This is a genomic window from Tenacibaculum sp. M341 (genome assembly GCF_004337695.1).
Taxonomy (GTDB): Bacteria; Bacteroidota; Bacteroidia; order Flavobacteriales; family Flavobacteriaceae; genus Polaribacter.
Genome location: NZ_SJXJ01000018.1, coordinates 1 through 89,819, shown reverse-complemented (window position 1 = coordinate 89,819; position 89,819 = coordinate 1). Strand labels below are relative to the sequence as shown.

Sequence of the window (89,819 nt, the reverse complement as noted above, 5' to 3'; positions counted from 1 at the left end):
TTTCTAATTCTATCATATCTTTGCTTAGTACTTGGTACATAGGGTTGTGTTTTTATGTTTCGCAACACAAATATCTACAACCCTTAATTTTTTCTCAAAAAAAGTCAAGATGACTTCAATGTTTAAATTTATTGATTTTCTATTTTTTGGATGGATTGTAAATCTTTTTTATCCTGAATATTACAGACCAAAGTATGGTTACCAGCGTTATTATATTTTATTTTTTCATTATATAATTCCACAATTTTTTTTCAGGTTAAACCCTAAAGTAAAATGGCCTGTACACTTTACTTCCAAAGTAATGGCTCCGCAGAATATTAAAAAAGGAATTTTGTGTGATCCGGGAGATAGTATAAATAATTATATTCAAGCCAATAACGGAATTGTTTTTGGTTCTAATATTGAATTTGGTCCTGGTGTAAATATTATTTCCTCAAACCATGATAACGCTAATTTCAAAAAACATATAAAAGCAAAACCTATAGTTATTGGAAATAATGTTTGGATAGGTGCTAACTCAACTATTTTACCCGAAGTTTCTATTGGTAACAATGTAGTTATTGGAGCCAATTCTTTAGTCTCAAAAGATATTCCAAGTAACTCAATAGTCGTTGGAAATCCGTGTAAAATTATTAAACAGAAAGAAGCTTATACCGAAGATTTTTCAAAAATTATCTTCAATAAGAAAATCCCAAATTCTTTTGTAGCATTTATAAACACTAACGCTTAAAAAGCTTTAATCCCCAGGATAACTTATTACAATGTAACTCTGTATAAAACTCAGTTGATGCTCCAAAGCTTTTGTAATAATTAGCTATATTTTTCATTGATGAACCTCCAAAATTAAATACTTTATAATTGCGTTCGTATTTAAAAATTGCTCTGTCGTTCATAAAAGTATTTGCCCCGTTTTCTCTGTTTTTAAAATCAGAAGAACATACTAATTCAGTTACTTTATTTTTATATTTTAAAAAAAATGCTCCTGAAATTAATTCATTGTTTTTATCATGCACAGTCAACAACTCCCCTACATTTCTACTTAAACAAGCATTCATTAATTTATACAAGTTCAAATAATCTTCATCTTTTATCTTTTTTACTCTTTTACCAACGTTGTTTTTAAACAAGTCGATAAATAATTTAGCATCAGTATTCCATTTTTCCGTTAAATCTAAATTAACCGCTTTTTTCAGTTCTCTTTTTCTATTTCTATTGTAAGCTTTATAAATTTCTTCATACGTTTTTGTGAAAGAGACATATTGAAGCTGTCTTTGATTTTGATAAGAATGAAACATACTAAATGCATTTTCACCATTAGTTCTAATATTTACATATTTAAACTCACTAAAAAGCATAATTAAAAACTCATTCTCATCCTCAATCTCTTTAGAGTAAATTCCTAACTGAATTAACCAAAAAGGTGTGTACGTATATTTTATAAATAATTTCCTTCTCCAAGGAATTGGCATTACTGCTTCATAATCATTTAATACCAACACACTCCAATTATCGGCAACAATATCTAAATACCAAGAAAAACCAAATATGTTAGACTGTAATGAGTTTTGAACACAGTCATCATATTTTTCTACATCTAACTTTTTTCTAGAAATAAGTTCTATCATTTACTTCGCAGCTATTTTTAACATCGATTCATACAAACGCTCCCAACCTTTCCAACGTGTGTAACCACTAATACTTTCATTATGGAATAATGTGATAAAAGTACCATTTACACGCTTTACTTCATTTTTAAGATCATTAATTTTACCTAGAGATTGCTTGGGTGTTAACTGCATATAATCATTTAACGTAGTATCCATTAATGCAAATGGAAATATTTTTAGAGGTGTTTGAATTTCAAAATCTAAATCATAAAAATAAAAAGGAATACTGGTACTTGCTCTAAAGCCAACATGACTTGCATATCCCATTGAATAATCTTCTTTTATTTCTAAATCGATTAAATTTTGTTGTGTTTGAGGAATTTCAAATCTCAAATAATGTTGCCTTGATCTAAATATAGGCATGTTTGTAATACTTTCTAAACGTTCTTTTTCATGCTTCATTTTCTTAATATCTGTCATCGTAAAATATGATGGATGCAATCCTACTCTAGCGTAGTCTACCATTTCTTTTATCAACAATCTAAATTTCGATTTCAAATAAGAAACATTTGTATCAAAAGTAGAATAATCTGCAACTAAAAAGAAAAATACGGTACGTACTTTATACTTTTCTTTAAGCGCAAGTATTTTATCAAATGTATTAAAAGGATCTTTTTTCAAATTGAAACGAACTGCAAAGCGGTCCACAATATTTAAAAGATTCAAGTTATATAAATCTTTTAAAAAACCTCCAACCGATCTTATAGTTCCTTTATGTTTATAGGCATATGCATTGTCTATATCAATTGTTGAAATAAACTGATATTTTCTATTCTTATATTCATAATCAGGGAATTTTTCCTTTAGTACTTTTAATAATTTATGTGCCCAAATATCAATTACAGGTTTCTCCAAAAAACCATATTGAAATGCTAAACTTTCTTTAGCTGAAAAACGCTCGTACTTATCTTTTATATGTGGTAAATACTCTTCATAACGAGTAATTAAATAAAAACTAGCAGAAAAAATATCAAAAGGAATCGTTGATTTTTGTCCTTGAAAGAAAAAGCAAGGTGTACCTTCCCAATCAGACATTTTTATTTCTAAATCACTAACCCCTTGTTGAAACAATAATTTCGTACTTTTTATAAAAAACTCATTACCTAAAGCTACTTTGGTATAAGATAGTTTTGGTCCATTATGTGCAACAAAATCCTCTACCTTAGAAGTAAAATCTATATCAATAGAAAGAATCCTTGCAAAAACATGTTTAAAAATGTAACGAACTCTAGGTGTTATTTTATGTGTATATATAAGTATCAAATGCTTATTTTAATTACAGAATTGATTCATCTGCAAAGCTAAAATAAGTTTTTTCAGTTATAATTAAATGATCCAATACTTTTATATCCAAACTAGCTCCTGCTTCTTTTATTTTTTGTGTCAATTGTTTATCTGATAAACTTGGACTTAATTTTCCTGAAGGATGATTGTGATATAAAATGACTCCAACTGCTAAAAGTTCTAATGCTTTTTTAAAAATTAACCGAACATCTACAAGTGTACTATTTAATCCTCCCTTGCTAATTTGTTTTTTTGATAATACTTTGTTTGCATTATTTAAATACACTACCCAAAATTCTTCATGTTGTAAATCTGATAGAAATGGCTGCATTATTAAAAATGCATCTTTAGAGGACTTTATTTTCTCGGCATTTGGTATGTGTTCAAAATGTCTTCTTTTACCTAATTCTAAAGCTGTAATAATGGAAATAGCCTTTGCCTCTCCTACTCCTTTAAAATGCATCAACTCATTAATAGAAAGTTTTGATAACTGATGTAGATTATTATTTACAGAACCTAAAATACGTTTAGATAATGCTACTGCACTTTCATCTCTATTTCCAGATCCAATTAAAATAGCTATTAACTCAGCATCAGACAATGAAGTTTGTCCTTTAAACAGCATTTTCTCTCTGGGTCTATCATCTAAAGCCCAAGACTTTATACTTAACTTTTTCATATTGCAATTTTAAATTTTAACAGTAAACATCTATTTATCTTTTTCAATTTTAAATAGATATACTGACAAGTATATTGTTTTACATTACAAATGTATACAAAAAACTTCTCCTTTCTAAAATGAAAGGAGAAGTTTTTAATCAGTTATAAAGTATTAGAAATTTTTATTTCTGAACCTTCAAATCAAAAGTAATACTACCTGATCTACCAGAAGCGATATTCGTAATTTTTATAGCTCCTTTTTTTCCTTTTGAATTTTGAAACAAGATTATTCTTGGTAAACCTGAGCTAGGAAAAGACTCTTCGTCATTCGTAATATTTATACCATTTAAAGGATCACTATTAGTCATGTTATCAAAATCTTCTACCGAAAAACTAACAGAACTTCCTTCTATATAGTTTATAAAATTAGTGTTAGTTGCATTAGGTATTTCTTTTAATCCCCAACCAGAAGCTTTTTGAGGAGACTCAAAAAACAACAAACCAGATTCGCCAACAAATACTATGTCAATTTTTTCTCCATTAGAATCGTTGATATCATCACTTTTTATTACAGTCCCTAATTCAGTAGAAAATACTGAACCTAATGTAGATTGTGCATCAATACCTCCTAAAACAATATTCTGGAATGATAAAATTTCATTTGTATTTAAAGTAAAACTTTTAGTAAGCTCTTTTGTTTGAACATAATTAGAAGCCTCTAATGTAACCTCAAATTCTCCTGCTTCTTCATAAAGTAAAAATCCAGGGTTTTCTAATGTACTTTCTCCTTTACCTCCTGAGAAAGTCCATTTGTACTGATTCGCCCCTGTAGTTTTGTTTACTATTTGTAATTCAGCTGGAACAACTTCACTATTTAAAATTAAATCAAAATCAATATTAATCTCTTCGCTTATAACGAAACTTAATGTTCTAGAATCTGTTTCCACTCCATTAGACACCTCTAAAGTAATATCATAAGTACCTGGTGTTGCATAATAAATAGCTTCTGGCTCTTTCTCCGTTGAGCTTTCAGGTGCTCCTCCTGGAAAAGACCATTTATAAGATGTTGCTCCTCTAGATTTATTTACTAAAGTTACATTTGATGATGACAAAAAACTATCTGGATTCGGTTCAAAGTCAGCAACTAGAGGCACATTTATACTAAAAGTTTTAGATACAGTTTCTGTTTCTGATCCATTTGAAGCTTTTAAAGTTATTGTAAAATCTCCTTTTACTTGAAGATAATAAATGTAATCTGGATTTTCCTTATTAGAACTTTCTCCATCAGCTCCTGGAAATGACCATTCGTATGATGTAGCACCTGTTGTTTTATTTTCTACACTAACAATAACAGGAGAAGAATCATCACTAATAATTGTTATCTCAAAATCTGCTACAATAGGTTCTTTTTCAGGAGTTGTAACTTGATCATCTGTACATGAAAACATTAAAGATACAACTGTAAATAAAGCAAGTAATTTGGTTAACTTTTGAATCATTTTTTTCATTTTATAATTTTTAATTTAGCCGCAAATGTAATCAAAATCAATTCTTCTTTTCAAGATTTTCTCAGCTAATAATCTTATGAAAACGAAACACTTTGATCGATCTTATGTAAAAGAAAATCTCCCTTCATTACAGATAATATCAAATAGTATTTAACTTTTTTCACATTAAAAACGTACCTTTGTATCCTATACTATAAATTTTATTATGAAAATTGTAATAGCCGGAGCTGGTGATGTGGGTTTTCATCTGGCTAAACTCCTCTCTTACGAATCTCAAGATACTTACATAGTCGATTTAGACGGTGATAAATTGAATTATATTAATAATCATTTAGATGTTATTACTAAAAAAGGTGATGCTACATCTATGAAATTATTAAAAGAGATTGGAGCAAACTCAGCTGATTTATTATTAGCTGTAACTGAAAATCAGAATACAAATTTTACAATCTCTGTTATAGGTAAAGCCTTAGGGGTTAAAAAAACAATTGCTAGAATAAAAAACCCAGAATTTTTAAATAGTGATACTATTGACTTTAAAGACTTTGGTGTTGATTTTATGATTTCTCCGGAAGAATTAGCTGCCGAAGAAATTAAATTATTACTACACCAATCTTCTTTCAATGATACGGTTGCTTTTGAAAACGGATTGTTTAACGTAATGGGTACTACCCTGAGTTATAAATCGCCAATTTTAGATTTAACTGTAAAAGAAGCGAAAGAAAAATTCAATATGGTAGATTTTATTACCATAGCTATAAAAAGAGAAGGAATTGCTCAAACAATCATCCCTAGAGGAGATACTGTATATAAAATGAACGATCAAGTATATTTTTCGGTTCCAAATTACAGTATTGAAAAATTATATCCTATCATCGGAAAAGAGCATTTAGATATTAAAAATGTAATGATTCTGGGAGGGAGTAGTATTGGTAAAAAAACAGCTCGTAATCTTTGTAAAGATAACTTTAAGGTAAAACTTATTGAAAAAAGTAGAGAGAAAGCTTTAACTCTTGCTGAAGATTTACGAACTACTCTTGTAATTAATGGAGATGGTAGAGATTTAGAATTACTTGAAGAAGAAAACATTAGAGATATGGATGCTTTTATTGCTGTTACAGGTGATTCTGAAACGAATATCATGTCTTGTTTAGTAGCAAAATCAAAAGGAGTTAAAAAAACAGTCGCTTTGGTTGAGAATATGGATTACATCAATATTTCTCAAACCATTGGAATTGATACTTTGATTAACAAAAAATTAATTGCTGCTAGTAATATTTTTAGACATATTAGAAAAGGAGAAATTTTAGCTTTAGCAAACTTACACAATGTAGATGCAGAAGTTTTTGAATTTGAAGTACAACCAAATGCTAAAGTAACAGAAAAGCCTATTAGAGACTTGCGTTTTCCTAGGGAAGCTGTTTTTGGTGGAATCATTAGAAATGGAGAAGCTTTAATGTCTTTTGGTAATATGCAAATTGTAGCTGGTGATCATGTAATTGTTTTCTGTTTACCAGAAGCTATATCTATTGTAGAAGATTTATTTAACTAATGGAACATTTAAATCTCAAACTTATCTTCCGGTTTTTAGGAATAACTGCCATTTTAAATGGTTTTTTCATGTGGCTTGCTATTCCTTTTAGTCTGTATTTTGAAGAAAAAGCGGTACTTGGAATTCTTAATTCAGGTATTATTACCATATCATTAGGTTTAATATTATATTTTTTTAATAAACCTACTAACAAAAATTTACAAAAGAAAGAAGGGTATTTAATTGTAACATTAGGTTGGTTTACACTAACCATAACAGGAATGTTACCTTACTTATTAACAGGAAGTATTCCTTCAGTTGTTGATGCTATTTTTGAAACAATTTCTGGTTACTCAACAACAGGTTCTTCTATTCTATCAGATATTGAAAGTATGCCCAAAGGAATTTTATTCTGGAGAAGTGCTACGCATTGGATTGGCGGAATGGGAATTGTAGTATTAACTATTGCTATATTACCTCTCTTAGGTATTGGTGGTATGCAGTTATTTATGGCTGAAGCACCTGGTCCTTCGGCTGATAAACTACACCCAAGAATTACCGATACCGCAAAAAGATTATGGTTGATTTATGTTGGTTTGACTATAACTGAATTCCTTTTACTTAAAGTAGCTGGAATGACCTGGTTTGATGCTATCAATCATGCTATGGCAACAGTAAGTACTGGTGGATTCTCAACTAAAAATGCAAGTGTTGCTCACTGGAATCACGCTCCTTTAATTCAATACATCATCATATTTTTCATGTTTATTGCAGGAGCTAACTTTGTCCTTACTTATTTTGCTTTAAAAGGAAAAGTTAAAAAAGTGATACAAAGTGAAGAGTTTCGTTATTACTTCTTAGGAATCATATTAATTACTGCAATTATAAGTGTTTCTATCCTTTTCTTTAAAGATCCTGCTTTAGTAACAAGTATAAATCACCCTGAAGTTCTTGGTCATACCGAGAGTACTGTAAGACATGCTTTATTCTCTGTTATATCTGTAGTAACAACTACTGGTTTTGTAACTGCCGATTTTACAATGTGGAGCTTTTTTGTTACAGCTATCTTTTTTGCCTTGTTTTTTACAGGTGGATCTGCTGGTTCAACATCAGGTGGTGTTAAAATTGTAAGACACATTGTAATGCTAAAAAATAGTTTTTTAGAATTTAAAAAAGCATTACACCCTAACGCTATTATACCTGTTAGGTACGATGGTAAAGCTGTAAAACAAACTATTGTATTTAATATTATTTCCTTTTTTATATTATACATGCTTATTTTCATCATTGGGTCTGTTATTTTAGCCATGATGGGACTAGATTTTGAATCTGCTCTTGGTGCATGTGCTTCTTCTTTGGGAAATATTGGTCCTGCAGTAGGTAGTGTAAGTCCAGTAGATAGTTTTGCTCACCTTTCTATGAGTGCTAAACTTTTCTGTTCTTTCTTAATGCTAATAGGTCGTTTAGAGCTATTTACAGTTCTTATTTTGTTTTCTCCTTTCTTCTGGAAAAGAAATTAAAACAATCGAAATTTTAACTTTAACATTTAAAACACACTCGTGATAAAAAATATCGCACTAATGGCTTAAAATCATTCGTTCATTACTTTTTAAAAATTTCACCTCTAATACGAAGGTACTTTTGTTGTAGAAAATATAAGGGATTAACTAACAAAAACTATTTATTATGAATTCTACAAAAAAAATTATCGGACTATTATTCGTATTTCTATTTCTGTCAAACACCTCTGCTACTGCACAAGAAGGTTTTATAAGTGAAATTAGAGTTTATGCAGGAACTTACGCTCCTAGAGGATGGGCTTTTTGTGAAGGACAAACATTAGCTATTTCTTCAAACCAAGCGTTATTTTCTTTAATTGGTTGTCAATATGGTGGCGACTGTAGAACTACATTTAAATTACCTGATTTACGTGGTAGAGTTGCTATGGGAGCAGGAACTGGTCCTGGACTTACTACTAGAGTTCAAGGAAGCTTAGTTGGCTGGGAAGATGTAACTTTAAACAATTTAAACCTACCTTCACATACACATGTAGCTACCGTAACTGGTGGATCTTCAGCAAATAGCAATATTTTATTAAGTACTACTAATGCTGTAAGAGATACTCCACAAGCTGGTGATGTGTTTGCTGTAAGTAACTTTACAGAAGGAATATCTACAAAAAAAGTTAAATCTTATGGACCTGCAACTAATACCGTTAATGGTCAGTCAATATCTGGAGGGACAAACCCTATAGTTACTATAGGTAACACAGGTAACAACTCTGCAGTTGATATTGTACAACCTTCAGCTGTTGTAAGATATATAATTTGTATGCAAGGAACCTTTCCTCCTAGAAATTAATAATTCTTTTAAAACATCAAAAAAACTCTCGTAACAACACAACGAGAGTTTTTTAGTATATTAGTAAACAACTAATTAACTTTATTTATGAAAAAAACTACTCTTACGTTAAGCTTTCTTTTCTTAACATTAATTTTCAATAACTTTTTACATTCTCAAACACTAGAAGGCTCTAGCGTTACACTGCAAGAATTAAGTCAAACAGAAACTGTTGTTGATGGTGATGCTTCTGTACCTGGAGAATTTGAAGTTAGTCCTGATCTTTCTTTTGATATTGATGGTAATCAAATAATCTTTAGTTTAAGAAACAGTAGTAGTGTTGCTATTCCTATAAATTTTACATTTACAGGAGGGACTGTCACTGGAATCACAAGCATAGCTGTTAATACTGGAGCTTCAACCGTAGCAGACACATCTGGAGTCAGTGCATCTGTAGCTGGTTCAGGAATAGGCGTAACACTAAATATATCTTCTGTATCAAATGCTTCATCTTCATTTCAGCAAGTTGTATTTGATTTAGTCATTACTGGAAGTGCTCCAAATACTGATCCTTCAATCTCTATTAACAATTTAGCATTAAGCTATACAGAAGGAAACACTGCTACTCAGATAGATGCTTCTGCTACCGTGAATGATGCTGATGGCGATGCTGATTGGAATAGTGGTACTTTGACTGCTCAAATAGTTGTCAACAACGAAGCTGCGGATGAAATTAGTATTTCAGATACAGATGGAGACGGAACTGCAATTACTGTTAGCGGAACAAATATTCTTGCCAATGGAACAGATATTGGTGATCTAAGTGTTATGAATGGTATTGTTACTAATGGTACTATTTTAACCATTACTTTTGATAGTAATGCTACAAACGCAAACGTGCAAGAAGTTTTACAATCATTACGATATAGAAATACTTCCACAACACCTGGTACTGCTAACAGAACTATAAATATTACGGCAAATGATAATAACGGAGGTTCTGCTAATGATACAAGAATTGTTAGTATAGCTACTGTTGCCCCAGCAACACCTACAGTGAATACACCTAGTGCTGCTATTACAGTTAATGCAGCAACACAAACAATCGCCGGATCACATCCTGAAAATGGTGTAACTGTTCACGCATACGCCGATGCTAATAACGATGGTGTCGCAGATAATACAAGCTCTTTAGGTTCAGCTACTGTTACTGGTAACGCTTGGAGTTTTTCTGTAAACCTTAATGCTGATGCTGATAATAATTTTGTAGTAAGTGCTACAGATGGAGTTGATACTTCTAGCGACGCAGATGTACCCACAATTACTGAAGATTCAACAAACCCAGCTAATCCTATAGTAAACACACCTAGTGCTGCTATAACTGTGAATGCAGCAACACAAACATTATCTGGTACTCTTACTGAAAATGGTGTAACTGTTCATGCTTATGCTGATGCTGATAATGATGGTACCGCTGATAACGCAACCTCTCTAGGTTCTGCTACTGTTAGTGGCAATGCTTGGAGTTTTTCTGTAAACCTTACAGCTGATAGTGACAATAATTTTGTCGTAAGGGCTGAAGATAACGCTGGAAACGCTTCTAGTGATGTAGACATTCCTACAATTACTGAAGATTCAACAAGCCCTGCGAATCCTGTAGTAAATACACCTAGTGCTGCTATAACTGTAAATGCTGCCACACAAACATTATCTGGTACACTTACTGAAAATGGTGTAACTGTTCATGCTTATGCTGATGCAGATAATAATGGAGTAGCTGATAACACAACCTCTCTAGGTTCTGCTACTGTTAGTGGTAATGCTTGGAGTTTTTCTGTAAATCTTAATGCTGATGCTGACAATAATTTTGTAGTAAGAGCCGAAGATAACGCTGGAAACGCTTCTAGTGATGTTGATATTCCTACAATTACTGAAGATTCAACAAGCCCAGCTAATCCTGTAGTAAATACACCTAGTGCTGCTATAACTGTGAATGCTGCCACACAAACATTATCTGGTACTCTTACTGAAAATGGTGTAACTGTTCATGCTTATGCTGATGCAGATAACAATGGAGTAGCCGATAACTCAACCTCTCTAGGTTCTGCAGTTGTTAGTGGTAATACTTGGAGTTTTTCTGTAAACCTTAATACTGATAGTGACAATAATTTTGTGGTAAGAGCTGAAGATAACGCTGGAAACGCTTCTAGTGATGTTGATATTCCTACAATTACTGAAGATTCAACAAGCCCTGCGAATCCTGTAGTAAATACACCTAGTGCCGCTATAACTGTAAATGTTGCCACACAAACATTATCTGGTACACTTACTGAAAATGGTGTAACTGTTCATGCTTATGCTGATGCTGATAATAATGGAGTAGCTGATAATACAACCTCTCTAGGTTCTGCTACTGTTAGTGGTAATGCTTGGAGTTTTTCTGTAAACCTTAATGCTGATGCTGACAATAATTTTGTGGTAAGAGCCGAAGATAGCGCTGGTAATACTTCAAGCGATGTAGATATTCCTACAATTACTGAAGATTCAACAAGCCCAGCTAATCCTGTAGTAAATACACCTAGTGCCGCTATAACTGTAAATGCTGTCACACAAACATTATCTGGTACACTTACTGAAAATGGAGTAACTGTCCATGCTTATGCTGATGCTGATAATGATGGTACCGCTGATAATACTAGTTCTTTAGGGTCTGCGGTTGTTAGTGGTAATACTTGGAGTTTTTCCGTAAACCTTACGGCTGATAGTGACAATAATTTTGTAGTCAGAGCTGAAGATAACGCTGGAAACGCTTCTAGTGATGTTGATGTTCCTACAATTACACAAACCTCAACAATAACTTGGACAGGAACAACAAGTAGTTCTTGGAATACCGCTGGAAACTGGAACACAAACTCTATCCCTAATAGTTCTGCAAATGTTATGATTCCTGACGGAGTAACCAACTATCCAACAATATCTTCAGCTGTAACGGTAAACTCTATAAACATAGCTTCAAATGCTTCTTTAATAGCAAATGCTTCAGTTACAGGAACTGTAACTTACAATAGAAATTTACCAACTACAAACTGGTATTTAGTAGCTGCTCCAGTTAGTGGTGAAACTACACAAGATATTATTGCTAATCATACATTTGCTTCTGGCACTGGTGGAAATATAGGTATTGGTGCTTTTGATAATGATAGCGCAACTGATCCGTGGACCTATTCTAATGCAGGTACCACTGGACCAGTAATAGCTGGTGCAGGTGTATCTATGAAATTAGCTGCAGCTGGCGATGTATCTATTACAGGTAATTTAAATGTTACCAATGTATCTGTCTTTGTTGAAACGGGTAGTAGAAATAATTTCAATTTAATTGGTAACCCATTTACATCTTACATCAATTCTTCTGTTTTAGCAGGTAGTAATGTTGTAATTGATAATGCTACTTTTTGGTTATGGGATGGTAGTCAGTATGTAACTTACAACAATGCTAGTCCTATTAATATTGCACCTGCTCAAGGATTCTTTATTGAAGCAAACACAAATACAAATGTTACTTTTTCAACTGCAAATCAAATCCATAAAACAACCAACACTTTTATGAGACAAGGTCCAAAAGCTTCTTTTGACTTATTTGTTGAGAGTGACAGTAATAAAAGCTCTACTAAAGTATTTTTTATAAAAGATAAAACAACAGGTTATGATTATGGTTACGATTCTAAAATGTTTGGAGGAACCAATTATAATTTTGCTGTATTTACTCAACTAGCTTCTGATGATAATGGTGAAAAATTAGCGATTCAAACATTACCAGATAATAACTACGATGCTATTGTTATTCCTGTTGGATTGACTGCCAACCAAGGTAAAAAAATTGATTTCTCTATCAACTCTCAAAGCATTCCAACAGGTGTAGATATTTATCTAGAAGATAGGAGTAATAATACTTTTACTAATCTTTCTCAAGAAAACTACTCTTTAACTCTTAAAAATGATAGCAATGGCATTGGACAATTCTACATTCACATGAGTCCTAAAAGTTTAAGTAGTGAAGATATTGATCAAAATATCAAAAAAATTAGTATTTATAAATCTTCTTCAAAAGAAATAACAATTACTGGGTTACAAGGAGAAGCTAAGGTTAATGTTTATTCTTTATTAGGAGAAGAAATGTTAAACACAGACATTAAATCTAATGGCACAAGTTCTATAGCATTAAACAATTTTGCTAATGGAATTTACATCGTAAGATTAAATTCTTCGTTAGGAAGTATCACTAAGAAAATCGTTTTAGAATAACCTCAAAATTTACAATACCATGAAAAAAAGTACAGAAAACATATCTAATAAAAAAGATATTACACGTAAAGAGGCTCTGAAAAAAATAGGAAATTATAGCAAATACACTGCATTAACTGCAATAGGAACATATTTAATTTTAGATCCTAAAAAAGCACAAGCGGCTTCTCCTGAACCACCTGGTGACGGATTTTAATCATAAAAATTAACTAACAAAACCTTCAATCCTGTCTTTTAAAGACAGGATTGTTTTTTTTATTTTCATTAGGATTTCAATCTATTTTAATTAAATTTGTAGTCTGAAAATGAAAAAATTACATTACTATGAAAAAAGAAAAAGGATTCCCTTTTATATGGGCATTGTGTGCTTTTTTTACACTAACCAATGTCTCATCCCAAATTTTTATTACTGAAATTGCCGATCCTAAAGACAACATAAATGCTAGGTTTGTTGAGTTATATAATGCTGGTAATTCTGATATAGATTTAAGTATTGAAAAACACTCCCTAAGAAAATGGACTAACGATAACACAACGCCTAACAACGATTTCTTATTAACTGGAATTATAGCTGCCAAAAGTTTTTACATTATAGCGGCTAAAGAAATTGATTTTAAAGAAACTTATTTTATCAATCCAAATCAAAGTAATACTATTGTTAGTACAAATGGAGATGATCATATTGCTTTAGTTAAAGATGATAATATCATAGATATTTTTGGTGTTCCTGGGCAAGACGGCACCAATACTTGTCATGAATACAAAGATGGGAGAGCTGAAAGAAAAACTGGCGTAACCAATGGAAATTCCTCTTGGATAGCATCAGAGTGGAATGTTTGGGCTGATAATGAAGTTGTAGGATGCCCTTCTCATAACGATAGCTTTGTAAACACACAAGATTTCGATCCTGGAAAATGGATTGGAGCAATAAAACCAGGTTTATCTATAAGTTTTCCTTCAGAAAATACTTCAGAAAATACTTCAAATACCTCCTTCTCTATTGTATTAGATGCACAACCATCAGCAAACATTGTTATTGATATTAATAGTAACAATACTAGTGAAATTATTCCTAATCATTCCTCAGTAACATTTACTGACTCAAATTGGAATGTACCTCAATCTATAATATTAACAGGAGTTGATGATAACATCATTGATGGAGCAGTAAAAGTCACTATAACTGTATCTGTTAATGATATTACATCAGATAACACTTACAAAGGAATTAGTTCATTTTTTACTCTTTTTAATATTGATAATGAAACAAGCGCTATAACTATTAATGAAATTCATGCAGACCCTGATAATAACAATGGAGATGCAAATAATGATGGTATTATAAGTCCTAGTCAAGATGAATTTATAGAAATTTATAATTCTTCAAACTCTGACTTAGACATTTCGAACTGGTCTTTAGCTGACGAAACTTCTGTTAGACATATTTTTGAAGAAAATACTATCATTCCTTCTAAAGAATCCATTGTTGTGTTTGGTGGTGGAACCCCAAATAATATACCTGGTGTAGTTCAAACAGCTAGCTCAGGTCGCTTAAGTTTGAATAACAGTAAAGATGTTATTCAGATAATAACTAATACAGGTAACATAATGGTTGAAGAAGCATATAATAGTATTGCTTCTCAAAATCAATCGATTGCAAAAAAAGAAGGTCTTACAAATTATTTTGGCTTACATTCAGAAATAACAAGTAATCCTATTTTATTTTCTCCTGGAAGAAATAACACAACCAACATTGCTTTTTCCTCTGTAAACAAATGGAATGGTACAATTAATAATGATTGGAATAATATTGAAAATTGGTCTAAAAAAACAATTCCCTCTTCTAGTTCTGATGTTTTAATTCCAAAAGAAATCACTAACTACCCTACAATTACAAATGATATTACTGTTAATTCTATTACTTTAGAATCAAGTGCTTCATTAACCTCTAACAATTCTATAAATGCTAATGTTAGATATATCAGAGAACTAGTGTCTGATTGGCACCTAATTAGTACTCCTTTAAAAAATCAAACAATTGAAGATTTTATTCTTAACAATGACTTTTCAACAGGCTCTGGTAATAATATTGGTATAGGTTTTTACAACAATGACAATAATACTCCTTGGGAATATCAAAATACTTCTTCCAATGGATCTTTATCTAACTTTAAAGGTATGGCAGTAAAAACAAACAATAATGCTGTACTATTTGAAGGAAATTTACATACAGAAGACACTACTGTTCCAATTAAAATGGGAGATCATAGTAACTTTAACTTAATTGGAAATCCATATACTTCATATCTTAATTCGATTAACTTTTTAAATGCCCCTGAAAACATTTCTGTACTTGAAGAACAAACAATTTGGTTTTGGAATGGAACAGAATATATAACAAAAAATTTGACTGAAAGTTTTCAAATTGCTCCAACGCAAGGATTCTTTATTAAAGTGAAAGCCAATGATAATATTATTATTGATAATAGTATGCTTTCACATCAAACATCGAATACCTTTCTAAAGGATTCCAAGGAGTTTTCTTTCCAACTTTATATGTCATCGAAAGACAATGTAAAATCTACTAAAGTTTTCTTCAATGAAAATGCAACCATCGACTTTGACAATGGATATGATAGTAGTCTTTTTTTAGAATCAAATCTTAATTTTTCCATTTACACAAGACTGGCAAATCTAAAAAGTGAGAAAAAACTTGCAATTCAATCTTTGTCTAACTCAAATTATCAGAACATAGCTATACCTATTGGTCTTATTTGTGATAATAATCAAAAAGTCGAATTTTCTGTAAAAACTCATAATTTACCTTCAGAAACAACTATTTTTCTAGAAGATAAAAAAGAAAATAGTTTCATTAATTTATCTGAAAACAATTATAGTGTTCTATTAACAAATAGTGTTAATGAACCTAATAGATTCTCTATTCACTTGACTACTAAAAAAACAAATGTTGATTTGACTAAAAATGATGCTGTAACTGTTGATATATTTAAATCTAATCGAAATGAAATTACTGTAAAAGGGCTAAATCAAAATGCTATTCTAAGAGTTTACTCAATACTTGGTGAAGAAGTTAAAACTTACAAAGGAGAATTCAACGATTATAAAAAAATTAACGTATCAAACTTTAGTGAGGGTATGTACTTTATCAAACTAGAGTATGACTCTAAAATTATCTCAAAAAAAATAGTTTTATGATTGTCTAAAAAAGAATAAAAATAATTCTTAATTCTTACTGTTTTTGTTACTTTAGGCACCATGATGAAGGATCTAATTATTACTAAATCTATCGATAATTCAAATACTGCTGTATGGTTTTCACCTACAAACAGATATTTGGTAGTTAACGATACTGTAGCTAATATTTTAATTGATTTTAATAAAGGTATATCTCAAGAAACAATCGCACTCAAACTTTCTAAAGAATTTAATGAATCTCTTGAGAACTCTTTAAGTTTTGTACATGATACTTATAGTGATTTGTACTTAAAAAACATGAAACATAAAGATATTGAAGTAAAACAATTGCCTAAAATTAGTAACATTACCTTTGAAAGTACTAAATACTATACAATTGGAGACTTTATTTTTAAAATAGATTATCAATCAGATTTTGAAATTTATTTAATTCATCCAAAGTTTTCTCATTTAGAAACAAAAACTTCAAATAAATTTGATCATCACTATCAAGTTTTTACTCAAAATGAGTTTACAACTTTAGTCATAGATAATAATGTAATAGACACTTGGCACCGAAAAGATATACATTATTTTCAAGGAAAATTATCGATGTATATTGTACAGCAAATGCATCAAAAAAATGAAGACGAATGGCTGGGTGTTTTCCATGCCTCTGGTGTTAGTTACAACAGTAAATCACTACTTTTATTGGGCGACTCTGGAAATGGAAAAAGTACTTCTTTAGCATTACTCCAAGCCAATGGACTTACTTGTTTAGCTGATGATTTTGTCCCTGTAGATAGTAAGAAGCAACACATTCATACCTTTCCTTCTGCTATTTCGATAAAGAAAAATAGTTTGCCTACTCTATTACCTTTTTATCCTGAATTAGAAAACTCTGCGGAATTTCATTTTAAAACTCTTAATAAAATTGTACGTTTTTTACCTCCAAAGATTAATGATTATACAAAGAATTTACCATGTAATCATATTGTATTTATTAAATACGAAAAAGAATCTGGAATTAAATTTAATCCAATTTCAAAACTTGAAGCTTTTGAACAATTGGTACCTGATTCGTGGATTTCTTCAAAACCAGAAAATGTTCGTGTCTTTTTAAATTGGTTTGCTTCTTTAGAGTGTTTTCAATTAAAATATTCTGAAAACGACAAAATGATTGCAACAATAAAAAAGTTATTGAGTGATGACGTATAAAGAAGCTTTATTTTTTACTGGAAAATGCCTTACAATCAACCATGAAGAACATAACAAAAAACTTGTTGAAGAAGATTTAAAGAATGATAAAATCGATTGGGAAGCTATTGTCAAAGTAAGCACTAGTCACTATGTATTTCCTGCACTATATTGTAATATTAAAAAAGCTAATCTCCTGCATTATCTCCCAGAAGATTTAGTTGCCTACATGAAGCATATTACAGATTTAAACAGAGAACGTAATACACAAATCATTGCACAAGCCAAAGAAATTAATGATTTACTACTAGCCAATGATATTACTCCTGTATTTTTAAAAGGCACAGGTAATTTATTAGAAGGATTATATGATGATATAGCCGAGAGAATGGTCGGAGATATTGACTTCTTAGTCAATAATAATCAACTTAACAAATGTATTTCTATATTAAAACAGAATGGTTATTCAACACATTCTAAAAACAAAATAGATACAACCGTAGTTAGCAGGCATTATCCTAAGATGATAAAGAAAGATCGTGTTTCTATAGTTGAGGTACATTATAAAATGGTTAGCAGGAAGAAATTTACTGAATTTAATTTTTCATTTATAGAAAAAAACGTCCTAAAAAAAAATCTTTATCATGTCCTTTCAGATGAAGATAAAATAATAATGACCTCTATTAATAAACACTTAAATGATAAATCCGACCTGCTTTTTCATTTTGGTCTTAGAAACTCTTACGATTTATTTTTACTTTCTTTAAGAACAGACACTTTAAATGCAATAAAAAAAATCACTCATTTTAAAAATCTAAATCCTTTTCTATTTAGTAGCTTTCAGATATTAGGAAGCCCTAAGCATATTAATTTTATTGATAATAGAAAAGCTAGATACTTTTTCCAAAAACAAATTCAGAACATTGAAAATTCAAACAAAATAAAACAGTTATTTATAAAAAAAAGGATACAATTTACTCACAGAGTTTCTGTTTTAATAAAAGCTATTTACAATAAAGAATATAGAAATTATATAATTAATCGAATTAAATCAAACTTTTAACCTCATCAAAATCCAAACCTCCATAATTACCAGAACTCATTAATAAAAGAGCAGTATCCTCTAAATTCTGAGAAAAAAGATATTCTTTAAACTCTCTAGGGTTTGTATAAATTATTAAATCTTCTCTTTCAAAAGCTTTTGCTATTTGCTCTTTCGTAATAGCTTCTAATTTCTTAATCTCTAATGCTTTTGGAGAGTAAAAAACAACAGCTGTATCAGCACCTTCTAAAGCCCCTTTGTATTCATTTAAGAATTCTGTATTCAAACTACTAAACGTATGAAGTTCTAAACAACCTAGCAGTTTTCTATTTTTATATTGCTTTTTTACTGCTTCTGTAGTAGCTTTTACCTTAGATGGCGAATGTGCAAAATCTTTAAATATTACTGTTGATTTGTCTTCAGCTATTTTTTCTAATCTTTTACTTGCTCCTTTGAAACTAACTATAGCTTCATAAAAATCTTCTTCATCAATTCCCATATGCTGGCAAATCCACTTTGCTCCTGCTAAATTCTGTAAATTATGATCTCCGAAAATTTCTAGTGGTAAAGCTCCTTCTTCTGTATTTAAAAATGTTGTACCATTATCTATAAAAAAATCTGGAGTTTCATACGGATATTTCTTTATAGAGTTCGTTGAACCTTCAACTACTTTTTTTACTTCTTCGTCTTGCTCATTATACACCATGATTCCTCCATTGATTAACGAATCAGTAAAAATCGAAAACTGCTCTACATAATTTTCGTAAGTAGGAAAAACATTAATATGATCCCAAGCAATACCACTCAATAAAGCTATGTTAGGTTTGTATAAATGAAACTTAGGTCTTCTATCAATAGGAGAACTCAAATATTCATCCCCTTCTAATACTATAAAATCATTCTCTTCAGTAAGATGAACCATCGTATCAAAACCTTCTAATTGAGCACCGACCATATAATCTACTTCTCTATCATGATAATTCAATACATGTAAAATCATTGATGTAATAGTCGTTTTTCCATGCGAACCACCAATAACTACTCTTGTTTTGTATTTTGATTGTTCGTACAAAAACTCTGGGTAAGAATAAATCTTTAAATTTAATTCTTGAGCTCTTAATAATTCTGGATTATCTTCTTTAGCATGCATACCAAGAATAACAGCATCTAAATCTGATGAAATTTTATCTGGAAACCATCCAAATTCATCTGGTAATAATCCTTTATTTACTAATCTAGATTTAGAAGGATCATGAATAGTATCATCACTTCCTGTAATATTATATCCTTTATTATGAAGCGCTAAAGCTAAATTATGCATTGCACTTCCCCCAATAGCAATAAAATGTATGTTCATAAATTATCTAAATTAACACTGTAAATATACTGTAAGTAGCTAGTACTTTTTAAAAGAAATTGAAAATTAAATAAATATGTTACTTTTGTACAAAGAAAAACATTGAAAAATTGTTGAGAAACATTTTACGTTACAACCATGATCGACTCACCAAATTGCAAATCTCAGAATAAAAAACATTCATTACAGAAATCCTTTATTCTTTTCATCTTTACCCTGTTCAATATTTGGACAAGTTTATCCCAATGTGCAGGTACTGACAATAGTGTTATTATTTGTGATAAAGAAACTAATACAGGCTTACAAACCTATGACCTTTTTAGCCAACTATCGGGTACCCCAATAGCTGGTGGTGAATGGACTAGTGCTAACCCTGCTAATAACTTTGCTTTAAATACAACTACAGGAGAAGTAAATTTATGGAGTATTAACAGAGCTGGCGAACACCTATTTACATATACAAATACTGCTTGTGGAGAAAGTGCTACGGTAACTGTTTTTTTAGGAGGTTATCAAGGTGAAGATAATGTTGATGGAGGAGCTAATGCATGTAGTGACAATCCTGCTGTAAATTTATTTGCTTTTTTAGATAATGACTTACCTGGTTTAAATGTAGATACCAATGGTAAATGGACCGAAGACCCAACTACTAGAACAGGACTTTTAACTGATCAATTTTTTAATGCAGAAGTAGCAGGAGAAGGTACTTATACCTTTATTTACACCACTAAAGAAGTTGAAACTTGCCCTTCAGAATCTGCAACTGTTAAACTAGAAGTACACAGATCACCTGAACCTGGTGTTGGTATTGATCTTATTTTATGTGATACTGAGGATTTATCTATTTACACAGATGTTAATTTAAACGATTATTTAATTGGTGAAGATGCAGATGGTATATGGACAGATATAAATGCAACTGGTCAAATTACTGGTATAACAGATTCTACTATTAATATTCAAGAAATTTTTAACACTAGAGGAAATGGAAACTACGATTTTGAATACACTGTTTTTCCAAAATCTCCCGTATGTGAAGAAGAGTCTACCATAGTAAGAGTTTCACTACCTAAAGTCTCAGGAACATTTAATGTTCAAAATGTTTGTGATACTGAGCCTTTAACTATACAAATTGATTTTACTAGTTCAGATGCTATCCCTTTTAATTTCGATTTAGAATATGAAATACGAAATACGGTAACCGATGCATTAGCATATACAGATACAAACTTTATTAGAGTAAATCCTACTTTTCCTGATTTTGAAGATAATTTTATTTTTTCAGTTGATCCAAATCCTTTACTCACTCCTGGTTCATACTATATAACAGTAAAAGAAATCACTAATATAAATGGTATTATTTGTAATACCTTAGATATTGCAGACGATACTTTTGTTTATAATAAAATCAACTATAATATTGATACGAATTGTTTTACTGGCAATGAAGCTATTTTAGAAATTAGTGATTTTTATAATAGCGCAGGAATGCTTTCTAACGAAACTATAAATATCGATTATACCATTGAGGATTTAACAAACGGTATTCCTCGTAATATTGAAAATCAAATGATTTCTTTTACCGATGGTTATGCAGAAATACCTATTGATATTTCTATATTCCCAGGAAATGCAACAAATTTTAACATACGAATTACAGATCCAGATGATATTGGCTTAAATTGTTCCGATTTTAATTTTACTGCTTCTTTAATTCCTGAAGATATCGAATTGGAAGTTTTAATTGATAATTCTTGTGATGCAACAAAAGTAGAAGCTTCTATTGATGCTCCTCTACTTGGTGATGGTAATTACACTATTACTTATCAGGTTAGAAAAATTGGAGACACAACATTTGTTATTGATTTTCCTATTGTTACTAACAGTCTTACTACTGTTTTAAATGTAGACATTGCTAGTTTAGATGAAGGTGATTATGAAATCATTTTAAAAAGTACTCAAAATGATACCAATCCTTGTAGAGTTCAACGTAATTTTGAAGTTAGAGACAATTTTTCCATCGGAGGAATTCCAGATATGCCAACATTAGATGCTACTCAAACTTTTTGTTTAGCTAACTTTCATCCTAACCAGCCTACAGTAGCAGATATTGTAGTAACTACAGGTGCTAATTTAACTTGGTATGCAGACTTAACAACTACTACTCCACTTGCTACAACTACTATTTTAACAAATAACACAAACTATTATGTAACGGCTAGCGATCCTGTAAATAGTTGTGAAAGTTCAGCAAGAGCCGTTGTAAACATACAATTAACAACTACTGATATTGTAAATTCTAGTGATAGAAATCCAACTTTTTGTAATATCACTACAATTACACTAGCTAATTTTGATGCCACTGTTACTGCTGGTGATTTAATTTGGTACGATGCAGCTACTGGTGGAAATATACTGCCAGATACAACTGAAGTTGAAGATGGAAGAAGCTATTTTGCCGTTCAAAATATTGGCGGATGCGAACATCATACACGATTAGAATTTATCGCAACAGTAATTACTCCTCCTAATTTGGTGGTAAACCCAAATCAAACTTTTTGTGTATCTGATTTTCACCCCAACCAACCTACAATAGCAGATATTGTAGTAGATGAAGGAACCAATCTTACTTGGTATGCAGATAACACCACTACTACACCACTAAACACTAATACAGTTCTTACAGATGGAACTAGTTATTTTGTAACTACTAAAGATCCAACCAATACCTGTGAAAGTAATAGAGCAATAGTAACAGTAAGAGTTATAACTACAGAACTAGTTACATCTTCAGATACCAATCCAACTTTTTGTAACGTAACCAATCTTACACTTGCAGATTTTGATACTACCATTAGTACTGGCGATTTAATTTGGTATGATGCGGCTACTGGTGGAAATATTTTACCAGACAGTACTCCTGTTATTGGAGGGGATAGTTATTTTGCTGTACAAAGTATAGATGGTTGTGAACACCATATAAGACTTGAATTTAGTGCGATTGTTATCAATCCTCCAACACCTGTCTACAATGGAAATATATCTTTCTGTGCTTTAGAAGAGTTAACCTTACTTGATTTAGAAACTGATATTACACCTGTAAGTAGTAGTTTCGAATTGATTTGGTTTGATGCGGCTACTGATGGAGATGAATTGAGTAACGCAGATATTATAGAAGAAGGAGTTTCTTACTTTGTTGCCTATGTATATCCAACAACAAATTGTGAAGGAAATAGAACTGAAATCGTTTTTAATACTTCTGTATGCGATCCTGATAAATATGACTTCTTTATTCCAGATGGATTCTCACCTAATGATGATGGAACCAATGACCAATATTACATCCCTAATATTCAATATTTCTATCCGAAGTACGAATTAGAGATTTTTAACAGATATGGTCAATCTTTATTTAAAGGTGACATCAATAATCCTAAATGGAATGGACAAAGTTCTACTGGATCAGAAGTAACCAGCGGTGTATATTTTTATATTCTTAGATATAATGATGGTGTATTAAAACCTAAACAAGGTCGTATTTATCTAAGCAAATAATTAAAAATTCATGAAAAAAGTATTCTTAATCATATTTATAAATGTTGTTAGTTCAGTTTTCGGACAACAAGATCCTCAGTATACGCAGTATATGTACAATCAAAGTGTTGTAAACCCTGCCTATGCCACAAACGAATTAGGAGTTATTAATTTTGGTGCTATGCACAGAACTCAATGGTCTTCTGCTGTAGGTTCTCCAAAAACCTATAATTTCTTTGTCCATGCTCCTTTAAGTAATAAAATAGAAGTAGGACTTTCGATAGTTACTGATGATATTGGTGATGGAGTTTTAAAAGAAAATAATATTTATGCTGATTTTGCATATGTGTTAAAATTAGCAGAAGGACATAAATTATCATTAGGTTTAAAAGCTGGTGTTACTAATTTTAATACCAACTTTAATAATTTTAGATTCCCTGATGAAGATATTTTAACAGGATTTGTACCTAATGATCTAGCTTTCGTTAATCAAAATAAAACCTTACCCAATTTTGGTACAGGAGCATTTTACTTTACTGAAAACTATTATTTAGGTGTAGCAGTGCCTAATTTATTAAGGTCTCAACACATAGAAGAACGTAACGGTTTAAACAGTTTAGGTGGCGAAGAGTTACACTTATTTGTAAACGGTGGATACGTTTTTAAAATGAGTGATGTAGTAAAACTAAAACCTTCATTTATGATGAAAGCTGTAAAAGGTTCTCCTATAGTATTAGATACTTCTTTAAATGTATTATTCAATAATCGCTTTGAAGGAGGTTTGTCTTACAGATTAAATGATTCTTTTAGTGCTATGTTTAATGTAAAAGCTTTTGATTCATTACGAATCGGATATGCTTTTGATTTCACTACTACCAATCTTAGTAACTTTAATTCTGGTACACACGAAATTATGGTGTTATTTGATTTTGACACTTTAGGTTTACAAAAAGGATACGATAAATCACCAAGATTCTTCTAAAAAACGGATTATGAAAAAAATTACCATCGTATTATTCACACTAATTTCAATTTTAACAATACAGGCTCAAAATCATAATTTGAAAAGAGCTAATAAATATTTTGAAAGAACATTTTATGCAGAAGCTATTCCTTTATATGAAAAAGCTTTAAAAGACGGTGAAGGCATAGATGCTGTTAAAAACTTAGCGGACTCATATTACTACACTAATAACATGGGAAAAGCTGCGGTAAATTATAAATACCTTTTAAAAAACTACAGTAAATATGTAGATGAAAGTTATTACATAAAGTATGCTAATACCTTAAAAGCACTTGGAAAGTACAAAAATGCTCATAATTTATTACGAAACTATTACAAGAAAAAGAATAAAGAAAAACTACCAAGTTTAATCGAAGAAATAGAATACTTAGAAGATATTCAGGCATTGGGTAATCGTTTTACTATTGAAAATTTAGGAATTAACACTCCTGAATCTGAGTTTGGTGCGATTAGACAAGGAGATACTTTTATTTTTTCTGCTCCTAGAAAAGAACAATATGGCAAAAGTTTTGGTTGGAATGGTCAGCATTATTTAGATATTTATCAAACTCACATCAACAATATTTATTTAAATGATAGTGTCGTTACATCTTTTTCTAAAAACATCAACTCTAAATTACACGAATCCAATATTGTTTTTACCAAAGATGGTAAAACAGCTTATTTCAACAGAAATAATTCAGAAAAAGGAAAAAGAAAAACAGACAACAAAAAAGTAACTCACATTCAATTATACAAAGCTGAATTAGTTGATGGTAAATGGCAAAACATTCAACCGCTACCTTTTAATTCTAATGAATATTCAACAGAGCATCCTGCGTTAAGTGTAGATGAAAAAACATTATACTTTGCTTCTGATATGCCTAACGGATTTGGTTCTTTTGATTTATATGCTGTAGAAATTTATAACGACGGAAATTTTGGAGAGCCTAAAAATTTAGGTCCAACTATTAACACAGAAAATAGAGAGCAATTTCCTTTTGTTAGTAATGACAATAAATTCTATTTTTCATCAGATGGGCATCCAAGCTTTGGTTCGCTTGACGTTTTTGTGAGTACTATTTCAAAAAATAGTTTTTCTAAGCCAGATAATGTTGGTTTTCCTGTAAATTCTGGTTATGATGATTTTTCATTTAACATAAATCCCACTACCAAAGAAGGTTTTTTCGCTTCTAATAGAACTGGAGGAAAAGGTAGTGACGATATTTATAAAATATTTGAAGAAAGACCTTTAAAAATTCAAAAATGCCAACAGTTTATCTCGGGTACAATTACTGATATAGATTCTGGTGTTTTATTACCTAATACTTTAGTGGTACTTACTGATGCCAATGGTAAAGTTCTTAATAAACATACAACAAATGATAATGGTGATTTTAAATTCACTGTAGCCTGTAAAGTTACTTATGTAGTAAAAGCATCAAAAGAAGGATATACCAAAGAACAAAAAACGGTTATTGTTAAAAAAGAGCGTAATAAAAATAACGACGCTTCTATGGAATTAAAATCTTTAGCCATTATAGCCGAAGAAGAACAAAAAGCCTTAGAATTAAAAAAATTGAAAGAACGAGAAGCTTTAGCTTTACAACAAAAAAAGGAACAAGAGCAAAAGTTAAAAGAGCAAGAAGCACTAAAAGTTACCATTGCTAAAAAGAAAGAAAAGATAATTGCAGATGAAGAGGATATAGAAAAGGAGAAAGGAAAAGTAATTGTTAAAACCGATGAAATTAACTTCGATTATAAGTTATGGTATTTACGAAGAGATAGTAAAAAAGCTATTGACAAAGTAATTACCTTAATGAAAAAATATCCTGATATGGTTGTTGAAGTTGGAACTCACTCAGATATTAGAGGAAACAATCGTTATAACTTAGAGCTTTCTCAAAAAAGAGCTACTTCTGTGCGCATGTACTTTTTAGAAAATGGTATAGAACCTGATAGAATTACGGCTATTGGCTACGGAGAAACTCAACCATTAATTAAATGTAAAACTGAAGATGCTTGTACAGAAGAACAACACGAAATTAATAGACGTTGTGAATTTGTAGTTAAAAAGCTGTTGTAACTCTTCAATTCTTTTAAAGATAAATAACACAAATCAAAGGCAAAATAAATATTGAGTTTATTTTGCCTTTAGTGTTTACAAACTATTCTTTAATCAATTATTATTTATAAATTTGCCCTAAAAAGCTATGATTTAATTCTTTCATTGCTTTACTCTATATACTTTTTTAAAACAATAATTATTATGAAAATCAAAATTGCTTTTATAGCTCTAGCTAGTTTTTCTCTAGGAATCAATGCTCAATCATTTAAGACACCTGATACTAATACCGATTTTAATCATTTAACACGTGTTGGTGGTGGTGCTGCTGTTTATATCAATCAAATTTCTTCTGACAGTAGTTTTCCAATTTTAAGACTATCTAGCGGAATTTATGAACCAAATAAAAATGTACGTTTTACTGTTGAGAACAATGGTTATGTAGGGATTGGAACACTAAAACCTCTTTCTAAATTATCTATTGGTTATACAGAAGGTGTAAGCCAAATCGGTTTTAAAAGAAAAGATGGTGCGGAAAGCTTTTTCATGCAAGTAAATGAAAACAATCAACTTCTTTTAAGAAATACATCTGGTGGTGGTGATTATAATTTTCAATCTAATGTTGCTGGAAAAGGCATGAAATCTGTTTTGTTCATGGAAGGTGCTAATGGTAATATTGGTATCAATACAACTACTCCTACCGAAAAATTGGATATAAACGGGAACCTTAGATTAGCTAGGGAAGGAAAACTTTATTGGAGTTGGAAAGATCGAACAATCGAAGAATATTCTTCAGGTGGAGTTAGCAGAATGATTCGTTTTAAAAACTCTATGGGAGAAGGACAAAGCAATCCTGACGGAGGTTTTAACTTTACCGATCATAATGGTTCGTCTGTTATGAGAATCAATGATTTTAAAGTAGGAATTGGTACAACTAATCCTAAAGCAAAACTTGATGTAGAAGGTGGTATTGTATCAAAAGCTATAAAAACTAAAAATTCTAATACTGATTTTAATCATTTCACACGTGTTGGTGGTGGTGCTGCGGTATACATAAATCAAGTTTCTACAGACGAAACGAAACCAATTTTAAGATTATCTAGCGGAATTTATGAACCAAACAAAAATGTACGTTTTACTTTTGAAAATAACGGTAATTTGGGAATAGGAACACTAAAACCTCTTTCTAAATTATCTATTGGTTATACAGAAGGAGTAAGTCAAATCGGTTTTAAAAGAAAAGATGGTGCAGAAAGCTTTTTCATGCGAGTAAATGAAAACAAGCAACTTCTTTTAAGAAATACATCTGGTGGTGGTGATTACAACTTTCAATCTAATGTTGCTGGAAAAGGTATGAAATCTGTTTTATTTTTAGAGGGTGCTAATGGTAACGTTGGTATAGGAACTGTAACACCTGGTGAATGGAAACTAGCTGTAAACGGTAAAATTAAAACCAAAGAAATAAAAGTTTCTTTAGATGGATGGTCAGACTTTGTTTTTTACGATAATTACAAACTACCAACTTTAGACGAAGTTGAAAATCATATTGCAGAAAACGGACATTTGAAAGATATTCCTAGTGCTAAAGAAGTTGAAAAAAATGGAATCTTTTTAGGTGAAATGGATAGTAAATTACTTCAAAAAATAGAAGAGTTAACTTTATACACCATTCAGCAGCAAAAAGAAATTAAAGCATTAAAAAAACAAAATGCTAAAATAGAAAAGCAAGAAAAAGAAATAGCTGAGTTAAAAGTTTTAGTTCAAAAATTACTAAACAAGTAATTATAAAACAATTCATAAAATACAAAAACGAGCCAATGGCTCGTTTTTTGTTTACAGCTATTAAACAAACTAATTAAAACAACACGTTAACATACTGAAAACACCTTTTTACTTATTTAAACTTTCTTATATTGTAGTAAGTAAAGTATCTTTCAGCCAGATAAAATTTACATCATGAAAAAACTGTTTGTATTCACAATGTTAGTATTATTCTCAACCTCTATAAAAGCTCAAAACAACTATGAAAGTTTATGGGAAAAAGTAAGTCAATTTGAAAAAGAAGACCTTCCTAAATCAGCTTTAAAGGTTGTAGAAGAAATTTATGGTAAAGCTATAAAAGAAAATAACAGTCCTCAGTTAATTAAAACACTTCTTTTCAAAAGTAAATTTGCTCTAATTATTGAAGAAGATGCACAATTAAAGGTAATTAACGAATTTAAAAAGCACATACAAACCAACAATACGCCAACAAAAAATGTATTAGAAAACATTTTAGCAAACTTATACTGGCAGTACTTTAATCAACATCGTTGGAAGTTTTATAACAGAACTAAAACCAATTCAAAAGTTGATGAAACAGATTTTAGAACTTGGGATTTGGAAACATTGTTTACTGAAATACATACACATTATCAAAACTCACTTACAGATAAAGAAACACTACAAAAAACAGATATCCATAAATTTTCTGACATACTAAATACTGTTAAAGGTTCTAAAAAATATCGTCCTACTCTTTATGATTTTTTAGCACACAATGCATTAACGTTTTATAAAACTGATGAAACAAGTATTACAAAACCTAACTATCAATTTAAAATAGATAATTCAGACTTACTTTGTGATGCTGTTTTCTTTTCTAAATTAAACATACAAACAAAAGATACTTTATCTCTACAATTCAATGCACTAAAAATTCATCAAGAATTAATAGACTTTCATTATGAAAAAGGAAATACCGAAGCATTAGTTAATGTAGATTTAGAACGTTTAGATTTTGTGCATAAAAATGCTACCTTTAAAGATAAACAAGCTGTTTTTTTAGAAACATTAAAAACATCAGAAAACAATTACACCAAGCAAGCAGTAAGCGGATTGTATACTTTTAAAATTGCAAAAGTGTATCATTCTCAAGCCAGAAAATATTCCAACGAAACCAACAAACAATACCGTTTTAAAAATAAAGAAGCTTTAGAGTTATGCGAAAAAGTAATCAAACAATTTCCTGAAAGTAGAGCTGCTAAAGAATGTAAAGTACTTACCGAAAAAATTAAAGAAAAACAAATTAAAATTACCTCAGAAAAATACATTCCTATTGATTCGTACTCTAGACTGTTAATCAATTTTAACAATATAAAAACTCTTTATTTTTCAGTATATCAAATAGATCAGCAACAAAAAACTTCATTCAAAAATTTATATAAACTCAAAGAGAAAAAGGCTTTCATTCAAAAACTTAAAAAGGTAAACAACTGGAATTCAACATTACCAAATGAATTCGATTATTTAAACCATAGTACCGAAGTTATACTTCCTAAACTTTCTCAAGGTCAATATTTAATTGTTACCGCTAATAATGAATCTTTATCTGATAACACTATTTACGGAACTTGTTTTATACAGGTTACCAACCTAAGTTTAATTACCAGAAATGAAGATGGAAAGAGCATTTACCAGTTACTTGATAGAGTTACAGGAACACCTTTAACAGGTGCTAATGTTCGTTTTTCTAATAAGAGTAACCGTAGATATAGAAAATCTATTAATAAAACCTTTACAACCGATAAAAACGGAGAGTTTAGTTACAATCCAAATACTTACTATGACAATGTAAAAGCTTTTGTTAATTATAAAAATGATAATGCTTCTTTTGGTAATTATTATTTAAGAAAACAAGACGATTACAACGAGCGACCAAACAAACAAATCCGTACTTTTTTATTTACTGATAGAAGTATTTATAGACCTGGTCAAACTGTTTATTTTAAAGGAATTTCTATGGAAGCCTTTAAAAAAGAAACAAAAGTTATTAGTAATAAAAAAGCCACTGTTATTTTAAGAGATGTCAACTATCAAGAAGTTAAAAAACTTGAATTAACGACTAATGAATATGGTTCCTTTTCAGGGGAATTCATCATACCAAATTCAGGATTAACGGGTAATTTTACTATTGAAGTATCTGTTAAAGATAGAAAAGGTCAACAATCTATATCTGTAGAAGAATACAAGCGCCCTAAATTTGAAACTACTTTTAAGCCAGTTACAGAAACCTACCGTGTGAATGATGAAATAAAAGTGAATGGAAATGCAAAAGCTTTTGCAGGTAGTGCTATTACAGATGGAAAGGTTGTATACAGAGTTCATAGAAAAATACAGTATCCAAGTTGGTGTTATTGGTATCGTCCGTATTTAAACAGTTCTCCTCAAGAAATTATTAATGGAGAAACTACTACAAATAATAAGGGAGACTTTGAAATTACTTTTAAAGCATTACGAGATGAAAGTGCTAACAAAGAAAATCTACCTGTTTTCACTTATGAAGTTACTGCTGATGTAACTGATATTAATGGAGAAACCAGAAGTGCTACTTCATTGGTAAAAGTAGGATATCACAGTTTATTAGCTACTGTTGCGGTGAGTGAAAACATTAACAAAGCAATTAAAAAGCAAATTGTAACTATAGATACTCAAAATTTAAATGGCGAATTTACAGCTGCTTCTGGAGAAGTTTCAATTTATAAATTAGTCGCTCCTAAAAAGCCTTTGCGCAAACGTCCGTGGGCTGCTCCATATTATCAAACAATTTCTGAGGATGAATTCAACGAAAAGTTTCCTAATGAAGCTTATAAAAATGAAGACAATCCGTTACAATGGAAAAAGGGTGAAAAAGTATTTTCTAGTGATTTTAATACCAATACCTCCAAAGAAATTGAATTACCTAATCTTAAAAAATGGACTTCTGGTAAGTATATCATAGAGCTTACTTCTCAAGATAAATTCAATCAAAAGGTAACAGATAAAAAATACTTTTCTCTTTTTTCTGAAAAAGATAAACTTCCTGCCGATAATAAGTTGTTTACGGTAACTACAAATAAAGATACTTACAATGTAAATGACACCGCCGAAATTACTTTTAGCAGTAATTCTGAAGCTATAACCATGATGGTTTTTGTTGAAAAGAAACACAAACTAATTGCTTCTCATTACATCCAATTAAATAAAAATAGTAAAACAATTAAAGTACCCGTAACAAGCGAAGATGTTGGCGGATTTGGAATTCGTTATCATTTTGTGAATTACAACGATTTTGAAAATGGTTCTTTAGTAATCAATGTTCCCTATCCTTCAACCGACTTAGAAATTACTACGAATACTTTTAGGGACAAATTACAACCTGGCGCTAATGAAACGTGGAGTTTTACAGTTAAAGGTAGTCAAAAGGATAAAGTTACTGCCGAATTATTAGCTGGTATGTACGATACTTCTTTAGATCAGTTTAAAAAACATCAATGGCGATTTAATCCAATACAAAAACCTAGCTATAATTTGTATAATAACACCAACGCTTATATTAGTTTTACTGATGCTCGTTTTCATTTTAATAGCACCTCTCAGAATAGAGCTGTTCCTCTCCTATCCCTTGGCTATGATGAATTAAATTGGTTTGGATTTGATTTCTATAATCAACAATGGGCACAAAAAAGCTATGTAAGGAACCTGATTGTTCAAAAAACGAATTTTGGTGGCGTAATTTCAGGTATTATTGAAGATGAAAGTGGTCCATTACCAGGTGCAACCGTAATTATTAAAGGAACAGTTTTTGGTACCGAAACAGACTTTAATGGTAGGTTTAGTTTAAAAGTTAATAAAGGCGATGTCGTCGTTTTTAGCTTTGTAGGTTATAAAACTGTAGAGAAAACTGTAGGTGATTTTTCTAATATATTAATCACTTTAGAAGAAGCTAATACATTAGATGAAGTTGTAGTAGCTGGGTATGCTACCAAAAGAAAACGAGCATATACAGGAAGCGCTACTAATAAAATACACTCTAAACTTGAAGGTAGAGCTGCTGATGTAATGGTAGAATCTGAAGATGATGCAAGTAATTTGACTTATGCTGCACCAGGATCACCTGAAAATATTCAAATTCGTGGAGCCGAAAGTGTAACCACTGGTGAACAACCATTATATGTGGTAGACGGAAAAATAGTAGATGACATTTCTAATATTAACGAAAAAGACATTCTTACTCTTGAAGTTTTAAAAGGAGCAAAAGCAATGGCTATATATGGATCACGTGCAAAAGACGGTGTTATAATAATCACCACAGGTACTGGTTTAAAAGCTATACCTGTACGTAAAAACCTGCAAGAAACTGCTTTCTTTTATCCACATTTAACCACTGATGCTAACGGAAATGTTTCTTTTTCTTTTACTGCTCCAGAAGCCTTAACAAGATGGAGTTTACAATTATTAGCACATACAAAAGAATTACATGCTGCTGTAAAATCATTTTCTACCGTTACGCAAAAAGAATTAATGGTAATACCAAATGCACCTCGCTTTTTACGTGAAGGTGATGTAATTACCTTAAGTGCAAAAATTAGTAATTTAAGTGATCGAAAATTAGTAGGAGTTTGCCAATTGGTATTAACAGATGCTGTTACTTCGGCTCCGCTCAGTAACCTATTTTCTGATGACATTACAAAATCTTTTAGTGTTGATAAAGATGGAAACACCAATGTATCTTGGAAGTTAAATGTTTCCGATACTGCGCAAGCTATTCAATATAAAATAATTGCCAAAGCGGGTGATTTTTCTGATGGTGAACAAAGTGTACTACCAGTATTATCTAACAGAATGTTAGTTACAGAAACGTTACCAATGTGGGTACGTTCAAACCAATCAAAAACATTTACATTAAATAAATTAAAAAATAATACCTCTAATACTTTAAAGCATCATAAGTTAAGCTTAGAAGTTACTTCAAATCCTGCTTGGTATGCAGTACAAGCACTTCCTTATTTAATGGAATATCCACATGAATGTGCCGAGCAAACTTTTGCACGTTATTATGCCAATACCTTAGCTAGTTTTATAGCCAATTCAAATCCACGAATTCAAAATGTATTTAATCAGTGGAAAACTAGCGACGCTTTAATTAGTAATTTAGAAAAAAACGAGGAATTAAAATCTTTGATTATCCAAGAAACTCCTTGGTTACGCGATGCACAATCTGAAAGTGAACAAAAGAAACGTATTGCTTTGTTATTCGATTTAAATAAAATGAAAAACGAACAACATAAAACAATTCAAAAATTAAAGAACATGCAAATGCCTGAAGGTGGTTTCCCTTGGTTTAAAGGTGGACGCTATCCTAGCATTCATATCACAAATCATATTGCTACAGGTTTTGGTCATTTAAGAAAATTAGGCATAGAAAAGTTTGATAAAACTACCGAAGTAATGCTTCCTAAAACCGTTCGTTTTTTAGATGAAGAGTTTGAAGATACCTACAAGCGATTGTTAAAACAAGCTGAAAAAATCCGTAAGCAAAAAGGAAAGAAAGAAGCAGATGCCTTTTTACAGAAAAAACAGATTGGTTATACACAAATTCAATACTTATACATGCGTAGTTTCTTTAAAGATATTACTATGAATGATCGTGTTCAAAAAGCTGTAACGTATTATACTAAGCAAGCTGAAATGTTTTGGAACGATTTTAATTTGTATGCTAAAGGTCAAATTGCATTGACTTCTTTTAGAAATACGAATACTACAATAGCTAACAAAATACTAAAGTCTTTAGAAGAGAATAGTATTACTTCTGAGGAATTAGGAATGTATTGGAAAGAAAATAAATCAGGTTGGTATTGGCATCAAGCCCCAATTGAAACTCAAGCTTTATTAATTGAAGCTTTTTCTGAAGTTTCTAAAGACACTAAAACTATAGATAACTTAAAAATATGGTTGTTAAAGAATAAACAAGTTAGTAGATGGAAAACCACAAAGGCTACTTCTGACGCTGTATATGCTTTATTGTTACAAGGAACCAATTGGATTTCTTCAACCGAGATAGTTACTGTAAAAATTGGAGATACCACATTAGATCCGAAGAAAATAGAAAACACTAAAGTTGAGGCGGGCACTGGGTATTTTAAAACTTCATGGAGTGGTAATAACATAAAACCTTCAATGGCTAATGTTACGCTTACTAAAAAAGATGAAGGTATTGCTTGGGGCGGATTGTATTGGCAATATTTTGAAGATTTAGATAAAATTACTTCAGCTAAAACTCCGTTACAGCTAACTAAACAATTATTTAAAAAGGTGAATGCTGATACTGGTAAAAAACTGATCGCTGTTTCTAATGAAAATTTAGCCGTTGGTGATTTGGTTACAGTTCGAATTGAGTTACGTGCAGATAGAACTATGGAGTTTATTCATATGAAAGACATGCGAGCTTCGGCTTTTGAGCCTGTAGATGTGCTTTCTAAATATAAATGGCAAGATGGTTTAGGTTATTATCAGAGTACTAAAGATGCTGCTACTCATTTCTTTTTTAATCGTTTAGCTAAAGGCACTTATGTTTTTGAGTACGATGTTAGAGTAAATAATAAAGGAAGTTTTAGTAATGGTATTACCTCTATTCAAAGTATGTATGCGCCTGAATTTAGTAGTCATTCTGAAGGTGTGAGGGTTATTGTTAAATAATTTAGTTAGAAGTCTGAAGGTGGTAGCTAGAAGTTCTTGTATTAATACTTAATACTCTTTACTAATCTTCAAAAGATTAAAAGTTTATCAATTGAACTCTAGACTCTAAAAATCAAATTACCATTAACCTAAGTATGATTAATCTTAGATGTTATTTTTATCATTTATAAATCTGTCCGATCGAACGCAGTCGAGATCTTACTATTTTGAATTTCTAATAATACTCTGTAATTCTAACATTAAAAGATCATAGTTTTAATACATTCTATAAACTGTATTCATAACTTTAAACAAGTTCTCGACTTTGCTGGAAGAGACAACAGCGACTTAAATCAATATTTTTAAACTCCAACTCAGCTTACTAATAAATAATTTGTAACAAAAATTTAAAACTGACTACTTATTAGCATCTAAATTATAATAAAGCAATATGAAATCTTTAAAAATCGGAAACTTAATATTCAACTCTAAAGCAGTATCTCTTATTGCAGTATGTTTATTTTTAAATGGTATTGCAATAGGAACTTCTGTAGCTTCATCTCAAGCTGGTGTATCTATAAGTGTTATCCCTTTATTTGTTATGTTATTCGCTCCATATATCTTATTCTTTAAAAGTATTAAGAATAATGTTTCAGAAGTTTAATCTCTCCTCTTTTTATTTAAAACTGTCATAAATTCTTTGTTTTATAGTAATACTTGCATTAGGCTGTTAATGACATTCACATTATACGGAGAATAACATTCACGTTATGCGGGGAGTGACATTCACGTTATACAGGGAGTGACATTCACGTTATACAGGGAGTGACATTCACGTTATACGGGGAGTGACATTCACATTATACGGGGAGTGACATTCACGTTATGCGAGGAGTGACATTCATACTAAATATAGATCTATTAAAAATCTAACCTTGGCTAAAAACTTAATTGTTCTTTAAAAACGGCAGATTGTCTTCGAGAAATTTCAACTTCCTCACCAGAAATCATTTCTATTTTTAATTTTCCATTAAACCAAGAAACTACTTTCTTTACATGATTAATATTTATAATCTGCTGCCTATTTGCTCTAAAAAAAACATCTTGTGGTAGTTTGTTTTCTATTTGTGTAAGCGATTTATAAATCAATGTTTTGTTATTTTCAAAAAACACGCGTGTATAGTTGCCCACAATCTCAAACATTGTGATGCTTTTAATTTTCACCAGCCAACACTTTTCTCCGTCTTTAATAAAAATTTGCTTCTCTAAATTGAATACTTTCTCTTCCTTTTCTTCTGATGTTTGTTCTTTTTCTAAATTGTTCATCAATTTTTGTACTGCAACAGAAAAACGTTCTTCACTAATAGGTTTTAATAAATAATCAAGTGTATTGTATTCAAAAGACTGTATTGCATATTCATCGTATGCTGTAGTAAAAATAGTTATGGGTACCTCGTCTAACATTTCTAACAGTTCAAAACCATTTTTTTCAGGCATATTAATATCCAAGAACAATACATCTGGTTGCTCTTTTTGTATTAACTCAAAACCATCATCTACATTCGCAGCTTCACCTACAAGTACTAATTGTTTGTGGCTTTTCATTAATTCTTTTAACTCATTTCTTGCCAAACGAGAGTCTTCAACAATAACAACTTTTACTGTTTTCATTTTAAAGGAATTTTAATGGTTGCTACTACCTCTTCTTTAATTTGTTTTAAAGTGAAAGAAGCTTTGTTATTATAAAGCAAATCTAATCTTTGTTTAACATTGTTTACTCCCAATTGAGTAGTATTTTCTGGTGCTATTAACTTTCCAGAATTGATCACTTTTATTAATAAATCTCCACCTTCTATTTCAGTATTTATAGCTACTACTCCTCCACTTTTTAAATTTGCTATTCCGTGTTTAATTGCATTTTCTACTAAAATTTGTAAAAGCATTGGCGGAATTTCTTTTGATAAAGTTGCTTCTTCAGCATTCAATGTAAACTCTAGTCTATCTTCAAACTGAATTTTACACAAGTCTACATATTTTTTCACCATGTCTAACTCTGCGCTTAAAGATATTGCATCGGTGGTATTCTGTGTCAATGCGTATCTTAATGTTTCAGATAATGTTGTTAGCATATATCTTGCTTTAGGTACATCTTCTAACATTAATCCTCTTATATTATTTAGGCTATTAAACATAAAATGAGGATTTATTTGTCCCTTTAAGGTATTTAATTGAGCGTCTTTTAAAGTTGCTTGTAATGCTATATTTTTAATTTTACTTGCCTTTACCTCTTCAAATAAATCTAGTGCAGTAATACTAACAAACCATACAATCCAATTAAACCAATTAAAAATTCGAGTAGCAAAATAACCATGATAACTTTGCTTATGCATAAAATACTCATACGAAACATCTATTAATGGCCAAAATATAATGTAAAAAACTACAGATGCTATGAGCATGGATAGCAACAAGTAAATAATTCTAATTTTTAACGTATACTTTGTTGCTAGTTTTTCTATTGCTAACTGAATTCCGGCAGTTAATACTACACCTAACACAAACCAAATAATCAACTCTACAGTTAAATAATGAATAATAGCCTTACTATTACCTAAATCGCTAAATTTTATAAAATAAGCAGGCAACATGGTAACGATCCATACTACATAATTGGGAATAGCTTTTTTTGAGAAGAAATAATTCATTATTCAATACGATTTACGACTAAAATCTTCGTATAATTTGATCTGAAACAAATCTATAAAACTTATTTATTAGTTTTAAAATCTATCAAGTAACTTTTTAAAGGCATATTTTTCAAACTTTTAAAACGAGTACCAATCACCAATTGATATCTTTTATTAGGTTGTAAGGGTGCTATTTCAACAGTAATTGAAGTACCATCTTCTGAAAAACCTATTACTTTTTGTATTTGTATGGCTGCTTCTTTTCCTAAGGGACCAAAATCGAAGTTTCTATATTGTTGATTCATTGGTTCAGAAAACTCAATAGTCAGTTTGTTTACCTTATAATCTACCTCCTCATTTTTATTTTTAAAAGGCTGTATGTTTGTAACAAATGGTCTAGAATTTTCAAACTTCTGATATAAGTTTTCTAAGGTATCAGAAAAATATCCGGATACATTTACAAAATTTTCAATAGCTGTTGTGTTGCTGTAATCTAGTTCTATTAATTCTTGTATTGCTTCGCTTTTATTTTCTGATTGTTCATAATATTTTTTACACATTGCATAACCAATATAATAGCCTAGATCTCTCACACCAAATTCATTGGGAGCATCACTCCATAACCATTGATTTATATTATTTCCTTTAAACATATCTTCCTCAAACTTTTCTCGTACCCTCTTGTTTTTTTCACCATAAGCAATAGCGGGTACTGTTGAAGGTTTTCCCAATGCTATGACTGATATAAACTCAGCAACACCTTCTCTAATTACGTATGACAATAAATAGTCTTCTGCCATTTTTTGTTGTGTATGTACATATTCGTGCACATTCAATTGTACTAAATTCTCAATCGGATTACTATCAAAAAAAAATCGTCGGTTCTTTCTTATTATTTCTGGCAATTCTTCTGAAATAGTGTTTTCATCTGTCATAGCTAATTCACTTCCTATTAATACTAGGTCGTTTAAGGTTGTTCCATTTGATCTTAACGGACTCATCGTAAAGTAGATTTTTGCTGGTGTTAACTTCGGATATATTTCTTTTAATTTTTCAACGCCTTCGTCAAGTTCTTTCCCAAATTCATTCGCTCTTAATGTATTTTCTCTAACTGATTCCCAAAACTTAGGATACTTTTTAATCGCTGTATAATAATCTTGTTCCTTATAATTCTTGGTTTTCATAATGGCTTTCAAACCATCGGTTGCTTTATTAAAAAAAAGCGTTGATAAATACGCTTTCTGTAACACTGTATCCTGTGTTATTTGTATGGCATCATAAGCTTTCCAAAAATTTGTGATATCGTCTGTTACAATAGTTGTTTTCTCTTTTTCTTTAATATTACAGCTAACTATTATTATTACTACAAAGACTAGTAGTATCAGTTTATTTTTCATTTTGTTTGCATTTAAATTCAATTCAAAACTACTTTCAAACTGATTCTTTTCAAACAGAATTATGACTAACGGAATATTATTTATGACGAGTGGTAAAACAAAAAATCCTGAGTTTTATTTGTAAACTCAGGATTTTAAATATTATAATATTTTTTAATCATCTTTGTATTTATAATAAAGAAAAAAAGCACTATGATTTATACTATTGAAAAAGCAAACATGATTACCGAACAATTGAAACGTTTTACCACTGGGTATGCACATCATGTTGTGGGACAATTTGCTAATATTGATTTTTGGTTACATGAAGTAAATGAGGCTAAAAAAACCATTGATGCTTATGGCACTCGATTTAAAACAATGAAAAAAGCACAAGAAATCTGGATTGATAATCATGATACTGAGGTTTACGATTATTGTCCTTTCTGCAATGGTAAATGCGAATTATCTAATGGATCCCCTGCTGCTCCCAAACGAACATCGAGCTCAAATTTAGACAGTGCTAAAAGAGAATTAACTGATGCTGCTTATTACTTTCTTATGCGTTGTTATAGAATGGGACTTTTAACCAAAGAAACTTTACAACAAAAGTGTGATTTTATAAATACAAGCATTGATCCTGATGATTTAAAAGCTATATAATTCATCTTTGTTTAGTTTATGAGGAAATTGTTCAAAGAATAGCTTTATTTTGTTAAAAATGCGTGTTGTTTTTTAGTTACTTTAATTGTTTCACAACCAAATTAATTATGAAACAGCGCTTACTTGAACTAGATATTTTAAGAGGACTGAGTATTTTAGGGATGATTCTTGTCATTACCCCAGGCGATTGGTCTCAACGTTTTCAATGGATGAATCATGCTGAATGGATTGGCTACCCTTTGTCTGATATGATTTTTCCCTCTTTCTTGTTTTGTGTTGGTATGTCTATCGCTATTTCTTTAAACAAAAAAAGAAAACTTAATATTAGCAACACTAACATCATTAGAAAAATAATTACTCGTACAATATTATTATTTGCAATTGGTGTTTTTATAAATGGCTTTCCTAATTTTAATTGGCAAAACATTCGCATTCCTGGAGTTTTACAACGTATTGCTATTTGTTATTGTTTGGTATCGTTTATATGGCTTTATAGTGTACAATCAAAAAAAATAACAAACCCTTTACTAACTATTTTACTAATTGCTTTGACTATTGCTATTAGTTACTTTGTACTCCTTTATTTTATTCCTGTTCCTAGTTTTGGTGTTACAGGACATAGTGCTGCTAATAGTTGGGCTTCTTATATTGATCAAAATATATTCGGTATTCAACATTTATGGATATACGGTACCTCTAATGGAATTGTCACCTATGATCCTGAAGGTATTTTAGCTTCTTTGCCTGCTACCATTAATGTTATTTTCGGAGTTGTTTTTGGACAGTTGTATCTACAAAATTCAAAATGGTACCAACCAGCATATATTTTTTTAACTGGTTTTGTGTTATTACTCATTGGTTATATTTTTCATAGTACTGGAATAATGCCAATGATTAAAAAAATATGGACTAGTAGTTTTGCCTTGTTTAGTAGTGGTTTTTCTTTAATATTACTAGCTTTTATTCAATTATCGCTCACTAAAGCCCCTACATTTAAAAAAGTATATGATCCTTTTATTGTGTTTGGTTCTAATGCTTTATTGGCTTTTATTATTGGGAATTTGTTTATGCCAATTATGGACATGCCTATTTTTAGTGAACTATCAATTAGACAAAATGGATTTGAATTCTTTAAAAACTTAGTAAACTCAGCTCAATGGGGATCTTTTTTATTTTCTTTCACCTTCTTACTTATTTTATATAGTGGCTTGTACTTTTTGTATCAAAAAAAATGGTTTTTAAAATTATAAAACAGTAAAATATCTGTAAAAAAACATATCAAAACATCTTTTATAAACCTCATTTACAAAAGCATATAAAAAAAACATCTAAATAGATAAAATACCTGTGTCTAAGGAGTAATTTTTCATTTTTTTTCTCGACGAAGATGCCTATCAATTTAATATTTTAAAAAATGAAAAAAAACAATTTATTAACCTTACCTATTTTTATGTTATTGGGTGGCGCATTAACCCTAAATGCTCAAGGTCTGTTAGATGGTTTTAGTCAGAAAAAAGGAGATTTATCTGTTTCTGCTTCCTATGCAAGAAGTCAGTTTGATGCTTTTTATGTAGGTGAAACCAAAACTGATGGAATTCCTGCTCACGAAGAAATTAATCAGAACATTTTTTCTTTGTATACAAAGTATGGTGTTACAGATAAGCTTACTGCTATTGTTAGCTTACCTTTTATTAGTGCTGAGAACACTAGTAATGTTCCTGATCCTATTAACGGAGAAACTTCTATTGCTGAGTTGCAAGACATTTCTATTGCCTTAAAATTAAATGCTTTTAAATTTAATTTAAAAAAGGCTGATTTAAATGTGATTACTGGAGTTACTGCTGTTATTCCTACTGGTTATGAACCTAATGGTATTTTATCTGTTGGTAGTGGCGCTTTGGGATTTGATGTTACTGCTGGTTTACATTTAAATACTGAAGTAGGCTTTTTCTCTACGTTACTTACTAGTTACAATTTTAGAGGTGATGCAGATAATAATTTAACTCCTGGTGGTCAATTTGGTGTGCCTAATGCTTTTGTAACTACTGGTAAAATTGGTTACAGCAGCAGTTTTATTTACGTTGAGGCTTGGGCTGATTATTCTAACTCTGAAGAAGGAGTGGATATTGGTACTCCTAGTTTTACAGGAAACTTACCTGAAACAAATGTAGATTATAGCCAAATAGGTATTACTGTTTACAAAAACATTATTCCTCAATTAGGAGTAAGCTTAGGTTTTGGAAAAGTAATAGACGGACGTAACTTAAGTGATGCAACTACTTTTAGTGCTGGACTTACTTACAACGTATCTTTAAAATAATCCTAAGAAATATTATGTTATTTCTATATACTTTAAAAAAGTACTTTACAACCTTTGTAAAGTGCTTTTTTTATTTTTTATCTCTGACGATTATGAAGTTGTACATCAGATTTAATCTTTCTAAGAATATCTTCCAATCCATTTAATTGTAACTCATACACCAACGCCATCATCTTACCTAACTTTCCATTCGGAAAACCTTTGTTTTTATACCAAACTAAATAGTACTCTGGTATGTCTACTAAGTATACATTTTTATACTTACCAAAAGGCATTTTCATAAGAGCTGTGTCAATTAAAAATTGTTTGTCGTTCAAAATATTCTTGATAATTATTTGTTGTAATGAAATCCTACAGAATCTTTATCTTCTTCAATATTAATATCTAAGAAAGAATAAATTTCTCTAATTAAATACTCACACTCTTCATTAGTTATAACTATTGATGTTGGGTGAATTTCCTCCTGTATATTGGTTTCCTCATTATAATTTAAAAAGACTAATTTTCCATCAGGATGGTTTTCACTTAATTTGACATAGTTAACAGATAATTCAGAACATTTGAAAGTTTCTCTTCTTGTTTGTAATATCCCATAATCATAGTAATAACCAAATGTCTTTTTTGAAATAATTAAATATTCTTTTCCGAACTTATTCCATAAATAACTTCTAATAAACCAAATATCAAGACCTAAAATCCCTAAAAAGGGCACAAATGAATCTGCTGACATTTCATTATGATCTGCTATAAAAAACATAAAATAAAATAGAAACAATAGAATTAGTATTGATAAAGCTAATAACGCAATTCTTGCTCCAGTTGAAGATGATACAGCTAACTCTATATATAAATTCTTTCTGTCTTTTCTTAAAGAAACTTTATTTGATAAATCTTTCATTGCTTATTTTTTGAGTAATTTGTTTAGTCTTTCAGTTGTCAAAATTACTAAATTATTACTCATATTTACGCATCAACCCAAAATCAAACAATGTCCAATAACAAGCTTTTAAATCACTTTCTTTAAAAGCATTATTTGCCCAAGTATTACAAGTTTTTGCAGGAGAATACGATCCTTTGGCTTTATAAAAATGATTTCCTTTACCGTAAATCTGTTGTGGTATTTCTATCTTTTTTCCTAAGGAATCTAACACAAATGTATTGGTAATGTATTGATTTAATTTGGCTAATTTTTCAGCATCTAAAGCAACCGCTACCCAGTCTTTTCTTTCTCTATAGTAGGTTTTAGTATGAATTGCAGTGGGATTGTTCAAAAAGAAAGCTCCGAATGCATATTTAAATTGAAACTCATTCCATGTAGGAGTATTCAAATAAAAGTTTTCATCTCCCCAACCAAATGACATAAATTTATGATGCTGTTGTAATGGAAGTCCCTTTTTTACTTCCTCAGAAAGTAAATCTACAGGTATAATAATGCTTAAATGCACACCATTGGTATCTAAGTAAAAAGTTTTTTGAGTTAATGGATCAATCTTAACATCAGAATTTGCTATAAATAAACTCACCACAATAGAAAGTAATAAATACAACAGCACACCTAAAACTAGGTATGCTGTGTACTTACATATTTTTTTTATAAGAAGCATCTTACTCTTTACCGTCTACATAATCTTGTAAATACGCATAACGATCTGCTAACTTTCCTTCATTGGTAGTCATTTTAGCACGCGCTAAAATTCCGTCAGCATCATTATTATAAAAAGCAGGAATCACATGTTCTAAAAACATATCTCCAAAACCTTCACTGGCATCTTTTGGTAATTCACAAGGTAAATTATCAACTGCCATTACCACTATCGCATTTTCATTGTTAAAATCTACTTCCTTTTCGTTTTCTGCATCATACCCATAAATAGGATCAGCAATAGTAGAAGCTCTTAGTGTAGTTGCTACAGGTCCGTCAACATCACAAGAAATATCGGCTACATACTTTATATTAAAATCTGCTGACTTTGCATCTTCTCTTGTAAATAAATACGGAGCACCATCACCATAAAAATGACCTGCTATAAAAAAGTCTGATTCTTTAGCATATGGCATAAAGTTACTTTCATATCCTGTTGGGTCTTTATAAAAAGCAAACTTGTCTCCTACTTTACCATCGGTACGCTTGTTGTACTCCATTACATCAATTAAACAATATACTGGCTCTGTAAACTTTGTAGTTAAATATAAAGCATCACTTACTTGTTTTATTTGTAAATGATCTAATATTTCTTTAGCACCATACGCTACCTTTCCTGTACCAGAAAGTACAATTTTTAGGTTCGGTAATTGTATCTTATCTAATTCACTTTTCATGGCATCTAAACCATCTAAAGTTTCTGCTTTTGGTAACGAAAATAAACCTTCTTTTAGTCCAATAGCTCTAAATCCGTTATAAGCTCCTACCAAACCAGCATAACGACCAAAACCAATTAAACGTGCGCCATTTTCTTTAATAATGGTCTCATGATCGTACATTTCAATGTTTTTAGCCAACATTGCTTGTAATAATTTACGGTTATATGGCTGTTTTTTGATGGTATGACTAAAGAAAAAGTATTTTTTATTAGGAATTAAGTTTTCTGTTGGTACTTCTTTTACCCCTAACAAAACATCACAATCAGATACATCATTGGTTACTTCAAAACCTGCATCTTTATATGCCTCATCTGAAAACACTCTAATATCTGAACTCTCCACAACTATTTCAGCTGCTGGAAATTGTGCTTTTAATTCTTTTAATTTATTGGGAGAAAACACCACCCTCTTATCTGGCGGATTTTTACGTTCTTTTATAATTCCAAATTTCATGGATTGTATGCGTTTTTTAGTTGGTTTGTTTATTGTTTTCTTGAAAGATGTACGAAATTACAAGTTTTTATAAGTTTGTACAAACTTGTTTTTTTATCTTTGTCGCCCGTTTGGAATTAAAAACGGTCTATTATTTTATAAATAATAGTATTCTTTGACATTTTGGGGACGACTGGTTTTGACAGCGAGATCAGTGATAATGTAAGCATACCGAGGACTGAAATGAAAACTCGTTAAACTTATTTCAACTTTTTAAACGGCGAAAATAATTACGCTTTAGCTGCTTAATAATCTGAATTACAGTAAGATTCTAGCCTCGGCGCACAAGGTGCGCAAGCTTTATGTCCACGAAAAGCCTTGGTTTACGGCGTTTCACTTTTGGGCATCGTAAAAGTAAACATAGAAAACTTAGTACTTCGATAGGTTTTCGAAATTAAAGAAGATAAGCTAAAGTTAGGCGGTTTTTGGTCAGGCTTTGGTCGAAAATTAAACAAAAACTAAGTATGTAGAAAGCTTTTGAGCTGCTTGTTTGGACCCGAGTTCGATTCTCGGCGTCTCCACAATAAAATCCTGTAAATAATTGATTTTTAATTCTTTGCAGGATTTTTTATTTTGTTTTGCACAACATTTGTACAACCTCACGAAAAAAGAGTTATTTTACTATAAATTTGAAGTTATATATATATTTGTACAAGCTTATCCTATTAGGAGAAGTTTTTGAGCAATATTATAAAGGGATACTTATTCGTATTCCTTTTTTATGTCCTGAGAATTAATAAAAGATGTCTATTAGCTTAACTTTTAGACGTAGAAATTGCTATTTACGGAAGTTTTGAAATTCAAAATGTTTATCATAATGAATATCAAAATAACATGAAATGATAAAAAGTAAGGGGAAAGCCTTGTATTTACGCTTTAATATTGTTTTAAGTTTTAGAAGTTAACTTACTAAATAAAGAAAAATAAACCCCGACACAATCGAGGTTTTATAATAAATGTTTATTTCATTAGGTCTAAAAATTCACTTTCAGAATAAGGGAGTAACTGTTTAGCTATTTCCAAAGTGTTGGTAATATCATAAGTATCACAATACGGTATTTCTGATTCGTTTTTCCCTTCTATTGCATTTTGGCTAATTGAAATTAAAGAGCTGATAACATCTAACAAAGAAGTGTAATCATAATCTAGCCGTAATTGAAAAAAAGCAACATTTCTATTATTCTTGTCAGGTTTTAAAGATGTGAAATAAATTTCTTTTAACTCATTAATGCGTTCCAGTGTTAACGGTCGTTTTACGTTTTCTGTACTCATAATATTTTGCTTTTAGGATATATAAAAGCCCGTAATAGTTTAGGTGTCCTACACTGCAAAATAGAGTGTTGCGGTTGTTTCCAAGACCGCCACCATACCACACGGGCAAGATTGTATTTTTTAATGTCATAATATTTTGCTTTTAGGAATTACCAAAGATATAGAAAAATGAATTATCTACTAGAGATTATTGTCAATCATGCTATTTTAAATTAGCTCTTTTTTTCTTCCAATTTTGCTTTGTCATATAATTTTGTATTGTTCGATAACTACAATCTAAAAGTTTAGCTATTTCTTTGCTATTCAAGCCTAAGCAGTAATATTTGTATGCTTTTTTTGTGTCAATTTTGTTTTTAAAAGTCATTTTTGAGTAATTTTTTAATTTAAAAGAGGTAATTACATTGTAATAAAAGGTAATTAATAGAAATTTTTAAAGCGCATTTAGAAACAAGTTTATTAACGTACTTTAACTTGTTAATTTTATAAGTATGCCCCCTAAAAGTTTTTAACTTAAAAAGGGGCTTCTTTATGAAGTTTTAGTATTTTTTATATACGCTTAATGCTTGAAATAAACAAAATATGTCTCTTACAGATGTATTCTCATCCGCTAACGCCTTGCTTATACGCTGTATTAATTTTTTTTCAATGTTTTCAGTTTCTTTATAAGGCTTTAACCATTTACTAGCTGTTTTCTCATTTATACCTATTGCATTAGCTATTTCTTTATAGGTTAAATCTTTTTTTAATAATTCTTTTGCTCTTTTTAATAATTCTCGACGTTTTTCATCTGTTAATCTCATAATGTTATTTGTTTATTCTATTTATATATTTAATTAATTTTCTTGCACGGTAACTAGTTAGTATTATTTTGTTATTATTCTTTTTGGATTGAGTTACCGATACTTCTACTATATTTTGAATCCATTCTAAAGTGGTGTTTATTTCAGATTGTAATAAATTATCTGTGTAAATAGATGTTCCCACTTTATAGCTAATAATTAGGTTTAAATCGTTTTTATGTAGTTTTTTAATAAGGTTTTGAAAATACTTTTTTTCCTCTAATATTCTTTTTTGCCTTTTCTTTGTTCTCTGCATACCGTTTGATTTATTATTACATTTTTTACTACAATATTTTGCGCCCTTTCTCTTTTGTGAAATGTCACTTTTACATATTGTACAACTATATTTCTTGTCTTGTTTTTTTGATTGTTTTTCGATGGTGTTTTCGGGCAAAATTTTATCAATTCCTTTTAATGAGGTTTTGTTTACATTTTGACCATCTATACTAACAGTTAATTCGTATACATTCCCTTGCTGTGAAATACTATTAATATTATGGTTAATTCGTATACACTTTTTTGCTGTTAGTTCCTCCCATTTTTCATTTATTAAATTTGATATTTGAAGCTGTGTTGTAGAACCGTATGTTTGTACTAATTTTGAGTAATGTTTTTTAGCTCTCATTCGTTGAGTACGGTTAAACTCTACCCAGTTTCTAGGAGTAGCGTAGTAAAGTAGTTTCTTACGTTCAAAATTGGTTAGGTTCTTATATTTTATGCTTTTATCGAAATAAATTATTTTATCCCAGTAAAATTGTAAAAGTGTACCTAAAGGCTTTAATTTCTTTAAATTAAGTATGTCGGTAAGTGTTGAAATATTATACTTCTTTAAATATTCCATTTTCTTTACAGCTATTTCAATACGAGTTAAATTGTTTGTTTTAGTTTTGTATTGAGTTCCTTTATCATAAATCTTTAGTTTCACTTGTTGTTGGCTTATCATCTTGCCAACTTTTTTATTTGCTACTGTAAGAGTTCCAAATGTGTAATTTCCATATGCAACTAAATCTTTTAATAATTGTTTTGCAGATATAGGAGTATTAATATTTACACCAAATTCGACGTTACGTAAAATTGCAGTTTCAGGCTCTATACTAAATTTATTTTTAAGGTCTGTAATTACATTTTGTAAATCATTAAAACTAAATTCATTGTAATTATGTTTACCGTTATTAAAGTATTTGTGTAGTGAGCCACGAACATAACAATAATGTGTGTTTTCATCTTTTTGGGATTGCGTTATAATAAATACTAAGCCTTTATATTTTGCTACAATTGTATTGTCTAATAATTCACCTGTATTTACATTGGTATATGTATGAAAATCAAGCAAGCTATTAGACAACCACATTGTAGCTGTTCGACTTGGTAATTGTATTTTAATCCCGTCAATCAAAGCAACAAAACTTGTTTTAGTTGTACTTAGTTTCGTTTTTCTTAAAACTGTCTACAAGTTCAGACAAAGCACACTCAATGCATGTAATAGCTAAATCCAAGCTATTGGTTAATTGATTGCTAGCAAGTATGCCTATTTCTAAGTAACTTTTAGCTAAACATATATGTACACTGTCTATGCTCTCAGGCTCTAAGCTTCTATTGTGTGGATAGTCTCTTAAAAGACTATAAACAACTTTAGAGGTCTCTAGTTTTTCGTAGCATTCCGATTGTGTACCTATACTGGCAACTTCATCGATAATAGATTGTAAAATGTTAACCTTTTTAGTATTGATTCTTTCTAAGTTCATAGCTATACGTTTTTAGGGTTAACAGCTTGTAGGGCTTCTAAAACTTCACTTTCCTTAAAACGTAGTTTATTACCTATACGATAGGGGTTTAGTATACCTTGTTTAGTCCAGTTATGTACTGTAACTAAAGATACTTGTAGGAGTTTACAAACTTCTTTCCTTGTTAGAAGTTTATCGGTTGTAGTTTGTGGTTGTTGTGTTGGGTTTAAATCTTTTAAAACCTCTTTAATTTGCCCGATTAGGGTTTCTGCTGTGATACCTTGTATCTGAATAGCAGGTATTAAATTTGCATTCATATTAACTTACTTTTAATGTTAATTACAATGCAAAAGTGTATTGTTTTTAATCCCCTTGAAACACCCTAAAAAAAACAAACCCAAAAAAAGGGTAAAAATAAAACACTAACAAACAACAACTTAAACACTTTTTCGTTGTGCTTTATTTTTTTAAAAATAGGGTGCTATTTATTCTTCAAATACTCTATCCATTCATTTACTAGCTCTTTTGTTTTTATATCATAATTAATTTTAGCTTCTTTATGATTTTCTTTCAAAGCTATATTATCGGTTAAAGTTTCTTTACTCAAATTAGAAAACATATCAGTAAGTCCTCTATTAATATCTACTTTAGCTCCCTCAATTATTCCATGTTTATGTAATAATCCGAATAGCGTTCCAATAGATGTTTTAGATGCTTTCCAAGCTAATTTTTTTCGAACAGTTGATTCAACAGGTCTTCTTAACTCTTTAATTGAAAAACTAGATATTTCATTAATTTTTTTCTGTAATATATCATATATGAGACTATTGTATTGCTCTCTATATAAAACATCACTTTTATAATGATCGAAAATATTAGTATGTTCTATATATTGTTGATCTATTAAATAACATATTTTATCATAATTACTATTTTCTTTTTCTAAATTATTGAAAATGTCATTAATATAAACCTCTATTTCTAAAGCCCTTTTATTAGATACTTCAACCCAAACATTAAAAAACATACTCTTATTTTGTTGTTCTATAAATGTATCAATATTCTCAAACCCTAACTCTTCAATCAACTCAAACTTAGATATAGATGGAGTTGTAACCGTTACACCTAGTCTATTATCATCATTATTTTTCAACAACTCTCTTACTTTTTTTAATCTTTCTTTTTTATCTTCTATGTAGTAAGTCTTCGTTAATTCCCTATTTAATTCATTCTTCTTTTCATTATCAATAAAAACATACATACTGTAAGCATTTGATGTATACTTATCCGATTTTATTTCAACACCAAGTATCTTCATATTATTTTTTTAATTAATTAGCAACACGCATTGGTGTTTCTTGTTTTCCTTCTTTTATTTGTTGTTTTTGACTCTCTATATTCCAATATGTAGCCATTTGCTGTGCGTAGTCTATTGCAGTTTTACCTATGTAGTTTAAAAACTCTTTTTCATTACTATGACCAGTAATATTTAAAAGTAAAGGTGTTGGAATATCACCGTAATAATTGGTAGCAAAAGAGCGTCTGCAAATATGTGAGGTTATAAGTTCGTATTTTGGAAATTCTCCTTTTTCTTTTCTCTTAGTTTCCTTATTTATTTTAGAACCACTAACAACATAGTTTAGCTCTGCTTTTTTACAAACTTCTTTTATCGCTCTGTTAAACATAGTTACTGAACTACTAGGGTTTGCAGTATAAGCAGGTGGAAAGTTCTCATTTCTTTTTTCTAATATACTTTTAACTTTGGGGTGTATTAGTATAGATACTCGTTTTTGCGTTTTTTGCTGTATCAACTCAATAAATTCTAAGTTTCCATTAAATTTTATGTTTTCTTTGGTTAGCTGTAGTAAATCTCCTGCACGCTGACCAATATAGCAACCTATTAAAAGCCAATCTTTAGCATTGTTAAAGCGTTCATCTTCAAAAGTGGTGTTTTCAATTTTTTCTAAGTCTTTAAAGTCTAAATATATTTTATCAACTTTTAATGAAAAACCTTTAATTTGTATTAGCTCGTTGCTAACATGAAAACCATTTTTTTGAGCATCTAAACAAATACTTTTTAAAAATTTTATATAACGTCCTGCCGTATTTCGTCCTAATTTGTCAACTTCTAATAAATACTTTAAAAACTCATTTCTATAAGATAAATTAACATCTGTTAAACGATGTCTTTTTCGTTTGTAATTATCAAAGTTTACTATTTTTCTTTTAATAGTGGCGTATTTCTTTTCTGTGGCTTTTGTTACTCCCAGTTCTCCAGTTTTATCATTCACTTTTAACGGTAAACGTTCGATAAAATAATCGCAGTAATTAGCTATAAAATTATTATCAGTTACTTTGACAAGATTAAAATGTTGGTTAATACAATTTTGTAACCACTCAGAATTAATAAAAATATTGTTTTCAACAGCTTCCATGTGTTTTTTTAAAACCAAAGATTTTAGACTAGCTAAAGAAGCTTCTAAATTGGTTCTCTCTTTATAGTGTGATATTTGTCTAACCTTTCCCGTTTTGTTATTGAAGTATTCAGGATTCACAACTAAAGGAGTAGAGCGCATTAGATTCTCTGCCCTACCATTGATAAAACGGATATAAATTTTTGTTGGGTTTTTCTTACTTCTTGTAAGAAATTTAACAGTAGCCATAAGATGAAGTATTTTGAGCATGGCAAATATAATAGTTTTGTACAACCGTTGTACAACTATAGCTTTATTTAGTTATGTTTTACTTAATTTTAATTAATAGTAAAAAAGACATAAAAAAGCTACATACATTAAAAACAATAGGTTTAAAGCCATTTTTAAAGCTTGATAAGTTTTTATAAAAAAACCTGTTTGAATATCGGCGTCTCCACAAATAAACCCTGTAAGCATTATGTTTACAGGGTTTGTTGTTTTATTAATCAAATTATCAGGTATAAAACTGACTTTTTTCTTCGTATAATGTATTAATTTATCAATTCTTTTTCTATATAAAATAATAGTTCGTTTGCAGATTTTCTAAACTTTAAAATTGTCTCCTCGGTATTAGTAAACTCTTCAATATTTATTCCACCTATTAAAAACTTTGTGTAATCATTCAAAATGCTATTTACAGATTCTTTTTTGATATTGTTTGAAGTAATAGGATATAACAAACCTGAAATTACTAATTTATTCTTCTTATTGTAATATGCCTTATAAGTATGAATTTGAAAGAAATCTGATCTATCAACATCTGAATAATGACCTTTCATAAATTTGTACTTAGCATCAAAAACAGCTACTTTATTACCTTTACTTAATACGATATCTGGAATTAATTTACGTGAATAAAAGCTTCCCTTATAAGATTGTATTGTTTCAGATTCTACTTGCCAACCTTCAAGTTTGAACTTTACTTGAAAAATTTTCAATAAATACATTTCCCAAATTTCAGCCATATCTAAAAAGCATGAGTAACCGTGCTTATTTGAAGCTTGGTTATTCATTGTTTTGTTAGTTAAAATGGATATTGATAAATCTAATACTTCTTTGAAGGATTGGTATATTTTTGGCAATTTAGAAGTATCGTAAAATGATTGTCGTTTTAAAGATTTACCTCTCGCTAATTCTAATTGGTGTATTATTTGAATTGCGTTTTTTGGTAGTCTATTTATTTGTGGTAAACCGTAACTTTTTAATAGTTTTTTAAACGCTTCATATAACAATGATGCTATATCTGGGTTGATCGTTTTTTCATAGCTTGACGATATTAACTTATTGTTGTTTTTGTAAGATAACATACTGTTTCTAACCTCTAACTTACCCTTTTATTTGTGCTCCAGAAAAAACTCTTTTCTTATTTGTACGAGGTAAACCATACTTATTTGCCTGTATTAATTTTGATAACCAAATTTTAGCTATTATACGTTTTATGTAATTATCTGTGATGTCAGATTTACTTAATGATTGTTTGCTCTTTGCGAATTTGAAATTAAAAATGACTTCTAATAATTCAAATAAAAACAATTCACCAAACCTTGGTTTAATAATAATTTGATATTCTTTCTCTTGAAATGTAAATGAAATTTCACCAACAAATCTATTTACCCTCCATTGATTATTGTAATAATTAAAAACAGGTTCAGCTTCTCTTTCTTTATCAGAAAAATGAAAAAATGAATTTTTAGAAATAACTTGAGCATTAACAAATTGAATTATGTCATAACTCAACTTATTACCAATACAAGTGCTTTCTTTTAAATGAACTATATGCTTAATAGTATTATTCAAGTGATGCTTTAAAGAAGGTGTTGTTTAAATCATTAATTGTTTTCTTTTTTTCATCTTCTTCAACGTTGCCCAAATAGGCTTCTAAAATGGGTTGAATAGAAATATCCCAAAGAATAGATGCAGGACCATTAGCTCTGAATAATTTATCTTTAATTCTATTTGTTTTATTGTTGATAGCTTTAAAAGACGAATATATATCAACTATTTCAGCAAAAAATGTATGACCAATTTCAAACTGTTTTCCTAATTCATCCGCATTAGATATGGCAATATTTAAAGCATTAGCAGCATTTACTAAACGTTCAATATCTCTATGTGATAAGCCTGCCTTTTGTTTTTCATTTTTTAAATAAACAATACCTTGTAAGATACCTGAATTGTAACCGTAAGGGAACCATAAAAAACGACGTCTTAAAGCGAAATCTATTTGCTCTAAAGAAAAGTCGATTTCATTCATTGTACCAATTATGTATAAATTATCTGGAATGTTTAATTTAAAGTTACCAACTGCTGTTACAATATCTTCATTTCTATTTTCCATTGCTGAAAAAACTTCCCCAAAGACTCTTGATAAATCAACACGATTGATTTCGTCTAATATTAAAACGTGAGGTAGATTGCCAGTATCATTTTTTGCTAAAGCACAATACTCAAACAGTTTACCTTTTTGTGGTTTGGTTTGGTCTTCAACCAATTGCACACCTGCAACAAAATCTTCGTATGTATAATTTGCGTGTAATTGAAGTCTATGTATTCTATTATTAACAATTGATTCACTATTTGAAAAGAAGGTATCAAGATTTCCTTTATTTTTAAGATAGCTTTCTTTTATAAGTGCATTTGCTATTGTATTTGCAGAATGCGTTTTACTTGTGCCTGGTGGGCCATATAAAACAATCGCTTTTTTGTATAATATTGCTTGTAATTCATCATAAGGTATATCACTTGCACTATAATTCCATAGCTTTTTTAGGTCATTTTCGTAGAAGTCAAAACCATTATTCCTCCATTTATTTAGCTTTTCTCTTATTAATAAAATACATTCATCAGCATTGGTGTTTTCACCTTCTTCTTCCTTAATTAGCGACCTAAATGTATGGTAAATTTGAGCTTTATGACCATTAGAAGCAATTCTTTCGTAACGATCTGGAAAAGCACAATATGTTAATATATTATACATCGTTAGAGCCTTATCTTGAAATCTTTCTCTAAATTTTGCATCTACAGGATATTTCTCTTTCTCTTGATAGTATTTAAGATATAAGCAAATGGCTTCAACCCAATTTTTTAATTCTTCTAAATCTGCACCTTCAGATTGTTTTTCAACAAGTGTTTTTATTAATTCAATATTAAATGCTATCTCCCAATATTTATTGGTTTTATGAAATTGACCAGCACTACCAAAACCGTATTTATAAGGTTCATCTTTTATTTTTGAATCCTCTAAACCGGTTATTGTTTTTGTGTAATTTTTCTTTGTTGCTGTTTGCAAGTCATTCACCGAATAAGACCATAACCATTCGGCGTGTGCAAATACAAGTTTTTCATTGTATGATGCACCTTCAAATTGACTTGCTAATTTTTCTTGAAATTTTAAGTCCTTTTCATCATTATAATTTTCAATAAACCTACCTTGAATACTATTTATAGTTTCAATAGAAAGTATAAATAGTATCATCCGTTAAAATGCTGTTTTTATTAATTATAAATGAATTGATAAATTCATCGAAAAGCTCGTGTATTCTTGACCAATTAGGATTTCTCATTTTTTAAAATTTAATTTTATTTACCAATACCTCTAACACGAGCATCATATAATTCGTTAAACCACATTGTTTTAAATAGCGTGTTAATCTTATCTTCTGTCATTTTATTGTAAAAATCCAACTTCTTATCAATGAAGTTTAATAACTCTGAATCTACTTCTTCACTAAACTTATCTTTGATATTATCCTTTGAGTTTCCTTTATTAAAGAAAGACATTAACTCTGCATTCGAATAAATATTCTCTTTCATTCTTTTAAACTCGACCTTATCTTCATCGGTTAATTCTATACCATAGGTTTCATTTAAAACTTTGATGATTTTAGTAAGAAAATCAAACTCTTCATCTTTTGCTCCAGATGCTCCACTTGGTTGCATACCTTCTTGCTCTCCATCTGCTGATTCTAACTTTAATTGGGTTGTGTACTTATGTTGAATTTTATAACTATCTAACTCTACATCGTTTACTACATCTAATGGTAAAGATGTTTTGGCATAAGGCAACTTTTTTATTAAAGCTGTTAAAAACACATATACCTTTTCCAATTCTACATCGGTAAATGTGATGATTTGGCTTAAAAAACGATACAGTTTCACAAAAGAACTTGCAGCACTTTTAAAGGCTGCTTGGTCTTCCTCTTGTAAGTTATCTACAAAACGAGCCGCTATCTCTTCTAAAATAGGTTGTAGTTTTTCAAAGTTATCCTCTTCCGTAAAGAATATATTGGCAAAAGCTTCAACTTCTTGAGGGTAGTACACTTCAAAACTCTCTACTTGATTTAAGCTATCATAAATCGCATTAGGGTCTGTTAAGTTTTCTTCCTGAATAAAGTTTTTACCGTAATATTTTTGAAAATCTGCTTGTACATCTTCTGGGTCATTTACAAAATCTAATACCATAGTAGATTCTTTACCTCGCGCATTTCTATTTAAACGCGATAAGGTTTGTACTGTGCTCGTACCTCCTAATTTTTTATCCACAAACATTGTGTGCATCATAGGTTCATCGAACCCAGTTTGGTATTTGTTTGCAACAATTAACAAGCGGTATTTAGGTAGTTTAAGCGCATCAGGAATGCTAATTTTACCACCTAAATCATTCATATTGGTTTCGGTGTATTCCTCACCTGTTTCATCATCTTTTACCGTACCTGAAAACGCTACTAAAGCTTCGTAAGGTAGTTTCATTTCTCGCATTACATCGTCAAATTTTCTTTTAAAACGTACTGCGTGTAAACGTGATTTAGTAACGAGCATTCCTCTTGCTTTCCCCTGAATTTTATTTTGGGTTTCTGCTGAAAAATGTTCTAAAATAATACGTGCTTTCTTTTCAATTCCGTGATCTTGTAAATCGACATAATTTCCTAAAACACGTACGGTTTTTTTCTTTTCGTATTCTTTATCTTCTATATCACTACGCTTTATTAATCTGTAATAGCGTTTAAATGACATATAGTTTTCTAACACATCTAAAATAAAACCTTCTTTAATGGCTTGCTCCATTGAGTAAATATCAAATGGTTCTTTACCACCATCTGGCTGTACTGTACCAAATAACTCTATGGTTTTAGGTTTAGGTGTAGCTGTAAAAGCAAATTGTGAGATATTAGGTTGTTGTCCTTTTTTACTGATTTCATCTGCTATTACCTCATCTAAATCCTTTTCAGGTGTGTCTAATATAGCTGCATCTTCTAAACTTAAAGCTTTACGCATATGCCTTGAGGTCTCACCTGATTGTGAACTATGTGCTTCATCAATAATAACCGCATATTTACGGTCTGGGAATTCACTTGCAGCATCTGAAATGACTGGGAATTTTTGAATGGTCGTAATTATAATTCTTTTCCCTTCTTTGATGGCAGTTTTTAAATCTTGCGACGTTTTTTTCTCATCTACATATTCTACCATACCAGGCACATTGTCTATTTGCCTGATATTATTTTGTATCTGCGTATTTAATACACGCCTATCGGTTACTACAATGATAGAATCGAATAAAGCAGCATTATCTGTATAATTTTGGTAGAAATTAGCCAAACGATATGCTAACCACGTAATAGTATTGGATTTACCTGAACCAGCTGAATGTTGTATTAAATAGTTAGTGCCTGTACCATCAATTTTTAATTGGTCTAATAAACGCCTAACCGCTTTTAATTGATGAAATCTAGGAAATAATAACTTGGTAGATTTCTTTTCTACAATTGCTTTTGTTTTTGGGTCGTAAGCTTTGTCTACATCTTCTTGTAGATTAATAAAGTTTTGAATCAAATCTAACAAAGACTCTTTTCGTAAAATATCTTCCCAAACATAGGCTGTGGCAAAGCCATTAGGGTTATAATTTCTCAATCCTTGATTAAATGGTAAAAAGAAGGTTGACTTACCTGCTAATTTGGTTGTCATAAATACTTTTTCTGTACCCATAGCAAAGTGTACCAAACAACGCTGAAACTCTAATAGTGGTTCTCCATTAGGGTCGCGGTCTTGCATATATTGTTTAATGGCATTGTGATGATTTTGCCCTGTAAGTGCATTTTTTAATTCTGCTGTGGCTACAGGAATACCGTTTATAAAAAAGCATAAGTCTAATTCATTATTATTTTTAGTAGAATACGCTAATTGCCTAATGACAGATAAACGGTTTTGCCTATACCACGTTTCGTGCTCTGGTGTTTTGTTATTAGCAGGTTGAAAATATACCAAATCTAAACGCTCTCCCGAAATGCGTAATTTACTACGTAAGGTTTTTAAGGTTTTGTTGTTGCGAACACTTTTAGCAACCGCTTCTACAATTTTAGTATCTGTAGATGCACCTAAATGCGTTTGTATGTTTTGGTATTTCTTGGGTTGACTTTCTTTAATGAATGCCAATACATCTTCTGGTATGATACATAATTTTTTATCGTACTTGTTTGTATTTACCAAATTATACTCTTTAACCTCTTGGGTTAAATAATTTACAATATGGTCTTCAAAATGTATTTCCTTAGTGCCTCCTGCCATAACTATTCTGTAAGTTTATGAATCTCTGCATCGTTGACAATGCTTTGATTTAACTCTTTTTTATTTTTAATCCCTAGGTTTTTAAGTTTTGTAGCCTGTAAAACTAGGTTATCATTACCCGTACTTAATTGTTTAAAAGAATCTGTGTAAGACGATTGTGCTCTTTCTATATGAGTACCTACTTTTTCTAAATTTTCTACAAAACCTACGAATTTATCGTACAGTTTTGCCCCTCTATCAGCAATAGCAATTGCATTTTGATTTTGGTATTCGCGTTTCCATAAATCCACAATTAATTTTAAAGCAGTAATTAAGTTTGTTGGATTCATTAATAAAATACGCTTATCATAAGCATAATTCCATAAGTTCGGGTCTGCTTGCATTGCAGCAATATAAGCAGGTTCACTAGGTATGAACATCATAACAAAATCTAGCGCTTTATCATAGTCGTCATAACCTTTCGTACTTAAAGCAATTATATGGTTTTTAACAGCTGTTACGTGAGCATCTAATTCCCTTTTCTGTTCATCTACATCTGATGTTGCCAAATAGCGAGTAAATGCATTTAAAGACACTTTCGAATCTATGATTACATTTCTGTTATCTGGATATTTAATGACTGCATCGGGACGCATTTTTTTATTTTCGGAATCAGAACGTAAAGGTTTGCCTTTTTCATCCCTTAACTGGTGCTCCATAAAGTACTCTTCGTCTTTACGTAAGCCCGATTTTTCAAGTATGGTTTCTAAAATCATTTCACCCCAATTTCCTTGTGTTTTTGCTTCACCTTTTAGGGCATTCGTTAGGTTAATAGCGTCTTTACTAATTTTATCGCTTTTCTCTGCTAATTCTTTTACTTTTTCACCTAATGAAAAACGTTCTTTTGCTTCCTTATCGTAAACTTCTTCTACTTTGGTTTTAAATGCTGCTATATCTTTATTTAAAGGTTTTAGTAACTCATTAATTTTAGCTTCGTTCACTTCTGAAAAGGACTTTGTATTATCTTTTAATATTTTACTAGCAATGTTTTCAAATTCTGTATTGAATTTTTTACCAAGCTCCTCTATTTCTTTCTTTTGGGTTTCTAGATTTGCTTTTAATGCTTTGTTATCTGCTAAAGCCGAAGCTAATTGTTTGTTAACCTCATTAAATTCGTTAGTTTTTTTAGTTAAACGCTCATTAAGTTCAACAATACTTTTTTCGAGTTTCGCTTCTGATTGTTTGTTTTTTTCAATAGTTGCTTCTAGCCCTTTGTTAAAAGATTTAGCGAGTGATAGTTTTTCATTTACTTCTTTTAAGTCTTTATCTAATTGCTCTTTTTGTTTCTCAATTTTTGTAAAGTCTTCTTGGTGTTTAAGTATGTCTTTATTTAAAGCTGAAATTTCTACTTGGTTCTCTCTTAACTTTATAATAGCATCGTTATTTTTAATATTTAGTGCTTCGTAATCTTTCTCTTTACTTTCAAGTTTTTTGATAGTTAAAGCTAATTCGTTTTCAGCTTGTTCTTTATGGGCTGATAACCTCGCATTTTCTGTAGCAAACTTTTGCTTTAGCCATAAAAAAACAATAACAGCACCAAGTAACAGACCAATAATTAGATAAATATACTTTTCCATTTTTTATGATTTATTTTCTGGTTGTTGCCACTCTCTAACATCTATTTTACCTGTTACTGCTTCTGAAATTAAAGATTGACGATAGTCTTTGAGTTTTTGGATTGAGGTTTTAACTTCTTTAATAGTTATATCCATTTGGTGTATTTTATTATCTAATGTAGATACAATCTCATTTTGTTCTTCTAAGGGTGGAATAGTGATTACTAAATGCTTTATTTTTTCAATAGTTAATCGAGTTAATGCTGCACCAGCAATCATTGAATACATTTGAGTTACATTTAAACCTGAAATAAGAAAATATCTTAAATATCCCTCATTTAAAATTTCTTTTTTTGGTCTTATCAAACCAAGTGAAGACAAAATAACGAAGTCATTATTCTCAACTATTGCTGCCCTTCCAATTGTTCCATCTTTTGTTAAAAGAACATCTCCTATTTCGGGTTGACATCCATTGCGTACTAAAAGCTCAAAATCATCTTCTGATATTTTTTTACATCCTTTTAAATCAACATTTCCAAATTCATCAACATCTTTAACTGAAACATAATTTTTCCCTTCTAATTCAGTTTTTGGTGAATGGTGAGCACCATCGGTAATTTTTTCAGAAAATCTCTTTAAATAAGATGCACTCCAATGTGCTGGAATGTCACCTAACCACTCAATGCCACTATCTTTTAAGGCTACATTTTTGTTCAATCCTTTGGTAACAGCCTCGTTAATAACGGCTTGCCGCTGCTCTTGTAGTTTTTGTATTAGAGTTTCTTTTTTAGTAATAAGCGCATCTATTTTACTAGTGTGGTAATCGAGATAAGCTGCTATTTGGGTTTGTTCTTGTTTTGGTGGTAATGCAAGAATAAAATTATTGATTACACCAATTGTCAATTGATTTATAGTTGAAGATAAAAATAGGCTAGACAGTGCATCAAATATTGGGCTATTAAAAAAATAATAAGCAAACTTTGAATGTTGTGTTCTATAGATAGTCATAAAAGCACCCCAAGTTTCATTAGCTACTTTTTCGTCTATAAGTATGTTCTTACCAATTAAATTTCTACTCCCATTTCTTGAGCATAGGAGAATATCTCCAATTTTAGTTAAATATTTTTCTTTTATTTCTTTATTAACATACACATTATTATCTAAAGATAATTTACCATCTTGAATGTTAGATGAGCGCAATACCAAAAGTCCATTTTCGTCGTCAACTATATCGTTTGGTGAATAAGTTATACCCGTTATAGCTTCTCCTATATACTTTAATTTCACAGTTTCCCAATGTGAAGGAATATCACCTAAATAATTAAGACCACTATCCTTATATGTCTCATATACCTTTTCCATTAGCTAATCAAATCTTTTAATAAGTTAGCAATGTCATTCTCCAAGGTTATAATCTCGCTTTTAATCTCTTTTGCAGGTCGTAATGGTGTATAGTTGTAAAAATACTTGGTAAAGTTAATTTCGTAACCAATACGGGTTTTATCGTAATCTATCCAAGCGTTCGGTACGTGTGGTTTTACTTCGGTTTCAAAATAGGTCTCTACATCTTCGGTCAATGGAACACTTTCATTATCACGTTTTTTGGTATCTGGTTTTGGGTTGCCTTTTTTGTCTAATACCATTTTACCGTTTTCGTCCACTTTAGGCTGTTCTACCGTTAGCTGGTAGTAACCAAAGTATTCGTTATCGAATATTTTAGAGTGACCATCTTCATCCTCCTCGAAGTTTTGGTACAACTCCAACAATTGCGCAATGTGTTGTGATGTGATTTCGTTTCGTTTGTTACCCAAACTCTTTTTGTTGGGTTGGCAGAATAGGTGTTTTTCTTTGTCTTTACCATTACCTTCTGTAATTATGGTTTCTTTAGCATCACCATTTATCAACTGAATTTTACCTTTACGATGTGGTGCTTTATTATTGGTTAAAAACCAGATGTACGTGTTAATACCTGTATTATAAAACAAATCTTTAGGTAATGCTACGATACATTCTAACCAATCGTTTTCTATAATCCAACGACGAATATCGCTCTCGCCACTACCCGCAGAACCTGTAAACAAAGGTGATCCATTGGTAACCACACCAATACGAGAACCTTCACGTTCCATTTTAGATAACATATGTTGTAAGAACAGTAATTGCCCATCACTTACTCTTGGTGTACCTGCATAAAAACGTCCAGAAGGGTTTAAGGCTTCATTCTCTATAAACTTTCGGTCTTTTTTCCACGTAACACCATACGGTGGATTTGCCATCATATAATGAAAGGATTTCCCTTGAAAACAGTCTTCGCTAAATGAGTTACCGTGTTTAATATTATTGGCATTTTCTCCTGTAATTAAGGCTTCCGATTTTGCTATGGCATACGATTGTTCGTTAATTTCTTGTCCATAAGTTACCAATGTTGGTTTATGATTACTATCGGCACATACCTTATCGAGAATAAACTTTTTACCTAAATTCACCATACCACCAGTACCACAGGCAGGGTCAAAAATGGTACGAATGATACCTGGTTGTGATAGCTTTTCTTTTTCGCCTGCAAACAAGAAATTGTTCATAATTTCAATCACATCTCGAGGTGTAAAATGTTCTCCAGCGGTTTCGTTAGATTGCTCGTTTGATATACGAATTAACTCCTCGAAAACATAACCCATACCGTGATTGTCGATAGCTTCTGTATGTAAATCAATTTTACAGATAGCATCAATCATTTCGTATAACAACCTGTTTTTTACCAAGCGCGCTACAATTTTATCGAATTGGAAACTCTCTAAAATTTCTTGTACTTCTGGGTTAAAACTTTGCAAGTAGTTGTTAAAGTTGATTTCTATGTATTGCGGTTCGTCTTTTAAAGACTGTAAGGTATGCTTGGATGTGTTGTAAAACTTTAAGCCACCTGCTGCTTTACGCAGTACAGGAATTAATTTTTCTGAAGATAATTTGTCGTGAAATTTTACAAAGGTATCACGTACTTTGGCATTTACAGGTTGTAAAATACAATCTAATCTACGGATCACTACAAATGGTAATACGACATCGCCAATCTCATTTTTTTTGAAGGCATCACGTAAAACATCATCTGTAATCTGCCAAATAAATCCTACTTCTACTTTATTATTTTGGTTGCTCATTTTGAGTGTTTGTTGTCTTTTATTTTGTTTGACATTGCAAATATGGGAATAATGTGTGCATTTTTAGTGCACACATTATTTTAATTAATTTAATAATCGGTTTTTGATTGTTTTGTTTTTGTTACATCCGAATAACATTCTTCCTGAGGAATTCCCATTAACACTTACATACTCACATACACTGTTGGAAATTTTTTCCAATTTTATTATAGTATTATCTGATGCTTGAAAATATTTTGTGCCAAGATTATCTAAATTCGAAAATATTTCAAAATGTTCAAATTCATTATCAAACCTTACGTCTTCGATTTTTTTTGCGTGAAAAACATCATAACCTTGATCGGTTTTACCAAAAACATAATTACTTATTAGACGTCTTCTATGAATTGTGGATCCAAGCACTAATTCAAGGTTAATTTCGAATTCTCTTAATGGTTTTATTAACGCTACTAATTTCCCATATTCTTTAATCCACCATTCATTAGTTCTGTCATTATCTTCTGCAAAAATTGTTACGTGATAATCAATAGCCAATTTATTTGGTAGATAAGCATCAAGGAAATTAACCAAATTACTAAACCCTCTATTTAAATTATTATCTTCATTATTGAAAAAATAATTATCTGTTATAATTAAACTATTTGATAATGGTTTTTCAAAACTTAAAATTCCTTTCCAATTTGTATCAATTGTTTGTGCTTTTTCTAAGTCTAAAGAGAATGCAAAAGTAAAAATACTCTCAGGAAGATTACTAGTTGAATATACTGCCATTCCATAATCTTTACGCACATTTAGAGCTAAATTATCTTCTATATCTAATAAAAAAATTGATTTTGGCTTATCTACAATTTGAGTTAAATCTGTTTTTATGTTTGTAAAATAAGTATCTAACGCTACTGGCAACTCCATTGTAGCCGAAGCATTATATGCCATAAAAATTGGATCTTCGGGATCTAATAATTTCTCCTCCAAATCACTATCATTAATATTAACATATACAGGTAAACCACTTGTAATAACTTTGTGCCAGTGAGGAAACTCTTCAGAAAACAAAGCTATGTCCTCCAATATTTCTTTTTCGGTATATAAGGTTGTCATTAAGCTTGTTTTTTACGTAGTTCTTTAATCATCTTCATTGTCAAACTACCTGCTTCATTGTAAAATCCAGGACCAAAGTCTCTATCAAACTTTCCTTTTGAGTTGAATTTCATTTCGTAAGGTCCTTCTTTTTTATGAAAATAAAATATTTTAAAAGGATTAGGGTTTAGTTCTTGATTAGACAAATAATCTTCTTGAATTGCAATTAACTGAGCTTTTCTAATAATGTATTCGGAATGTGTTTCTACTAAAAACTGCACATTCTTTTTAGATACTTCTAACAAAAAGTCACTTAATTTTGATTGTAATTCTGGATGTAAATTAAGTTCAGGTTCTTCGATTAATACTGTGGGCGTATACTTGTTATTGGTCCTTTTATCATAAAGAATCGTAGCTAACTTTAAAATAAGACTCATCACTTGAAGTGAACCCATTCCTTTATCGGATAAGTGATTTTGAGCACCATCTTCTAAAACGTGAAATTCGTAAGCCTCTCCAGCATAAAACTTTATTGAAAAATCTTCGCCAACTTCAAATTCCTTCATCCAATACTTTACAAATTTTTTCGAATCAGCTTTTTTATCTAATCCCGCTTGTTTAAAATTATGTATGGCTTGCGCTAAATCATTATTCTTATCTCGCAAAGCAAATAAGGCAGATTGCTTGCTAGGATTTGCTGGTATATAATTAAAAGATTGCTCGTTAATGACGTTACTCACTTTATTTGCCCATTTTTCTAGTTTTCCTTTATTTTGATGTACTTCAATAGAGTTAGGGTTAAAATCAACATCTATATTATTTCTAGCTGCTTCTGCATCTTTTTTATATTGAATATTATTAAACCATAGTACAATACTTATAAACTCTTGTATCATCGTGTCTTCAGATAATACAATATTGTCAAAATCATCATCATCTTCCTTTATCTCATACATATCCTCTACACGCAGAAATTTGAGTGGATACGTGACATCATAGTCATAGGCTTCTTCCTCTTTTACATCTTTATTTAGTTTATCGATTTTTTCGATTTGTTTTAAAATCCCATTTTTTTTATCATTAAGTGCTAAATATTCTTTTGATGCTTTAGAAGGTATATTTACAAGTTCTTGTTCAATTTTCAAAAGATCTTCAGATAAGCGTTGCTTTTGCTTATCGATTTCTTGAGCATTTGAATCAATAAGTTTTTGCCCTTTTTTTAAGTTTATGTTTTCTTCTATATAATCGACCTTTAAAGAAATAGCATCATTAGGATCGTTAACAGTAAAGGTTTGAACTTTTGCTTTGGTATTATCATCTTTACCTGTAATAACTACAGAAAACTCTATATTATTTAGTATGACTTTAAACTCAATTAAATCAGAGGTTGACTTATTATTTTTTGCTCTACCAAAGGTTACAATATTAGCATCTTCAAGTACCGAATTATCAAAAGAAAATGTATTGTATAGTTGATTTTGTAAATAATCCATCATTAAAAGCTGTGCTTTAACCATTGTGGATTTTCCTGAATTGTTTCGACCAACTAAGTATGTAATGTCTCCAAATTGAAGCATTGGGAAGTTTTGGAAACGTCTGAAATTTTTAAAGGCAATACCTTTTGTTTGTTTATTCATTTTTTCAAATATTGTTCTTATTAGTGCATTGTATCTACACTGTTATAGTTTGCCATCATCATTTTAGTTCTTTCTTTTAAAGACTTCCTTAATGTTTCGGGTTCTAATACTGTTAGTCTTTCTCCGTATTGTAATAGCATACTTTCTAATTCGTAATTTGGAATGAGCTGTAAGCTTATATCAATATGGTCTTGATGTTCTTGCTTAACCTTTTGAGAACCGTGTAATGGTTTTGTTTTAATATATGTCCATAATGATTTTTCAATACTAATGATTATTTCAATAGGGTTTTGATTTTCGTCAAAAGTTACACCTATAATACCTTCAAAGTATTCTTTAAAATCGATACGGGTTTCTGCATATTGCTTATCTGATATTTCAATATTAATTATACGGTCTAATGTCAAATTAGTAATGTTATCAAAATTTGGGTTTTGACCAAATGAAAACCAACGGTTATCATACTGCTTTAAGTAATACGGATGAAATTTGTATGAATTAGGGGTACTATCTTTAAACCCTTTGTAGGTAATTTTTAAAACGTTTTTATTATGAATGGCATGATACAAAGGTTTTAAATGATGTATTCCTTTATACTCTTCATTATGATCAAAAAAAACAACCTTGCTAATATCTGTGTTATTTGCTAGAGTTTCATTGTCTTGAAACTTAAAAAGTGCTTCGGCTAGTCTATCATATTTAGGATGGTTTTCAAATCGTTCTAAAAGTTGTACAGAAGCATCTATTAAATATTGTTCGTAGGCTAATAATGGCTTGCTTGCAATTGAAAAGTTAAGGTTTTCGTATTGTAAAATTCTGGCTTTACTGGGTAAAGGAGCGCCAAAACCTTTTTTTGAATCTCTAAATAATTTTAAATCGTCTCTTAACGTTCTTTCTGATATATTTTCTTCAGGATAATGTTGTGCTATCTTTTCATTTACATAGGTTAGTAATTGATTAAATGTAAATGCCTTTTTTCTAAAGCAATAATCTAAAATATTATATCTAAGATGCGCATGTTTACTGTTGGTCATAAACGGAGGTTCGTTTTATAAGTATGTAAATATACTTATATATGGCTACTTTAAAGCTTGATTTTAATGGTACATTTTTTTCATATACTACAAAAAAAGTATCTTTATGGGTAGCCACAAAATGGCTTCTATTACTTTAATGTTTACCTTGAAACTATGAAAAATGTTTTAGTACATACTTTTAGGGTTTGTGTATTATGTAAACTATGCGCATGTACTTCTATAAAAAAACTTAACAGCAACAACTTAATTTATTTAAATAAAGTTGTTGATTCTATGTATTTAATAGATCAAAACATAAGATATAGCGCTATTAAATTAGACTCTGCTTATAAAGTTGATAGAAAAAGTAATGGAAAACACCTTTTTTACAACGAAAAGAAAGCTAAACTAGGCAACAGGTTTACAAACTATAAAAAGGCACAAGACAGTATTTTACTATTAAGAGATAAAATTGATGCATCAAACACTAAAAAACTAATTCAACTTACCAAAAAATATGGTTTTCCTGGCATGCATAGGTTAAAAGCAAAAAAAGCATCTGCTTATTTTATATTTGTTCACTCACCTCAAAAATATCACTCTAAAATAGCTTCCTTAATTTCTTCAGAATATGAATTAGGTAGAATTTCTGAGTACGAAAAAGAATATATTTTTTGGCATTTAAAAGGAAGAAATGGTCACCCTCCCAGATTAAAAAAAGATGGTAGCATTTTGCATTAAAAATTTTAAATTAAACTACTACAGTAAAAATAGCCAACTTTAAAACTGTAAACTAACCTACTGCATACTGTAAACTATAAAAATGATGATCATGTCAGATTGAGCGAAGTTGATAGTTTAAAAAGATTTTCTACTTCATCACCAAGTGTCATTCTGTGTCAGATCGAGCGGAGTCGAGATCAATGAGTAATACGTTTACTAAACAACCTCTCGACTTACTTTGTAAGCTATCTTCGTTTAAAAGCTTTTAAACTCAATAATGCTCGAGGAGACAAAAGAGAGTATTCAATTGTTTTAAAACTGTAAACTAACTTACTGCATACCGCAAACTATAAAAATGATGATCTTGTCAGATTTAGCGAAGTTGACAGTTTAAAAAGATTTTCTACTTCATCACCAAGTATCATTCTGTGTCAGATCGAGCGCAGTCGAGATCAAAAAACTGTAACCTCACAAAAAAACCTGTAAACATAATACTTACAGGGTTTTCTATTTTATTTAATTTAAATTATTTATTCTTCATTTTGGCTTTCTTTTCTTTCATTTTTTCATTTCTTTCTTTTAGCAAAGCCCTTTGTCTTTCCATTGTTTTCTTTTTTTGCTCTTTCATTTCTTTTTTCTTTTGCTTTTTAAGCTCTCGCTCTTTCTTACGATTCTCTTTTTTCTCTTTTCGAAGCTCTTTCATTTCTTCTTTTTTAGAATTTTCTTGAGCAAATAATGAGGTATTAGCTGTAAATATAAACGCTAATAATACGAAAGCTGTTTTTAAAAATTTTAACTTCATAAGATGGTGTTTGTGTGATTTGTTTGTTATTAAGAAAAAGCAAATTTTATTGCTATGCTATTTACGTTAGTTGCAGTAATTTTTATGCACTTAAAGCATAAACTCTTCTGTTCTAAGATACAACTTAAACTATTACTTTACAAATATTTAAATTCTTTTTAGCATGATTATAAGGAGTTTATCAATTATTTTTAGCGTGTGAGCTAATATTATGTATAAGCATAAAAAAATCCCTGCAAACTTACTTTAACAGGGATTTCACATGTCTGAGACACAAATTACTTACTTCTTTGTTTTTTTCGCTCGTCTCTTAATTTTTCTTGCCTTTCTTTTAATAATGCTCTTTGTTCTTCCATTCGTTTTCTTCTTTGTTCACGTTTTTCAATAGCTAACTTTTTTCTTTCTTCTTGTAATTCTGTTCTTTTTCTATTTCTAAGTTCACGTTGCTTTAAACGATCTGCTTTTATAATCTCTCGCTCTTGCCTCATACTTTCTTTCTTCTCTTTTCTACGCTCAATCATCTCTTCTTTTTTTGACTTTTCTTGAGCAAACAATGAGGTATTAGCTGTAAACACAAAAGCTAATAGTACTAAAACTGATTTCAATAATTTTATTTTCATAATATGGGGTATTTATGACTTTTTACATTTAAGAAATTCATATTAGCTGAGCTTATTTCTTAGGTGTAAAACTTGTTTTCTAACTGTTAATGAACGTTTTAAACGGGAACACAAATTACACTTTAACTAACTTATCTGCAGCTAATTAAGATGAATAGTTTAAAAAAGTAGATGAACTGCCTTGTTTTTATCGTTAGTTAGTTTTCAAAAAACGCCACAGAACTTCTGGGATAAAAAAAACAACTCCCGAAAACGCCACAGAACCTCTGGGATGAAAAAAACAACTCCCGAAAACGCCACAGAGCCTCTAGAGTAAAAGTTAGCAGTATGCAGTAGATTAGTTTACAGTTTGAAACTACAATGAAAGTGAAATACAAATCATTATTAAAAACGACACCACAAACACCAATTACCCAACTAAAAATCAACACAATAACAACAATAAAAGTTATAATAATAAAAGTTCATAACTTTACAAATTATAAATCTGCAATAACAAATAGAAAGAAAACAACAATGTTATTGAAAGAGTCGTTCTGAAGTAGTGGAGCAAATTAAGGAATCTTTTCATCGTTAAACAGATTGTTTGTTTACACATAAACCTTCAACAATCATTGTAGCATTATTTACAGTAACAACAACCTTTTTAAGCAATGATTGATTTTATTTAATAACGAGACTCCTCTTTATTTTAATTTTACTAAATATCTAAGAAGAAAAAAATTGATCAAGACCTTTTTTTAAAAACATCAAGAACGAAACTAGTTTCGATCTTGATGTTTTTTTAATTTGATAAGGTTTATTTTGTTTGAAAAACAAGTTATACTTTGGGTTATATGCATAAAAAAACTCAAACCAATAAGGCTTGAGTCTTTTTAAATATTTGTTTAAGTCTTTAATTCTTTTTTACAAAGCTATCATTATTCTTCAAAAACTTTTAATAAAGTACTTCTAAAAGAAATTAATTCAATAAAAGTTTCAGCATATAGTTTATGTATTTCAAGTACTTTATTCATGGCTTTTTGTTTTCTTTTTATTCTTAAAATTACAGTAATTTGTATTCTTTTTGTATAACAATATTAAGAAGTTTTGAACGGTACACAAAACTAAATTTCAAAGCTTGCTGATTGTTTTACAATGGTTGTAAAAATTCTATAACGTTTTTATGAATGTTAACAGACACAGTTCTTCTACATATAAAAATTACTTAAAAAAACCTTGTAAATAAAAATTTACAAGGTTTTTTACTATTCTTTAGCTAAAAAATCTTTTTTACTTAAAATGTTTTTAGGCTGTTTACCTTGTTTTGTTTTCAGTTTTAAAAACTTAGCTACTTCTTTAGATTCAATTTTCTTAAAATCAGCTTTTGCCTTTTTTAATCTGGTTTCTAATACTTCTTTGTTTTCTAATTGAGATGCTGAAGGCTTTTCAAACTGATTCGCTACCTCTGCATATAAATCAGAAAGCTTTTCACGTAATTCAGGTTCAGCCTCACCTACATAATTATCTCCAGTAGTTACCACTAAACTTTCTTTTAATGGTTGTAATAAACTAATTACTTTGGTTGCTGTCTTTTTAAACTTTTTATCGTCTTTTAAAGCAGTCGCATCTTTAATATGTGTATCAATTACATATACTAAATATGCTAAATCTTCCATATCATCAAATAAAGCTAAAGTAGTTTTTCTTTGTGCTGCTCTATCGCTATCTGAAATTAACGAGTTAGGATCATTTTTAACTTCAATATTAGTTACATACTCTTTTTTACCTTTCTTTAATACTGCTTTATAAGTACCTTCAGCAACACGAGGTGCTGTAAAGCCTCCAAAAGTAAAACTCTTACCAGCAGCTACCTTCGGATTTTTTTGTCTGAAGTTCCAACTAGCCACATTAATTCCTTTAGATTTCCCTGGAACTAACTGTATAATTTCATTGTCGTTTTGATCTTTAATTGCCAAGGTCATTTTACCAAAAGTATGACGCTTTTTTAGGTAGTAAATTATTTTAGCATTTGAAGTAGGATTATTACCCACAAATTGTAACTCAGTACTACCTCCACCAAATCCGCCTTTCTCTTTCATTATTCCTGGTTTGGTTTTAAAGAAATGTACATTTTTAGTTAACGTAGTTTGATTAATTTCACGTAACGGAGAAATATCATCAATAATAATAACCCCACGTCCGTGTGTTCCTAAAACTAAATCGTTAGTTTTTTTCTGTAAATCGATAAAATGAACAGCAGTAGCTGGCATATTATTTGTAAAACGTGACCAGTTTTTACCTCCATCAATCGTAATAAACAATCCGAATTCTGTACCTAAGAATAATAAATCTTCATTTACATAATCTTCCTGAATGTTTCTTGCAAAACCAACAATGTCTTTAGTTGCTATCGACTTCCATGTTTTACCAAAATTTGACGTTTTGTATACATACGTATTCATGTCACCAGTAGTATGCCCATCAAAAACTGCATACGCTGTTCCTTTGTTATGCGAGCTTGCTTCAATATGATATACCCAAGTGTTTTTTGGTAATCCTGAAATATTAGCCACCGTATTTGTCCAGGTTTTTCCACCATCTTGTGTTACTTGTACATTACCATCATCGGTACCTATCCAAATTACATTTTCATCAAGTGGCGATTCTGCAATGGTAAAAATAGTGGTATGTGTTTCTGCACCTGATTTGTCTACTGATATTCCACCAGACTCTTTATCTTGTTTTGCTGGATCGTTTGTTGTTAAATCTGGAGAAATCTTTTTCCAGTTATCTCCCATATCATCACTTACATGTAAAAACTGACTTGCCATGTAAAAACGATCTGGTTTATGAGCACTTACTGCCATTGGAGCGTTCCAGTTGAAACGTAAATCTGCTTCTCCTTTAATAGGCAATGGTTGAATGTTTTTAGTATAGTTTCTTTCTACATCATATCTCCAAACTTGTTGCGCTCCTTGCATTTCTGAATAAATGATCTTTTTAGTTGGGTGTCTTAACACTCTAAACCCGTCACCTACTCCAACACGTTTCCAGTCTCTTGCTTCAATTCCTCCAGGAGAAGAAGAAGGTCCGTACCACGATCCATTATCTTGTAATCCTCCGTAAATATTGTACGGTTCTTCATTATCTACACTAATATGATAAAATTGTGACAGTGGTAAATCGTCAACCATATCCATAGTTGCACCTCCATCCCAGCTTCTGTACACACCTCCATCAGTACCTACATACATGGCTTCTGGGTTTTTGATATCGAATGTAATATCATGAATATCTGAGTGCATGTTTCCTAGATTTTTAAAGGTTTTACCTCCATCTCTAGAAATAGATCCAAATAAACCTCCTTTTACTAAAATATCAGGATTAGTTGGATGTACTACTAATCTTGAAAAATAAAACGGACGAACTACCAATCCGAAATCACTGTTTAATAACTTCCAGTTAGCTCCAGCATCATCAGATCTGTACAATCCTTTGTTTTCTTTACTTTCAACAACTGCAAATATTAAGTTTGGTTTTGATGGTGCTATTGCAATTGCAAATCTTCCTAAATCTCCTTTTGGAAATCCATTATGAATTTTGTTCCATGTTTTACCTGCATCTGTTGATTTATATAATGCACTACCTGCTCCACCAGAATTGAATCCCCATCCGGTTCTTCTAAATTCCCACATAGAAGCATATAATATATTTGGATTTTGAGGATCCATAATTAAATCACTAGCTCCTGTTTTTTGATCTACATACAGAATTTTATTCCATGTTTTACCTCCGTCTAATGTTTTGTATACACCACGTTCATCGCTATCACTCCAAAGTGCTCCCATAATGGCAACATATACTTCATTAGAGTTTTTAGGATTTATTTTAATACTACTGATTCTTTCTGATTTATCAAATCCAATTTTTTTCCAGTTTGTTCCACCATCTTTAGATTTGTATAAACCGTCTCCTAGAGAAACACTGTTTCTTGTCCATATTTCTCCTGTTCCTACCCAAACGGTATTGTCAGGATCACTTGGATCTAAAGCTACTGCTCCAATAGATTGTGCGTATTCATCAAAAATAGGAGTAAAAGTAGCTCCTGCATTTTCTGATTTCCATACACCTCCACCAGCAGTACCTGTATATATAATTTTAGGATTGGTAGGGTGGTTTTCTAAGTCGATAATTCGACCACTCATTAAAGCTGGACCAATATGGCGCGCTTTCATATCTCCAAAAAGTTGTTTCCCTTTTAAAACAATTTCTTGGGCGTTTACACTTGTAGACATGATAACAATACTACAAGCAACTGTTTTTAAAATTTTGTACATAATAGATAGGTAGTAATACAACATCATTAGTTTAAGAATGATGTTGTATCATATTGAGTTTAGTTAGGTAAAAAAGACTATTTTTTAGCTGCTGGTTTAGGTAAAGCAAAAGAAGCTGCCTCTAATTCTGGGTTTAACTTCATTTCTTTAAACTCCATTGTTTGAAATTTGTTTCCAATACTAAATGGGAAATAAATACCGTCTACCTCTTGATAATCACTTAATGTAGATTTTATAGTTTGTCCTTTCATTGGTCCTTCGTTTACCTGTGTTTCAGTTACAATTGGTACGAAGTTTTCTGTATCAAAATAATAGTGAGAAATGTTTGGTTTAGATTCTCCATTAACTAAAATAGGTTTTTTAGTTAATTTAATTTTAAAAGTTTCTGCTCCGTCAATAGTTTCTTTTCCTATTAACTCAACAGTATATCCTTTTTCTTTGTAGTTTAAAAATGGATCTGGAAATTGCTCCATTTCATTTTTTAAGTTTTGAGTTGCTTCGTTATCACTCTTTTCTGGTTCCATCGTCATTTGATTTCTTTGCCAAGATACTTCTCCATCAAAAGCAGACCATACCATTTTATTTCCTTGTAATTCAATCGTTACTAATTGTTTTCCATCTTTAGTAGAAACCATTTCAAATGGAATTGACATATTTCCCATTTTCATACTTCCCATCATTTTTACTCCTTTTAATTGCGATAACTTTTCTTTACCTCCAATATTTTCAAGATAAGTGTCTACAATTTCTTCTGCTGTTTGCGCATAACTACCAATTGAAAAGGTTAGAACGAATGCAAATAATAATGTTTTTAAATTTTTCATTTTTTGTACTTATTTAATAGATGTTATATAATATGAATACCTAGAATCCAAAATGTTACATAATTTATTAAAAAAAATCGACTTTATTGTTTTTTCATAATTTCCTTAACAGTAAGTTTATCAACTCCCCACCTTATTAACAAAGAGTTTTTAATGTTTTTAAAGGTTTTCTTTTTTTCAATAAAAAATAACTGCAACTACAATTAGCGATACTTCATTTTCTTTATTAAACTCTTTTTTTACACAATATTTGTTTTCTAAAGTAGAATTAATACTTCCTCCCTTCAAAATAATAATAACCTAAATTATAATACAAATGAAAAAAAGTAAAAAAGAATTAAAAACATTTTTTGAAACTGGTGATATACCTACAGAAGAACAGTTTTCCGATTTAATAGATAGTTATATTGACGCTCAACAACCTAAAGGAGTTGCTAATAGACGATTTGTAATTGATGAAAATGGTGAAGTAACGTTAACTTCAGAAAATAATGGTGCTGAATATGATTTAACCTTGAGTAATAATAGACTTTACTTTTTAAAAGATGCTAAGGTTATTAAACAAATAGATCTTACCCCTTATTTAGACGATACTAACTTAGCTCGTTTAACATCTGGAACTTTGAATAACACTACTGGTATTGCTACTTTTAAAAGAGATGATAATTCTACATTCACCATTGATTTTAGCTCATTAACTAATAGCGTGAGTGCTTCTAACGGTTTAAATGTAAATAGTACAGGCGAAGTTGTATTAGGTGGAAAAATGCAAGAAAACACTTACGTAGATGTAACCGATAATTCAATCTCTTTCTTAAATTATGGCACTGCTAGAGGTTTTTCCATCACAGCTGACGGATTTGATGCTGGTGGTAGTAGACACAGAATTGTTAATTCTGGAAATGTTGATGTGTTTACGGATGATTTGAAAATAAGAACCGCTACCAATACAAATGATGATGCTTCAATATCAATCAGAACTGCACCGAATAACAATCCTAGATTTAGTAATGGTACTTTAGAGATTTTATCAAAGTCAGGAGGTTTGTTATTAAATCAAGCAGATAGTTTACAATCAGATAAAGTGAATCTTTTAAATGCTTCTAATGCTAAAGCTTTTAGATATCATGTAAATGGAACACTTAAAATTACAGAAGATAACGATATTCCTAATAAAAAATATGTTGATGATGCTGTAAAAACGCCACCAAATATCGCTACAATCTTTACAAGTGGCGTATTATCAAGTGGTCAAAATTCTGAAGTTTTATTGGAAGATGATGCTCAAATTATTATTGGTGAGCAGGGTAATTTTGGTTTACGTATCAATGGTCCTGATGGAGAAAATTCTGTACAATTATCTTCCGAAGGAAACCCCTTAGAATTAAAAGCTAAGTTAGCTTCAGTACTTTTACAATCAGATCAGAAAATTGATTATACAGCTGAAGGTTTTCATAACTTTAATAGCTTTGGTAATACAATACTTTCTGTTAGAGACAACGGAGCTATTTTACCTTATACTAGTATTGAAGATATTAATCTGCTAGGTAATGGTGCTGTTGTTCATAAACAATATGTAGATGATGCTATAACTTCTACTTTGGAAACAATTAATACTTTTACAGCATCTAATGGATTAAGTATAGGCAATAACCATAGTATTAAATTAGGTGGAGTACTTGATAGTCATACTACTGTAGAAGTAAATCCCAATTCTACATTTAGTTTTACAAGTTCTGAAAATAGTGGTGATAGACTTAGTATAGGTAATGGATTAAGTGCTAATATTGATGGTTTTAATATCACTTCAAAAAATATTATTAATATGCATGCAGCCAGTCATATAGTACTACGATCTACAAGTGATAGTCAAGTTACACTAGAGACAGGTTCGGGAGACGGCTTACTCTTAAATCGAATAGCAGAAAATAATGTAGATAGGATAAACGAACTTAGTATAGGTTCTGATAAGAATGGTAGAGCATGGCGATATAGATCAGTTAGTGATGATCCTATAGCTATACTGGAAGATAATGATATACCTAATAAGAAGTATATAGATGATGCTATAGCATCTATAAATACCTCAGGAGATTCTTCTAGTGGTACTACTATAAATGAATCTTTTGGAGATTTATCTTTTTCGGCTCCTGTAACTTTTAATGGTTTAACAGGTAATTATTCGGGTTCTTATTATAGAATAGGAGGATTAGTTAGTTTTGAAGTTGTATGCGAAATGTCAGGCTTATGTGATCGTAACAACTCTTATTATCTGTACCAAAAAACATTACCTTACAAACCTGTTAATTCGAATGGTTCTTTTTCTCTATCTTTTGATTCAGCTAGCATTACTAACTCTAAGGCTGAAGTAACTATTCAAGCTGTACATTTTGGTACTAACCAAATATGGTTAGGGCTTATAAATACATCTGATAATTCTCCTCAAGAATGGAATGGTACAAACTTATCTAGTAGTACTAAAATAATTATTTCAGGTACATATTATACTAATGATCCTTTTTAAAAAAATTACTGCCCCTTTATATTTAGATTTATAAATAATTTTGTTGAGTTACCTACAAATAAAGCTAACTTATTCAGTTTTTCAGGAAATAGCACTAGTGCTTTTATTTATAAAGATAATTTTATTAATAATGCAGTATTTAATACAGAATCTAATACTATACTTGTAAACAATATAGTAGACGGTATGTTGGTATAAGTCATTACAATATTAACCAAATAAAAACTTAAAAAAAGATGACTTTCAAAATTGATTGTCATCTTTTTTATTAATACAAACTCATTGTAATTTTCTAGTAAAATCTTCGTCAAAAAACCTGTAAATTTGTAGTTTCTTAGAGTTCTTAGTGAACTCTAATTATTAAATAAAAAACTAAAGTGTCCACCTATCAAAAGGTAAAAGCATGAAAGATAATAACGTATTAAATTACATTAACGATGTTTTAAATAATATGCCATCAGATTGGCTTAATTTAACCACACATCGTTTAGATATATATAATGAATCATTAGCTAAAACTGAATTTTTAGATCAGTTTGAAGCATTATTTAACAACAATAATTTTACAACTGCTGCACTTAGCGAATTACCTACGGCATATGATTATATTAGATTAGGACATCCTTTATCTACTGTACTAGAATGGGGAATTGCTAACTTGTACAATACAAAGCCGCAAAATGTAATTAGTTTTTCTTCTCAAGTAACTCCAATATTGGCTGTTTTAAGAAAAAACTTACTTTCAAATAAGAATACTCAAATTGTTTATACAGGTACCTTACCTGCTAGCTTTGATATTGAAGCTGTGAAAAAAGTATACGGATATACTTTTGAAACGGTTAAAATTGAAACGGTTAATGAAATTCCTGAATTTGAAGGTAGTACTGTACTAGTTACTTCTAAAAACTCAATAGATATTAATAACCTAACTGAGGCTTTTGATTTTGAAATCACTTTATACGATAACTTAGGTAGTATTTTAGTTATTAATGGTGAAAAAAACGAGGAATATGTTTCTGAAATTCAACATGTGAGAAGAAGAGAAACTATTGCTATGACACCTGCTAATTGTTACACCGTTTTAAAATCGTTCGTAAGTAAAGCTCCATTAGAAGTTAATATAGATGCTGTTGCAACCAATAAAGCCAAAGTATTAAATACCATCAAAGAAATTACAAATACCGATGCTAAGGCAGTGGTAGGTTCTAGTGGGTTGTCAATTCAATATGCTATTGTAATGGGATTGATAGATCATGCGTTAGAGCATCATGCTGGTAAAGACATCAAAATTATTGTGCCGCCTAACTGTTATGGAGGAACTAATGATCAAGCAAGACGTGTAGCTGCTTGTATTGATAATGTTGAAATTATGGATTTACCTGTAGATGCTGGTAATGATATGGTAGATAGTGTACATATTGTATTAGATAAAATAGCGGAGTTAGATGCAGTACCTTATATTATTGCTGAAATTCCTACAAATCCAAGAGTAGAAGTTCCTGATCTTATCAAATTAAAAGAAGCATTAAGTAAAGAACGTACAACTCCTGCTGGTACTACAGCTATTGATCCTGTGTTTATTTTAGATCAAACATTTTGTCCAAATGTTCATTTTTTAGGTGCAAATGATATTCTTTCTTCTGTTAGAACCATTTCTTACGTAAGTGGATCTAAGTTTCCTAGTGGAGGGAAATGTACTGCAGGATATGCTACAGCAAATGATAAAGCTGCTACTTTAATGAATCCTATTGAAAAACATTTGATTTTATGTGATAATGAAGCAACAGCTTTACAATACGAGATTTTGGCTGCACAAATGCCTTCAATGATTCAGAGAATTAGTGATGCTTATAAAAACACTCGTAGCTTTGTTAGTTTTATTGAAGAAACTTTGCCTGAGGCTAAAATTAACTTTGTTTCTGAAGAATTAGCTGAACAAGGTTTTACACCTTCTGTTTTTTCTTTAGATCTTCCTACAAAAGGAGATACTCCTGAAGAAAGAGAAACTTATAAAAGAGCCTTAAACAACAAGCTTATTAACCTAATGATTACTGAAATACCAAACGAAAGTAAGTATTGTGTTAGTTACGGTCAATTAAAAGGTTGTTATTGGACCATTCCTGCTACCTCTACTCAAGGTACAACAAAAGAAGCTGATAAAGATTATATTGCTCGTGTATCTCTTTCTCCTGATTTAGATTTAGAACTTCACAAGAAAGTTTTCACTGATTTTGTGAATAGCATATAATTACAATAGTATATAATTTAGAAATCGAAAGAGGAGCAAAATGCTCCTCTTTTTTGTTGTATAATATCTCTCTTTTAATTTGTTGTAATTATTTACTTATATTAAATGAGAAACCCCATAATTAAAAATTACGGGGTTCTCATTGCGGAGTTATTGCACAAGTAACTCCTAGTTAACATGGGGATTACAATTAGATCATCGGGTATTTAAATTATTACCTACCCTATGTGCTTTTGTTTATATTTTTTTGGAATGATCATTCGTTCCATTAAATATTTTATTTTTTTATAGCGTCCCAAACCATTTGGACTAAATTTGAAAGAGATGCCTTATCTTCACTCTCATCTCTAAAATGCCAACGCAAATGTGAAATAACCGAACCAGCTATAAACTGTAGTAATTCCTTCGTTTGCATATCTTTAACAACCCCCAGCTCTTTTCCTTTTTCAATTAAATGGTAAACACTACCAATTGCTTTCAAAGCAAAATCTCTACTTTCTTCAGTAATTATCGGAGAAGCGTGTAATTGCTCTATAAACTGAAAATACTGCACATTGTCTTTGTAAAACTGCACAGCTACGCTATAGTACTCTTTAAACTGAACTCTCAAATCTTTTGTAGACACAAAAGTACTGAAAAGCTTCTTCTCTTCTGTTTTAATGTAAACAAAAATATAATTGATTAGTATTTCTTTCGTAGGAAAGTAATTGTAAATTGTTCCCATTCCCGTTCCAGCTTCTTTAGCTATTGCAGACATTGGTGTCGCATGTACCCCATTTCTGCCTAGTAAATTTAACGCTGCTAATACAATATCATTCTTCTTACTCACAGATACAAATGTACTAAGATTAGAATAAATATTCCAAGCTTAATTTAAAAAGTAGCCAATTCTTAACAAATTGGCTACATATAAATCAAATAAAATTCTCCCGATTTTCTTTGATTAAATTTATTTTTTAATCAACATTTGGGTTTTAATATTTCGCTCTCCTTGCTGTATATTCAGGAAATATATACCCGCAGCCTTAATATTTGGTGTTATTGTTTTTTCAATATTCTTATGTATCTCAAAAGATTCTTTGTAAACTTCTTTTCCAGTAACATCAAAAACTTTAACATTTACAATCCCTTCTAAAAGAGTATTTTTTAATGATATTTTGATTTGATTGTCAAAAGGATTCGGATACACATCAAAAGAAGTCGCTTCAACTAACGGTGGATATGCTATTTTTCTTACCTCTGCTGATCTGCTAGATCCACAAGCTCCTAAATTAGTCCAACCAGATGAAGTTCTTTCAAATAAAAATCCTTGATATACAACTTTACTACCTACTGAATAACTAACACCGCTTTGCCAATTACTTACTCCTGCACAAATATCTGGTGGAGTGTTATTTCCTGAAGTATAATTTACTATTAATCTTGCTGCTTTTGCTGAACCACCTTCATAAGAATCTGCAACTCTTTTTGCTGAAGTACTTGTTAAACTATTTCCACGTCCTTTAATTAAGAAACTAGCGCTATTACCAGAATTCCAACTACTTTTATTCACTAAACTCTGAACCATAGTTTTTAAGTTAGGAGAACGTTGAGCACTTCCGTTTTGTCCACTTGACCAACTGCTTGGATTCCATATTACTTTCGATGAAAAAGTAGCTCTATCAGATACATTATTAGAATTTGAAAACGCTGGCGAATTTGAACTGTCATGTAAACTAATTTCTAACTCAGCACTTGTACTGTTACTTTCATCCGCATTAAATTGAAGATATGCACTTGTAATAGTTGCATTTTTAGGTAGATTTACTCCTCTAAAACGCAAACCTACTTTTTGATATCCGTTATCTTCATAACTATCATATACCATTTCTAAATCGCTACTATTTGCGTAAATAGTTCCATTCTCTCTCTCTTCCACATCATCACTACCATTTGCAATAGCAACTTCCATTGTTCCACTATCAGAACCACCACCAGATCCTCCCCCGTTATCATCTTTATTAATAGTTACCACACTACCATTTGAAGGACTCCAAATATCTAAATTTGAAGGAATTTGAAATACATTACTATTAGATACCGAACCTACACTAGAAGCATTATCAACTCTAATAGTTCTTGTTTCAATTTTATTCTCGTCAACAAAAATCCATTTAAATTGATTAAATCTACCTGAATTACGTGTCCAATCTTTATTATCGTCGTTAGAACGTAACGGTGCACCCCAACATCCTTCTCCTACATAAGTAGTTCCGTTAGCATCTCTTTTAAATCCTTCGTCATTTCCTGAAGAAGATGATGGACGAACTGGCCAAGTCGTTTTTACCGTATGCGCATCACATTCAACTACTAGCTTTACATTATTATCATAAAATAAACGTGCCCAATTACCATATTGACTGTTTCCTTCTGATTTGAAACGAACGTGTGGACGCATTGGTTTATGATACTGTGCTATTTTCCAAATAGTATTAGTTGAAGTTAAATCGTTACGTAACCAATTTGTTTGATTTCCTGAAATTGAAATTTCAGTATTCAAAGTATATGTTCTAACTAAATTATTTCCGAAAGTAATTGCATAATAGATACTTGATGAAGGCACATCAAATAAATTATAAATACTGTTATTACTATCTTCATGATTACCTCTTGCAGCAATAATAGGAAACATTCTTCCGTCACTTGCAATAGTTAACTGCCAATCATTAAACCATGTTTGCCATTGACTATTGGTATCGTCGTCTGTCATATCTCCTCCAAATAAAACTGCGTGTGGTTTTAATTTAGATACTAATAAATTAGCGTTTCTTCTTGGAGTTCTGTTGTTTCTAGAATCTCCTCCTGCAATAAAAGACAATCTACTATTATTTGCAGGTGCCGTTTTAAACCATAAACGTCTACTTGTTCCTTGGCTATCTCTAATTACAAAATAGTAAGCTGTATTAGGTTGTAAACCTGTTAACCTAGCAAAATTATTATTCATTCCTTTATAAGAAACAGCTTTGGTTGGTGCCATTGAAAAAGGATAACTACTATAGTTTGTACCAAAATCTGTTGTTCCATAATATACTCTTGGGTTACTACCAGAAATTTGATTCCAGCCTATAACAATAGTTGTAGCAGGGTCGTCTCTTAAAGTTAATCGATACTTATCATTTGAAGCGTAAATACTAATACTTACGATAGATAATAATAAAAGAAATATTTTCTTCATGATTTAGAGGGTTAATTATTTTTTGATTTTAATTTGAGGTTGTGAAATTAGAAAAGATCTTATAGCTTTAAAAAACATTTTTCATTGTTAATTAAAAATTAAATCACTTAACTATTCGTTTAAAATAAGATAACAATATAACATAGCTATCTTAACTTACAATATACTTATTTTGTCGTCATGAAAAAATTTAACCTCATTAGAATCGCTGTTTTTTTAATTTTTATAGGTAGAGCCTGGCAACATTTATTTTGGGATGCTCCATACAGAACCTTTTTTTGGGATGAATCTTTATTAAAACCTTTTATTGAAAATTGGTTTGATATGTCTTGGACAACCTATGCTACAAGTCCAAAAACAGATAGTTTTGTTCAAGGTGTAATTAAAGGAAAAGGTATTTTATATCTTTTAGCTGCTATTTCAACACTACTGATTACTAAGGTTAATAAAAAAATCTTTCAAATCCCTATTTTTTTAGGAGGTGTTAGCTTAATAATTCTTTCTGTATTACTAACAAAAGAAAAATTTTATCATATAGCGCAATTCTTTGAGCATAGCATACAATTTGGAACTCCTTTTTTATTCTTATATTTTTTAAAGGATAACTATAATAAAGCTAAAGCTTTATTGATTTTAAAAGTATTAGTGGCTATTACTTTTTTCTCCCATGGATTATATGCTTTTGGTGCGTATCCTGTTCCTGGGAAATTTGTAGACATGGTTATTCAAATATTCGGATGTTCTGAATCTTTTGCCATAACATTCTTATACATTGCAGGAATTATTGATTTTATATTAGCTGTCGTTATTTTTATTCCAAAAATAGATAAATACGCTATTATTTACGCTATTATATGGGGATTGTTAACTGCTTTTGCTAGAATTGTTGCAAACTTTTATATTGATTTCCCTTTACAATCGTTGCATCAAAATTTACATCAAGTCTTGTATCGTTTGCCGCATGGATTAGTACCTCTTTTTGTATTAATAAAAGAGAAAAGCCTTGTTATTAATACTAAAAGCTAATTACCTAATACTATTTTAATCTTTTTAATTTCAACCTACTATCGATGGATTTTTACTGTTCGTCTATAATCGGCTATTTATCTTTTAGATTAAAGCTATATTTATGACATAATCCACTAAATTGTTTTACCATGGCAACCAACTCGATATTAATTAGAAAGTTAAATCTGAAGGACATTAGTACTAAAGAAGTTTTAATACTAATGGAAACATTAAATACTTTAGAAAACAACCCATCGTCTTCATTTTTAACCGAAAAAGAATTAGTGCAGCTTGACAGGCTTCAATTTGAAAATTAAAAAGAACATAGCATTCTAAAAATTCATTAAAACGCTATGATCTTAGAAAGCCTACTAACTAAACTTTTTTTCAACTAAATATACTGTTATTACACCCAAGGTGTAAGCTATAAGATCTCCGTAACTAAATGTAGTTCCTATTACAATAGTTGCTAATCTGTTATGTTCTAAACCTAACAACTCTACAAGTTTAAAAGCTTGCATTATTTCTATTGTAAACGAAAACAGTAACACTCCTATTGCTATGTATTTAGGTTGAGCATTTATAAATGATTTCACCAAATAATACAGCAAAATAACCACTAAGTAGTCTCCCACTGTATGCCTTAAAAAACCTGAGGTTTTTGCTATTAATATTTCAACTAAAAAAATTGAAATAGCAATCATAAAACTCTTTTTATCAAATCGAAAATTCATACATCTGTTTTTTGGTGAAAATAATCTTTTGTAATTCTTTAAAATCTTCATTCAACAATTTTTTAAAATCAAAGTAATGAAACACATTACATTCTTTTCCTAATTTATAAGACTTAAAAAAATAGGACAAATATTCTGGCAATAAAATAGTGCCAATTATAACTGTTCCATAAGAATACCAACTTCTCTTTCCATTTCCCATACAAACATATTGTAATGCTACTTCATCTTCTACTTTTGTTCCATAACCTGTTATAACGTGATAAGCATCATGACGTTCTACTTTAGGTAATAAATCAAAGTTATTTTGATGAAGAAAATTGCCAATTTTATAGCCTAATGTATATTTTGGATATGTCAATAATTCAGTTTTTGTAATATTCCAAGGATCTTTCTTTTTATGTTTGATATATATTTTTTGAGTCCATTCAAATAATAAATAAATTAATTTCTTTCTCATTTTATGTTGTTTTTCATATTAACTATTATGCCAATCTATCTGTCTTGAAGCATACATAACCGAAGCTAGTATTACAAATAATCCAACACTTCCTACCAATAAAGCATAGCTTTCTAGTTGAATAATGATAAAAATGAATGTGTATAATAAGGTTAAAGAAATACCTATAAATGATGAAAACTTCACTGTCTTTAAAATAGATTTTGCATAAAGAGATATTAAAACAATCACTGAAATTCCGGCAATTAAATATGCTTTAAAGAAATCACTATGCTCAGATATGGAAATTAACAGTGTATAAAAAAGGACTAGTGCTACCCCTATCATTAAATATTGAAAAGGATGAATTTGAATTTTACTAATTGTTTGAATTAAAAAGAAAATTAAAAATGTAAGTCCTATTACTAAAAAACCATATTTAGAAGAACGTTCACTTTTTTGATACTCATCTACAGGAATCATAAAGTTAACTCCAAATGCGTATTTTTTTAGGTTAGGAATTCCACTAAAATATTGTTGAGGAAAAGGTCTGTTGATATCTAATACTTTCCATTTTGCGTCAAACCCATTATAAGTTATCTTCTCACTATTATAAGGTAAATATTCACCAGTAAAATTCGCAGTTTTCCAATCAGATACAATTCTTACATCGGTTTCTTTTCCTATTGGAATAAATCTTACTTGTTCACTTCCGTTCGTATTTATTTTCATAGAAAAGTTCACTTCATTTTTACTAGGAAGATCTTCTTTGTTTATAAATTTAGTTTCTAACTTATGTAAATAACTAGTAGAATTTATATTCTCATGCGAACTAGTTGTTACTCCTTCGTTATAATTAGATTCAAAAGAATAATTGTTTTTATGAAACTTCACTTCTACTAATTCATTCACCCCTTTTAAATTAGAAGTTTGTACTATCAATTTTGCTTTTTCCCATAAAATGTCTTTCTCTTTAATTTCTTTCTCACTAAAATCAGGTTTTGGAAAACTTCCTTGTATATCAATTGTACTTGTATACACTGCTGTTTTATAAATACCTCGTTTTTTTTCTTCAGGATTTATGTTTGAGTTTATATTTAATTTCTTCGGAAAAAAATATGCATTCTTAATAGTCTCCTTAACTTCTTTAGTATACTTTGTATTTGCCTGATTAAATATTTTCTTTACTTCATATGTTTTATAAGGAACCTTTAAAATAGGACCATATAACAACACTTCTTTTCCCCATTTTTTATTAATCTCATATACTACTTCCTTTTGCCTACTCTGTCTTTCTTTTATCAAACTTTTTACATAAGATAAAGGTATTAACAGTAATACAATCAACATTCCTACTGTTAGCATTCTAACAGATATAGATGTTTTAACCCATTTTCCTAATTTTCCTGATTGTTCTTGATTTTTTTCCATGATACTCTTCTTTTTTAAATTTTCAACCTGTTTTTCTTAAAAACTACCCAAACTATTTCATAAAAAATGCTCAGGTAGTTTTAATTAGCAATTTCCCCGTTTTAACGACTTAAAAGAACTTTGAAATTCAAAGTTTTATTATAAAAAAATTTATGTGTTCTTAAGAAGCTTCTCAAGAGCTTCCACATGTTTTTTAAATTCTTCTTTTCCTAATTTAGTTGCATAATATTTGGTATTGGGTTTACGACCAATAAACTGTTTTTCTACTCTTACAAATTCAACCTTTTCCAACGCTTTGGTATGACTAGCAAGGTTTCCATCAGTAACTCCTAGCAAATCTTTCAAAGTTTTAAAATCAGCATACTCATTTACTACCAGAATAGACATAATACCCAATCTGATTCTATGATCAAAAGCTTTATTTATATTGTTTAGTATATTTTTCACAACACTTACATTTTATAAAAGCTTTACTGCTTTCTTTCATGTTTAACATATACTATTCCACCGTAAATAATATGCATTATCCCAAAACCTATCACCCAAAACCAAAAATCATAACCAGGAAAAACAGCTCCTATTAAACCTAATATTATTTCGGTGTAACCTAAATACTTAACGTTACTTACTGTATATTTTGATGCATTTAAAAGTGCCAAACCATAAAAAAGTAACATTAAAGCACCTGTATGTCCATATTTTCCTTGACTAAGAATAATAATGATATATAATCCTCCAGAAATTAACGGTACTAAAAAACTTACTAATAATCTTTTCGTTGTAGCGTCCCAAATTCTTTCTCCGTTTTGCTTCGCTCTTTTCGTTGTCAGATAAATTGCTGTTCCCACACTAAAAAACAAAACAAGTAGTAAATCTATTAATATGATTTTAAAAATTTTGCCATCTAAAATTAAATAGCCCCTAGTACTACTAGTCACAAGCCAATATGCATAACCTGCTCCTATTAAAGCATAAAAACCTGCAAAAATACCAGCTAAACCACTCAATGAAATAAATCTAGATGATTTATTCATTAAATTTTTAATTTCTGAAATGTCTTTTAAATAATCTTCTGAACTCATAGTAAAGAACTTTGAATTACAAAGTAAAATTAAAAAAACAGTTCTTGCAAGAAAAAAATATGTTATTTTTAATTTATGAAACCAGCTGAAGCTTACATTTTAAATAAAGAGGAACCTTTTAAAACTATTCTATTACAAGTACAACAATTAATAGAACAACATTTTCCTCAATCAGTATTAAAATTTAAATGGAAAATTCCTTTTTATTATTTGAATGATAAACCTTTCTGCTATTTAAATGCTTCTATAAAAAAAGGGTATGTAGATGTGGCTTTTTATGCCAATGGTAATTATGAAGATTACAACGAAATACTTATTTCAGAATCAAGAAAAAAGGTAAAATCATTAAGGTATTTTAAATTTGAAGATATCGATAGTACAATCTTAATTCAAATTTTAAATCAAGTCTCATCAGAATTAATTGGGTAAGTTTACTTTGTATTCAACAAGCTTATGATAATTATACTCCCAGCGTAATTTTAGTTTATTTGTTTCAATTTCTATTTTATTAAAATTATTCAACCAAAAACTGAACGGCTACCTGTCTATTAATTAACAAAAAACATTCTCTAACATTATCAGGAACTTCAATTGAAACACTAATTTCATTATTCTTAATAGGCTCTATGGCAGGAGTAAAAGCAGTTGAAATTCCTAAAAACCCAATAAAAATTTCTTCACTTTCTATATTTTTTAAATTAAATTGAATCTTATTATTACTATCTTTTCTTAGAACTCCTTTAATATTTTCTGACAACTCAATATTTGTACTCAAAAAATCATTGCTAAGAATAGGCTGCTCATAGAATTTTTGTTTATCAATATTCCCTACTCTTAACCTCCAAACACTTTTTTCAGGTAAATGCGTTTTAAAATATTTCTTATTAGGAATATTATAAAAATAAGGGTTAAATTTTTTCAACCACTTACCATTAAATTCAAAGCCTGCTCCCCAAGTAGCGTCAATATAAATCCACTTATTATTTAGTTTAACAGCATTCCAAGCATGATTAGGCTGTTCCAATGGTTTATTAATATAATTGATTGAAGCCCTTACATATCCTGTAATAACTTCGTTTTCTATATTCAATAAAGTACAAACATCTGCAAACGTTCTAGCATAACCTTCACAAACAGCTCTTCTTCTTAGCAATGTCTCTTTTATAATCTTATCATTCATTGCCTTTATTTTCCTTTCTCTCTCTTCTAAAGTTTGATATCTAAATACCGTTACTTTTTCTCTATTAGGATTATAAAACTCTTCAAGATCATAGCGAATATTATTTGTCAACCAATAATATAAAGCCTTTATTTTATTTTCATTTGACTTAAAATCCTTTTTCAACTGTAATGCTAGCTTTTCCGAAGTGGAGATTCCTTTGTAGGCATTCACTTTTTCTTTAACTGAAGAAAAATCCTGACTAAAACTATGGAGAGTAAAAAGAAAGAAAACTAATATAAAACGATGCATAGGATAAGTTTTGAAATTCATTATCAAATAATATGCCTAAACTAATCTGGCAAATTATTACTTAAATTATTTTGATGTAAAATCTTTAATTTATCACTTTCTTCATTAGCAATAACAGTTGCTAATATAATAGTTGTATTAGAGCGTTTTTGAATCTCTAGTGACATCTCTAAAACCACTTGATCCCCATTAGTAAAACTATCAAAGAAAATTACACTAGCTTGATAAGAACTATCTGAAAGACTTTTAACACTAGCTCTAATTTTATTATAATCTATAACATACTTTTTCTTTGCATTTACAGCCTTACACAATCCTTTATAATAACTATTAAGAAAATTAGTTATTTCTTCCTTATTTATACTTTTATCGTCCTCTATTGAAACACAAAAATAATACTTAAAATAATCTTCACTTGAATTATCAAACATTCCTGGCGAAAAACGTAGCTCTTCAAATCCTTTCCAAGTGATATCTTTAGCGTAATCCAAAGGAAAATCTATTCTTTCAAACTTCCATTCTTCAGGATATTTTAATACTCTATCAGTTGTTTGAGAAAAAAGTGATAATACTGTTATGAAAAATAATAAACTAAACTTTATTTGTAAACTCATTATGAAATGTTAATGCGAGATACAAATATAATTTTTTATGTATTAACAGTGTATTTGATTATAAATTAGCAATAAAAACTCATTTATACATTCCCTTTTATTTGAAATATTAAAAAGGAGTTTCTATTTTGTATTGCAGCGCTAAATTATTCTCTAAATATATACTTAGTATAGTATCTTTTCTAGGAACTTTCACATAAAACTCTATAATACCATTTACATCAATAGTCTTTGCTATTCTTGACTTACTTTCTCCCTTATATCTATAACTTAAGGTTTGTTTTTTATTAATCCCTTTTATCTTAAACAAAACCTTTTTATTCTTATTAACTAATAACCTTCCATTACTAGGACAAATTATTTCTGCTTTACTATCTAAAAAAGCTTTCTGTATAATAGGGTCATCACAAAACTCTTTTAGTTCTTTCTGCTCTAAATAATCTCTCCATTTCTTTTTTTCTGGAAAATGAGTTATCCTAATAAAATCCTTATTAGAATTAAAATATAATGGATTGAACTTTTTTCTCCATATACCTAAACTACCTTCACCCGAAGCAAATGTAACATCACACATAATCCACCTATTTTCTATCCTTAAAACATTCCAAACATGATTTTTTTTAACAGGTATATATCCTATGTCGTTTACAGAAGATTTTGTGTAACCAAAAACTAATTCATTTTCAAACTCTAAATAGTCATACAGCTTCTTTAATAGAAAAGCGAACTCTTCACAAACACCTTCTCTTTTATTGAAAGCTTGTAAAGCTTTTTTTTCTTGATTTTTTTTTCTTTGTCTTTCTAAATCAACTTTAGTGTAATATTGAATTTTTGCAGGAATTTTTATTAAGTTAGCATCATATTTATAATAATTTATATTCATAGCTACCCATGAAAAAGCTGCTCTAGCTTTTTCTATAGGACTTTTAAAATCAAAATTAATTCTTTGAGATAACTCCTCTATAGAAGCAGGATCTTTATAAGATCTAATAATCTTGTCTACTCTATTGAGATCTTGACTCTGAATGGAGATACTTAATAAATTTAACACTAATAGAAACACGCTAATCTTCATAACTATTTTATTTAACAATAGTGAAAATAAACATATTATTAGATTTAACAAAAACACATTTAACTTATTACAGGTTATAAGCACGTGATTTTTATTTTATGAGTTTGTGAGTTATAAAAAATGAAATTATTATAAAAACGAAAAACCGTTCAATATGTATTGAACGGTTTTGTTATAAAGAAAGGCGACGACCTACTCTCCCACCAGTGGCAGTACCATCGGCGCTAATGGGCTTAACTTCTCTGTTCGGAATGGTAAGAGGTGAGCCCCATTGCTATA

At 30.2% G+C, this 89,819-nt stretch carries 68 protein-coding genes, 1 rRNA gene and 1 other RNA gene; 25 read left to right on the top strand and 45 right to left on the bottom strand.

All coding sequences use genetic code 11. From position 1 onward, the window contains the following. Positions 1-118 precede the first annotated feature (118 nt). Entirely contained in the window at positions 119-730 is a 612-nt protein-coding gene (locus EYW44_RS17430) for an acyltransferase (RefSeq protein ID WP_243643691.1), read from the top strand. On the opposite strand, the gene EYW44_RS17425 is transcribed toward EYW44_RS17430, so the two are convergent. The 4 genes from EYW44_RS17425 to EYW44_RS17410 form a co-directional block, all read right to left on the bottom strand. Beyond that, complete coding sequence (locus EYW44_RS17425; protein ID WP_132725582.1) at positions 720-1,625, bottom strand: hypothetical protein; 906 nt, start codon at positions 1,623-1,625, stop codon at positions 720-722. The genes EYW44_RS17430 and EYW44_RS17425 overlap by 11 nt on opposite strands. Continuing rightward, the gene (locus EYW44_RS17420; protein WP_132725580.1) at positions 1,626-2,930 is read right to left on the bottom strand and encodes a polysaccharide deacetylase family protein; all 1,305 of its coding nucleotides are present in this window, start codon (positions 2,928-2,930) and stop codon (positions 1,626-1,628) included. A 13-nt stretch (positions 2,931-2,943) separates the two neighbouring features. Beyond that, complete coding sequence (gene radC, locus EYW44_RS17415) at positions 2,944-3,630, bottom strand: RadC family protein (RefSeq protein WP_132725577.1); 687 nt, start codon at positions 3,628-3,630, stop codon at positions 2,944-2,946. A gap of 163 nt (positions 3,631-3,793) precedes the next feature. Further along, positions 3,794-5,119, bottom strand: coding sequence for a PKD domain-containing protein (locus EYW44_RS17410; RefSeq protein ID WP_132725575.1), 1,326 nt, complete (start codon positions 5,117-5,119; stop codon positions 3,794-3,796). A 205-nt stretch (positions 5,120-5,324) separates the two neighbouring features. On the opposite strand from EYW44_RS17410, the gene trkA reads away from it, so the two are divergent. The 8 genes from trkA to EYW44_RS17375 all read left to right on the top strand — a co-directional run bounded on the left by trkA (position 5,325) and on the right by EYW44_RS17375 (position 18,747). After that, on the top strand, positions 5,325-6,671 hold the full coding sequence (gene trkA / locus EYW44_RS17405; protein WP_132725573.1) for a Trk system potassium transporter TrkA: 1,347 nt from the start codon (positions 5,325-5,327) through the stop codon (positions 6,669-6,671). After that, the gene (locus EYW44_RS17400) at positions 6,671-8,170 is read left to right on the top strand and encodes a TrkH family potassium uptake protein (protein ID WP_132725570.1); all 1,500 of its coding nucleotides are present in this window, start codon (positions 6,671-6,673) and stop codon (positions 8,168-8,170) included. The genes trkA and EYW44_RS17400 overlap by 1 nt, the downstream gene beginning before the upstream one ends. 166 nt (positions 8,171-8,336) lie before the next feature. Next, positions 8,337-9,011 (top strand): phage tail protein, encoded by a 675-nt coding sequence (locus tag EYW44_RS17395; protein ID WP_132725568.1) that lies wholly within the window; start codon positions 8,337-8,339, stop codon positions 9,009-9,011. Between the two features lie 87 nt (positions 9,012-9,098). Next, positions 9,099-13,292, top strand: coding sequence for a beta strand repeat-containing protein (locus tag EYW44_RS17390; RefSeq protein ID WP_132725566.1), 4,194 nt, complete (start codon positions 9,099-9,101; stop codon positions 13,290-13,292). A gap of 19 nt (positions 13,293-13,311) precedes the next feature. Continuing rightward, complete coding sequence (locus EYW44_RS22325) at positions 13,312-13,488, top strand: hypothetical protein (RefSeq protein ID WP_165872260.1); 177 nt, start codon at positions 13,312-13,314, stop codon at positions 13,486-13,488. A 128-nt stretch (positions 13,489-13,616) separates the two neighbouring features. Continuing rightward, positions 13,617-16,508, top strand: a complete 2,892-nt coding sequence (locus EYW44_RS17385; RefSeq protein ID WP_132725563.1) for a lamin tail domain-containing protein — start codon at positions 13,617-13,619, stop codon at positions 16,506-16,508. 60 nt (positions 16,509-16,568) lie between these two features. Continuing rightward, on the top strand, positions 16,569-17,705 hold the full coding sequence (locus EYW44_RS17380; protein ID WP_132725561.1) for a hypothetical protein: 1,137 nt from the start codon (positions 16,569-16,571) through the stop codon (positions 17,703-17,705). Continuing rightward, entirely contained in the window at positions 17,695-18,747 is a 1,053-nt protein-coding gene (locus EYW44_RS17375) for a nucleotidyltransferase domain-containing protein (protein WP_132725559.1), read from the top strand. Before EYW44_RS17380 ends, EYW44_RS17375 begins: the two co-directional genes overlap by 11 nt. On the opposite strand, the gene EYW44_RS17370 is transcribed toward EYW44_RS17375, so the two are convergent. Continuing rightward, entirely contained in the window at positions 18,731-20,083 is a 1,353-nt protein-coding gene (locus EYW44_RS17370) for a UDP-N-acetylmuramate--L-alanine ligase (RefSeq protein WP_132725556.1), read from the bottom strand. The genes EYW44_RS17375 and EYW44_RS17370 overlap by 17 nt on opposite strands. Positions 20,084-20,221: 138 nt before the next feature. Here EYW44_RS17370 and EYW44_RS17365 point away from each other — a divergent pair, with 138 nt between their 5' ends. From EYW44_RS17365 to EYW44_RS17340, 6 genes are all read left to right on the top strand, one after another. Further along, positions 20,222-23,638, top strand: coding sequence for a gliding motility-associated C-terminal domain-containing protein (locus EYW44_RS17365; protein ID WP_132725553.1), 3,417 nt, complete (start codon positions 20,222-20,224; stop codon positions 23,636-23,638). Between the two features lie 10 nt (positions 23,639-23,648). Beyond that, a complete protein-coding gene (locus EYW44_RS17360; RefSeq protein WP_132725551.1) occupies positions 23,649-24,599 on the top strand; it encodes a PorP/SprF family type IX secretion system membrane protein in 951 nt (316 codons plus the stop codon). 10 nt (positions 24,600-24,609) lie between these two features. Beyond that, positions 24,610-26,706: an OmpA family protein gene (locus EYW44_RS17355; RefSeq protein WP_132725549.1), complete on the top strand. Its 2,097-nt coding sequence runs from the start codon at positions 24,610-24,612 to the stop codon at positions 26,704-26,706. Positions 26,707-26,889: 183 nt separating this feature from the next. After that, complete coding sequence (locus EYW44_RS17350; RefSeq protein ID WP_132725547.1) at positions 26,890-28,467, top strand: hypothetical protein; 1,578 nt, start codon at positions 26,890-26,892, stop codon at positions 28,465-28,467. Positions 28,468-28,641: 174 nt separating this feature from the next. After that, a complete protein-coding gene (locus EYW44_RS17345; RefSeq protein ID WP_243643690.1) occupies positions 28,642-35,181 on the top strand; it encodes an MG2 domain-containing protein in 6,540 nt (2,179 codons plus the stop codon). Between the two features lie 430 nt (positions 35,182-35,611). Continuing rightward, a complete protein-coding gene (locus tag EYW44_RS17340) occupies positions 35,612-35,824 on the top strand; it encodes a hypothetical protein (protein ID WP_132725544.1) in 213 nt (70 codons plus the stop codon). A 275-nt stretch (positions 35,825-36,099) separates the two neighbouring features. On the opposite strand, the gene EYW44_RS17335 is transcribed toward EYW44_RS17340, so the two are convergent. The 3 genes from EYW44_RS17335 to EYW44_RS17325 form a co-directional block, all read right to left on the bottom strand. After that, positions 36,100-36,831: a LytR/AlgR family response regulator transcription factor gene (locus tag EYW44_RS17335; RefSeq protein WP_132725542.1), complete on the bottom strand. Its 732-nt coding sequence runs from the start codon at positions 36,829-36,831 to the stop codon at positions 36,100-36,102. Next, positions 36,828-37,865, bottom strand: a complete 1,038-nt coding sequence (locus EYW44_RS17330; protein WP_132725539.1) for a sensor histidine kinase — start codon at positions 37,863-37,865, stop codon at positions 36,828-36,830. Before EYW44_RS17330 ends, EYW44_RS17335 begins: the two co-directional genes overlap by 4 nt. Before the next feature lie 62 nt (positions 37,866-37,927). Continuing rightward, positions 37,928-39,244 (bottom strand): DUF2268 domain-containing putative Zn-dependent protease, encoded by a 1,317-nt coding sequence (locus EYW44_RS17325; RefSeq protein ID WP_132725536.1) that lies wholly within the window; start codon positions 39,242-39,244, stop codon positions 37,928-37,930. 192 nt (positions 39,245-39,436) lie between these two features. Between EYW44_RS17325 and EYW44_RS17320 the strand changes: the two genes are divergently transcribed. The 3 genes from EYW44_RS17320 to EYW44_RS17310 all read left to right on the top strand — a co-directional run bounded on the left by EYW44_RS17320 (position 39,437) and on the right by EYW44_RS17310 (position 42,206). Then, complete coding sequence (locus tag EYW44_RS17320; RefSeq protein ID WP_132725534.1) at positions 39,437-39,886, top strand: hypothetical protein; 450 nt, start codon at positions 39,437-39,439, stop codon at positions 39,884-39,886. 107 nt (positions 39,887-39,993) lie between these two features. Continuing rightward, positions 39,994-41,136: an acyltransferase family protein gene (locus EYW44_RS17315; RefSeq protein WP_132725532.1), complete on the top strand. Its 1,143-nt coding sequence runs from the start codon at positions 39,994-39,996 to the stop codon at positions 41,134-41,136. A 164-nt stretch (positions 41,137-41,300) separates the two neighbouring features. Further along, entirely contained in the window at positions 41,301-42,206 is a 906-nt protein-coding gene (locus EYW44_RS17310) for a transporter (protein WP_132725529.1), read from the top strand. 77 nt (positions 42,207-42,283) lie between these two features. On the opposite strand, the gene EYW44_RS17305 is transcribed toward EYW44_RS17310, so the two are convergent. Genes EYW44_RS17305 through EYW44_RS17290 form a run of 4 tightly spaced genes read right to left on the bottom strand, consistent with a single transcriptional unit; the run spans position 42,284 to position 45,020 of the window. Further along, entirely contained in the window at positions 42,284-42,526 is a 243-nt protein-coding gene (locus EYW44_RS17305) for a DUF3820 family protein (RefSeq protein ID WP_132725527.1), read from the bottom strand. Positions 42,527-42,537: 11 nt separating this feature from the next. Next, positions 42,538-43,104 carry a hypothetical protein gene (locus EYW44_RS17300; protein WP_132725525.1) on the bottom strand — a complete coding sequence of 189 codons (567 nt, stop codon included), beginning with the start codon at positions 43,102-43,104 and terminating at the stop codon, positions 42,538-42,540. A 55-nt stretch (positions 43,105-43,159) separates the two neighbouring features. Continuing rightward, positions 43,160-43,810 carry a DUF2459 domain-containing protein gene (locus EYW44_RS17295; protein ID WP_132725522.1) on the bottom strand — a complete coding sequence of 217 codons (651 nt, stop codon included), beginning with the start codon at positions 43,808-43,810 and terminating at the stop codon, positions 43,160-43,162. 1 nt (position 43,811) lies between these two features. Continuing rightward, positions 43,812-45,020, bottom strand: coding sequence for an NAD(P)-dependent oxidoreductase (locus EYW44_RS17290; RefSeq protein ID WP_132725520.1), 1,209 nt, complete (start codon positions 45,018-45,020; stop codon positions 43,812-43,814). A 164-nt stretch (positions 45,021-45,184) separates the two neighbouring features. Here EYW44_RS17290 and ssrA point away from each other — a divergent pair. Continuing rightward, positions 45,185-45,583, top strand: a transfer-messenger RNA (tmRNA) gene (ssrA, locus tag EYW44_RS17285). Between the two features lie 436 nt (positions 45,584-46,019). Here ssrA and EYW44_RS17280 read toward each other — a convergent pair. The 18 genes from EYW44_RS17280 to EYW44_RS17200 all read right to left on the bottom strand — a co-directional run bounded on the left by EYW44_RS17280 (position 46,020) and on the right by EYW44_RS17200 (position 66,430). After that, on the bottom strand, positions 46,020-46,331 hold the full coding sequence (locus tag EYW44_RS17280) for a hypothetical protein (RefSeq protein WP_132725517.1): 312 nt from the start codon (positions 46,329-46,331) through the stop codon (positions 46,020-46,022). A 202-nt stretch (positions 46,332-46,533) separates the two neighbouring features. Then, positions 46,534-46,695 carry a terminase gpP N-terminus-related DNA-binding protein gene (locus EYW44_RS22910; RefSeq protein ID WP_367180382.1) on the bottom strand — a complete coding sequence of 54 codons (162 nt, stop codon included), beginning with the start codon at positions 46,693-46,695 and terminating at the stop codon, positions 46,534-46,536. Positions 46,696-46,867: 172 nt separating this feature from the next. Further along, positions 46,868-47,131 carry a terminase gpP N-terminus-related DNA-binding protein gene (locus tag EYW44_RS17275; RefSeq protein ID WP_132725515.1) on the bottom strand — a complete coding sequence of 88 codons (264 nt, stop codon included), beginning with the start codon at positions 47,129-47,131 and terminating at the stop codon, positions 46,868-46,870. A 4-nt stretch (positions 47,132-47,135) separates the two neighbouring features. Then, complete coding sequence (locus EYW44_RS17270) at positions 47,136-48,566, bottom strand: hypothetical protein (RefSeq protein WP_132725513.1); 1,431 nt, start codon at positions 48,564-48,566, stop codon at positions 47,136-47,138. Between the two features lie 16 nt (positions 48,567-48,582). Beyond that, the gene (locus EYW44_RS17265; protein WP_132725510.1) at positions 48,583-48,915 is read right to left on the bottom strand and encodes a hypothetical protein; all 333 of its coding nucleotides are present in this window, start codon (positions 48,913-48,915) and stop codon (positions 48,583-48,585) included. Positions 48,916-48,917: 2 nt separating this feature from the next. Beyond that, positions 48,918-49,211, bottom strand: a complete 294-nt coding sequence (locus tag EYW44_RS17260; protein ID WP_132725508.1) for a helix-turn-helix domain-containing protein — start codon at positions 49,209-49,211, stop codon at positions 48,918-48,920. 164 nt (positions 49,212-49,375) lie between these two features. Then, positions 49,376-50,212 (bottom strand): hypothetical protein, encoded by an 837-nt coding sequence (locus EYW44_RS17255; RefSeq protein WP_132725506.1) that lies wholly within the window; start codon positions 50,210-50,212, stop codon positions 49,376-49,378. 13 nt (positions 50,213-50,225) lie between these two features. Continuing rightward, a complete protein-coding gene (locus EYW44_RS17250) occupies positions 50,226-51,557 on the bottom strand; it encodes a tyrosine-type recombinase/integrase (RefSeq protein ID WP_165872259.1) in 1,332 nt (443 codons plus the stop codon). A 302-nt stretch (positions 51,558-51,859) separates the two neighbouring features. Then, on the bottom strand, positions 51,860-52,675 hold the full coding sequence (locus EYW44_RS17245; protein WP_132725501.1) for a 5-methylcytosine restriction system specificity protein McrC: 816 nt from the start codon (positions 52,673-52,675) through the stop codon (positions 51,860-51,862). Between the two features lie 19 nt (positions 52,676-52,694). After that, positions 52,695-53,165 (bottom strand): hypothetical protein, encoded by a 471-nt coding sequence (locus EYW44_RS17240; RefSeq protein ID WP_132725498.1) that lies wholly within the window; start codon positions 53,163-53,165, stop codon positions 52,695-52,697. Further along, the gene (locus EYW44_RS17235) at positions 53,158-54,843 is read right to left on the bottom strand and encodes an AAA family ATPase (protein ID WP_132725496.1); all 1,686 of its coding nucleotides are present in this window, start codon (positions 54,841-54,843) and stop codon (positions 53,158-53,160) included. Before EYW44_RS17235 ends, EYW44_RS17240 begins: the two co-directional genes overlap by 8 nt. A 104-nt stretch (positions 54,844-54,947) precedes the next feature. Further along, on the bottom strand, positions 54,948-57,932 hold the full coding sequence (locus EYW44_RS17230) for a type I restriction endonuclease subunit R (RefSeq protein ID WP_132725493.1): 2,985 nt from the start codon (positions 57,930-57,932) through the stop codon (positions 54,948-54,950). 2 nt (positions 57,933-57,934) lie between these two features. Next, positions 57,935-59,548, bottom strand: a complete 1,614-nt coding sequence (gene rmuC, locus EYW44_RS17225) for a DNA recombination protein RmuC (RefSeq protein ID WP_132725491.1) — start codon at positions 59,546-59,548, stop codon at positions 57,935-57,937. Positions 59,549-59,551: 3 nt separating this feature from the next. Continuing rightward, positions 59,552-60,889, bottom strand: coding sequence for a restriction endonuclease subunit S (locus EYW44_RS17220; RefSeq protein ID WP_132725489.1), 1,338 nt, complete (start codon positions 60,887-60,889; stop codon positions 59,552-59,554). Further along, the gene (locus EYW44_RS17215) at positions 60,889-62,682 is read right to left on the bottom strand and encodes a type I restriction-modification system subunit M (protein ID WP_132725486.1); all 1,794 of its coding nucleotides are present in this window, start codon (positions 62,680-62,682) and stop codon (positions 60,889-60,891) included. The genes EYW44_RS17220 and EYW44_RS17215 overlap by 1 nt, the downstream gene beginning before the upstream one ends. An 84-nt stretch (positions 62,683-62,766) precedes the next feature. Beyond that, complete coding sequence (locus tag EYW44_RS17210; RefSeq protein ID WP_132725484.1) at positions 62,767-63,780, bottom strand: hypothetical protein; 1,014 nt, start codon at positions 63,778-63,780, stop codon at positions 62,767-62,769. Continuing rightward, on the bottom strand, positions 63,780-65,396 hold the full coding sequence (locus EYW44_RS17205) for an AAA family ATPase (protein ID WP_132725482.1): 1,617 nt from the start codon (positions 65,394-65,396) through the stop codon (positions 63,780-63,782). Before EYW44_RS17205 ends, EYW44_RS17210 begins: the two co-directional genes overlap by 1 nt. Before the next feature lie 20 nt (positions 65,397-65,416). Further along, positions 65,417-66,430 carry a helix-turn-helix transcriptional regulator gene (locus EYW44_RS17200; RefSeq protein WP_132725479.1) on the bottom strand — a complete coding sequence of 338 codons (1,014 nt, stop codon included), beginning with the start codon at positions 66,428-66,430 and terminating at the stop codon, positions 65,417-65,419. A 156-nt stretch (positions 66,431-66,586) separates the two neighbouring features. On the opposite strand from EYW44_RS17200, the gene EYW44_RS17195 reads away from it, so the two are divergent. Continuing rightward, positions 66,587-67,153, top strand: a complete 567-nt coding sequence (locus EYW44_RS17195; RefSeq protein WP_132725477.1) for a hypothetical protein — start codon at positions 66,587-66,589, stop codon at positions 67,151-67,153. 508 nt (positions 67,154-67,661) lie between these two features. On the opposite strand, the gene EYW44_RS17190 is transcribed toward EYW44_RS17195, so the two are convergent. From EYW44_RS17190 to EYW44_RS17175, 4 genes are all read right to left on the bottom strand, one after another. Further along, a complete protein-coding gene (locus EYW44_RS17190; protein ID WP_132725474.1) occupies positions 67,662-67,937 on the bottom strand; it encodes a hypothetical protein in 276 nt (91 codons plus the stop codon). 278 nt (positions 67,938-68,215) lie between these two features. Further along, on the bottom strand, positions 68,216-68,557 hold the full coding sequence (locus EYW44_RS17185) for a hypothetical protein (protein ID WP_132725472.1): 342 nt from the start codon (positions 68,555-68,557) through the stop codon (positions 68,216-68,218). A 1,247-nt stretch (positions 68,558-69,804) separates the two neighbouring features. After that, on the bottom strand, positions 69,805-72,876 hold the full coding sequence (locus EYW44_RS17180; RefSeq protein WP_207893808.1) for a WD40/YVTN/BNR-like repeat-containing protein: 3,072 nt from the start codon (positions 72,874-72,876) through the stop codon (positions 69,805-69,807). Between the two features lie 77 nt (positions 72,877-72,953). Continuing rightward, complete coding sequence (locus EYW44_RS17175; protein WP_132725469.1) at positions 72,954-73,700, bottom strand: outer membrane lipoprotein-sorting protein; 747 nt, start codon at positions 73,698-73,700, stop codon at positions 72,954-72,956. Between the two features lie 316 nt (positions 73,701-74,016). Here EYW44_RS17175 and EYW44_RS17170 point away from each other — a divergent pair, with 316 nt between their 5' ends. Further along, positions 74,017-76,224, top strand: a complete 2,208-nt coding sequence (locus tag EYW44_RS17170) for a hypothetical protein (RefSeq protein WP_132725466.1) — start codon at positions 74,017-74,019, stop codon at positions 76,222-76,224. 403 nt (positions 76,225-76,627) lie between these two features. After that, positions 76,628-78,472, top strand: a complete 1,845-nt coding sequence (locus tag EYW44_RS17165; RefSeq protein WP_132725463.1) for a cystathionine beta-synthase — start codon at positions 76,628-76,630, stop codon at positions 78,470-78,472. Positions 78,473-78,749: 277 nt separating this feature from the next. On the opposite strand, the gene EYW44_RS17160 is transcribed toward EYW44_RS17165, so the two are convergent. Next, on the bottom strand, positions 78,750-79,301 hold the full coding sequence (locus tag EYW44_RS17160; RefSeq protein WP_132725460.1) for a TetR/AcrR family transcriptional regulator: 552 nt from the start codon (positions 79,299-79,301) through the stop codon (positions 78,750-78,752). A 120-nt stretch (positions 79,302-79,421) separates the two neighbouring features. Further along, a complete protein-coding gene (locus EYW44_RS17155; RefSeq protein WP_132725457.1) occupies positions 79,422-81,686 on the bottom strand; it encodes a T9SS type A sorting domain-containing protein in 2,265 nt (754 codons plus the stop codon). A 180-nt stretch (positions 81,687-81,866) separates the two neighbouring features. Between EYW44_RS17155 and EYW44_RS17150 the strand changes: the two genes are divergently transcribed. Further along, a complete protein-coding gene (locus EYW44_RS17150; protein WP_132725454.1) occupies positions 81,867-82,712 on the top strand; it encodes a hypothetical protein in 846 nt (281 codons plus the stop codon). A 131-nt stretch (positions 82,713-82,843) separates the two neighbouring features. Beyond that, a complete protein-coding gene (locus EYW44_RS22320) occupies positions 82,844-83,011 on the top strand; it encodes a hypothetical protein (RefSeq protein ID WP_165872258.1) in 168 nt (55 codons plus the stop codon). A 54-nt stretch (positions 83,012-83,065) separates the two neighbouring features. Here the strand turns inward: EYW44_RS22320 and EYW44_RS17145 are convergent, their stop codons facing one another. From EYW44_RS17145 to EYW44_RS17125, 5 genes are all read right to left on the bottom strand, one after another. Continuing rightward, a complete protein-coding gene (locus tag EYW44_RS17145) occupies positions 83,066-83,428 on the bottom strand; it encodes a ribosomal maturation YjgA family protein (RefSeq protein WP_132725452.1) in 363 nt (120 codons plus the stop codon). Then, a complete protein-coding gene (locus EYW44_RS17140; protein ID WP_132725449.1) occupies positions 83,412-83,888 on the bottom strand; it encodes a Coq4 family protein in 477 nt (158 codons plus the stop codon). Before EYW44_RS17140 ends, EYW44_RS17145 begins: the two co-directional genes overlap by 17 nt. Before the next feature lie 18 nt (positions 83,889-83,906). Then, positions 83,907-85,298, bottom strand: coding sequence for a cell envelope integrity protein CreD (gene creD / locus EYW44_RS17135; protein WP_132725446.1), 1,392 nt, complete (start codon positions 85,296-85,298; stop codon positions 83,907-83,909). 150 nt (positions 85,299-85,448) lie between these two features. Further along, positions 85,449-85,745, bottom strand: a complete 297-nt coding sequence (locus tag EYW44_RS17130) for a winged helix-turn-helix domain-containing protein (RefSeq protein WP_132725370.1) — start codon at positions 85,743-85,745, stop codon at positions 85,449-85,451. Positions 85,746-85,768: 23 nt separating this feature from the next. Continuing rightward, positions 85,769-86,380 (bottom strand): hypothetical protein, encoded by a 612-nt coding sequence (locus EYW44_RS17125; protein ID WP_132725367.1) that lies wholly within the window; start codon positions 86,378-86,380, stop codon positions 85,769-85,771. A gap of 75 nt (positions 86,381-86,455) precedes the next feature. On the opposite strand from EYW44_RS17125, the gene EYW44_RS17120 reads away from it, so the two are divergent. Beyond that, positions 86,456-86,809 (top strand): DUF1801 domain-containing protein, encoded by a 354-nt coding sequence (locus tag EYW44_RS17120; RefSeq protein ID WP_132725364.1) that lies wholly within the window; start codon positions 86,456-86,458, stop codon positions 86,807-86,809. A gap of 85 nt (positions 86,810-86,894) precedes the next feature. Here EYW44_RS17120 and EYW44_RS17115 read toward each other — a convergent pair whose 3' ends face one another. The 4 genes from EYW44_RS17115 to rrf form a co-directional block, all read right to left on the bottom strand. Next, positions 86,895-87,851, bottom strand: a complete 957-nt coding sequence (locus tag EYW44_RS17115) for a transglutaminase domain-containing protein (RefSeq protein WP_165872257.1) — start codon at positions 87,849-87,851, stop codon at positions 86,895-86,897. A 41-nt stretch (positions 87,852-87,892) separates the two neighbouring features. Further along, positions 87,893-88,465, bottom strand: coding sequence for a hypothetical protein (locus tag EYW44_RS17110; protein WP_132725358.1), 573 nt, complete (start codon positions 88,463-88,465; stop codon positions 87,893-87,895). A gap of 109 nt (positions 88,466-88,574) precedes the next feature. Then, positions 88,575-89,540: a transglutaminase domain-containing protein gene (locus EYW44_RS17105; RefSeq protein WP_132725355.1), complete on the bottom strand. Its 966-nt coding sequence runs from the start codon at positions 89,538-89,540 to the stop codon at positions 88,575-88,577. Between the two features lie 179 nt (positions 89,541-89,719). Next, positions 89,720-89,819: ribosomal RNA gene (gene rrf, locus EYW44_RS17100) — 5S ribosomal RNA — on the bottom strand; the annotation flags it as partial.

Excerpts from the sequence above, each read along its gene's own strand:
- EYW44_RS17115 (WP_165872257.1), bottom strand. The coding sequence starts at position 87,851 with ATGCATCGTTTTATATTAGTTTTCTTTCTTTTTACTCTCCATAGTTTT.
- EYW44_RS17150 (WP_132725454.1), top strand. The coding sequence starts at position 81,867 with ATGAAAAAATTTAACCTCATTAGAATCGCTGTTTTTTTAATTTTTATA.
- EYW44_RS17255 (WP_132725506.1), bottom strand. The coding sequence starts at position 50,212 with ATGAAGATACTTGGTGTTGAAATAAAATCGGATAAGTATACATCAAAT.
- EYW44_RS17295 (WP_132725522.1), bottom strand. The coding sequence starts at position 43,810 with ATGCTTCTTATAAAAAAAATATGTAAGTACACAGCATACCTAGTTTTA.
- EYW44_RS17360 (WP_132725551.1), top strand. The coding sequence starts at position 23,649 with ATGAAAAAAGTATTCTTAATCATATTTATAAATGTTGTTAGTTCAGTT.
- EYW44_RS17400 (WP_132725570.1), top strand. The coding sequence starts at position 6,671 with ATGGAACATTTAAATCTCAAACTTATCTTCCGGTTTTTAGGAATAACT.
- EYW44_RS17335 (WP_132725542.1), bottom strand. The coding sequence starts at position 36,831 with ATGAAAACAGTAAAAGTTGTTATTGTTGAAGACTCTCGTTTGGCAAGA.
- EYW44_RS22325 (WP_165872260.1), top strand. The coding sequence starts at position 13,312 with ATGAAAAAAAGTACAGAAAACATATCTAATAAAAAAGATATTACACGT.
- EYW44_RS17275 (WP_132725515.1), bottom strand. The coding sequence starts at position 47,131 with ATGAGATTAACAGATGAAAAACGTCGAGAATTATTAAAAAGAGCAAAA.
- EYW44_RS17320 (WP_132725534.1), top strand. The coding sequence starts at position 39,437 with ATGATTTATACTATTGAAAAAGCAAACATGATTACCGAACAATTGAAA.
- EYW44_RS17145 (WP_132725452.1), bottom strand. The coding sequence starts at position 83,428 with ATGAATTTTCGATTTGATAAAAAGAGTTTTATGATTGCTATTTCAATT.
- EYW44_RS17210 (WP_132725484.1), bottom strand. The coding sequence starts at position 63,780 with ATGACAACCTTATATACCGAAAAAGAAATATTGGAGGACATAGCTTTG.
- EYW44_RS22320 (WP_165872258.1), top strand. The coding sequence starts at position 82,844 with ATGGCAACCAACTCGATATTAATTAGAAAGTTAAATCTGAAGGACATT.
- EYW44_RS17410 (WP_132725575.1), bottom strand. The coding sequence starts at position 5,119 with ATGAAAAAAATGATTCAAAAGTTAACCAAATTACTTGCTTTATTTACA.
- EYW44_RS17120 (WP_132725364.1), top strand. The coding sequence starts at position 86,456 with ATGAAACCAGCTGAAGCTTACATTTTAAATAAAGAGGAACCTTTTAAA.
- EYW44_RS17325 (WP_132725536.1), bottom strand. The coding sequence starts at position 39,244 with ATGAAAAATAAACTGATACTACTAGTCTTTGTAGTAATAATAATAGTT.
- EYW44_RS17290 (WP_132725520.1), bottom strand. The coding sequence starts at position 45,020 with ATGAAATTTGGAATTATAAAAGAACGTAAAAATCCGCCAGATAAGAGG.
- EYW44_RS17425 (WP_132725582.1), bottom strand. The coding sequence starts at position 1,625 with ATGATAGAACTTATTTCTAGAAAAAAGTTAGATGTAGAAAAATATGAT.
- EYW44_RS17310 (WP_132725529.1), top strand. The coding sequence starts at position 41,301 with ATGAAAAAAAACAATTTATTAACCTTACCTATTTTTATGTTATTGGGT.
- EYW44_RS17190 (WP_132725474.1), bottom strand. The coding sequence starts at position 67,937 with ATGAAGTTAAAATTTTTAAAAACAGCTTTCGTATTATTAGCGTTTATA.
- EYW44_RS17185 (WP_132725472.1), bottom strand. The coding sequence starts at position 68,557 with ATGAAAATAAAATTATTGAAATCAGTTTTAGTACTATTAGCTTTTGTG.
- rmuC (WP_132725491.1), bottom strand. The coding sequence starts at position 59,548 with ATGGAAAAGTATATTTATCTAATTATTGGTCTGTTACTTGGTGCTGTT.
- EYW44_RS22910 (WP_367180382.1), bottom strand. The coding sequence starts at position 46,695 with ATGACTTTTAAAAACAAAATTGACACAAAAAAAGCATACAAATATTAC.
- EYW44_RS17175 (WP_132725469.1), bottom strand. The coding sequence starts at position 73,700 with ATGAAAAATTTAAAAACATTATTATTTGCATTCGTTCTAACCTTTTCA.
- EYW44_RS17395 (WP_132725568.1), top strand. The coding sequence starts at position 8,337 with ATGAATTCTACAAAAAAAATTATCGGACTATTATTCGTATTTCTATTT.
- EYW44_RS17220 (WP_132725489.1), bottom strand. The coding sequence starts at position 60,889 with ATGGAAAAGGTATATGAGACATATAAGGATAGTGGTCTTAATTATTTA.
- EYW44_RS17385 (WP_132725563.1), top strand. The coding sequence starts at position 13,617 with ATGAAAAAAGAAAAAGGATTCCCTTTTATATGGGCATTGTGTGCTTTT.
- EYW44_RS17355 (WP_132725549.1), top strand. The coding sequence starts at position 24,610 with ATGAAAAAAATTACCATCGTATTATTCACACTAATTTCAATTTTAACA.
- EYW44_RS17110 (WP_132725358.1), bottom strand. The coding sequence starts at position 88,465 with ATGAGTTTACAAATAAAGTTTAGTTTATTATTTTTCATAACAGTATTA.
- EYW44_RS17390 (WP_132725566.1), top strand. The coding sequence starts at position 9,099 with ATGAAAAAAACTACTCTTACGTTAAGCTTTCTTTTCTTAACATTAATT.
- EYW44_RS17375 (WP_132725559.1), top strand. The coding sequence starts at position 17,695 with ATGACGTATAAAGAAGCTTTATTTTTTACTGGAAAATGCCTTACAATC.
- EYW44_RS17430 (WP_243643691.1), top strand. The coding sequence starts at position 119 with ATGTTTAAATTTATTGATTTTCTATTTTTTGGATGGATTGTAAATCTT.
- EYW44_RS17170 (WP_132725466.1), top strand. The coding sequence starts at position 74,017 with ATGAAAAAAAGTAAAAAAGAATTAAAAACATTTTTTGAAACTGGTGAT.
- EYW44_RS17350 (WP_132725547.1), top strand. The coding sequence starts at position 26,890 with ATGAAAATCAAAATTGCTTTTATAGCTCTAGCTAGTTTTTCTCTAGGA.
- EYW44_RS17380 (WP_132725561.1), top strand. The coding sequence starts at position 16,569 with ATGATGAAGGATCTAATTATTACTAAATCTATCGATAATTCAAATACT.
- EYW44_RS17215 (WP_132725486.1), bottom strand. The coding sequence starts at position 62,682 with ATGAGCAACCAAAATAATAAAGTAGAAGTAGGATTTATTTGGCAGATT.
- creD (WP_132725446.1), bottom strand. The coding sequence starts at position 85,298 with ATGGAAAAAAATCAAGAACAATCAGGAAAATTAGGAAAATGGGTTAAA.
- EYW44_RS17105 (WP_132725355.1), bottom strand. The coding sequence starts at position 89,540 with ATGAAGATTAGCGTGTTTCTATTAGTGTTAAATTTATTAAGTATCTCC.
- radC (WP_132725577.1), bottom strand. The coding sequence starts at position 3,630 with ATGAAAAAGTTAAGTATAAAGTCTTGGGCTTTAGATGATAGACCCAGA.
- EYW44_RS17260 (WP_132725508.1), bottom strand. The coding sequence starts at position 49,211 with ATGAATGCAAATTTAATACCTGCTATTCAGATACAAGGTATCACAGCA.
- EYW44_RS17250 (WP_165872259.1), bottom strand. The coding sequence starts at position 51,557 with ATGGCTACTGTTAAATTTCTTACAAGAAGTAAGAAAAACCCAACAAAA.
- EYW44_RS17125 (WP_132725367.1), bottom strand. The coding sequence starts at position 86,380 with ATGAGTTCAGAAGATTATTTAAAAGACATTTCAGAAATTAAAAATTTA.
- EYW44_RS17200 (WP_132725479.1), bottom strand. The coding sequence starts at position 66,430 with ATGACCAACAGTAAACATGCGCATCTTAGATATAATATTTTAGATTAT.
- EYW44_RS17155 (WP_132725457.1), bottom strand. The coding sequence starts at position 81,686 with ATGAAGAAAATATTTCTTTTATTATTATCTATCGTAAGTATTAGTATT.
- EYW44_RS17195 (WP_132725477.1), top strand. The coding sequence starts at position 66,587 with ATGAAAAATGTTTTAGTACATACTTTTAGGGTTTGTGTATTATGTAAA.
- trkA (WP_132725573.1), top strand. The coding sequence starts at position 5,325 with ATGAAAATTGTAATAGCCGGAGCTGGTGATGTGGGTTTTCATCTGGCT.
- EYW44_RS17340 (WP_132725544.1), top strand. The coding sequence starts at position 35,612 with ATGAAATCTTTAAAAATCGGAAACTTAATATTCAACTCTAAAGCAGTA.
- EYW44_RS17300 (WP_132725525.1), bottom strand. The coding sequence starts at position 43,104 with ATGAAAGATTTATCAAATAAAGTTTCTTTAAGAAAAGACAGAAAGAAT.
- EYW44_RS17365 (WP_132725553.1), top strand. The coding sequence starts at position 20,222 with ATGATCGACTCACCAAATTGCAAATCTCAGAATAAAAAACATTCATTA.
- EYW44_RS17205 (WP_132725482.1), bottom strand. The coding sequence starts at position 65,396 with ATGAATAAACAAACAAAAGGTATTGCCTTTAAAAATTTCAGACGTTTC.
- EYW44_RS17265 (WP_132725510.1), bottom strand. The coding sequence starts at position 48,915 with ATGAACTTAGAAAGAATCAATACTAAAAAGGTTAACATTTTACAATCT.
- EYW44_RS17280 (WP_132725517.1), bottom strand. The coding sequence starts at position 46,331 with ATGAGTACAGAAAACGTAAAACGACCGTTAACACTGGAACGCATTAAT.
- EYW44_RS17230 (WP_132725493.1), bottom strand. The coding sequence starts at position 57,932 with ATGGCAGGAGGCACTAAGGAAATACATTTTGAAGACCATATTGTAAAT.
- EYW44_RS17140 (WP_132725449.1), bottom strand. The coding sequence starts at position 83,888 with ATGAGAAAGAAATTAATTTATTTATTATTTGAATGGACTCAAAAAATA.
- EYW44_RS17180 (WP_207893808.1), bottom strand. The coding sequence starts at position 72,876 with ATGTACAAAATTTTAAAAACAGTTGCTTGTAGTATTGTTATCATGTCT.
- EYW44_RS17370 (WP_132725556.1), bottom strand. The coding sequence starts at position 20,083 with ATGAACATACATTTTATTGCTATTGGGGGAAGTGCAATGCATAATTTA.
- EYW44_RS17345 (WP_243643690.1), top strand. The coding sequence starts at position 28,642 with ATGAAAAAACTGTTTGTATTCACAATGTTAGTATTATTCTCAACCTCT.
- EYW44_RS17330 (WP_132725539.1), bottom strand. The coding sequence starts at position 37,865 with ATGAATTATTTCTTCTCAAAAAAAGCTATTCCCAATTATGTAGTATGG.
- EYW44_RS17315 (WP_132725532.1), top strand. The coding sequence starts at position 39,994 with ATGAAACAGCGCTTACTTGAACTAGATATTTTAAGAGGACTGAGTATT.
- EYW44_RS17165 (WP_132725463.1), top strand. The coding sequence starts at position 76,628 with ATGAAAGATAATAACGTATTAAATTACATTAACGATGTTTTAAATAAT.
- EYW44_RS17245 (WP_132725501.1), bottom strand. The coding sequence starts at position 52,675 with ATGTTATCTTACAAAAACAACAATAAGTTAATATCGTCAAGCTATGAA.
- EYW44_RS17235 (WP_132725496.1), bottom strand. The coding sequence starts at position 54,843 with ATGATACTATTTATACTTTCTATTGAAACTATAAATAGTATTCAAGGT.